This window comes from Streptomyces sp. NPDC046379 (genome assembly GCF_055587785.1).
The window spans coordinates 741093-853039 of record NZ_JBVJFP010000001.1 but is presented as its reverse complement, the minus strand read 5'-3'; the positions used below and the strand labels follow the sequence as shown (position 1 = coordinate 853039).

105 protein-coding genes, 2 tRNA genes and 3 pseudogenes (2 of these 110 cut by a window edge) are annotated in these 111947 nt (G+C 71.0%); 69 read left to right on the top strand and 41 right to left on the bottom strand.

Annotation, left to right across the window (positions count from 1 at the left end; genetic code table 11):
• The 7 genes from ACZ6KF_RS03850 to ACZ6KF_RS03820 form a co-directional block, all read right to left on the bottom strand.
• Nucleotides 1-2409, bottom strand: partial view of a glycoside hydrolase family 3 protein gene (locus ACZ6KF_RS03850; RefSeq protein ID WP_469237158.1) — the 5' portion only. Its footprint begins 489 nt before the window's first position; the window shows 2409 of its 2898 coding nt (coding positions 1-2409); it begins with the start codon at nucleotides 2407-2409; the stop codon falls past the left edge of the window.
• A 37-nt stretch (nucleotides 2410-2446) separates the two neighbouring features.
• A complete protein-coding gene (locus tag ACZ6KF_RS03845; RefSeq protein ID WP_356627179.1) occupies nucleotides 2447-3457 on the bottom strand; it encodes a LacI family DNA-binding transcriptional regulator in 1011 nt (336 codons plus the stop codon).
• The gene (gene yicI, locus ACZ6KF_RS03840) at nucleotides 3451-5706 is read right to left on the bottom strand and encodes an alpha-xylosidase (RefSeq protein WP_469237156.1); all 2256 of its coding nucleotides are present in this window, start codon (nucleotides 5704-5706) and stop codon (nucleotides 3451-3453) included. Before yicI ends, ACZ6KF_RS03845 begins: the two co-directional genes overlap by 7 nt.
• A gap of 11 nt (nucleotides 5707-5717) precedes the next feature.
• Nucleotides 5718-6482, bottom strand: a complete 765-nt coding sequence (locus ACZ6KF_RS03835; protein ID WP_356627359.1) for a carbohydrate ABC transporter permease — start codon at nucleotides 6480-6482, stop codon at nucleotides 5718-5720.
• Between the two features lie 119 nt (nucleotides 6483-6601).
• On the bottom strand, nucleotides 6602-7576 hold the full coding sequence (locus tag ACZ6KF_RS03830) for a carbohydrate ABC transporter permease (protein WP_469237154.1): 975 nt from the start codon (nucleotides 7574-7576) through the stop codon (nucleotides 6602-6604).
• A complete protein-coding gene (locus ACZ6KF_RS03825) occupies nucleotides 7573-8865 on the bottom strand; it encodes an ABC transporter substrate-binding protein (protein ID WP_469237151.1) in 1293 nt (430 codons plus the stop codon). Before ACZ6KF_RS03825 ends, ACZ6KF_RS03830 begins: the two co-directional genes overlap by 4 nt.
• Nucleotides 8866-8985: 120 nt before the next feature.
• Nucleotides 8986-10251: an MFS transporter gene (locus ACZ6KF_RS03820; RefSeq protein ID WP_469237149.1), complete on the bottom strand. Its 1266-nt coding sequence runs from the start codon at nucleotides 10249-10251 to the stop codon at nucleotides 8986-8988.
• Between the two features lie 95 nt (nucleotides 10252-10346).
• Here ACZ6KF_RS03820 and ACZ6KF_RS03815 point away from each other — a divergent pair, with 95 nt between their 5' ends.
• From ACZ6KF_RS03815 to ACZ6KF_RS03770, 10 genes are all read left to right on the top strand, one after another.
• Entirely contained in the window at nucleotides 10347-11324 is a 978-nt protein-coding gene (locus ACZ6KF_RS03815) for a LysR family transcriptional regulator (RefSeq protein ID WP_469160186.1), read from the top strand.
• Nucleotides 11325-11589: 265 nt separating this feature from the next.
• The gene (locus ACZ6KF_RS03810; protein ID WP_469237148.1) at nucleotides 11590-14043 is read left to right on the top strand and encodes a transglycosylase domain-containing protein; all 2454 of its coding nucleotides are present in this window, start codon (nucleotides 11590-11592) and stop codon (nucleotides 14041-14043) included.
• A gap of 49 nt (nucleotides 14044-14092) precedes the next feature.
• Nucleotides 14093-15379, top strand: a complete 1287-nt coding sequence (locus ACZ6KF_RS03805) for a polysaccharide deacetylase family protein (protein ID WP_356627185.1) — start codon at nucleotides 14093-14095, stop codon at nucleotides 15377-15379.
• Between the two features lie 114 nt (nucleotides 15380-15493).
• The gene (locus ACZ6KF_RS03800; RefSeq protein WP_469237146.1) at nucleotides 15494-16675 is read left to right on the top strand and encodes an amidase domain-containing protein; all 1182 of its coding nucleotides are present in this window, start codon (nucleotides 15494-15496) and stop codon (nucleotides 16673-16675) included.
• Between the two features lie 433 nt (nucleotides 16676-17108).
• A complete protein-coding gene (locus ACZ6KF_RS03795; RefSeq protein WP_356627187.1) occupies nucleotides 17109-17426 on the top strand; it encodes a hypothetical protein in 318 nt (105 codons plus the stop codon).
• Nucleotides 17423-18772 (top strand): WXG100 family type VII secretion target, encoded by a 1350-nt coding sequence (locus ACZ6KF_RS03790; protein ID WP_469237143.1) that lies wholly within the window; start codon nucleotides 17423-17425, stop codon nucleotides 18770-18772. The genes ACZ6KF_RS03795 and ACZ6KF_RS03790 overlap by 4 nt, the downstream gene beginning before the upstream one ends.
• A gap of 91 nt (nucleotides 18773-18863) precedes the next feature.
• Nucleotides 18864-19481, top strand: a complete 618-nt coding sequence (locus tag ACZ6KF_RS03785; protein WP_469237141.1) for a hypothetical protein — start codon at nucleotides 18864-18866, stop codon at nucleotides 19479-19481.
• A 29-nt stretch (nucleotides 19482-19510) separates the two neighbouring features.
• On the top strand, nucleotides 19511-20200 hold the full coding sequence (locus ACZ6KF_RS03780) for a hypothetical protein (RefSeq protein WP_469237140.1): 690 nt from the start codon (nucleotides 19511-19513) through the stop codon (nucleotides 20198-20200).
• Nucleotides 20201-20519: 319 nt separating this feature from the next.
• On the top strand, nucleotides 20520-21176 hold the full coding sequence (locus tag ACZ6KF_RS03775; protein ID WP_356627191.1) for a hypothetical protein: 657 nt from the start codon (nucleotides 20520-20522) through the stop codon (nucleotides 21174-21176).
• Complete coding sequence (locus ACZ6KF_RS03770) at nucleotides 21173-22192, top strand: hypothetical protein (RefSeq protein ID WP_469237138.1); 1020 nt, start codon at nucleotides 21173-21175, stop codon at nucleotides 22190-22192. The genes ACZ6KF_RS03775 and ACZ6KF_RS03770 overlap by 4 nt, the downstream gene beginning before the upstream one ends.
• 7 nt (nucleotides 22193-22199) lie before the next feature.
• On the opposite strand, the gene ACZ6KF_RS03765 is transcribed toward ACZ6KF_RS03770, so the two are convergent.
• Complete coding sequence (locus ACZ6KF_RS03765; RefSeq protein WP_469237135.1) at nucleotides 22200-22673, bottom strand: DUF397 domain-containing protein; 474 nt, start codon at nucleotides 22671-22673, stop codon at nucleotides 22200-22202.
• A gap of 430 nt (nucleotides 22674-23103) precedes the next feature.
• On the opposite strand from ACZ6KF_RS03765, the gene ACZ6KF_RS03760 reads away from it, so the two are divergent.
• The 8 genes from ACZ6KF_RS03760 (at nucleotide 23104) to ACZ6KF_RS03725 (ending at nucleotide 33120) form a co-directional block, all read left to right on the top strand.
• Nucleotides 23104-24489, top strand: a complete 1386-nt coding sequence (locus ACZ6KF_RS03760; protein WP_469237134.1) for an MFS transporter — start codon at nucleotides 23104-23106, stop codon at nucleotides 24487-24489.
• Between the two features lie 109 nt (nucleotides 24490-24598).
• The gene (locus tag ACZ6KF_RS03755; RefSeq protein ID WP_356627195.1) at nucleotides 24599-25867 is read left to right on the top strand and encodes a uroporphyrinogen-III synthase; all 1269 of its coding nucleotides are present in this window, start codon (nucleotides 24599-24601) and stop codon (nucleotides 25865-25867) included.
• 110 nt (nucleotides 25868-25977) lie between these two features.
• A complete protein-coding gene (locus tag ACZ6KF_RS03750; protein WP_469237133.1) occupies nucleotides 25978-26682 on the top strand; it encodes an ABATE domain-containing protein in 705 nt (234 codons plus the stop codon).
• Between the two features lie 193 nt (nucleotides 26683-26875).
• Nucleotides 26876-27460, top strand: coding sequence for a sigma-70 family RNA polymerase sigma factor (locus ACZ6KF_RS03745; RefSeq protein WP_356627197.1), 585 nt, complete (start codon nucleotides 26876-26878; stop codon nucleotides 27458-27460).
• A 50-nt stretch (nucleotides 27461-27510) separates the two neighbouring features.
• Entirely contained in the window at nucleotides 27511-28305 is a 795-nt protein-coding gene (locus ACZ6KF_RS03740; RefSeq protein ID WP_356627198.1) for an anti-sigma factor family protein, read from the top strand.
• A 60-nt stretch (nucleotides 28306-28365) separates the two neighbouring features.
• The gene (locus tag ACZ6KF_RS03735; RefSeq protein ID WP_469237131.1) at nucleotides 28366-30663 is read left to right on the top strand and encodes a HelD family protein; all 2298 of its coding nucleotides are present in this window, start codon (nucleotides 28366-28368) and stop codon (nucleotides 30661-30663) included.
• Between the two features lie 314 nt (nucleotides 30664-30977).
• Complete coding sequence (locus tag ACZ6KF_RS03730; RefSeq protein WP_356627200.1) at nucleotides 30978-32402, top strand: NAD-dependent malic enzyme; 1425 nt, start codon at nucleotides 30978-30980, stop codon at nucleotides 32400-32402.
• A 436-nt stretch (nucleotides 32403-32838) separates the two neighbouring features.
• A complete protein-coding gene (locus ACZ6KF_RS03725; RefSeq protein ID WP_004000874.1) occupies nucleotides 32839-33120 on the top strand; it encodes an HU family DNA-binding protein in 282 nt (93 codons plus the stop codon).
• Between the two features lie 271 nt (nucleotides 33121-33391).
• Here the strand turns inward: ACZ6KF_RS03725 and murA are convergent, their stop codons facing one another.
• Nucleotides 33392-34738: a UDP-N-acetylglucosamine 1-carboxyvinyltransferase gene (gene murA / locus ACZ6KF_RS03720; RefSeq protein ID WP_356627201.1), complete on the bottom strand. Its 1347-nt coding sequence runs from the start codon at nucleotides 34736-34738 to the stop codon at nucleotides 33392-33394.
• Nucleotides 34739-35045: 307 nt separating this feature from the next.
• Here murA and ACZ6KF_RS03715 point away from each other — a divergent pair, with 307 nt between their 5' ends.
• From ACZ6KF_RS03715 to ACZ6KF_RS03685, 7 genes and pseudogenes are all read left to right on the top strand, one after another.
• Complete coding sequence (locus tag ACZ6KF_RS03715; protein ID WP_356627202.1) at nucleotides 35046-35618, top strand: YqgE/AlgH family protein; 573 nt, start codon at nucleotides 35046-35048, stop codon at nucleotides 35616-35618.
• Between the two features lie 29 nt (nucleotides 35619-35647).
• Nucleotides 35648-35935: a DUF3039 domain-containing protein gene (locus tag ACZ6KF_RS03710; RefSeq protein WP_019754409.1), complete on the top strand. Its 288-nt coding sequence runs from the start codon at nucleotides 35648-35650 to the stop codon at nucleotides 35933-35935.
• A 239-nt stretch (nucleotides 35936-36174) separates the two neighbouring features.
• Entirely contained in the window at nucleotides 36175-37800 is a 1626-nt protein-coding gene (locus ACZ6KF_RS03705) for a beta-N-acetylhexosaminidase (RefSeq protein WP_469237128.1), read from the top strand.
• A gap of 270 nt (nucleotides 37801-38070) precedes the next feature.
• Nucleotides 38071-38964, top strand: coding sequence for an FAD binding domain-containing protein (locus ACZ6KF_RS03700; protein ID WP_356627204.1), 894 nt, complete (start codon nucleotides 38071-38073; stop codon nucleotides 38962-38964).
• Nucleotides 38961-40784, top strand: a complete 1824-nt coding sequence (locus tag ACZ6KF_RS03695; RefSeq protein WP_469237126.1) for a 2Fe-2S iron-sulfur cluster-binding protein — start codon at nucleotides 38961-38963, stop codon at nucleotides 40782-40784. The genes ACZ6KF_RS03700 and ACZ6KF_RS03695 overlap by 4 nt, the downstream gene beginning before the upstream one ends.
• Nucleotides 40781-43090, top strand: coding sequence for a xanthine dehydrogenase family protein molybdopterin-binding subunit (locus ACZ6KF_RS03690; RefSeq protein ID WP_469237125.1), 2310 nt, complete (start codon nucleotides 40781-40783; stop codon nucleotides 43088-43090). Before ACZ6KF_RS03695 ends, ACZ6KF_RS03690 begins: the two co-directional genes overlap by 4 nt.
• A gap of 482 nt (nucleotides 43091-43572) precedes the next feature.
• A pseudogene (locus ACZ6KF_RS03685) lies at nucleotides 43573-43977 on the top strand (SUKH-4 family immunity protein); the annotation flags it as partial.
• 25 nt (nucleotides 43978-44002) lie between these two features.
• On the opposite strand, the gene ACZ6KF_RS03680 reads toward ACZ6KF_RS03685, so the two are convergent.
• Nucleotides 44003-44941: a helix-turn-helix transcriptional regulator gene (locus ACZ6KF_RS03680; protein ID WP_469237122.1), complete on the bottom strand. Its 939-nt coding sequence runs from the start codon at nucleotides 44939-44941 to the stop codon at nucleotides 44003-44005.
• A 74-nt stretch (nucleotides 44942-45015) separates the two neighbouring features.
• Between ACZ6KF_RS03680 and ACZ6KF_RS03675 the strand changes: the two genes are divergently transcribed.
• A complete protein-coding gene (locus ACZ6KF_RS03675) occupies nucleotides 45016-45576 on the top strand; it encodes an NIPSNAP family protein (protein WP_356627208.1) in 561 nt (186 codons plus the stop codon).
• Here the strand turns inward: ACZ6KF_RS03675 and ACZ6KF_RS03670 are convergent.
• Nucleotides 45545-45619, bottom strand: a tRNA-Cys gene (locus tag ACZ6KF_RS03670). The genes ACZ6KF_RS03675 and ACZ6KF_RS03670 overlap by 32 nt on opposite strands.
• A gap of 269 nt (nucleotides 45620-45888) precedes the next feature.
• On the opposite strand from ACZ6KF_RS03670, the gene ACZ6KF_RS03665 reads away from it, so the two are divergent.
• The 4 genes from ACZ6KF_RS03665 (at nucleotide 45889) to ACZ6KF_RS03650 (ending at nucleotide 51302) form a co-directional block, all read left to right on the top strand.
• Nucleotides 45889-47355: an MFS transporter gene (locus ACZ6KF_RS03665; RefSeq protein WP_469237120.1), complete on the top strand. Its 1467-nt coding sequence runs from the start codon at nucleotides 45889-45891 to the stop codon at nucleotides 47353-47355.
• Between the two features lie 140 nt (nucleotides 47356-47495).
• A complete protein-coding gene (locus tag ACZ6KF_RS03660) occupies nucleotides 47496-49295 on the top strand; it encodes a DEAD/DEAH box helicase (RefSeq protein WP_356627223.1) in 1800 nt (599 codons plus the stop codon).
• A gap of 442 nt (nucleotides 49296-49737) precedes the next feature.
• A complete protein-coding gene (locus ACZ6KF_RS03655) occupies nucleotides 49738-50379 on the top strand; it encodes an IclR family transcriptional regulator (protein WP_356627224.1) in 642 nt (213 codons plus the stop codon).
• Between the two features lie 119 nt (nucleotides 50380-50498).
• Complete coding sequence (locus ACZ6KF_RS03650) at nucleotides 50499-51302, top strand: S16 family serine protease (RefSeq protein ID WP_356627225.1); 804 nt, start codon at nucleotides 50499-50501, stop codon at nucleotides 51300-51302.
• 18 nt (nucleotides 51303-51320) lie between these two features.
• Here the strand turns inward: ACZ6KF_RS03650 and ACZ6KF_RS03645 are convergent, their stop codons facing one another.
• The 5 genes from ACZ6KF_RS03645 to ACZ6KF_RS03625 are packed head-to-tail and all read right to left on the bottom strand — an operon-like array spanning nucleotide 51321 to nucleotide 55527.
• Nucleotides 51321-52283, bottom strand: coding sequence for a glycine betaine ABC transporter substrate-binding protein (locus ACZ6KF_RS03645; protein ID WP_356627226.1), 963 nt, complete (start codon nucleotides 52281-52283; stop codon nucleotides 51321-51323).
• Nucleotides 52280-53134, bottom strand: coding sequence for an ABC transporter permease (locus tag ACZ6KF_RS03640; protein WP_356627227.1), 855 nt, complete (start codon nucleotides 53132-53134; stop codon nucleotides 52280-52282). The genes ACZ6KF_RS03645 and ACZ6KF_RS03640 overlap by 4 nt, the downstream gene beginning before the upstream one ends.
• Nucleotides 53131-54381, bottom strand: coding sequence for a betaine/proline/choline family ABC transporter ATP-binding protein (locus ACZ6KF_RS03635; RefSeq protein ID WP_469158395.1), 1251 nt, complete (start codon nucleotides 54379-54381; stop codon nucleotides 53131-53133). The genes ACZ6KF_RS03640 and ACZ6KF_RS03635 overlap by 4 nt, the downstream gene beginning before the upstream one ends.
• Nucleotides 54374-55021, bottom strand: a complete 648-nt coding sequence (locus ACZ6KF_RS03630; RefSeq protein WP_356627229.1) for an ABC transporter permease — start codon at nucleotides 55019-55021, stop codon at nucleotides 54374-54376. Before ACZ6KF_RS03630 ends, ACZ6KF_RS03635 begins: the two co-directional genes overlap by 8 nt.
• Before the next feature lie 5 nt (nucleotides 55022-55026).
• Nucleotides 55027-55527, bottom strand: coding sequence for an Lrp/AsnC family transcriptional regulator (locus ACZ6KF_RS03625; protein WP_356627361.1), 501 nt, complete (start codon nucleotides 55525-55527; stop codon nucleotides 55027-55029).
• A 123-nt stretch (nucleotides 55528-55650) separates the two neighbouring features.
• Between ACZ6KF_RS03625 and hppD the strand changes: the two genes are divergently transcribed.
• Nucleotides 55651-56796 (top strand): 4-hydroxyphenylpyruvate dioxygenase, encoded by a 1146-nt coding sequence (gene hppD / locus ACZ6KF_RS03620; protein ID WP_356627230.1) that lies wholly within the window; start codon nucleotides 55651-55653, stop codon nucleotides 56794-56796.
• A gap of 10 nt (nucleotides 56797-56806) precedes the next feature.
• On the opposite strand, the gene ACZ6KF_RS03615 is transcribed toward hppD, so the two are convergent.
• Complete coding sequence (locus tag ACZ6KF_RS03615; RefSeq protein ID WP_469237119.1) at nucleotides 56807-58246, bottom strand: tetratricopeptide repeat protein; 1440 nt, start codon at nucleotides 58244-58246, stop codon at nucleotides 56807-56809.
• Nucleotides 58247-58344: 98 nt separating this feature from the next.
• Here ACZ6KF_RS03615 and ACZ6KF_RS03610 point away from each other — a divergent pair, with 98 nt between their 5' ends.
• Nucleotides 58345-59745, top strand: coding sequence for an FAD-binding oxidoreductase (locus tag ACZ6KF_RS03610; protein WP_356627232.1), 1401 nt, complete (start codon nucleotides 58345-58347; stop codon nucleotides 59743-59745).
• A gap of 80 nt (nucleotides 59746-59825) precedes the next feature.
• Here ACZ6KF_RS03610 and ACZ6KF_RS03605 read toward each other — a convergent pair whose 3' ends face one another.
• Nucleotides 59826-60236, bottom strand: a complete 411-nt coding sequence (locus ACZ6KF_RS03605) for an SsgA family sporulation/cell division regulator (RefSeq protein ID WP_469237116.1) — start codon at nucleotides 60234-60236, stop codon at nucleotides 59826-59828.
• 286 nt (nucleotides 60237-60522) lie between these two features.
• Here ACZ6KF_RS03605 and ACZ6KF_RS03600 point away from each other — a divergent pair, with 286 nt between their 5' ends.
• Nucleotides 60523-62253 carry an RDD family protein gene (locus ACZ6KF_RS03600; protein WP_469237114.1) on the top strand — a complete coding sequence of 577 codons (1731 nt, stop codon included), beginning with the start codon at nucleotides 60523-60525 and terminating at the stop codon, nucleotides 62251-62253.
• Between the two features lie 63 nt (nucleotides 62254-62316).
• Nucleotides 62317-63039: an RDD family protein gene (locus ACZ6KF_RS03595; protein WP_356627235.1), complete on the top strand. Its 723-nt coding sequence runs from the start codon at nucleotides 62317-62319 to the stop codon at nucleotides 63037-63039.
• On the opposite strand, the gene ACZ6KF_RS03590 is transcribed toward ACZ6KF_RS03595, so the two are convergent.
• Nucleotides 63029-63280 carry a hypothetical protein gene (locus ACZ6KF_RS03590; RefSeq protein WP_356627236.1) on the bottom strand — a complete coding sequence of 84 codons (252 nt, stop codon included), beginning with the start codon at nucleotides 63278-63280 and terminating at the stop codon, nucleotides 63029-63031. The genes ACZ6KF_RS03595 and ACZ6KF_RS03590 overlap by 11 nt on opposite strands.
• A 504-nt stretch (nucleotides 63281-63784) precedes the next feature.
• On the opposite strand from ACZ6KF_RS03590, the gene ACZ6KF_RS03585 reads away from it, so the two are divergent.
• A complete protein-coding gene (locus ACZ6KF_RS03585; RefSeq protein WP_356627237.1) occupies nucleotides 63785-66130 on the top strand; it encodes an immune inhibitor A domain-containing protein in 2346 nt (781 codons plus the stop codon).
• A gap of 122 nt (nucleotides 66131-66252) precedes the next feature.
• Complete coding sequence (locus ACZ6KF_RS03580; protein ID WP_356627238.1) at nucleotides 66253-66582, top strand: hypothetical protein; 330 nt, start codon at nucleotides 66253-66255, stop codon at nucleotides 66580-66582.
• A gap of 15 nt (nucleotides 66583-66597) precedes the next feature.
• Here the strand turns inward: ACZ6KF_RS03580 and ACZ6KF_RS03575 are convergent, their stop codons facing one another.
• Together ACZ6KF_RS03575 and ACZ6KF_RS03570 are read right to left on the bottom strand one after the other, a co-directional pair.
• Entirely contained in the window at nucleotides 66598-67200 is a 603-nt protein-coding gene (locus tag ACZ6KF_RS03575; protein WP_469158399.1) for an isochorismatase family protein, read from the bottom strand.
• Between the two features lie 155 nt (nucleotides 67201-67355).
• Nucleotides 67356-68693: a nicotinate phosphoribosyltransferase gene (locus ACZ6KF_RS03570; protein WP_356627240.1), complete on the bottom strand. Its 1338-nt coding sequence runs from the start codon at nucleotides 68691-68693 to the stop codon at nucleotides 67356-67358.
• On the opposite strand from ACZ6KF_RS03570, the gene clpS reads away from it, so the two are divergent.
• The 7 genes from clpS to ACZ6KF_RS03535 all read left to right on the top strand — a co-directional run bounded on the left by clpS (nucleotide 68692) and on the right by ACZ6KF_RS03535 (nucleotide 73613).
• Nucleotides 68692-69066, top strand: coding sequence for an ATP-dependent Clp protease adapter ClpS (clpS, locus tag ACZ6KF_RS03565; protein ID WP_469158400.1), 375 nt, complete (start codon nucleotides 68692-68694; stop codon nucleotides 69064-69066). The genes ACZ6KF_RS03570 and clpS overlap by 2 nt on opposite strands.
• Nucleotides 69067-69077: 11 nt before the next feature.
• Nucleotides 69078-69683, top strand: coding sequence for a DUF2017 domain-containing protein (locus ACZ6KF_RS03560; RefSeq protein ID WP_356627242.1), 606 nt, complete (start codon nucleotides 69078-69080; stop codon nucleotides 69681-69683).
• A 327-nt stretch (nucleotides 69684-70010) separates the two neighbouring features.
• On the top strand, nucleotides 70011-71438 hold the full coding sequence (locus ACZ6KF_RS03555) for an amino acid permease (protein ID WP_356627243.1): 1428 nt from the start codon (nucleotides 70011-70013) through the stop codon (nucleotides 71436-71438).
• A gap of 180 nt (nucleotides 71439-71618) precedes the next feature.
• A complete protein-coding gene (locus ACZ6KF_RS03550; RefSeq protein WP_356627244.1) occupies nucleotides 71619-72041 on the top strand; it encodes a M67 family metallopeptidase in 423 nt (140 codons plus the stop codon).
• Nucleotides 72042-72165: 124 nt separating this feature from the next.
• On the top strand, nucleotides 72166-72261 hold the full coding sequence (locus ACZ6KF_RS03545) for a putative leader peptide (RefSeq protein ID WP_328363763.1): 96 nt from the start codon (nucleotides 72166-72168) through the stop codon (nucleotides 72259-72261).
• Between the two features lie 117 nt (nucleotides 72262-72378).
• The gene (locus ACZ6KF_RS03540) at nucleotides 72379-72657 is read left to right on the top strand and encodes a MoaD/ThiS family protein (protein ID WP_356627245.1); all 279 of its coding nucleotides are present in this window, start codon (nucleotides 72379-72381) and stop codon (nucleotides 72655-72657) included.
• A gap of 5 nt (nucleotides 72658-72662) precedes the next feature.
• Complete coding sequence (locus ACZ6KF_RS03535; RefSeq protein ID WP_356627246.1) at nucleotides 72663-73613, top strand: PLP-dependent cysteine synthase family protein; 951 nt, start codon at nucleotides 72663-72665, stop codon at nucleotides 73611-73613.
• Between the two features lie 3 nt (nucleotides 73614-73616).
• On the opposite strand, the gene ACZ6KF_RS03530 is transcribed toward ACZ6KF_RS03535, so the two are convergent.
• Complete coding sequence (locus tag ACZ6KF_RS03530; protein WP_356627247.1) at nucleotides 73617-74060, bottom strand: type II toxin-antitoxin system PemK/MazF family toxin; 444 nt, start codon at nucleotides 74058-74060, stop codon at nucleotides 73617-73619.
• 202 nt (nucleotides 74061-74262) lie between these two features.
• Here ACZ6KF_RS03530 and ACZ6KF_RS03525 point away from each other — a divergent pair, with 202 nt between their 5' ends.
• On the top strand, nucleotides 74263-75015 hold the full coding sequence (locus ACZ6KF_RS03525; protein ID WP_356627248.1) for an MBL fold metallo-hydrolase: 753 nt from the start codon (nucleotides 74263-74265) through the stop codon (nucleotides 75013-75015).
• Nucleotides 75016-75084: 69 nt separating this feature from the next.
• Here ACZ6KF_RS03525 and ACZ6KF_RS03520 read toward each other — a convergent pair whose 3' ends face one another.
• Nucleotides 75085-76356, bottom strand: coding sequence for a PTS transporter subunit EIIC (locus ACZ6KF_RS03520; RefSeq protein ID WP_356627249.1), 1272 nt, complete (start codon nucleotides 76354-76356; stop codon nucleotides 75085-75087).
• Between the two features lie 245 nt (nucleotides 76357-76601).
• Between ACZ6KF_RS03520 and ACZ6KF_RS03515 the strand changes: the two genes are divergently transcribed.
• From ACZ6KF_RS03515 to rdgB, 4 genes are all read left to right on the top strand, one after another.
• A complete protein-coding gene (locus ACZ6KF_RS03515) occupies nucleotides 76602-76889 on the top strand; it encodes a PTS sugar transporter subunit IIB (RefSeq protein ID WP_356627250.1) in 288 nt (95 codons plus the stop codon).
• A 79-nt stretch (nucleotides 76890-76968) separates the two neighbouring features.
• Nucleotides 76969-77694, top strand: a complete 726-nt coding sequence (gene rph / locus ACZ6KF_RS03510) for a ribonuclease PH (protein ID WP_356627251.1) — start codon at nucleotides 76969-76971, stop codon at nucleotides 77692-77694.
• Nucleotides 77695-77833: 139 nt separating this feature from the next.
• Nucleotides 77834-78235: a hypothetical protein gene (locus ACZ6KF_RS03505; protein WP_356627252.1), complete on the top strand. Its 402-nt coding sequence runs from the start codon at nucleotides 77834-77836 to the stop codon at nucleotides 78233-78235.
• An 11-nt stretch (nucleotides 78236-78246) separates the two neighbouring features.
• Complete coding sequence (gene rdgB / locus ACZ6KF_RS03500; protein WP_356627253.1) at nucleotides 78247-78849, top strand: RdgB/HAM1 family non-canonical purine NTP pyrophosphatase; 603 nt, start codon at nucleotides 78247-78249, stop codon at nucleotides 78847-78849.
• Between the two features lie 46 nt (nucleotides 78850-78895).
• On the opposite strand, the gene ACZ6KF_RS03495 is transcribed toward rdgB, so the two are convergent.
• Nucleotides 78896-78979: transfer RNA gene (locus ACZ6KF_RS03495), tRNA-Leu, on the bottom strand.
• A 121-nt stretch (nucleotides 78980-79100) separates the two neighbouring features.
• Nucleotides 79101-79568 carry a thioredoxin-dependent thiol peroxidase gene (gene bcp, locus ACZ6KF_RS03490; protein ID WP_356627256.1) on the bottom strand — a complete coding sequence of 156 codons (468 nt, stop codon included), beginning with the start codon at nucleotides 79566-79568 and terminating at the stop codon, nucleotides 79101-79103.
• A 98-nt stretch (nucleotides 79569-79666) separates the two neighbouring features.
• On the opposite strand from bcp, the gene ACZ6KF_RS03485 reads away from it, so the two are divergent.
• Both ACZ6KF_RS03485 and ACZ6KF_RS03480 read left to right on the top strand, forming a co-directional pair.
• The gene (locus ACZ6KF_RS03485) at nucleotides 79667-79996 is read left to right on the top strand and encodes a DUF3618 domain-containing protein (protein WP_356627257.1); all 330 of its coding nucleotides are present in this window, start codon (nucleotides 79667-79669) and stop codon (nucleotides 79994-79996) included.
• A gap of 103 nt (nucleotides 79997-80099) precedes the next feature.
• A complete protein-coding gene (locus ACZ6KF_RS03480; RefSeq protein ID WP_125517739.1) occupies nucleotides 80100-80402 on the top strand; it encodes a GroES family chaperonin in 303 nt (100 codons plus the stop codon).
• Between the two features lie 65 nt (nucleotides 80403-80467).
• Here ACZ6KF_RS03480 and ACZ6KF_RS03475 read toward each other — a convergent pair whose 3' ends face one another.
• Entirely contained in the window at nucleotides 80468-82879 is a 2412-nt protein-coding gene (locus tag ACZ6KF_RS03475) for a transglycosylase domain-containing protein (protein ID WP_469177757.1), read from the bottom strand.
• A gap of 181 nt (nucleotides 82880-83060) precedes the next feature.
• On the opposite strand from ACZ6KF_RS03475, the gene ACZ6KF_RS03470 reads away from it, so the two are divergent.
• The 4 genes from ACZ6KF_RS03470 (at nucleotide 83061) to ACZ6KF_RS03455 (ending at nucleotide 86615) form a co-directional block, all read left to right on the top strand.
• Nucleotides 83061-83861, top strand: coding sequence for an ABC transporter permease (locus ACZ6KF_RS03470; protein ID WP_469158593.1), 801 nt, complete (start codon nucleotides 83061-83063; stop codon nucleotides 83859-83861).
• A 49-nt stretch (nucleotides 83862-83910) separates the two neighbouring features.
• A complete protein-coding gene (locus tag ACZ6KF_RS03465; RefSeq protein ID WP_469158594.1) occupies nucleotides 83911-84675 on the top strand; it encodes an ABC transporter permease in 765 nt (254 codons plus the stop codon).
• Between the two features lie 7 nt (nucleotides 84676-84682).
• Nucleotides 84683-85714, top strand: a complete 1032-nt coding sequence (locus tag ACZ6KF_RS03460) for an ABC transporter ATP-binding protein (RefSeq protein WP_469237112.1) — start codon at nucleotides 84683-84685, stop codon at nucleotides 85712-85714.
• Between the two features lie 100 nt (nucleotides 85715-85814).
• Entirely contained in the window at nucleotides 85815-86615 is an 801-nt protein-coding gene (locus ACZ6KF_RS03455; protein ID WP_469237111.1) for a DUF1707 SHOCT-like domain-containing protein, read from the top strand.
• Between the two features lie 148 nt (nucleotides 86616-86763).
• Here ACZ6KF_RS03455 and ACZ6KF_RS03450 read toward each other — a convergent pair whose 3' ends face one another.
• Nucleotides 86764-88086, bottom strand: a complete 1323-nt coding sequence (locus ACZ6KF_RS03450) for an SGNH/GDSL hydrolase family protein (RefSeq protein ID WP_356627262.1) — start codon at nucleotides 88084-88086, stop codon at nucleotides 86764-86766.
• Between the two features lie 255 nt (nucleotides 88087-88341).
• Here ACZ6KF_RS03450 and ACZ6KF_RS03445 point away from each other — a divergent pair, with 255 nt between their 5' ends.
• Entirely contained in the window at nucleotides 88342-89676 is a 1335-nt protein-coding gene (locus ACZ6KF_RS03445) for a DUF445 domain-containing protein (protein ID WP_356627364.1), read from the top strand.
• Nucleotides 89677-89748: 72 nt separating this feature from the next.
• Nucleotides 89749-91245 carry an MFS transporter gene (locus tag ACZ6KF_RS03440; protein ID WP_469158410.1) on the top strand — a complete coding sequence of 499 codons (1497 nt, stop codon included), beginning with the start codon at nucleotides 89749-89751 and terminating at the stop codon, nucleotides 91243-91245.
• A gap of 36 nt (nucleotides 91246-91281) precedes the next feature.
• Here ACZ6KF_RS03440 and ACZ6KF_RS03435 read toward each other — a convergent pair whose 3' ends face one another.
• A complete protein-coding gene (locus ACZ6KF_RS03435; protein ID WP_356627264.1) occupies nucleotides 91282-91734 on the bottom strand; it encodes a hypothetical protein in 453 nt (150 codons plus the stop codon).
• Between the two features lie 151 nt (nucleotides 91735-91885).
• Between ACZ6KF_RS03435 and ACZ6KF_RS03430 the strand changes: the two genes are divergently transcribed.
• From ACZ6KF_RS03430 to ACZ6KF_RS03420, 3 genes are all read left to right on the top strand, one after another.
• A complete protein-coding gene (locus ACZ6KF_RS03430) occupies nucleotides 91886-92848 on the top strand; it encodes a GlxA family transcriptional regulator (protein WP_356627265.1) in 963 nt (320 codons plus the stop codon).
• Between the two features lie 119 nt (nucleotides 92849-92967).
• Nucleotides 92968-93390, top strand: a complete 423-nt coding sequence (locus tag ACZ6KF_RS03425) for an Hsp20/alpha crystallin family protein (RefSeq protein ID WP_356627365.1) — start codon at nucleotides 92968-92970, stop codon at nucleotides 93388-93390.
• 427 nt (nucleotides 93391-93817) lie between these two features.
• The gene (locus ACZ6KF_RS03420; protein ID WP_469177897.1) at nucleotides 93818-94246 is read left to right on the top strand and encodes a DUF2267 domain-containing protein; all 429 of its coding nucleotides are present in this window, start codon (nucleotides 93818-93820) and stop codon (nucleotides 94244-94246) included.
• A 19-nt stretch (nucleotides 94247-94265) separates the two neighbouring features.
• Here ACZ6KF_RS03420 and ACZ6KF_RS03415 read toward each other — a convergent pair whose 3' ends face one another.
• Nucleotides 94266-94763 (bottom strand): hypothetical protein, encoded by a 498-nt coding sequence (locus ACZ6KF_RS03415; protein ID WP_469158413.1) that lies wholly within the window; start codon nucleotides 94761-94763, stop codon nucleotides 94266-94268.
• A 159-nt stretch (nucleotides 94764-94922) separates the two neighbouring features.
• Between ACZ6KF_RS03415 and ACZ6KF_RS03410 the strand changes: the two genes are divergently transcribed.
• Nucleotides 94923-95450 (top strand): hypothetical protein, encoded by a 528-nt coding sequence (locus ACZ6KF_RS03410; protein WP_469237109.1) that lies wholly within the window; start codon nucleotides 94923-94925, stop codon nucleotides 95448-95450.
• Between the two features lie 81 nt (nucleotides 95451-95531).
• Here the strand turns inward: ACZ6KF_RS03410 and ACZ6KF_RS03405 are convergent, their stop codons facing one another.
• Nucleotides 95532-96119 (bottom strand): TetR/AcrR family transcriptional regulator, encoded by a 588-nt coding sequence (locus ACZ6KF_RS03405; RefSeq protein ID WP_469158415.1) that lies wholly within the window; start codon nucleotides 96117-96119, stop codon nucleotides 95532-95534.
• Between the two features lie 128 nt (nucleotides 96120-96247).
• Here ACZ6KF_RS03405 and ACZ6KF_RS03400 point away from each other — a divergent pair, with 128 nt between their 5' ends.
• The 3 genes and pseudogenes from ACZ6KF_RS03400 to ACZ6KF_RS03390 all read left to right on the top strand — a co-directional run bounded on the left by ACZ6KF_RS03400 (nucleotide 96248) and on the right by ACZ6KF_RS03390 (nucleotide 99009).
• On the top strand, nucleotides 96248-96658 hold the full coding sequence (locus ACZ6KF_RS03400; protein ID WP_356627269.1) for a DUF6463 family protein: 411 nt from the start codon (nucleotides 96248-96250) through the stop codon (nucleotides 96656-96658).
• A 208-nt stretch (nucleotides 96659-96866) separates the two neighbouring features.
• Complete coding sequence (locus ACZ6KF_RS03395; RefSeq protein WP_469237107.1) at nucleotides 96867-98102, top strand: NAD(P)/FAD-dependent oxidoreductase; 1236 nt, start codon at nucleotides 96867-96869, stop codon at nucleotides 98100-98102.
• Nucleotides 98099-99009 (top strand): annotated as a pseudogene (locus ACZ6KF_RS03390) (RNA polymerase sigma-70 factor). The gene ACZ6KF_RS03395 and the pseudogene ACZ6KF_RS03390 overlap by 4 nt, the downstream one beginning before the upstream one ends.
• Nucleotides 99010-99024: 15 nt before the next feature.
• Here ACZ6KF_RS03390 and ACZ6KF_RS03385 read toward each other — a convergent pair.
• Together ACZ6KF_RS03385 and ACZ6KF_RS03380 are read right to left on the bottom strand one after the other, a co-directional pair.
• Nucleotides 99025-99171, bottom strand: a pseudogene (locus ACZ6KF_RS03385) (XRE family transcriptional regulator); the annotation flags it as partial.
• Between the two features lie 164 nt (nucleotides 99172-99335).
• Complete coding sequence (locus ACZ6KF_RS03380) at nucleotides 99336-100016, bottom strand: 2-phosphosulfolactate phosphatase (RefSeq protein WP_469237105.1); 681 nt, start codon at nucleotides 100014-100016, stop codon at nucleotides 99336-99338.
• 100 nt (nucleotides 100017-100116) lie between these two features.
• On the opposite strand from ACZ6KF_RS03380, the gene ACZ6KF_RS03375 reads away from it, so the two are divergent.
• Nucleotides 100117-100302, top strand: a complete 186-nt coding sequence (locus tag ACZ6KF_RS03375) for a DUF1737 domain-containing protein (RefSeq protein WP_356627273.1) — start codon at nucleotides 100117-100119, stop codon at nucleotides 100300-100302.
• Nucleotides 100303-100575: 273 nt separating this feature from the next.
• Here the strand turns inward: ACZ6KF_RS03375 and ACZ6KF_RS03370 are convergent, their stop codons facing one another.
• The 3 genes from ACZ6KF_RS03370 to ACZ6KF_RS03360 form a co-directional block, all read right to left on the bottom strand.
• Nucleotides 100576-101127 (bottom strand): N-acetyltransferase, encoded by a 552-nt coding sequence (locus tag ACZ6KF_RS03370; RefSeq protein ID WP_469237103.1) that lies wholly within the window; start codon nucleotides 101125-101127, stop codon nucleotides 100576-100578.
• 78 nt (nucleotides 101128-101205) lie between these two features.
• The gene (locus ACZ6KF_RS03365; protein WP_469237101.1) at nucleotides 101206-101430 is read right to left on the bottom strand and encodes a DUF397 domain-containing protein; all 225 of its coding nucleotides are present in this window, start codon (nucleotides 101428-101430) and stop codon (nucleotides 101206-101208) included.
• The gene (locus tag ACZ6KF_RS03360; protein ID WP_469237099.1) at nucleotides 101431-102276 is read right to left on the bottom strand and encodes a helix-turn-helix domain-containing protein; all 846 of its coding nucleotides are present in this window, start codon (nucleotides 102274-102276) and stop codon (nucleotides 101431-101433) included.
• A gap of 219 nt (nucleotides 102277-102495) precedes the next feature.
• Here ACZ6KF_RS03360 and ACZ6KF_RS03355 point away from each other — a divergent pair, with 219 nt between their 5' ends.
• The 3 genes from ACZ6KF_RS03355 (at nucleotide 102496) to ACZ6KF_RS03345 (ending at nucleotide 105244) form a co-directional block, all read left to right on the top strand.
• Entirely contained in the window at nucleotides 102496-103122 is a 627-nt protein-coding gene (locus ACZ6KF_RS03355) for an ATP-binding protein (RefSeq protein ID WP_469237097.1), read from the top strand.
• A 164-nt stretch (nucleotides 103123-103286) separates the two neighbouring features.
• Nucleotides 103287-103694, top strand: a complete 408-nt coding sequence (locus ACZ6KF_RS03350) for a hypothetical protein (RefSeq protein ID WP_469237095.1) — start codon at nucleotides 103287-103289, stop codon at nucleotides 103692-103694.
• 329 nt (nucleotides 103695-104023) lie between these two features.
• Nucleotides 104024-105244: a DNA cytosine methyltransferase gene (locus tag ACZ6KF_RS03345; protein ID WP_469237093.1), complete on the top strand. Its 1221-nt coding sequence runs from the start codon at nucleotides 104024-104026 to the stop codon at nucleotides 105242-105244.
• Between the two features lies 1 nt (nucleotide 105245).
• Here ACZ6KF_RS03345 and ACZ6KF_RS03340 read toward each other — a convergent pair whose 3' ends face one another.
• From ACZ6KF_RS03340 to ACZ6KF_RS03315, 6 genes are all read right to left on the bottom strand, one after another.
• Nucleotides 105246-105710 carry a very short patch repair endonuclease gene (locus ACZ6KF_RS03340; protein WP_469237091.1) on the bottom strand — a complete coding sequence of 155 codons (465 nt, stop codon included), beginning with the start codon at nucleotides 105708-105710 and terminating at the stop codon, nucleotides 105246-105248.
• A 21-nt stretch (nucleotides 105711-105731) separates the two neighbouring features.
• On the bottom strand, nucleotides 105732-106649 hold the full coding sequence (locus tag ACZ6KF_RS03335) for a NaeI family type II restriction endonuclease (RefSeq protein WP_469237197.1): 918 nt from the start codon (nucleotides 106647-106649) through the stop codon (nucleotides 105732-105734).
• Between the two features lie 90 nt (nucleotides 106650-106739).
• The gene (locus ACZ6KF_RS03330; RefSeq protein ID WP_469237089.1) at nucleotides 106740-107297 is read right to left on the bottom strand and encodes a HEPN domain-containing protein; all 558 of its coding nucleotides are present in this window, start codon (nucleotides 107295-107297) and stop codon (nucleotides 106740-106742) included.
• On the bottom strand, nucleotides 107294-108466 hold the full coding sequence (locus ACZ6KF_RS03325) for a GmrSD restriction endonuclease domain-containing protein (RefSeq protein WP_469237087.1): 1173 nt from the start codon (nucleotides 108464-108466) through the stop codon (nucleotides 107294-107296). Before ACZ6KF_RS03325 ends, ACZ6KF_RS03330 begins: the two co-directional genes overlap by 4 nt.
• Nucleotides 108467-108536: 70 nt before the next feature.
• Nucleotides 108537-109559, bottom strand: coding sequence for a hypothetical protein (locus ACZ6KF_RS03320; protein ID WP_469237084.1), 1023 nt, complete (start codon nucleotides 109557-109559; stop codon nucleotides 108537-108539).
• 51 nt (nucleotides 109560-109610) lie between these two features.
• Complete coding sequence (locus ACZ6KF_RS03315) at nucleotides 109611-111083, bottom strand: glycoside hydrolase (protein WP_469237082.1); 1473 nt, start codon at nucleotides 111081-111083, stop codon at nucleotides 109611-109613.
• A 286-nt stretch (nucleotides 111084-111369) separates the two neighbouring features.
• Between ACZ6KF_RS03315 and ACZ6KF_RS03310 the strand changes: the two genes are divergently transcribed.
• Together ACZ6KF_RS03310 and ACZ6KF_RS03305 are read left to right on the top strand one after the other, a co-directional pair.
• Nucleotides 111370-111678 (top strand): DUF6412 domain-containing protein, encoded by a 309-nt coding sequence (locus ACZ6KF_RS03310; protein ID WP_469237080.1) that lies wholly within the window; start codon nucleotides 111370-111372, stop codon nucleotides 111676-111678.
• Nucleotides 111679-111831: 153 nt separating this feature from the next.
• Nucleotides 111832-111947 carry the beginning of a YidC/Oxa1 family membrane protein insertase gene (locus ACZ6KF_RS03305; protein ID WP_356627281.1) on the top strand. It continues 592 nt past the right edge of the window, so the window shows 116 of its 708 coding nt (coding positions 1-116); the start codon lies at nucleotides 111832-111834; its stop codon lies off the right edge, out of view.

Below are 111947 nucleotides of genomic sequence, written 5' to 3'. Positions count from 1 at the left end.
CCAGTGGGCCAGGTCCTCTCGGGTGAGGGGCAGGTGGACCGTCCTCGTCTCGCCGGGGGCGAGGGTGACACGGTCGAAGGACTTCAGCTGTCTCAGCGGCTGTTCGTTCCGCGACGTGCGGTGGCGGACGTACAGCTGCACCACCTCGTCGCCCGCCCGGCTGCCCGTGTTGGTGACCGGCAGCTCGTAGCCGCCCTTCACGCGGCGCAGGTCGCCGTAGCGGAAGGTGGTGTAGGAGAGGCCGTGGCCGAAGGGGTAGAGCGGGCGGCCCTTGAAGTACTGGTAGGTGCGGGCCGACTTGATGATGTCGTAGTCCAGGATCGACGGCAGGTCGGACTCCGAGCGGTACCAGGTCTGGGTGAGCCGCCCCGCCGGGTTGACGTCGCCGTACAGGACGTCGGCGAGCGCGTTGCCGGTCTCCTGGCCCGCGTGGGACGTCCACAGGATTGCCGGGACCTCGCGCTGCAGGGCGTTCAGGGTGGTCGGGTAGCTGTTCTCGACGATCACGACGGTGTTCGGGTTGGCCCGGTGCACCGCCCTGGCCAGGGCCTCCTGCGCGGGCGCGAGGCCCATGTCCTCGCGGTCGTCGGTCTCGCGGCCGTTGATCGCGGGCATCGAGCCGACGACCACCACCGCCGCGTCCTTGCCCCTGACCGCCGCCACGGCCTCGTCGACGCCGCTGCGGACGACGTCCATCGCGTAACGGGCCGCCCGGTCCTTCGCCACCAGGCCCAACACGCCGTCCACCGGGCCCAGGTACACCGGGCTCGACCACCACGACTCACGCGTCTCGTAGCCCGCGTAACGGAGGAGGTATGTGCCGTCCTGCTGCCGTTCCGGCACGAACTGCTGCTGGACGAACCAACCGCCCGGCTGCTCCTGGTCGTTGACGAAACCCGACCAGTCGTAGCCGACGTACCTGCCGTTCGCCGCCGAGCGGAGCGTGACGATGCCGGCGCCCCAGTCGAAGACGTCGAACTGCGCCGCCGGGCCGGTCTCCGGTGTCTCCCTCAGCGGCTCGCCGTCCGCGTCCGTGCCCGCCGTCACGTAGGCGCCCGTTTCCGTGTTGCGCAGCGTGATCCGGTCCACGCCCTCCACCGGCGACACCGGGCGGCCCGTGCGTGCCGCGATGCCCTCGGCGGGGGTGACGGCGTAGGGGAGGGCGCCCGAGTACCAGTCCGTGTAGAGGGTGTCGGCGAGGGGGCCGACCACGGCCACGTCGGCGGCCTTCGACAGGGGCAGCGCGCCCTTGTTCTTCAGCAGCACCGCGCCCTTCGCCGCCGCCTCCCGCGCCAGCCCGCGGTGCTCCACGCTGTTGACCACCGACTTGTCGATGGCGCCGTACTTCCCGCCGCCCGGATCGAATTCGCCCAGCCGGATGCGGACGGACAGGATGTGGGAGACGGCCCTGTCGATGTCCGGCTCCGACAGCAGGCCGTCCCGCAGGGCGGTGTCGATGGCCGTCGTCGTCGGGACCGGGTCCGATCCGTTGTCCGTGAAGCTGTCGATGCCCGCCTTCAGCGCCGCCGCGTCGCCCTGCGCCAGGGTCGGGTAATAGCGCTGCTCGCCGGGGAGGTTGGCGGGGGCGTAGGCGTCGGTGACGTTCAGCAGGTCGCGGTCGGTCCAGGTGCGCACCGCGTCGTTCAGGTCCGGGTTCACCGTGGCGGGGCGGCCGTTGACGAGGTTGTACGACGTCATCACGCCCGTCGCCGCGTCCGCCTCGATCGCCGGGCGGAACGCCGCCTCCTCGTACTCCTTCAGCACGCGCGGACGCAGGTCGGAGGAGGTCAGATGGCGGTTCGCCTCGTTGTTGTTGGCGAGGTAGTGCTTGAGCGTCGGGGCGGTCTTCAGGTGGTCCGGGTCGCCGCCGGTCAGGCCCTTGCCGTACGCGGTGGCCAGGGCGCCGGTGAGGGTCGGGTCCTCGCTGTAGCCCTCCTCGTTGCGGCCCCAGCGCGGGTCGCGCAGCGGGTTGACCACGGGCGCCCAGACGTTCAGGCCCCAGCCCTCGGGGCGCTCCTGCTGGAAGCCGCGCACCTCGTCGCCGACCGCCGAGCCGACGCGCCGCATCAGCTCCGGGTCCCAGGCCGAGGCGAGGCCCACGGCCTGCGGGAAGACGGTGGCCTCGCCGAGCCAGGCGACGCCGTGCAGGGCCTCCGTGCCGGTGCGGAACGACCGGATGCCCAGGCGGGGGATCGCGGGCTGGTGCTGGTGGAGGAGGGAGACCTTCTCCGGGAGGGTGAGGCGGCCGAGCAGGTCGTCCACGCGGCGGTCGAGGGGCAGGGCGGGGTCGCGGAACGCGTACGCCGGGTCCGCGGCCTGCGCGGGGACGGCCGTGGCGCCGAGGCCCGCGGTCAGGGCCAGCGCCAGCAGCAGGATCGCGGCTCTCGGTCTTCTTCGCTCGCCTTTCATACGGCGGCTCCCATCGGGGGGTAGGGGCGTGGACGGCTCAGGCCGTGCGCGGGGCCGTGCTCGCCCGGACCGTCAGGCCGGGGCGCAGCAGCGTGGCCTCGGGGACGGGGGCGGTGCCGGCGAGCTTCTCCATCAGCAGCTCCACCGCCCGCGTGCCGATCTCCGCGGACGGCAGGTCGACGGAGGTCACGGGCACGCGGACCGACTCCGCCAGCTCGCGCGGACAGATGGCGGTGACCGAGAGGTCCTCCGGCACCCGCAGGCCCAGCTGCTCGAAGGCGTCGATCAGCGGTTCGAGGACGGGCTCGTTGTGCACGACGACACCGGTCAGCGCGGGCTGTTCGCGCAGCAGCCGCTCGGCGACGCGGCGGGCCGCGGCGGGCGCCGCCTCGCAGGGGCGGACGGCGGAGGCCAGCCCGTGCCGGTCGGCGGCGGCCGTGAAACCCTGGACGACCCGCTGGGCGAACGCGGTCTGCCGCACGTACACCTCCGGCGGCGAGCCGACCAGCGCCACCGACCGGTGCCCGAGCCCCGCCAGATGCTCCACGCACACCTCCCCGGCCGCCTTGAAGTCCAGGTCGATGCAGGTCAGCCCGGACGCCTCGGCGGGGAAGCCGATCATCACCGTCGGCCGGTCCAGCGAGCGCAGCAGCGGCAGCCGGGCGTCGGCGAGCTGCACGTCCATCAGGATCAGGGCGTCCACCAAGGCGGTGTCGGCGACCCTGCGCAGCCCTTCCTCGCCCTCCTCCTGGGTGAGCAACAGCACGTCGTGGTCGTGCCGGCGGGCGGCGGTCACCACCGACACCGCGAACTGCATCACCACGGGCACGTGCATCCCGGCGCGCAGCGGCATCACCAGCGCGAGCACGTTCGACTTGCTGCTGGCCAGGGCGCGCGCGCCGGCGTGCGGGCGGTAGCCGAGGGCGCGGATGGAGGCGTGGACGCGCCGCCGGGTCTCCTCGCTGATCGGGCGCTTGCCGCTGAGCGCGTAGGACACGGTGCTGGGGGAGACCCCGGCGTGCCGCGCGACGTCCGTGATCTTCACCATCGGGCCGGCTCCACCGTCAGGAACCCGGTCCCCGCCTCGGCCCGCACCTCGCGCCCGCCGGCCGCCAGCCCCCAGGGCGCCACCGGGTCGCTGCACGACGCCCGCAGCGTGTCGCCCTCCCGGACGACGGTGAAGACGACCTCGCCGACCCGCACCGTGACCTGGTCGCCGCGCCGCATCCCGTACGCCCGCAGCGTCACCCCGTCGGCGTGGTCGTAGTCGGGCCGGTCGTCCGCCGCGCCCACCGGGATCACCGCGCCGGGCCTGACCAGCAGCGGCACGCTCAGGACGTCGTGCCGCTCGCGCACCCAGCGCGGACCGGTCACCGTGCGCCCGGTGAGGAAGTGCGTCCAGACGCCCTCGGGGACGTAGTACGTCACCTCGCCCTCGTCGTCGAACACCGGCGCGACCAGCAGATCGGAGCCGAGCATGTACTGCCGCTCCAGATGGGCGCACCCCGGGTCGTCCGGGAACTCCAGCACCATGGCCCGCATCACCGGCACGCCCTCGGTGTGGGCGACGCGGGCGGCCTCGTACAGGTACGGCATCAGGCGCAGCTTCAGGCGCGTGAAGTGCCGGGCCACGTCGACGGCCTCCTCGTCGAACAGCCACGGCACCCGGTACGAGGAGCTGCCGTGCAGCCGGCTGTGCGAGGACAGCAGGCCGAAGGCGAGCCAGCGTTTGAACAGCGCGGGCGTCGGCGTGCCCTCGAAGCCGCCGATGTCGTGGCTCCAGTAGCCGAAGCCGGACAGGCCCAGCGACAGCCCGCCGCGCAGCGACTCCGCCATCGACTCGTACGTCGCCTCGCAGTCCCCGCCCCAGTGCACCGGGAACTTCTGGCTGCCCGTCGTCGCCGACCGGGCGAAGACCACGGCCTCGCCCTCGCCGCGGTGCCCCCGCAGCACCTCGAAGACGGTGCGGTTGTAGAGGTACGCGTAGTGGTTGTGCATGCGCTCCGGGTCGGAGCCGTCGAACCACACGACGTCGACCGGGACCCGCTCGCCGAAGTCGGTCTTGAAGCAGTCCACGCCCTGCGCGAGCAGCGCCTCCAGCTTCGCCGCGTACCAGGCGCGGGCCGCCGCGCTGGTGAAGTCGACCAGCGCCATGCCCGGCTGCCACAGGTCCCACTGCCACACGCTGCCGTCCGGCCGGCGCAGCAGGTGCCCGAGCGCCTTGCCCTCCGCGAACAGCGGCGAGCGCTGCGCGATGTACGGGTTGATCCACACGCTCACCCGCAGGCCCCGGGCCTTGAGCCGGGCCAGCATCCCCTCCGGGTCGGGGAAGACCCGCGGGTCCCACTGGAAGTCGCACCAGTGGAACTCCCGCATCCAGAAGCAGTCGAAGTGGAACACCGACAGCGGCAGCCGGCGGTCCCGCATCCCCTCGATGAAGGAGGTGACGGTCTTCTCGTCGTACGAGGTGGTGAACGACGTCGACAGCCACAGCCCGAACGACCAGGCGGGCGGCAGCGCGGGACGCCCGGTGAGGGCCGTGTACCTGCGCAGGATCTCCTTCGGCGTCGGGCCGTGGATCACGTAGTACGTCAGTTCCTGCGCCTCCACGCTGAACTGCACCCGCGACACCGTCTCGGAGCCGACCTCGAAGGACACCTTGCCGGGGTGGTCGACGAAGACGCCGTAGCCGGCGTCGGTGAGGTAGAAGGGGACGTTCTTGTAGGCCTGTTCGGTGGCGGTGCCGCCGTCGGCGTTCCAGATGTCGACGACCTGGCCGTTCTTCACCAGCGGGCCGAACCGCTCGCCGAGGCCGTAGACGTGGGCGCCGACGCCGAGGCCGAGTTGTTCGCGCAGGTAGTGGGCGCCGGTGGCGTCCCGCATGATGCCGATCCCCTTGGGACCGCTGGAGGTCAGGACGCGACCGCGGGCGAGGAAGTCGACGCGCCAGGAGCCGGTGCGGGCCACGCGCATCGACAGCTCGCCGGAGATCAGGGTGGCGTGCTCGTCGTCGTACTCCGTCTGCGGGGTGAAGTCCTGCCCGCTCAGGTCGAACACGGGGCCGCGCGGCCGGCCGCCCTCGAAGTGGGTGAGCGTGACTCCGATGACGCCCGGCATCGGCGCGTGGGCGGTGACGGTCACGACCGGTCCCTTCAGCAGGTCGCCGCGGTGGCGGACGGGCTGCGTCGGCGCGTGGATCTCCAGGCCGCCGTCCGTCGCGGCGACGTCGAGGACCTGCGCCGGGTGGGCGGCGGTGACGCCCTCGCGCAGCAGCCAGTACCCGTCGGTGAACTTCACGCGCGCACCCCTTACTTGACCGCGCCCACGGCGATGCCGCGGGTCAGCGTCCGCTGGAAGACGAGGAAGAAGACGATCGCGGGCAGCACGCCGAGCAGGGCGGCCGCGTTGGTCATGGTGGCGTCCATCAGCCGCTGGCCCTGGAGCACGCCGAGGGCCACGGAGACGGTCTGGTTGTCGTTGGAGATCAGCATCACCAGCGGCAGCAGGAACTCGTTCCACGTCCAGATGAAGAAGAACACCAGCAGCACCCCGAGGGTGGGCCGGCTGACGGGGACGACGATCCGCCACAGCACCTGCCACCTGGTCGCCCCGTCGATCCGGGCGGCCTCGATGATCTCGCGCGGGAACCGGCTCAGCACCGCCGAGAGCAGGTACGTGCCGAACGCCGCCTGGATCACCGTGAAGACGATGATCACGCTCAGCCGGGTGTCGTACAGCCCGGCCTCCTTGCTGAGGTGGTACACGGGGTAGACCAGCGCCTCCTGCGGCAGCATGTTGGCCAGCACGAAGAACGCCAGCACCCAGGTGCGGCCCCTGATCCGCCCGATGCCGATCGCGTAGGCGTTGAGCAGCGACAGAACGGCGGCGAGGACCGCCACCGAGCCGCTGATCAGCACGGAGTTGAACAGCTTCTGCCCGTAGTCGACGCGCTCCCAGAAGTCCGCGAGCCCGTCGAGGTACACGCCCTCGGGCAGGCTCAGCGGCCCGTTCCGCGCGTACTCCGCCGGGGACTTGACCGCGTTGACGGCGACGACGAGGAACGGCACCACCATGAACAGCGCGGCCAGGCAGAGCGCGACGAGGACGGGGTAGCGGCGCAGGACGGCGGCGCCGGGCCCGGGGGAGACCTTCGCGGGCACGGGCGAGCCCTTCGCGGACGCGTGCGCACCCTTCATGACCGCACCCCTCCTTCCTCCGCGTCCTCCGCGCGGGTCTGCAGCCTCAGCCCGACGAGCGACAGGGCGAGGATGATCACCGTCAGCACCGTGGAGATCGCGGCGCCGTAGCCGACCTGCGTCTTCTCGAAGAAGGTGGTGAAGGAGAAGTACGACGGAACGTTGGTCGCGCCGCCCGGGCCGCCCTTGGTCAGCACGTACACCGCGCCGAACACCTTCAGCGCGGCGATCGAGCACCAGGTGAGCACGACGTACGTCTCCGGGCGGATCTGCGGCAGCGTGATGTGCCAGAACCGGCGCCACCAGCCCGCCCCGTCCAGCTCCGCCGCCTCGTACAACTGCGGGTCCACCCGCTCCAGGCCGGCCATGAACACGACCAGCGGGAAGCCGATCTGCACCCAGACCATGACGCCCATCACCGTGTAGAGGGCGAGGTCCGGGTCGCCGAGCCAGTCCTGCCGCCAGGAGTCCAGGCCGACCGCGGTGAGCAGCTCGTTGAGCGAGCCGTTCTCCGGGGCGAGGATCCAGCTCCAGACGATGCCGGCGACGGCGATCGGCAGGACCTGCGGGAGGTAGAAGCAGGCCCGCAGCACGGTGGTCACGCGCGAGCCGAAGTGCTGGGCGACGTGGTCGAACAGCGCCGCGGCCAGCACCAGGCCGATCACCGTGGGCACCAGCGCCATCGCCAGGACCATGAACAGGCTGTGCCGGAACGACGCCCAGAACTCGCTGTCGTCCAGCAGCTCGCGGTAGTTGGCGAGCCCCGTCCACCGCGGGCTGCCCACGCCCTGCCAGTCGGTGAAGCTGACGCCCGTGTTCATCAGGAACGGCACGACGACCACCGCGAGGAAGGCCAGGGCGCCGGGGAGCAGGAACAGGGCGTACGACTCCCTCGGGCCGCGCGGACGGCCGAGCCGGCGCTCCTTGCCGGCCCCGGCCGTCCCCGCACCGCGTTCGACGGTGACCGTCATCGCCGGGAGACGCCCTTGTCGTACGCCTCCTGGAGGGCGCCGAGATAGGTGTGCGGCTTCGCGCTGCCGGTGATCAGCTTCTGCGTCTCGGAGACCAGGACGTCGTAGAAGCCGGCCGCCGGCCAGTCCGGGTAGAACGCGAGGCCGTCGCGCTCCGAGAGGGTGTTGAAGTCCTCGATCAGCTTCTTGGACTGCGGGTCGGTGATGGCGGCCGGGTCGGCGGCGACGGGGACGCCGCCGTTGTTGCCGAGCAGGTTCTGGATCTTCTCGGAGAGGGTGATCTCGATGAAGTCGTACGCCAGTTCCTTGTTCGGCGCCTTCTCGGGCACCACCCAGAGGTTGCCGCCGGAGCCCAGGGTCAGGTCGGAGCCGGGCCACAGGAACGTGCCCCAGTCGAACTTCGCCTCCTCCTGGAAGCGGCCGTACCACCAGCTGCCGGAGAACAGGATCGGCGTCCTGCCCTGGATGAAGTCGAGCCCGGCCTGCTCGGCCTTGGCGCCGGTGGAGTCCTCGGAGACGTACCCCTTGTCCACCCAGTCGGCGAAGGTCTCGGCGGCGTGGACCCAGGCCTCGTCGTGGAAGTCGGTCTTGCCCTTGTACAGCTGGTAGGCGTCCACCCAGGCGCGGTCCGCCCCGGACAGGGCGAGCTGGTAGACGTACTGCTGGGCGAGGTACTCGGCGCCGGCGTTGGCCAGCGGGGTGACGCCCGCGTCGACGAACGTGTCCATCGCGGCGGTGAGTTCGTCGAGGGTGGTGGGCTCCTCGACACCGTGCTCCTCGAAGAGCTCCCGGTTGTAGAACACCATCGCGTACTCGGCGTAGTTGGGCACGCCGTACCACTTGCCGGAGCCCATCACGCCCCGGGCGTCGTACATGCTGGTCGTGCGGACGCCCTCGCCGATCTTCTTGTCCCAGCCGCGCCGGGTCGCCTCGGCGGTGAGATCGGTGAGCAGGCCCTGCTTGGAGAGGTGGCCCGCGGTCGCGTTGCCCTTGTTGTACTCCATCAGGTCGGGCGCGTCCGAGGAGTTGAGCACCATGGGGGCGGTCTTCTGGATCTGCTCGAAGCTCTTCTCCTCGAACTCGACCGTCACGCCCGGGTGCGTCGCCTCGAACTCGTTGATCGCCTCCGTCCAGGCGACGCCCATCGCGCTGTTCGGGGCCTCGTAGTGCCACAGCCGCAGGGTCTTCGCCTCACCGGACCCTTCGTCCGAACCCCCGCAGGAGGCCAGCAGCAACGCCCCGACCAGGGCCGCCGCCGTCGCCACCACACGCCTTCGTGCCGTCAACATCCCGTGCCTCCAGGGGAGTCGGATGGGAATCGGGGCATCACGCGGCGTCCGTCGAACGGTTTCACCACGGGATGTCGAAGCGCTTCGACGCTGGAAGGTATGGGGGGTGGGGCGGAGTGGTCAATGGGTCGCGCGCGAATTGGTGAAGCGGTTCGACGGGGGGACCCGCGGGCGCCTCCTCGACGGCACCGCCGCCGACGTGATCCCCAGCGCGGCCACCGCCGCCGCCACCGGCACCGCGAAGCCCGCCGCCGGTGACGCGTGCTCCACCGTCCAGCCGCCCAGCGCGCTCCCGAGGGCGATCCCGCCGAGCAGGCCGGTGACCGCCAGGGTCATGCCCTCGTTCAGCCGGCCCTCGGGCGTGCGCTCCTGGATCAGCGTCATCCCCGTCACCATCGTCGGCGCCGTCGCCATCCCGGCGATCAGCAGCGCGCCGGCCAGGACGAGCAGCGACCCCGTCAGCGCCACGGCGAGCAGCGGCAGCGTCAGCAGCACGGCCATCACGGCGATGCACCAGCGGTAGCGCCGCTGAGCCGGACCGCTCGGCCGCAGCGTCCCGTACGCCAGCCCCGCCGCGCAGGAACCGGCCGCCTGGAGGCCGAGCACCACGCCCGCCCACACCCGTTGACCCTGTGCGTCCGCAAAGGCGATCGTGACGACCTCCATGGCCCCGAACACCGCGCCCATCGCCAGGCAGACGACGAGCAGCGGGGGTATGCCCGGCGCCCGCAGCGGCGGCCTCCCCGGCGCCCGGCCCGGGGGCGCGAGCGGCGGCTCGGTCGAGCGCTGCGCGGTGAACAGCAGTGTCCCGGTCACCAGCAGCACCCCGCCGACCAGCGTCCCCGCCTCCGGGAAGAACGTCGCGCACAGGAACGCCGCGAGGACCGGCCCCAGCATGAAGCACAGCTCGTCGGCCGCCTGCTCGAAGGAGTTCGCGGTGTGCAGCGCGTCGGGGTCGTCCCGGAACAGATGGGCCCACCGGGCGCGGGCCATCCCGCCGGTGTTCGGCGTCGTCGCGGTGGCGGCGTAGGCGGCGAACAGCGTCCACGCCGGGGCGTCCAGCCGTACGCACAGCAGCAGGCACAGCCCGCCGAGCGCGGCGACGAGGGTGGCGGGCCGGGCGACCCGGGCCTGGCCGTGCCGGTCGACCAGCCGGGCGGTCCAGGGGGCGACCAGCGCCGTCGCCGCCAGCCCGGTCGCCGTGACCGCGCCGGCGAGGGCGTAGGAGCCGTACGCGTTGGCGATCATCACGACCGCGCTGACGCTGAACATGCCCATCGGCAGGCGTGCGACGAGGTTCCCGATCGTGAAGGCGCGGGCGCCGGGGTGGACGAAGAGACGGCGGTAGGGGTGGGCGGGACGGGGCCCGGCGGAGGACTTCGGCATGCGCCCACCGTCGCCCGGAGCCGATCAAGGGGTCCAACACCTGTCCCGGCCCCACTCACGCGCTCCTGTTGTAAATTCACCGGGTGCCCGCCCTCATGGACCCCCGCCTCCTGCGCGCCTTCGTCGCCGTCGCCGAGGAACTGCACTTCACGCGGGCCGCCGCCCGGCTCTACGTCGCCCAGCAGGCGCTCAGCCGGGACGTGCGGCGGCTGGAGCGGGAGCTGGGCACGGAGCTGTTCGTCCGCACGACCCGGCAGGTGACCCCCACCCCGGACGCCGAGCGCCTGCTGCCGTACGCCCGCCGGGTCCTCGCGGCCCACGACGACCTGCTCGCCGCCTTCGGGCAGGCCCGCCCGCTGCTGGTCGACCTCAACTCCCCGGGCCTCGGCACCCCGCGCCGCGTCCTGGAGCGCGCCCGCGACATCGCCCCCGACCACGAGTTGATGGCCCGCTACGAGAGCGGCCTGACCGGCGCGGCCGGGGAACTGCTCGCCGGGCGCCTGGACGCGTCCTTCGGCCGGTACGCGGGCCTGGCCCTCACGCTGCGCGCGCAGCTCGAACACCAACCCGTACGCTTCGAACCGATGGCGATCGTGCTGCCCGAGGACCACCCGCTGGCGTCCCTGGAGGCCGTGCCGCTCGCCGCGCTCGCCGGAGAGACCGTCTACGCGGGCGCCGGGAACCCGCGCACCCCCGAGTGGACCGACCTCGCGCACCGCCTCTTCGACGGCCGGGGCGTCTCGATCGCGGCCCCCTTTCCGCTGGCCGTCGGGACCGAGGAGTTCCAGCGGATCATGGCCAAGACCGGGCACCCGGTGCTGGCGGTGGTCGATTTCCCGCCCATGCCCGCGACCGTACGGCGGCCGCTGGTGGACCCGGTTCCGCTGTCCCCCGTGTCGCTGGTGTGGCGCCGGGGTCTGGCCCACCCGGCGCTGGACGCGCTGCGGCGGGCCGCGGCCGAGGTGGCGGCGGAGCGGGGCTGGCTGCGGGTGCCCGCCGGGAGCTGGACCCCGGAGGCGGACGGAAACCCGGCGGTTACCGCAGGTTCGACGGCTCGAACGACCGACCGGTGACGGGTGTTGTTCATCACCAACTGTGCCCTATTATGTACGACTTTGTTGTGTGGAGGTATTGTGCAGGCTGCTGGTATTTTGCAGACGCGTTGAACTGTGGGGTCGGCAGTCGGTCTACAGCCGCGTCCACCGCAACCAAGTCGGTCTCTCGGGCGTCTGACTTGCGCGACTGGTGCCGAATGCGAGGGGGGACATGGTGACGCCGAAGGGGCGAGGGGAGGAAGAGCCCCGGGAGCCGAAGCCTGAGTCGGAGTCCGACCGGACCATGCAGTTGAAGGCGCTCGGTCCGATCCAGCCGAACAGGCCGACGCAGCCGGTCGAACCGATCGAAGTGATCGAGCCGATGGAGCCGGCCGAAACGGCCAAGGCGATCAAGCCGTACCGACCGGAAGAGACCGTGCAGCTGCGCGTGCCCATCCAGCGCACGGCCGCCACGGAGAACGAGAGGTCCCGCGCGACCGACACGGCCGGGATCCTTGACGCCTTCGGAACTCCGGAGAAGTCCGAGACATCCGGGATCTCCGGGATATACGCGGCGTCCGAGGTGAACGCTGCGGACCGAATACCCGGCGGCGAAACGATCTCCCTCGCCCCCCGCCCGGAAACCCGAGCCTCCCGCCGTGCCCGCGGCGCCCGTAACAAAAGCAACAGCGAAAACGCCGGCGCCTCCCGCCCCTCCCGCAAGGCCCCCCGCCCCTCCCTGCGCGCCCGCCTCGCCGCCGACCCCCGCCTCGCGGTCGTGCTGGGCGTCCTCGCCACGCTGGCCGCGCGCGCCGCGCCGTACGCCCGCCGGATGAAGCCGGAGTACCCCCGCCCCGGCCGCACCGGCTGGCGCCGCTGGCTCCCCTCCTGGCGGCAGTGGATCGGCGGCGCCTTCGCCGGCATCGGCCTCAGCGGCTGCTTCCTCGTCGTCGCCTACGCGGCCACCGACATCCCGGACAACCTCAACTCGTACGCCACCCAGCAGGACAACGTGTACTTCTGGGCGGACGGCACGCCCATGGCCCGCACCGGCTGGGTGCAGCGCCAGGAGATGCCGCTGGAGGACATCCCCGAGGACGTCCGCTGGGCGGTCCTCGCCGCCGAGAACGCGAGCTTCTACAGCGACCCGGGCATCTCCGTGAAGGGCATCAGCCGCGCCGTCCTGCGCACCTTCGGCCAGGGCGACACCCAGGGCGGCTCGACCATCACCCAGCAGTACGTGAAGAACGTCTACCTGAACCAGGACCAGACCGTCCGCCGCAAGTTCACCGAAGCGATGATGGCCCTCAAGCTCGACAACCGGATGAGCAAGGACGAGATCCTCGAGGCCTACCTCAACACCAGCTGGTTCGGCCGCGGCACCTACGGCATCCAGCGCGCCGCCCAGGCCTACTACGGCAAGGACGTCGGCGAGCTGAACGCCAGCGAGGCCGCCTTCCTCGCCGCCCTCCTCAAGGGCGCCGGCCTCTACGACCCGACCCTGAGCCAGACCAACCGCGACCGGGCCGTCGAGCGCTGGTCCTGGACCCTCGACCGGATGGTGGCGATCGGCAGGCTGTCGCCCGAGGAGCGGGCCGGCTACAAGAAGTTCCCCGAGCCGCTGAAGAACAACCCGCTGTACTCCACCGGCGAGCAGAGCGACTACCTGGTCGAACTCGCCTCCCAGTACGCCAAGAAGGCCGCGAAGATCTCCGACAAGCAGTTCGACCTCGGCGGCTACCAGATCTACACGACCTTCGAGAAGGACCGCGAACGCCGCCTCACCGACGTCGTCACCGACGCCCGCAAGAAGGCGCTGGAGGACGACCCGAAGACCGCGAAGACCGCCCACTACGGGGCGGCCTCGGTGGCCGCCGACGGCCGGATCCTCGCCGTCTACGGCGGTCCCGACTACCGCAAACAGGGCTTCAACGAGTCCAACGCCACCACCGTCCCGGCCGGCACCGCCTTCACGCCGTTCGTCTACGCGGCCGGCCTGGAGCACGGCGTGCGCACCGCCCGCGACGGGGCGACGACGCCGGTCACCGGCGAGTCCCTCTACAACGGCGACGACGACGTCCCGGTGACCACCCCGGAGGGCCCGTACTGGGACCGCAGCGGCCGCAAGGTCGCCGCCAGCAACGACGGCGACCGCTCCTACGGGCAGATCTCCCTGCACCGGGCGATGGCGCTGTCGGTCAACACCCCGTTCATGCAGCTCGGCATGGACACCGGCCTGGACAAGGTGCGCTCCACCGCCGTGGCCGCGGGACTGCTGCCGTCCAGCATCGGCGCCCGCGTCCCCGCCCTCTCCATGGGCAGCTCCACCCCCAGCGCCATCCGCATGGCGAGCGGCTACGCGACGTTCGCCGCCGAGGGCCGGCACACCGAGCCGTACTCGGTGCTCCGCATCACCCACAACGGCACCAAGCTCCCCCTGGACGCGCCCCAGTCGCGCCGGGCGGTCGGTGCGGACGTGGCCGAGGAGGTCACCTCCGCGCTCACGGAGTCCTTCCGCACCGCCCACCCCGACGCCGCGCCCCTGTCCGAGAAGGTGGCCGGGAAGGCCGGGACGACGGAGAAGGACACCGCCGCCTGGTACGTCGGCACCCACGAGTCCGTCTCCACGGCGGTCGTCGTCTACCGCATCGACCTCGCCAAGAGCCTCGAACCACTGCCGCTCAAGGGCATCGCCGGCACCGCCGACGACAGCGTCCCGTACGGCATCTGGTCCGGCGCCCTGGGCCTCGCCGGCTGACCCCGGCAGGGCCCCCGCAGTCCCACCGTCCTTGGAGAATGAGCCGCAGATGAAGTCACCGTCGGGGCGCCGCCGCAAAGCCCGGGCACCGCGCCGCACCGCAGCCCTGCGCCCGGGCTTCCTGGCCTCGGCGGCGCTGCTCGCCGCGGCGTCGCTCACGGCCGGCTACCTGATGCTGGGCGGCACCGGCAACACCGCGCCGACCGCGTCCTCGGGGGACCAGCGGAAGACGGCGGGGCCCGCCGGCGACGAGGAGCCGGAGTGGGACGGCAGGACCAAGGTCATCGGGGACGGCTCCACCTCGTACACCGGCCCACAGAAGGGCCGCCTGAAGCCGGTGCCGCTCAAGCCGGGCCAGAAGCCGCCCCAGTTCGTCGTCTTCTCCTGGGACGGCGCGCTCCAGGGCGACGACGGCCTGTTCTCGCACTTCCTGGACGTGGCCAAGCAGCACGACGCCCACATGACGTTCTTCCTCACCGGGATCTACCTCCTCCCCGAGAGCAAGAAGGCGCTCTACGACCCGCCCCAGCACGACCGGGGCGCCGCGGCGATCAGCTACCCCACCGACGAGCACATCCGCACCACGCTGGAGCAGCTCGGCCGGGCCTGGAAGGAGGGGAACGAGATCGGCACCCACTTCAACGGCCACTTCTGCGGCGAGAAGGGCGGCGGCGACTGGAGCGTCGCGGAGTGGAAGAGCGAGATCGACCAGTTCAACTCCTTCGTCAAGAACTGGAAGACCAACACCGGCTACACCGACCTGCCCCCGCTGCCCTTCGACGTCGACAGGGAGGTCGTCGGCGGACGCGCCCCCTGCCTGGAGGGCCAGGCGAACCTGATGAAGGCCAGCAAGGACTACGGCTACCGCTACGACGCCAGCTCCGCGGGCGACTTCCAGATCTGGCCGGTCAAGAAGGACGGCATCTGGGACTTCCCGCTGCAGATGCTCCCGTACGAGGGCGGCAAGTACCAGGGCCTGTCCATGGACTTCAACTTCCTCTACAACCAGTCGGACGGCGAGACGGAGGGCGACCCGGCGATGTACCCGCAGTGGGAGCAAGAGACCCTCGCCACCTACATGAACGGCTTCAACCGCGTTTATTACGGCAGCCGGGCCCCGCTGTTCATCGGCAACCACTTCGAGACCTGGAACGGCGGCATCTACATGCGGGCCGTGGAGCGGATGATCGAGAACGTGTGCACCAAGAAGGACGTCAAGTGCGTGTCCTTCAAGGAGCTGGCGGACTGGATGGACGTACAGAAGCCGGAGACGCTGAACCGGCTGCGCACCCTCGACCCGGCGCAGTCCCCGGACTGGTCCACGGTCGTGCAGTGACGTTCCCGGGCCGTTTGTCCAACTGACGCACCCCTCTTCACAAGAGCCGCACACCGCGTGCAAAGATGCCGCTCCCCGGCACATCCCCCCGCCGGGGCAAGAGGGGAAACATCAGTGAAGTCACGAAAGATAAGCCGCACGCGGCGCCGGGCCACCGTATTCGGGGCGGCAGCCGCTTCCGTCGTCGCCGGAGCGGCGCTGCTGCCCAACTGGAACGCGGGCGCCGCGATCACCGACGATCCCACGGTGGACGCCAGGACCAGGGCGACCTTCCAGCGACTGGCGGACGCCGTCTTCACCGACCGTACCGAGGCACTGGTCGAGGGCGGCCGGAGCGAGCCGGGGAAGCTGCTGACCGACGACTTCTCGGGAGACGTCCGGCTGTCGTCCGGCACCGCCCGCAAGGAGGACGCCGCCCTCACGGCGCTCGACCGGCGCCGGGACCGACTCGCCCAGCTGGGCGAGGAGTACAGCAAGGGCAGCACGACCGTTACGCTGAACGCGACGAACGTCAAGGGCCGCAAGGCCAAGGTCGCGGTCACCGAGACGACGACGCTCACCTACGCCAAGGTGCGCGGCGGCGAGCCGAACACCACGGGGTTCCAGGCCCACCACGAACTGACGTTCACGGCGGACCGGCACGGAAACTGGCAGCTCACCGGAATCCGCCAGTCCGACGAGGACCAGCTCGCCGTCAACCAGACCACGGCCCCGCCCGCCACCGGCTCCAGGACCACGCGGTCCGGCACCACGATGCCGGCCGCGCCCAAGGCGTCGACCACGTACCCCGGCCCGGCGAACCCGAAGAACTTCACCGCCAGCGGCCTGGACTACAAGGCGATGGCCACGTACGCCAAGCAGTACTGGTCCAACTACAACCCGGCCTACCCGAACTTCAACGGCCAGGGCGCTGGCGGCGACTGCACCAACTTCGTCAGCCAGGCCCTCAAGGCGGGCGGCTGGAAGCACGTCCCCGGCTACGTCTACGACTACACCCGGTGGTTCGGCAACGCCGACATCCAGTCGCACTCCTTCGTCGGCGTCAACGAGTGGTCCTGGTTCGCCCAGAACTCCAAGCGCACGACGAGCCTCGCCAACGTCTACCAGATGGACGTCGGCGACGTGCTCCAGATCGACTTCGACAAGAACGGCTCGAAGGACCACACGATGATCGTCACGTCCCGCAGCCGGGGCGTCCCGTACCTGACGTACCACTCCACGAACACGTACAGCAGGTCGGTGTCGAGCATCATCGCGTCGTACCCGACGGCGGCGTACTACGCGTACCGGACCTGATCCGGGGATCGGACCACGCGGTCGGCGCCTGCCCTGCTCTGGCCGGGGTGGGCGCCGACGTGCGAGCGGGGCGCCACGGTGGTCGCCGACCTGGTTCCACCCCTCTCGCGAGCCCGGCGTCGTCCTACGGCCGCCGCACCCTCATGACGGCAGTCGCGTAGACAAATGATTCCCGTCATCCCGACATCCCGACATCCCGTCACCCGGAAGATTTCCGGCGCCCTCAGATGTTGACGGTCGAGAAATTGACGAGGTTGGCCGGTTTGCTGCGATGAGGAAGTGGGCGGGCCACAGTTTCCCCCCGTCAACCGCTGACGAGGGATCCCATTCCGGCCACACACCCGTCTTTTCCTTGCGGATCTGCTGGTCAGCGGGGCGAGCATCTCGCTAACGTCCTTGACCCTTCGGGACCGACGGGACGGGGTGGGGCACGATGGCGGATCGGCTGGCGGTCGACGGCGACGAACTCGGGCGTTTCATGAAGATGCTCAACCAGTCGAGCAGGTCGCTGAAGGGCGTCCGCAAGGCGCTGTCCGACGCGACGGTGACCGGGCTGGGTACGGACGACCTCGACGGCGCGTGCGAGGACTTCCAGGAGGACTGGAAGTACGGCTCGGAGGAGATCGGCAAGCAGACGGAGGACTTGGCGGAGATCATCGGCAAGAGCCGGGACAGCTACCGTGAAGTCGACCTGGCGCTGGAACGGGCGTTGCGGGAGGCCAAGTCCGGCAAAGGCGGGGGCGGCAGGTGAGCCTCTCGCCGGGTGACGAGCCGCTGCCGCATCCGGATTCGCCGGCGTATCGGGACGGCCCGCTGCCGCAGGGTCTCAAGTCCTACCCGAAGATGCCCAATCCCGATTACCCGCACCTGGGTTTCAACCCGGTGCCGGGCAGCACGGAGACCGTGCGCGCGCTGCGCAAGAAGCTGAGCGGCTGCGCGGAGGTCCTCCAGGACACCCATGACCTGGTGACCAGGCTTCTGGACGGCAGCTACTGGAAGGGCGACGCGGCGGTCGCCTTCCGGGAGCAACTGGAGGACGGCCCGATGCCGTCGAACCTGAAGAACGCGGCGCAGTCCCTCCGCAAGGCCGCCAAGCAACTCGGCCGCTGGGAGGGCGAGCTGGACGACTTCCAGGGACGGGCGCGGCAATTGGAGCGGTCGGCGAAGGACGCGCAGGACGTCGTGGACAGCGCGAAGGGCAGAGCGGCCAAGGCCGGCGCCGACCCGGACCTGGACAAGAAGGGCGACGATCGCGACACCGCGCGGAAGGCCCTGGACCGCGCGAACGCGGCCGTGGAAGAGGCCGAGGCGGAGCTGGAGAGGATCCGGACGAGGGCACGGCGGCTCGCGGAGGAGCATGAGAGCAAGGCCAAGCACCGCGCGGCCAAGATCCGCGACGCGACGGAGAAACTGGCGCCACAGGAGCCGGGGTGGTTCGACGAGGCGCTGGACTGGCTGGGGGAGAACCTTCCGGACATTCTGAGTTTCGTGGCGGGTGTGATCGGATTGGTGGCGATCATCTTCGCGGGGCCGTTGGGGATCGCGATGGTGGCAGCGCTGATGCTGACGGCGTCGGCGTTGAGCTTTACGGCTTTGACGTTGCGCCTGAGCGACGCCGAGACGTGGGAATCGTTGAAAGATGGAATCATGAAGGGTGAATTTGACGCCGATTTCTGGAGCAACGCGGTATCTGTGGGGGCTGACCTAGTAGGTACCCTCCCTGGTGTCGGAGCAGTTTCCAAGGGGGCGGCGACAGGTATCCAGGCTGTTTCCAGGAGCGGTCCTGCGCCGACTTTGGGGCAAAAGGTTTCCCTTTATGGAAGTGCGACCATGGATGAGGCCAAGGCCATCGCGGGGTTGGAAAACACGATCGTTATGCGCTCGGTACGCGGGCTGAGTAATCCGCAGGCAGCTGCAAAGACTGTATCGACCGCGTCGGCTTCCGTCGGTGTTGCCACTGCTGGTTTCGGAATCGTCAATAAGTTGGCGGATGCCGATGAAAACAAGTACAAGGACGGCACCGTTGCGGGAATTGATGGCGCGCGCCTCGCCATCGACAGTGGAAGCCTGTGGAGCCTTATTCAGTACGTGCGATGAACACCGCTACGGGAAAGGCAAGTCATTGAACCCCAGTGAACATGCGACCGCCTGGGATCACCCGCCCACTCGCTGGGCATGGGTCGGACATATGGCCCTGAACCTCATCGGACTTATTGGTTGGTTGGCCATGCTCCTGGGGTTGTTTTATGTGCTACTTGGGTACCTCTCGCCGGGGTTTTCTGTACTCTTCGCTCCCTTGATTGTTTACTCCTTCTATCGCGTGGTCATTCAGTTGCGCTATTTCCCGGCGTCGTTGAATGTACTCCAAGTGCTCCAGTTCTATCCCTGGCAGGTTCTTCATGGCGCCCCGCGAAGCCTCGACCAGCATCCGGGTGCGGAGGCCGACGGCATGTGGATCGAGTTTCCTTATCCGGAGGGGAATGGTGAGAAGGGAATCCCGCTCGTCTTCGTCAAGCACTACCGCTCCCTCTGGTGGCTGAAGCGCATCGGCGGGCCGCGCACGAAACCGGAGCTGAAGGCACAACTGGACACCCTGTGGTTCGCGGGCGACCCCCGCTTTCTCGGTGTCGTCGCCGTGCCGTCCAAGAACGGGGACTCACCCAGGCGACTGCACTTCCTCTACCAGCCCTCGGCCTGTGCCCCAGCCGCCGCTCGTAGGCACTGGGAAAACGCCACGTTCGCCGACCTGGAACGCGCCCGCCGCGCCGGAGCCCGCTTCGTCGAGCCCACTCCCAGCCCTCGCTGATGCCCTACGCCACCCCGAGCGGGGAGCCCATGCCCACCACCCCGGCCTTCGTCATCGACAACTCCGTCCACGACCCGGAAGCCGAACTCTGGTTCGCCGAACCCGCCGGCTTCACCCCCCTGCCACTCTCCGAACTGCTTCCCGCCCCCGATTCGGACGGCGCTGAGCAGTTACGAGTCGCCGCGGCACCGTTCCTGGAAGCCGCACCCGATGACCTGGCTCGGCAACAGTTCATCGCACGGTTCGCGGCAGGCCAGCAGATACTGGGCGCCTTGCGTGAAGTGGGCACCGTGCACGTCTCCGTAGGCCTGCACCGAGACGATGTCGACGCGGCGGCGGGCGAGAGCGGCAGACGTCAGCCGTTGCTCTCCTTCTTCACGATCTCCTGGCGTGACACGGCAGTCGCCCCGCGCGGGGTCACGGCCGCCCGTGCGGTGACCGGAGCGCAGGGACACGCGCACACCCAGTACCTGGAACTTCCCTGTGGCCCGGCCACCTTCAGCGAGACGTTGCGAACGCCGCGACCCGGCTCAGGCCTTCCGCATGAACCACTGCTCCAGCTCCACGCCCACCTCCCGCACCCGGACTGCAAGCGCCTGGCCGTTCTCACCTTGAGCACGACAGCAGTCGCCCGGCGCGAGGAGTACCGCGCGATCCGCCGCCTGATCGCGGAAACAGTCAGCTTCGAGGATCCACTGAAGGCTGAAGACCTGTCCTGAAGCAGGCAGCAGGTCGCTCCGTCCCAGTCTCGAAGTGTTCCGACCTTCAGGACCGCTCACCCATCGAACGCACCCCGCGCGAGTGGCACCGCAGCGTCCTCGAGATCCCCCTGACCGAGGAGGGTCGCGCCGTCCTCGCCGACGCCGACGAACGGGCTGTGCGCACGAAACGAGGGCTGGCCGGTAGTTCACGAACGAGGAGCGGGCACGGAGTGGTCAACGTCGCTGTCGCGAACGGCAATTCAGTCTGGTGTGCCGCTTGCCACCCCGGCTACGGTAGCGCTGTTCCCAGAACCGACAGTGTGCCCAGGAGCCCCTTGTGACCCGCCGCCCTCGCCTACTCACCACAACAGCCGCAGCAGGGGTGGCCGCCCTGCTTCTGACAGCGTGCGGCGGTGACGACAGCGACACGAAGGCGAACGACAAGATTGCGGGCGCGGAGACGAGCGCCCAGGCTACTTCGTCGCCGACTACGTCACCCTCTGCCACTGACGGCCGTCCGAAGATCGAGCTCCCGTCCGATCTCGAGCTGATCTTTGAGGACGCGGAAACGGGAGACCCGGTTCAGGACGCCGTTCTTGCGGATAATGCGGAGCGCATGCGGGCGGTAGACGCAGCGATTACCGGAACAGACCCCAAGGGCGAGGCGCTCGGGTTCTACAACACGGGCAAGGCGCTGGAAGCTGCTGTCTCCTGGGTCAACGCGTTCGAGAAGGCCGGCGCGACGATCACAGGCGAGGTCCGTTACTACGACCGCAAGGTGACGTTGAAGAACGACACGTCAGCGACCCTCACGTTCTGCGCCGACGAGAGCAAGGGCTTCAGCAAGGACAAGAAGACCGGAAAAATCGCCAAGACGCCGGTTACCAAGAACAGTTACGTCCAGTACAACACCAGATTGGACAAGAACCCGGACGGTGTGTGGCAGACATCGCAGATCATTTCTACGAGGGGCGCCGAACGGTGCCAGCCATGAGCAGGACGCTGCTGTGCGCCCTTGCAGCCATCCTCTCCTTGGTGGCCTCAGCCGGGACGGCGCGCGCCGACATCGTGCCCGGGGGATCAGGCACAGGCTCTGAGAGTCAGGTGGGCGGTGGACAGGACGGTGACACGATCTCCGCCACCGCCGGCGGCGTCGTCTTCGACCGTTCCAAGAACGGCAGCGGCGCCTCCGTCGGACCCGTCACCGCCGCTTCCGCGTGGACCCCTCCCGCCTGCTGGTACGCGCCCAAGTACACCCCCGCGCAACTCGAAGCCACGCTGAAGCCGATCTGGGCGGCCGAGTCCACCGGCGCCGAGTGGGAGGCGACGCAGCGGGCGCGTTATGTGGACGGGGAACCGTACAAGGACTTCAACAAGGACAAGACCGGCGAGGGCTACTTCTGGGACTCATACGTCAACGAATCCTTCCCGCCCGGTTGGGACAGTTGCGACGAGGACATCTTCTGGGTGGACACGGGTGAAGCCCCGCCTCCCGAGATCGAGAACGCCATCACCCCCGAGATCCTCGCCCAGCTCGCGTACGCCGAGATCCGCGTCCCCAGTACCGAAGTGACCCTGGCCCCCGAAGGCGCCACCAAGGTCAACCTGCCCACCTGGGCCTGGCTCGACGGCGCCGAGTTCAAGCCCGTCTCCGTCACCGCCTCCGTCCCGGTGCTCGGCATCCAGGCCACCACCACCGCCGAGCCCGTCGCCCTCAAGATCGAGCCCGGCACCGGCGACGCCGAGACCTACCCGGCGTCCGGGGTGTGCGAGATCCGGAACGGTCGTATCGGGGAGCCGTACGCCCGGGGCAAGGCGGATCGCACGCCGCCCTGTGGAGTGCGGTACCTGCGTTCCTCCGGTGACGGTTCCTATCCGCTCCGGGCCACCGTGACCTGGGAGATCTCCTGGACCGGTACCGGTGTCAACGATCCCCGGGACCTTCCGAACGGGGAGTTCGGCGCGGAGCAGGACGTGGTCGTGCAGGAGATCCAGGCGATCAACCGTTGATTGAGGTTCAGGTGCGGGGCCTGTTCCGGGACGCGGCGCCGGCTGCGTAGGCGAGGAATGGGCCCCAGGCGGAGGGCGCGACGGCCGAGTGCCCAGCGTCGGGGTTCCTCGAGTCGAGGATGCGTACGACGGTCCCGGTCCTGGCTGTGTCGACGCAGTTGATGCCGTCGCCGCTGTAGGTGGACTTCTGCCGGTGGCTGCATGGTCCAAAAGTGCGGGGCTGTGGATCACCAAGGCCACCGATCGCAGGTCGAGTCCGAGAGCGACCGTCCGGCCTCCGCGCCTGCCGACGCCTGCGGTGGGCGGGCTGCGGCTCGTGCGGGAGTGTGCCGACTCCTAGGGCGCCTGGCCCGGCGAAGGCGCCGGGCTGCCCGGGCAGCGCGCCGGGAAGCTGCTGTGGTTCGAGGTGGGGCGGCCTGCGCGCGCGTGGCCGTAAGTCGACGCTCCCCCGAGCGGTCGTTGCTGTGTCAAACTTTTCCATTGCAGACGGTGGCGTGACGCAAGCTACGGGGGAGCGGCGTGAGCGGCATGAACGACGAGAAGCACGTGCGGGCCGTGTTACGGAAGACGGCGACGGGCGGTTCCGTCGAGGTCGCCAGGACCATGGCCTGCGTCACAAGGCGGGGTGTCCCCGGACCCGTACCCGCTCCCGCCCCCGTCCCGTCCCGCCGGTTCCACCAGTACCGACCCCACCACCCACACCCCCACACCACCCCCTACCTGGGCCCCCCACAACCCTGCCCCCCGAAGCTCTCTGCCCCGGACCTCTCACCCCCCACCCCCAAACGGTGAGACCAAAGTTCCTTTCCGGTCACCCAGAGCCACAGGCAGGAAACGCGCCCTGCCTACCTTCGGGATCAGACAGTCACCCCGTACGAGCCGTACGTAGCCCGGAGCACCGTGGAGGCGTCATGACAGCCCGCAGTACAGCCCCCGCAACCCCGAGCAGGGGCGGCCGATGGATCCAGGAATGGGATCCCGAGGACGAGACCTTCTGGCGGGAGAAGGGCGAGAGAATCGCCAAGCGGAACCTGTACTTCTCCGTTCTGTCGGAGCACATCGGGTTCTCCATCTGGACGCTGTGGTCCGTGATGGTGCTGTTCATGGGGCCGGAGTACGGCCTCAGCCCCGCCGACAAGTTCACCATCGTGTCGATGGCGACCCTGGTCGGCGCCGTCGTCCGCATCCCCTACACCTTCGCCGTGGCGATCTTCGGCGGCCGGAACTGGACGATCGTCTCCGCGTCCCTCCTCCTCATCCCGTCGATCGCGGCCTTCTCGGTGATGGAGCCGGGGACGTCGTTCTCGACCTTCCTGATCTGCGCGATGCTCGCCGGCATCGGCGGCGGCAACTTCGCCTCCTCCATGACCAACATCAACGCCTTCTTCCCGCTCCGTAAGAAGGGGTGGGCCCTCGGTCTGAACGCCGGCGGCGGGAACATCGGCGTGCCGGTCGTGCAGCTGATCGGGCTGGCGGTCATCGGGGCCGGCGGCGGGCCGCGGCTGCTGCTCGGGATCTACATCCCCTTCATCTTCGTCGCCGCCGTCCTCGCCGCCCTCTACATGGACAACATCGCGTCCGTGAAGAACGACACCGGCGCCGCCAAGGAGGCCGTCCGGGACCGCAACACCTGGATCATGGCCTTCCTCTACATCGGGACGTTCGGCTCGTTCATCGGCTACAGCTTCGCCTTCGGCCTGGTGCTCCAGACGCAGTTCGGCCGCACGCCGCTCCAGGCCGCCTACGTCACCTTCATCGGCCCGCTGCTCGGCTCGCTCATCCGTCCGCTCGGCGGTGCGCTCGCCGACAAGTACGGCGGCGCGAAGATCACGCTGGGGAACTACGTGGCCATGGCCGCCGCCACCACCGTCGTGATCGTCGCCTCGATGCAGGAGTCGCTCCCGCTGTTCACGGTCGCCTTCATCGCGCTGTTCGTGCTCAGCGGCCTCGGCAACGGGTCGACGTTCAAGATGATCCCCGGGATCTTCCAGAACAAGGCGATCGCCATGGGGCTGACCGGCGAGGCCGCGGCGGCGTACGGGCGGCGGCTGTCCGGCGCGTCGATGGGACTCATCGGCGCGGTCGGCGCGGTCGGCGGGCTCGGGATCAACCTCGCGTTCCGCCAGTCCTTCCTCAGCGTGGGCTCCGGCACCGGCGCCTTCGTCGCCTTCCTCGCCTTCTACGGCGTGTGCTTCGCGGTCACCTGGGCCGTATACCTTCGCCGCCCGATGGGCCGCCCCGGGGCCGCGAAGATCACCGATGAGGAGAAGTCGCAGCTCAGCTACGCCGAGGTGTGACGTAACACCGGCGACATGAAGCGGAACCGAGCCTGTCACGAGCCGTTGACAGGCTCGGTCGGCATGCAGGTGCACTGACACCGACTCGAGTGCGGGACGAGAGTTAGTTATGTACGACGAACAGCAGCAGCGCACGGGGGCGACCCAGTCGCCCCCGGACCAGCCGGCGCACGAGCGACCGGATCGACCGGAGCGAGCGGACCGACCGGAGCGGGCCGAGCGGGCGGAGGCAGAGGGCGGTCGGGCGGACGAGCACGGGCCGCTCGCCGGATTCACCGTGGGCGTCACCGCCGCGCGCCGTGCCGACGAACTCGGGGCCCTGCTCCGGCGACGCGGCGCCGCCGTACTGCACGCGCCCGCCCTGCGGATCGTGCAGCTCTCCGACGACAGCGAGCTGCTCGACGCCACCAAGGGGCTCATCGACCAGGCGCCGGACGTCGTGGTGGCCACCACCGCCATCGGCTTCCGGGGCTGGATCGAGGCCGCCGAGGGGTGGGGGCTCGGCACGGCCCTCGTCGACCGGCTGCGCGAGGTCGAGCTGCTCGCGCGCGGGCCCAAGGTCAAGGGCGCGGTGCGGGCGGCGGGGCTGACCGAGCACTGGTCGCCGTCGTCGGAGTCCATGGCGGAGCTGCTCGACCGGCTGCTCGAAGAGGGCGTCGACGGGCGCCGTATCGCGGTGCAGCTGCACGGCGAGCCGCTGCCCGGGTTCGTGGAATCGCTGCGGGAGGCCGGGGCCGAGGTCATCGGCGTGCCGGTCTACCGGTGGATGCCGCCGGAGGACCTCTCGCCCGTGGACCGGCTGCTCGACGCCGCCGTCTCGCGCGGGGTGGACGCCGTCACCTTCACCAGCGCCCCCGCGGCCGTGTCCCTGCTGTCCCGGGCGGACGAGCGCGGGCTGCTGCCGGAGGTGCTCGCCGCCTTCAGCCACGACGTGCTGCCGGTCTGCGTCGGCCCGGTGACCGCGCTGCCGCTGCAGGCGCGCGGCATCGACACCGTGCAGCCGGAACGCTTCCGGCTTGGTCCCCTCGTCCAGCTGCTCTGCCAGGAACTGCCCGCGCGGGCCAGGGCGTTGCCGATCGCCGGGCACCAGGTGGAGATCCGCGGGCACGCGGTGCTGGTGGACGGGGAGCTCAAGCCCGTGCCGCCGGCCGGGATGTCGCTGTTGCGGGCGTTGTCCCGGCGGCCCGGCTGGGTGGTCTCCCGGTCCGACCTGCTGCGTGCGCTGCCGGGCGCGGGCAAGGACGAGCACGCCGTCGAGACGGCCATGGCCCGGCTGCGTACGGCGCTGGGCGCGCCGAAGCTGATCCAGACGGTCGTCAAGCGCGGTTACCGGCTGGCGCTGGACCCGGCGGCGGACAGCAAGTACGCCGACGCGTGAGGCTCCGCCCCGGGGGTTACGGCCGGGGCGGCGCCGGTGCACTGTGGGAGGAGGCGGCGGAACTCTCCGGCACCTTCCGGCACCCTCCGACCCTGGGCGGTGACAGGCGCATGGCACCGAGTACGGCCACGGCCTCGTCCTCCTCGTACGCGCTGCGGTTCGACGCCGGACGCGTCTGCCTCGACCTGCCGGCGACCACCCGTCCCACCGAACGGCTCGACTCCGTACCGGTGTTGCGCGCGTGGATCAGCGGGGCCGGTCTCGTACCGCCGGGCACGCCGCTCGCCCACGTCGACGCCTCCTGGCTGCCGCCCTTCCGCGAACTGCGGGACGCGATCGCGCTGTTGACGCGCGGCGCCCTGCCCACGGGCCCCAGCCCATCCCCATCCCCACCCCCATCTCCGTCACCCTCCTCGTCCCCGGCGCCACCCCCACCCCCACCCCCGCCTGCGTCCCCGTCTCCCGCCGACGACCTCGCTCTCGCCCGCGTCAACGCCGCGGCCCACGCCGCGCCCCCCGCCCCACGCGCCGTCCGCGCCGACAACGGCACACTGGTCCGGGAGTTGGACCGGCTCCCCGACCGCGCGGCCCTGCTGTCCCTCGTGGCCCGCGACGCCGTGGACCTGCTCACCGACCCCGCCGCCCGCGCCTGCCTGCGCCGGTGCGCCGGCGACGACTGCCCCATCGTCTACCTCGACACCTCCCGCGGTCACCGCCGGCGCTGGTGCTCCGGCGACATCTGCGGCAACCGCGAACGGGTGGCCCGGCACCGACGGCGCACGGGGGCGGGGGCGCGTCCCGAGCCACGCCGCTGAAGTCGGCGGGCGCCGCGTCAGGTCGTCGGCCTTTCGGGCCGTCAGGCGTCGGGCACCGGGCCGTTCCGCGCCGGGCCGTCGGGCCGATACGCATCGAACCTCCATCGAAATTCCCGCCCCTTTGAACACACCGCCCCCTCGCATCCGTACCCGTCCTCGAGCGACCGACTGGGGGAACCCCCGGACACCGGAGGTGGGCGTGCGCAAGGATGCGGCCGTGGCCAGGGAACGCGGAGCGAGGGCCCGACATCGCATGACCCAGCCCGCGTCGGAGCCCGACGAGGAGCTGATGCGCGCGCTGTACCGCGAGCACGCCGGACCCTTGCTCGCCTATGTGCTGCGGCTGGTCGCCGGAGACCGCCAGCGCGCCGAGGACGTCGTGCAGGAGACGCTCATCCGTGCCTGGAAGAACGCCGGTCGGCTCAACCGAGCGACCGGTTCGGTACGCCCCTGGCTGGTGACGGTCGCCCGGCGCATCGTCATCGACGGCCACCGCAGCCGGCAGGCCCGGCCGCAGGAGGTCGACCCGTCGCCGCTGGAGGTCATCCCCGCGGAGGACGAGATCGACAAGGCGCTGTGGCTGATGACGCTGTCGGACGCGCTCGACGACCTGACCCCGGCCCACCGGGAGGTGCTCGTCGAGACGTACTTCAAGGGGCGTACCGTCAATGAGGCGGCGGAAACGCTCGGCATACCCAGCGGCACCGTCCGCTCGCGGGTGTTCTACGCCCTGCGTTCCATGAAGCTGGCACTGGAGGAGCGGGGGGTGACGGCGTGATGAGCGGTTACGGGGGATTCGGAGCGGAGGGTCCGGGTACGTCTGGCCCCATGCAGCCCATGCAGCCCATGCAGGGTCAGGGATCAACGGGCCCGAACGAACACGAGACCGTCGGCGCCTACGCCCTCGGGATTCTCGACGACGCCGAGGCGACCGCTTTCGAGGCCCATCTCGCCGGCTGCGAATGGTGCGCCCAGCAGCTCGACGAGCTGGCCGGGATGGAGCCGATGCTGGCGGCGCTCGCCGACCTGCCGGGCGCCGGGACGCCCGCGATCGGGGAGTCGCTGTCCGCGCGTCCGAGCCCGCGGCTGGCGGAGGCGCTGGTCGACGAGGTCGCCGAGCGCCGGGCGGAGAAGCGGCGGCGCGGGATGTACATGGTGGCGGCCGCCGCCGCGCTGATCGTCGGCGGCCCGTTGGTGTCGGTCGCGGCGACCGGGGGCGGCGACGACTCCGGCGGTGGCAACGTCCCGCTGCGGGCGTCCAGTCCGGCCGAGATCGCCTTCGAGGCCATGCCCGACCGGGTCACCGCCACCGACCCGGGCACGGCGGTCAGCGCGACCGTCGCCCTGGAGAAGAAGGCGTGGGGCACCAGCGCGGTGCTGGAGCTGAAGAACGTCAAGGGTCCCGAGAAGTGCGCCCTGATCGCCGTCGGCAAGAACGGCGAGCGGGAGACGGTCAGTTCCTGGTCCGTCCCGGACTGGGGGTACGGCATCCCGAACGCCACGACCGAGCAGGCCAAGAACCCGCTCTACGTCCAGGGCGGCGCCGCCCTCACCCCCAACGAGATCGACCACTTCGAGGTCATGACCTTCGACGGACGCCGACTCGTGGAGGTCGACGCGTAGCCTGAACCGGTCCCCTTCGCGTACGGTGGACGGCTGCCCAGCACGTCAGAAGGGGGCCCGGTGGCCGCTCAGGCTCAACAGGAAACCGCGCTCGATCCCGCCCGGGACTCCGTCCGCGACCGAGAGATCGGCGTCGAGCAGGAGCACCTGGACCGGGTGTACCGGCGCCTCGAGGAAAAGATCCACGAGGCGGAGTTCCTCATGCACGACGCGGCCCAGCGCGGCCAGGTCGGCACTCCCGGAGCGCTCGCCGAGCGGGACGCCCAGGTCTTCCGGGCGGGGGTGCATCTCAACCGGCTGAACAACGAGTTCGAGGACTTCCTCTTCGGCCGGATCGACCTGCTGCCCGGCAAGGACGGCAAGAAGGGCCCCGACGGCGCGTACACGGCGGTGGAGCCCGCCGAGGGCGCCATCCGCGCCGACAGCACGGCCGACATCGCCGAGACCCTGCACATCGGCCGCATCGGCGTCCTCGACCAGGACTACGCCCCGCTGGTCATCGACTGGCGGGCGCCCGCCGCCGCGCCGTTCTACCGCTCGACGCCGGTCGACCCGGGCCGGGTCGTACGGCGCCGGGTCATCCGCTCCAAGGGGCGGCGCGTCCTCGGCGTCGAGGACGATCTGATGCGTCCCGAGCTGACGGCGTTCCTCGACGGCCACGAGCTGGCGGTGATCGGCGACGGCGCGCTGATGGCCGCCCTCGGACAGGCCCGCAGCCACACCATGCGGGACATCGTCGCCTCCATCCAGGCGGAGCAGGACCTGGTCATCCGGGCCCCCGCCGCCTCCGTGACGTACGTCGAGGGCGGGCCCGGCACCGGCAAGACAGCCGTCGCCCTGCACCGGGCGGCGTACCTCCTCTACCAGGACCGGCGCCGGTACGCGGGCGGCATCCTGATCGTCTCGCCGACCCCGCTGCTGGTGGCGTACACCGAGGGCGTGCTGCCCTCCCTCGGCGAGGAGGGGCAGGTCGCGATCCGCGCGATCGGCTCGCTCGTCGACGGGGCGGAGGCCACGCTGTACGACTCCCCGGCCGTGGCCCGCGCCAAGGGCTCGTACCGCATGCTCAAGGTGCTGCGGAAGGCCGCCCGCGGCGCGCTGGAGTTGAACGATTCGCCGCAGCGGCTGAGAGTCGTCGCCTTCGGCCGCCGGCTGGAGCTGGAGGCCGGGGAGCTGGAGCACATCCGCCGCATCGCCCTCGGCGGCACCGCGCCCGTCAACCTGCTGCGCCCGCGCGCCCGCAAGCTGCTGCTGGACGCCCTGTGGGAGAAGTCGGGCGGCGCCACCCGCCACACCGACCCGGAGCTGGCCGCAGAACTGCGCTCCTCCTTCGATGAGGACGTGGTCTCCGAGGACCCGTTCATCGAGTTCCTGGACGCATGGTGGCCGGAACTGACCCCGCAGGCCGTGCTGCGCGCGATGGCCGACGAGCGCCGGCTCGGCCGCTGGGCCCGGCGGATCCTGAACCCGGGGGAGGTGCGCAAGGTCGCCCGTTCCCTGAAGCGGGACGGCCACTCGGTGCACGACATCGCCATGCTGGACGAGCTGCAGGCCGTCCTCGGCGCCCCGGCCCGCCCGCGCCGCCGGCGCGAGCTGGACCCGCTCGACCAGCTCACCGGCCTGGAGGAGCTGATGCCGGTGCGCGAGGAGTCGCAGCGCGAGCGCGCCGAGCGGCTGGCGCAGGAGCGGGTCGAGTACGCCCACGTCATCGTCGACGAGGCCCAGGACCTCACGCCGATGCAGTGGCGGATGATCGGCCGCCGCGGCCGGCACGCCACCTGGACGATCGTCGGCGACCCGGCGCAGTCGTCCTGGTCCGACCCGGACGAGGCGGCCGAGGCCCGCGACGAGGCCCTCGGCAGCCGCCCGCGCCGCCGCTTCCGGCTCACGGTGAACTACCGCAACCCCGCGGAGATCGCCGAGCTGGCCGCGAAGGTGCTGGCGCTGGCCATGCCCGGCTCCGAGTCGCCGTCGGCGGTCCGCTCCACCGGGGTCGAGCCGCGCTTCAGCGTCGTACGGGACTCCCTCCCGCAGACCGTCCGGGAGGAGGCCGCGCGGCTGCTGGACCGGGTCGACGGCACGGTCGGCGTCGTCGTCGCCATGAACCGGCGCGAGGAGGCCGCCCGCTGGCTCGCCGGACTCGGCGACCGGGTGGTGGCGCTGGGCAGCCTGGAGGCGAAGGGCCTGGAGTACGACGCGACGGTGGTCGTCTCCCCGGCCGAGATCGCCGACGAGTCGCCCGCCGGGCTGCGCGTGCTGTACGTGGCGCTGACCAGGGCGACCCAGCAGCTGACCATCGTCTCCGCGGAGCGGGACGAGCCGGACGCGGCGGGGGTGCCGGACCTGCTGCGGGACTGATCCGAAATAGTCGCGCCGCAGGGAATGGTCTCGCCGGATCCGTTTGTTAGCCTGGATGTGACACCGGCCCGATCCAAGCCCCCGGGCCCAACCTTCGTCGCTACGAGCGACCACTTGCCGCGAGGCGAGCATGGCGGGTCGGTGTCACCAAACGTGTGCGAGGCCCGCGTCACCTTCGGGTGACGCGGGCCTCTTCCGTGTGCCTCCGCTGTGAACACAACGTCCGTAACCCGGGGCGGCTACCGCCTACCCGGCGGTAGGTGCGACGATCGGACGGCAACAGAGCGACACGGTGAAAGCAGAGGAAGTCGGCCATGGCAACGGCGCCCAGCGTCTCCTACTCGATGACGATCCGGCTGGAGGTGCCCGCGAGCGGAACGGCCGTCTCGCAGCTCACCACCGCCGTGGAGTCCTCCGGAGGCTCGGTGACCGGCCTCGACGTCACCGCGTCCGGGCACGAGAAACTCCGCATCGACGTCACCATCGCGGCGAGCTCCACCGCGCACGCCGACGAGATCGTGGGCAAGCTGCGCACCATCGAGGGCGTCACGCTCGGCAAGGTCTCCGACCGTACGTTCCTGATGCACCTCGGCGGCAAGATCGAGATGGCGTCCAAGCACCCCATCCGCAACCGTGACGACCTCTCCATGATCTACACGCCCGGTGTCGCCCGCGTCTGCATGGCCATCGCCGAGAACCCCGAGGACGCCCGCCGCCTCACCATCAAGCGCAACTCCGTTGCGGTCGTGACGGACGGCTCCGCCGTGCTGGGGCTCGGCAACATCGGCCCCAAGGCCGCGCTGCCCGTGATGGAGGGCAAGGCGGCCCTCTTCAAGCGGTTCGCCGGCATCGACGCCTGGCCGATCTGCCTCGACACCCAGGACACCGACGCGATCGTCGAGATCGTCAAGGCCATCGCCCCGGGCTTCGCCGGCATCAACCTGGAGGACATCTCCGCGCCGCGCTGCTTCGAGATCGAGGCCCGCCTGCGCGAGGCGCTCGACATCCCCGTCTTCCACGACGACCAGCACGGCACGGCCATCGTCGTCCTCGCCGCCCTCACCAACGCACTGCGCGTGGTGGGCAAGGGAGTCGGCGACGTGCGCGTCGTCATGTCCGGCGCCGGCGCGGCCGGTACGGCGATCCTCAAACTGCTGCTCGCCGCGGGCGTCAAGCACGCCGTCGTCGCCGACATCCACGGCGTCGTGCACGCCGGCCGCGAGGACCTGGTCGACGCCGCGCCCGGCTCGGCGCTGCGCTGGATCGCCGACAACACCAACCCCGAGGGCGTCACCGGCACCCTCAAGGACGCCGTGCGCGGCGCCGACGTGTTCATCGGCGTCTCCGCCCCCAACGTCCTCGACGGCACGGACGTGGCCGCGATGGCCGACGACGCGGTCGTGTTCGCGCTCGCGAACCCGGACCCCGAGGTCGACCCGGCAATCGCCCGGCAGACCGCGGCAGTTGTCGCCACCGGCCGCTCCGACTTCCCCAACCAGATCAACAACGTGCTGGTCTTCCCCGGTGTGTTCCGCGGTCTGCTGGACGCCCAGTCCCGCACCGTCAACACGGAGATGATGCTCGCCGCCGCGAAGGCCCTGGCCGGCGTGGTGACCGAGGACGAGCTGAACCCGAACTACATCGTCCCCAGCGTGTTCAACGACAAGGTCGCGGGCGCCGTGGCCGGGGCGGTGCGGGAGGCCGCGAAGGCGGCGGGCGCGTCGGCGACCGGCTCCTGAACGGCCTCGTTCGTGTGACGTCGTGGCTGTGAGCATCGCCACGATCGGGCGCCGCGACGGCGCGTCGCGGAACCGCGCGCGGCGTACGGGCCTCTAGGGTGGCGGCCGGACTCGGGTCTCCCGGGTCCGGAAGACCTCGCGTTCCGCTGCCGGGAGCGGACTGGGCGTCACCACGTCGAGGCCGTGGCGCTCACCGTGACTCCCAAGGGTGTTCTCACGACTCCTACGGGTGCCGGATTGGCTTTCCCGCCGCAGGTGGGGGCAGGATGCTCCTCCAGGACGGAGTCCTGGGGGCACCCCCAGGGGCGCGAGCGTCTGACGACGGACCCGGTCCGGGCACCGTCCGAGGACCCTGGCAGCATCGGCTTCGCTGTGCCCGGTGGCGGCTCCGCCGCGTGGCACGCCCCAACAGCAAGAAGAACACGGGAGTAAGAAAATGAACCGCAGTGAGCTGGTGGCCGCGCTGGCCGACCGCGCCGAGGTGACCCGCAAGGACGCCGACGCCGTCCTGGCCGCGTTCGCCGAGGTCGTCGGCGACATCGTCTCCAAGGGCGACGAGAAGGTCACCATCCCCGGCTTCCTGACCTTCGAGCGCACCCACCGTGCCGCTCGCACCGCCCGCAACCCGCAGACCGGCGACCCGATCCAGATCCCGGCCGGCTACAGCGTGAAGGTCTCCGCGGGCTCCAAGCTCAAGGAAGCCGCCAAGGGCAAGTGACCCTGCCGTACGCACACCGCGGGACGGCGTGCGGGGCCCGCTAGGGCGCAGCGGCAACGCCAATGGGGCGGCCACCCGATCGGGGTGGCCGCCCCATGGTCGTTCAGGAAGGGCTGCCCGCCGGGTCAGCCCAGAGCCTTGCCGGGGAGTTCGGCCTTCGCTCCGAGTTCCATCAACTTCTCCATGCTGTGCCTGTCCGGGGGACAACCCCCGGACCCCCGGCCGGGGCGGCATGCCCGCGGCCGGTGTCGGCGAGTTCGCGCCGGCCGGGTCAGCCCAGAGCCTTGCCGGGGAGTTCGACCTTCGCCCCGAGTTCCATCAACTTCTCCATGAAGTTCTCGTAACCCCGGTTGATCAGGTCGATGCCGTGGACCCGGGACGTGCCCTGGGCCGCCAGGGCCGCGATGAGGTAGGAGAAGCCGCCGCGCAGGTCGGGGATGACCAGATCGGCGCCCTGGAGGCGGGTCGGGCCGGAGACCACCGCGGAGTGCAGGAAGTTGCGCTGGCCGAAGCGGCAGTGGGAGCCGCCGAGGCACTCGCGGTAGAGCTGGATGTGCGCGCCCATCTGGTTCAGCGCCGAGGTGAAGCCGAGCCGGGACTCGTACACCGTCTCGTGGATGATCGACAGGCCGGTGGCCTGCGTCAGCGCCACCACCAGCGGCTGTTGCCAGTCGGTCTGGAAGCCGGGGTGCACGTCCGTCTCCAGCGCGATCGACTTCAGCTGCCCGCCCGGGTGCCAGAAGCGGATGCCCTCGTCGTCGATCTCGAACGCGCCGCCGACCTTGCGGTAGGTGTTCAGGAACGTCATCATCGACCGCTGCTGGGCCCCGCGGACGTAGATGTCGCCCTCGGTCGCCAGCGCCGCGGACGCCCAGGAGGCCGCCTCCAGGCGGTCCGGGAGGGCGCGGTGGGTGTAGCCGCCGAGCCGGTCCACACCGGTGATGCGGATCGTGCGGTCGGTGTCCATCGCGATGATCGCGCCCATCTTCTGCAGCACGCAGATGAGGTCCTCGATCTCCGGCTCCACCGCCGCGTTCGCCAGCTCCGTCACGCCCTCGGCGAGCACCGCCGTCAGCAGCACCTGCTCGGTCGCGCCGACGGACGGGTACGGCAGCCGGATCTTGGTGCCGCGCAGCCGCTGCGGCGCCTCCAGGTACTGGCCGTCCGCCCGCTTCTCGATCGTCGCGCCGAACTGCCGCAGCACGTCGAAGTGGAAGTCGATGGGCCGGCCGCCGATGTCGCAGCCGCCGAGACCGGGAATGAAGGCGTGCCCGAGCCGGTGCAGCAGCGGGCCGCAGAACAGGATCGGAATCCGGCTCGACCCCGCGTGCGCGTCGATGTCGGCGACGTTCGCGCTCTCCACATGCGTCGGGTCCAGCACCAGCTCGCCCGGTTCCTCACCCGGACGGACCGACACCCCGTGCAGCTGGAGCAGGCCGCGCACGACGCGGACGTCGCGGATGTCCGGGACGTTGCGCAGCCGACTCGGCGCACTGCCCAGCAGGGCGGCGACCATGGCCTTCGGTACGAGGTTCTTCGCACCGCGGACACGGATCTCGCCCTCGAGCGGGGTGCCGCCATGGACAAGCAGTACGTCGTCAGTGCCGTTGACGGTCATGTATCTCGCGTTCCGATGAGTTGGGCTGACGTTGGGCAGGGCCGGGGCCGGGAAACGGCTGGATCGGGCAAGGGCCGGATGGACAGAGTAATCGCCGCCGACCCCCCTGCCGTAAGCCCAGGGACCACCCGGGGACGTCATGGCTGTGTCACAACACGAACCGTTCCCAATCGGGCACAAGGGGTCACCACGGTCCCGCCCGGGGCGGCCGTGCGCCCCGTCCGCTCCCGTCCGCCCCTGAGCTGCGCACACCCCGGTGGACGGATTGGCTCCCCATGCGCCGGGAAGATGCGGGATCATGTGTGGCATGACCGAGGTGTCCTCGCTCACAGGGCGGCTGCTCGTGGCAACGCCCGCCCTGGCGGACCCGAACTTCGACCGCGCGGTGGTGCTGCTCCTCGACCACGACGAGGAGGGCTCGCTCGGCGTCGTCCTCAACCGCCCGACGCCGGTGGGCGTGGGCGACATCCTGGAGGCGTGGGCGGACCTGGCCGGCGAGCCCGGCGTCGTCTTCCAGGGCGGGCCGGTCTCCCTCGACTCGGCCCTCGGCGTCGCCGTCATCCCCGGCGGCGGGTCCGGCGACGGCGCGCCCCTCGGCTGGCGGCGCGTGCACGGCGCGATCGGCCTGGTCGACCTGGAGGCCCCGCCCGAGCTGCTGGCCTCCGCCCTCGGCTCGCTGCGGATCTTCGCCGGGTACGCCGGCTGGGGCCCGGGCCAGCTGGAGGACGAACTGGCCGAGGGCGCCTGGTACGTCGTGGAGTCCGAGCCCGGCGACGTCTACTCCCCGGAGCCGGAGCGGCTGTGGCGCGAGGTGCTGCGCCGGCAGCGCAACGAGCTGGCGATGGTGGCCACGTATCCGGACGACCCTTCGCTCAACTGATGCGTGTGAGCTTCAGTACCCTTGGCGGTATGAGCACTCTCGAGCCCGAGCGCGGGACTGGTACGGGGACCCTCGTCGAGCCCACGCCGCAGACTTCCCACGGCGACGGCGATCACGAGCGCTTCGCCCACTACGTCCAGAAGGACAAGATCATGGCGAGCGCGCTCGACGGCACGCCCGTCGTGGCGCTGTGCGGCAAGGTGTGGGTGCCCGGCCGCGACCCGAAGAAGTACCCCGTGTGCCCCATGTGCAAGGAGATCTACGAGTCCATGGGCGCCGGCGGCGACGACAAGGGCAAGGGCAAGGGCGACAAGTAGATCTCCGGACGGGCAGATCTCTGCCGGGCTCGTTCGTCGGGGGGCTCTCTCTCGGGCTCGTTCGTCGCGTTGGTCGGGGGACCATCCCGGGCTCGCCCGTCCGGAGGTCCTCCCCGGACCGTGTCCGTCCGGAGGTCACTCCCGGACCTCGTCCGTCCGGTGGCACACGCAAGGCCCCCGGGGTGCGTTCGGCGCGCCCCGGGGGCGCTCACGTTCGATCACATCTGTGAAGGGCTGGGATGAGCGACGGGGTGGATGTGATTCCGGCGCCGCGGCTGCTGCGCCGGGACGGGGCGGGCCGTACGCGCCTCGACGAGGGGACCTGGCTCCGGGCGCTGCCCGGGACCGAGGGCGTCGCGCGCTGGCTGCGGGCGACGGTCGGCGCGGCGACCGGGCTGCCGCTGCCCGAGGGACCGGGTGATCCGGACCGCGGCATCGTGCTGGACATCGACCCCGGCCTGCCCCCGGAGGGGTACCGTCTCGTCGTCGACGGCCGGGTGCGCCTGGAGGGCGGCGGCGCGGCCGGCGTCTTCTGGGCCGCGCAGACCCTCCGTCAGCTGCTCGGTCCCGACGCCTTCCGGCGGGCTCCCGTGCGCCCGGGCGCGGAGTGGCAGCTGCCGTACGTGACGATCGAGGACGCCCCGCGCTTCGGCTGGCGCGGCCTCATGCTCGACGTCGCCCGGCACTTCACGCCCAAGGAGGGCGTGCTGCGCCACCTGGACCTCATGGCGGCGCACAAACTCAACGTCTTCCACTTCCATCTGACGGACGATCAGGGCTGGCGCGTCGAGATCGAGCGGTATCCGAGGCTGACCGAGGTCGCCTCCTGGCGGGCGCGGACGAAAATCGGTCACCGTGCCTCGCCGCTGTGGGAGGAGAAGCCGCACGGCGGTTTCTACACCCACGACGACATCCGGGAGATCGTCGCCTACGCCGCCGAGCGGCACATCACCGTCGTCCCGGAGATCGACGTACCGGGACACTCGCAGGCCGCCATCGCCGCGTATCCGGAACTCGGCAACACCGACGTCATCGACACCACCGCCCTCACCGTCTGGGACAACTGGGGAATCTCCGCCAACGTCCTCGCCCCCACGGACGACACCCTCCGCTTCTACGAAGGGGTGTTCGAGGAGCTGCTGGAGCTGTTCCCGTCGGAGTTCATCCACGTCGGCGGCGACGAGTGCCTCAAGGACCAGTGGCAGCGGTCGGCTACGGCGCAGGCGCGCATCGCGGAACTCGGGCTCGCGGACGAGAACGCGCTCCAGGCGTGGTTCATCGGCCATTTCGACGCCTGGCTCGCCGCGCGCGGACGCCGGCTCATCGGCTGGGACGAGATCCTGGAAGGCGGTCTCGCGGCGGGCGCGGCCGTCTCCTCGTGGCGCGGATACGCGGGCGGGATCGCCGCCGCGCGGGCCGGCCACGACGTCGTCATGTGCCCCGAGCAGCAGGTCTATCTCGACCACCGGCAGGCCGCCGGGGACGACGAGCCCGTGCCGATCGGCTACGTCCGCACCCTGGAGGACGTCTACCGGTTCGAGCCCGTGCCCCCGGAGCTGACCCCCGCGGAGGCCGAGCACGTCCTCGGCACGCAGGCCAACCTGTGGACCGAGGTGATGGAGGACCAGGCGCGCGTGGACTACCAGGCGTTCCCGCGGCTCGCCGCGTTCGCCGAGGTGGCCTGGAGCGCCCTGCCCGCCCCCGCCGACCGGGACTTCGCCGCATTCGAGCGGCGGATGGCCGTCCACTACCGGCGGCTCGACGCGCTCGGCGTCGCCTACCGGCCGCCCTCCGGCCCGCGCCCCTGGCAGCGGAGGCCGGGCATCCTCGGCCGCCCGATCGACGGACCGCCGCCCAGCGCCTGAGACGGCCCGGTCGGGTGGGTGTGACGCAAAACCTTCACAACGGTCACCGAAGAGTGTCAATGTCGGTGCACCCGTGAAGTGCGGCCGAAATGGGACGGAAGTGGAAAAAAGCTGGCCATCTCGCCGGTCAGGTGGGCGAATGCCTCCTAGCGGACCCCCGCGTTCGAGCCCTGCGAAGATGTGCCAGAGTTGCCACGTCCGCCCTGTCGGCACGTACCGTACGGGCCACACGGGCGGGACCAGGTGGGGCAGCGGGAAGGGGCAGCCGGTTTGACCACGCACGCACCGCAGGCGGCGCAGGCCGTCACGCTGCCCGCCACGCTGGACGAGGCAGTGGCGGCGCTCACCGCCATGCCCGCCGCCGTACCCGTGGCGGGCGGCACGGACCTGATGGCCGCCGTCAACAGCGGACAGCTCAGGCCCGCCGCGCTGGTCGGCCTCGGCCGCATCAGCGAGATCCGCGGCTGGCAGTACCAGGACGGCCACGCGCTGCTCGGCGCCGGACTCACCCACGCGCGGATGGGCCGCCCCGACTTCGCCGCCCTGATCCCGGCGCTCGCCGCCGCCGCGCGCGCCGCGGGCCCGCCGCACATCCGCAACGCCGGCACCCTCGGCGGCAACATCGCCTCCGCCGCGCCCACCGGCGACGCGCTGCCGGTGCTGGCCGCCCTGGAAGCCACGCTGATCATCGCGGGCGCGGGCGGCGCCCGCCGGGAGATCCCGGTGTCGCACCTGCTGGCCGGCATGGAGACGCTGCGCCCCGGGGAGCTCATCGGATACGTGCGCGTGCCGCTGCTGCACGCCCCGCAGGTCTTCCTCAAGGCGACCGGCCGGACCGGGCCGGGCCGCGCGGTGGCCTCCGTCGCGCTGGTCCTCGACCCGGCCCGGCGCGGGGTGCGGTGCGCGGTCGGTGCCATCGCGCCGATGCCGCTGCGCCCGCTGGACGCCGAGCAGTGGGTCGCCCAGCTCATCGACTGGGACAACGACCGCGCGGTCGTCCCCGAGGCGCTGGGCGCCTTCGGCGAGTACGTCGCCGCGGCCTGCATCCCCGACCCCGCGCCGGCCGAGGACGGCTCCGTACCGCAGCTTCCGCCCGCCGTTCTGCACCTGCGGCGCACCGTCGCCGCGCTGGCCCGACGAGCACTGGGGAGGGCGCTGTCGTGACCGACGAACAGCACGGACAGGGCACGCCCCCGGGCGGCGGCGGCCGCTGGGACCCGCTGCCGCAGGGCGACTACGACGACGGCGCGACCGCCTTCGTCACGCTCCCCGAGGGCGGTCTCGACGCGCAGCCGGCCTCCTCCGAGTCGCCGCTCGCCGCGCCGGGCCACGGCTACGTGCCGCCGCAGATAACGGTCGCGCCCGCGACGACGGCGGGCACCGACCCGGCCGCCACGGGCAGCTGGGCCATGCCGCCCGAGGGCGCGCAGTGGCCCGACCCGAACGCCGGACAGGACGGCTCGGGGCAGGACCGGTTCGCGTACAACCCCGGCGCCACCCAGCAGTGGTCCTTCGAGGACGCCGGGACGGGGGAGCCGTCGGCGCCCGCGCCGGGGCACGACGTGACCGGGCAGTGGTCGATTCCCGTGGCGAACGGGGACATCCCGGACGAATCGGGCGAGTTCACCACGTCGTCCCTGGTCGAGCAGTGGGGCGGTACCCCGCCGACGACCCTGCCCGGCGGCGCGTCGGCCCCGTGGGCGACGCACCAGCCGGAGCGGCAGGACCGGCAGGAGCACGCCGAGCAGCCCGGGTACGTCGAGCGGCCGGGTCGCGGGGAGCATCGCGGTCACGCGGAGCAGCCCGGTCACGACGGGTACCCCGACGAGTCCGGGCAGCCGTCCCACGCCGGGCAGCCGTCCCACGCCGAGCAGTCGGCGCACGGCGGGCAGTCGGCGCACGGCGAGCACCCGCGACACGCCGGGCGCCCGGCCGCCGAGGTGTCCGCGCAGGCGTACACGCGTCCCGCGCCGCGGCCCGACGCCCCCGGCGACGCCTCACCGCCCGCGGAGCCCTCACAGCCTGCCCCCGTGCACCGTGAGACCGCCGACGCGACCCCCGAAACCGGGTCGGCAGGGCCCGCCGAGGCCCCTGGGAGCCCCGCGGAGCCCCCGGCCGGTGACCCGCCGTCCACCCCTGCCGCCGGGCAGGCCGCGCAGGAGCCGGCGACGGCCGCAGCGCAGGACGCCCCGGACGGCGCCCCCGAGGCGCGGCCCGAGGACGTCCGGGGCACCTCCGAGGCGGCCGACGCTCCGGACGCCCCGGCCGCACCCGCGGCCCCCCACGACGAACACCCCCTCGCCTCCTACGTCCTGCGCGTCAACGGCGCCGAGCGCCCGGTCGCCGACGCCTGGATCGGCGAGTCGCTGCTCTACGTGCTGCGCGAGCGGCTCGGTCTCGCGGGCGCCAAGGACGGCTGCTCCCAGGGCGAGTGCGGCGCCTGCAACGTCCAGGTCGACGGCCGTCTCGTCGCGTCCTGCCTGGTGCCGGCCGCGACCGCCGCCGGCAGCGAGGTCCGTACGGTCGAGGGTCTGGCCGCCGACGGACAGCCCTCGGACGTGCAGCGGGCGCTCGCCAAGTGCGGCGCGGTGCAGTGCGGTTTCTGCGTGCCCGGCATGGCGATGACCGTGCACGACCTCCTGGAGGGCAATCCGGCGCCGACCGAGCTGGAGACCCGCCAGGCGCTGTGCGGCAACCTGTGCCGCTGCTCCGGCTACCGGGCCGTCCTGGACGCCGTCAAGGAGGTCGTGTCCGAACGCGAGGCGCACGCCGCGCCCGAGGCGTCCGAACACGACGGCGACGAGCCGCGTATTCCTCAGCAGGCGGGCCCCGGCGCCGGCGGCGTCAACGCGTCGGCGTTCGAGTCCCCCCGCACCTCGGGCCTGTACGACCGGCTCGACACGCCGCCGGACGACCGGACGTACGGCAACGGACACGGGCACGGACCAGGACACGACCAGGGACAGGACGGAGGCCCGGCGTGAGCAACGAAACCGCCACCGCGACCACCGCCGCGGAGACCCTCTCCACCCCCGAGCCGCTGCCGCACGGTCTCGGCGCGTCCCTGCCCGCGGCCGACGCGGGCGCCAAGACGGAGGGCACCTTCCCCTACGCCGCCGACCTGTGGGCGGAGGGCCTGCTGTGGGCGGCCGTGCTGCGCTCACCGCACCCGCACGCGCGCATCGTGTCCATCGACACCACCCACGCGCGCGAGATGCCCGGCGTCCGCGCGGTCGTCACGCACGAGGACGTCCCGGGCAACCCGCTGCACGGACGCGGCAAGGCCGACCGCCCCGTCTTCGCCTCCGAGGTCGTACGGCACCACGGCGAGCCCATCGCCGCCGTCGCCGCCGACCACCCGGACACCGCGAGGATGGCCGCGGCGGCCGTCATCGTCGAGTACGAGGTGCTCGACCCGGTGACCGACCCCGAGCAGGCGTTCGAGGCCGAGCCGCTGCACCCCGACGGCAACCTGATCCGGCACATCCCGCTGCGCCACGGCGACCCGGAGGCGGCCGGCGAGATCGTGGTCGAGGGCCTCTACCGCATCGGCCGCCAGGACCCCGCCCCGATCGGCGCCGAGGCCGGCCTCGCCGTGCCCCGCCCGGACGGCGGCGTCGAGCTGTACGTCGCCTCCACCGACCCGCACACCGACCGCGACACGGCCGCCGCCTGCTACGGGCTGGAGCCCGAACGGGTGAAGGTCGTCGTCACCGGCGTGCCCGGCGCCACGGCCGACCGCGAGGACCAGGGCTTCCAGCTCCCGCTCGGACTGCTCGCCCTGAAGACCGGCTGCCCGGTGAAACTCACGGCCACGCGCGAGGAGTCCTTCCTCGGGCACGCGCACAGACATCCCACGCTGCTGCGCTACCGCCACCACGCCGACGCCGAGGGCCGGCTGGTCAAGGTCGAGGCGCAGATCCTGCTCGACGCGGGCGCGTACGCCGACACGTCCTCCGACGCCCTCGCCGCCGCCGTCTCCTTCGCCTGCGGCCCCTACGTCGTGCCGAACGCCTTCATCGAGGGCTGGGCCGTGCGCACCAACAACCCGCCCTCGGGCCATGTGCGCGGCGAGGGCGCCATGCAGGTGTGCGCCGCCTACGAGGCGCAGATGGACAAGCTCGCCAAGAAGCTCGGCGTCGAACCGGCGGAGCTGCGGCTGCGCAACGTCATGGCGACCGGCGACGTCCTGCCGACCGGCCAGACGGTGACCTGCCCCGCGCCGGTCGCCGAACTCCTCCGGGCGGTACGCGACTTCCCGCTGCCGGCGCTGCCCAAGGACACGCCCGAGGACGAGTGGCTGCTGCCCGGCGGCCCCGAGGGCGCGGGCGAGCCCGGCGCCGTGCGCCGGGGCGTGGGCTACGGCGTGGGCATGGTGCACATGCTCGGCGCCGAGGGCGCCGACGAGGTCTCCACGGCGACGGTGAAGGTCCAGGACGGCGTCGCGACCGTGCTGTGCGCGGCCGTGGAGACCGGGCAGGGCTTCAGCACGCTCGCCCGCCAGATCGTCCAGGAGATCCTCGGCGTGGACGAGGTGCACGTCGCCCCCGTGGACACCGACCAGCCCCCGGCCGGCGCCGGCTGCCGGGGCCGCCACACCTGGGTGTCGGGCGGCGCGGTGGAGCGGGCGGCCAAGATGGTCCGCACCCAGCTCCTGCAGCCCCTCGCGCACAAGTTCGGCATGTCGGCGGAGCTGCTCCAGATCGCCGACGGCAAGATCACCTCGTACGACGGCGTCCTGTCGACCACGGTCGCCGAGGCGCTGGAGGGCAAGGAGCTGTGGGCCACCGCCCAGTGCCGCCCCCACCCGACCGAACCGCTCGACGAGGCCGGTCAGGGCGACGCCTTCGTGGGGCTCGCCTTCTGCGCGATCCGCGCGGTGGTGGACGTCGACATCGAACTGGGCTCGGTGCGGGTGGTGGAGCTGGCGGTCGCCCAGGACGTCGGCCGGATCCTCAACCCGGCGCAGCTGGCGGCCCGGATCGAGGCGGGCGTCACCCAGGGCGTGGGCGTGGCCCTCACCGAGAACCTGCGTACGCCGCGCGGTGTGATCCGCCATCCCGACCTCACCGGCTACGCCCTGCCGACGGCCCTGGACGCGCCCGACATCCGGATCGTCAAGCTGATCGAGGAGCGGGACGTGGTGGCGCCGTTCGGCGCGAAGGCGGTCAGCGCGGTCCCGGTCGTGGCGTCCCCGGCGGCGATCGCGTCGGCGGTGCGGGCGGCGACGGGCCGCCCGGTCAACCGCCTGCCGATCCGCCCGCAGGCCGCGGTGGTGGTCACGGGGTGATCCCCGTGGGGGTGGGTACCCCCCAGGGCGGTCGTTTCCGCTGGTGGGAGCGATTGTCAGTGGGGGCGCGTAGTGTTCTGGGCAGTGAGGACGACGGCGACCGCGTCGAACGACGAAGGCGGCCGTCCGCGTCCTCGCTTCGAGCGAGCATGCGCGGGGGAGCCATGATCACGACCGAGACCGTCACGCCGGTGACCGCGATGACGGTGGCCGCCACGACCGAGCGCCTCACTGCCGGGACGGTCACGACGGGCGGCACCGTGCCCGGCGTCGCCGCGACCGCCACCACGACCGGCGCCGCCACCACGATCTCCGCCGCCCTCTGCGAGGACACGCTCGCCGAAGACGCCCTCGCCGATCTGCTGACGTGCGCCTCTCTGCTCGGCGGCGTGAGCGCGCCGCCCCCGGCCGACCCGGCGCTGTGCACGCTGCTGCGGTTCGCCACGGCCGCGGAGGAACTGGCGGAGCTACGCCGTGACGCCGCCTCGGGCCTGGCGCTGGACGTGCCGGGACGGCTGCTGGCCGAGGAGTTTGGGCGCGGCGGCATCGTCCGCTTCGAGGAGCTCGACTTCCCCGCGGCGCTCACCCACGAGCCGACGCGCCGCTTCCTGCGCGAGACGGGCCTGCCGGAGGACGGCCGACTCTTCCACCTGGACATGGACGTCCCGCTGCCCACCCTCACCGCGTACTACGAGGCCGAACGCCCCGGCGGCCGGCTCCCCGCCCGCGCCGACCACCTGATACGCCTGGGCCACCCGGCCGAGGACCACAGCGTGGTCGTCGACGGCGCGACCGGCGAGGTGCACATCTGGAGCGAGCGCGAGGCGATTCTGCATCCGCTCAGCCGGGACGTCTCCACCCTCGCCTTCACCCTCTGGCTGCTCAACGGGTCCTAGCTAGGGGGTGTCCGCCTCAGCCGCCCGTGTCCCGGTAGCGGGCGGCCAGGGTGCGTGCCGTCTCGGCGATGCGGTCGCGCAGTTCGGCCGGCGCGAGGACCTCGACGTCCGCGCCGAGGCGCAGAAACTCCCCGTGGGCGTGGTCGACCGACTCGATGGGCACCCGCGCCCGCGTCCAGCCGTCGCCGGCGGGGGTCACGCCGAGGCGGCGGGCGCCCTCGGGGGTCAGCCGCACCAGGGCCTCCCCGGTGTGCAGGCGCGCCCGGAAGTCTGCCAGGTAGCCGTCCCAGTACCCGGCCAGGTCGAACCCGTCCGGACGGTCGAACTCCTCCTCCAGCGACCGCAGTTCGAGGATCCGGTCCACCCGGTAGGTGCGGATCCCGGACGGCCCGCCGGCGACCAGGTACCAGCGGCCCGCCTTGAGGACCAGCCCGTACGGCTCCACCCGCCGCTCGATCTCCTCCGGCGCCCGCCAGCGCCGGTACCGCAGCACCACCGCACGCCGGGCCCACACCGCGGCGGCGACCGCGGTCAGATGAGGCGCCCGGTCGGCGTCGCCGTACCAGCCCGGCGCGTCGAGCAGAAAGCACTCCTGAAGACGCTCGGCGTGCTCGCGAAGCTCCGCCGGGAGGGCGACCCGCAGCTTGAGCCGGGCGGTGGCCAGCGCCTCGCCGAGGCCGAGTTCGGCGGCGGGGCCGGGGAGCGCGGCGAGGAACGCGGCCCGCGCCTCGTCCGCGGTCAGTCCGGTGAGGCGGGTCCGGTAGCCGTCGACCAGCCGGTAGCCGCCGGCGTGCCCGGCGTCGCCGTAGAGCGGGATCCCGGCGGCGGCGAGCGCCTCGACGTCCCGGTAGACGGTCCGCACCGACACCTCCAGCTCCGCGGCCAGCTGCCGGGCCGTCATCCGCCCCCGGTCCTGCAGCAGCAGAAGCAGGGTCACCAACCGGCTCGCACGCATGACGCCCAGTATCGCCGCACCCCACCGCACTCCACTGACAGAAGATGTCAGCGGACCGCCCCTAACCTGCGCGCATGAGCATCGTCGAACTCCGGCAGTACACCCTCCACCCCGGCGCCCGGGACACCCTGATCGAGCTGTTCGAGCGCGAGTTCGTGACCGGTCAGGAGGCGGTGGGCATCACCGTCGGCGGCCGGTACCGCGACCTGGACGACCCGGACCGGTTCGTCTGGATGCGCGCCTTCCCCGACATGGCGCACCGCCGCCGCGCGCTGGAGGCGTTCTACGACGGCCCGGTGTGGCGGCAGCACCGGGAGGCGGCCAACGCCACGATGGTCGACAGTGACGACGTCCTGCTGCTGCGCGGTCCCGGCCACACCCCGCCGCCCGGCGCCGACGAGGTCCTCGCGCACATCTGCCACCCGCCGGACGAGACGGCCTTCGACGCGTACGCCGCCCGGCACCTGACCCTCGGCCACGCCCTGCACCGCACGGAACACGCGGAGAACGACTTCCCCCGCCTGCCGGTCCGCACCGGCGAGGACGTCCGCGTCTGGTTCGGCCCGTCGGAGCCGCCCCCCTGGCCGACGCGACGGCTGAGACTGGAGGCCGTGGCGGGATTCGAACCCACGTAACTCGCTTTGCAGGCGAGCCCCTGAACCACTCGGGCACACGGCCGTGATCGCTGAGACGACCGTAGGCCGGGCGGGGAGCGGGGCTCAAGGGATGGGCGTCGCGTGCAACGGGACTGCCATACGCCGTTCATGAACGGGGGGGGGCAGGGGCGGGCGGCAGGCGGCCGTGCCGTTCAGGAGGGGGGATACACGGGGCCCGCCACGGGCGGTCGTGCCGTCCGCCGCGGAGGGCCGGGACCTACGACCAACGGACGAGCCGGGCCCCGACTCCCGACAGGAGTCAGCGTCGGTCGTGCCCCTTACTCTTGCGGCATGGCTGCCCCGGAACCCCGCGACACCGATGTCGCCGGCGTCGTCGACGCCCCGACCGTCCCGCCGTCCCCCGAGGACGGCGGCGTGCTGAGCCGTTCGCACCGGGCGCTCAGCGTCGGGATCGTCTCCGTCGTGCTGCTGATCGCCTTCGAGGCGACGGCGGTCGGCACGGCGATGCCGGTGGCGGCGCGGGAGCTGGACGGGGTGTCGCTGTACGCGTTCGCGTTCTCCGGGTACTTCACCACCAGCCTGTTCGGGATGGTGTTCGCCGGGCAGTGGTCGGACCGGCGGGGGCCGCTCGGGGCGCTGACCACGGGGATCGCGGCCTTCGGGGCGGGGCTGCTGCTGTCCGGGACGGCCGCGGCGATGTGGCCGTTCATCCTCGGGCGGGCGGTGCAGGGGCTCGGCGGCGGGCTGGTGATCGTGGCGCTGTACGTCGTCGTGGGCCGTGCCTACCCGGAGCGGCTGCGGCCCGCGATCATGGCGGCGTTCGCGGCGAGCTGGGTCGTGCCGTCCATCGTGGGGCCGCTGGCGGCGGGCGCGGTGACCGAGCGGCTGGGCTGGCGGTGGGTGTTCGTCGGCATCCCCGTGCTGGTGCTGCTCCCGCTCGCGCTGGCGCTGCCGCAGATACGCCGGCGGGCCGCCGGGCCCGTGGACGAGCAGGCCGGCCGGGCCCCCTTCGACCGGCGGCGGATCCGGCTCGCGCTCGGCATCTCCGCCGGCGCGGGCCTGCTCCAGTACGCCGCCCAGGACCTGCGCCCGCTCTCCCTCCTGCCCGGCGCGGCGGGCGTCGCCCTGCTGGTGCCGTCCGCGCTCGGGCTGCTCCCGCGCGGCACCTACCGGGCGGCGCGCGGACTGCCGTCGGTCGTGCTGCTGCGCGGCGTCGCGGCGGGGTCGTTCATCGCGGCGGAGTCCTTCGTGCCGCTGATGCTGGTGACCCAGCGGGGGCTCAGCCCGACCCTGGCCGGGTTCTCCCTGGCGGCGGGCGGGGCGACCTGGGCGCTGGGCTCGTGGGCGCAGTCGCGTTCGTGGGCGGAGCCGTACCGGGAGCGGCTGATGACGCTGGGCATGGTGCTGGTGGCGGCGGCCATCGCGGCCGCGCCGAGCGTGCTGATCGCGTCCGTGCCGGTGTGGACGGTCGCGGTCGCCTGGGGGTTCGGCTGTCTGGGCATGGGCCTGGTGATCTCCTCCACCAGCGTGCTGCTCCTGCACCTGTCCGCCCCCGAGGAGGCCGGCGCCAACTCCGCCGCGCTCCAGATATCCGACGGGCTGTCCAACGTCGTCCTGCTGGCCGCGGGCGGCGCGGCCTTCGCCGCCCTCGGCGGCGGCGCGATCAGCCACACCGCCGCCACGGCCACGGGCCACGCCTCCCACCCGGCGGCCTTCGCCGCGGTGTTCCTGCCGATGGCCGCGGTCGCGCTGGTGGGGGCGTGGGTGACGACGCGGGTGCGGGCGCCGCAGCGGTGAGCGCGGTGCCGCCGAGGCGGCTGTGACGTGGGTCCCACCCGGGAGCGACGTGGGGGCGTTGCGGCGTTCGGGGGAAGGGCCGCCGGTAGGGTGGCCGGGTTGTCATACGCAGCCGAGCAGTCGACCCCTCCACGGAGACCGTGACTACCACCGCCGCTTCCTCGACGTCCTCCCATCACCTGTCACCCGCGTTTCCCGGCCGGGCGCCCTGGGGTACCGCCAGCAAGCTGCGCGCCTGGCAGCAGGGGGCGATGGAGAAGTACATCCAGGAGCAGCCGCGCGACTTCCTCGCCGTCGCCACGCCCGGCGCCGGAAAGACGACCTTCGCGCTGACCCTGGCGTCGTGGCTGCTGCACCACCACGTCGTGCAGCAGGTGACCGTCGTCGCGCCGACCGAGCATCTGAAGAAGCAGTGGGCCGAGGCCGCGGCGCGGATAGGGATCAGGCTCGACCCCGAGTACAGCGCGGGCCCGCTCGGCAAGGAGTACCACGGCGTCGCCGTCACCTACGCCGGCGTCGGCGTACGCCCCATGCTGCACCGCAACCGCGTCGAGCAGCGCAAGACCCTGGTGATCCTGGACGAGATCCACCACGCCGGCGACTCCAAGTCCTGGGGCGAGGCATGTCTGGAGGCATTCGAGCCGGCCACCCGGCGGCTCGCGCTGACCGGTACGCCGTTCCGCTCCGACACCAACCCCATCCCCTTCGTCACCTACGAGGAGGGGAACGACGGCATCCGCAGATCGTCCGCCGACTACACCTACGGCTACGGCTCCGCCCTCGCGGACGGCGTCGTGCGGCCCGTCATCTTCCTCTCCTACAGCGGCAACATGCGCTGGCGCACCAAGGCCGGCGACGAGATCGAGGCCCGCCTCGGCGAGCCGATGACCAAGGACGCGGTCAGCCAGGCCTGGCGCACCGCCCTGGACCCGCGCGGCGACTGGATGCCCGCCGTGCTGCGCGCCGCCGACCAGCGCCTGACCGAGGTCAGGAAGGCCATCCCGGACGCCGGCGCCCTCGTCATCGCCTCCGACCAGGACTCCGCCCGCGCCTACGCCAAGCTCATCCGCGACATCACCGGCCACAAGGCCACCCTCGTGCTGTCCGACGACGCCGGCGCCTCCGACCGCATCGACGAGTTCAGCCACGGCACCGACCGCTGGATGGTCGCCGTCCGCATGGTGTCCGAGGGCGTCGACGTGCCCCGCCTCGCGGTCGGGGTGTACGCGACGACGATCTCCACGCCGCTGTTCTTCGCGCAGGCCGTCGGCCGTTTCGTACGGTCCCGGCGGCGCGGCGAGACCGCCTCCGTGTTCCTGCCGACCGTCCCCGACCTGCTCTCCTTCGCCAACGAGATGGAGCGCGAGCGGGACCACGTCCTGGACAAGCCGAAGAAGGACGGCGAGGAGGACCCGTACGCCGAGGAGGACAAGCTCCTCGCCGAGGCCGAGAAGCAGCAGGACGAGGACACCGGCGAGCAGGACATGCTGCCCTTCGAGGCGCTGGAGTCCGACGCCGTCTTCGACCGGGTGATGTACAACGGCGCCGAGTTCGGGATGCAGGCGCACCCCGGCAGCGAGGAGGAGCAGGACTACCTCGGCATCCCCGGCCTGCTGGAGCCCGAGCAGGTCCAGCTGCTGCTGCAGAAGCGGCAGGCCCGGCAGATCGCGCACAGCAGGAAGAAACCCGACGCCGAGGCCGACCTGCTCGAACTGCCCGCCGAGCGGCGGCCGGTCGTCTCCCACAAGGAGATGATGGAGCTGCGCCGGCAGCTGAACACGATGGTCGGCGCGTACGTCCACCAGAGCGGCAAGCCGCACGGGGTGATCCACACCGAACTGCGCCGCGTGTGCGGCGGGCCGCCGGCCGCGGAGGCCACCGCGGGGCAGCTGAGGCAGCGCATCGCCAAGGTGCAGGAGTGGGCCACGCGGATGCGGTGACCCCCGCCCCGTCGGCCCCGTCGCTTCCGAACTCGCGGTGCGGGCACGGTCGCGTCCCCGCGGCGCGGGCAAGGCTCCTGCCGTCCCGGCTCGCGGGCGCGGGGGCGCGTCCTGTGGCGCGTGCAAGGCCCGCCCGTAGTGCCCGCACGGGCTACCACTCCGGCGTGCGCCCGTCGCATATCAGGTCAAACCACAGCGCTCCTTCCTCGCCACTGCCCGGATTCTGGACGGAGCCTTCCGCTGAGCGAACCGCCTTCGCTAATGTCCCGCTACGCACACGCCCCGTGGCAGCGCCGCCGCGGAGCGCAGCCGTGAAGCGACTGGGCCCGGACACGCCGGGCCGTCAGCCGATCGGCGGCCTCTGAAGCGCGTCGCTGACGGGACTCGGCGACGTATCCGCCACGAAGGGGCTGCCGACCTCACCACCAAAGGAGTGGGCGTCGTGACCGCGGAGACCTCTCAGACGCTCGACCGGGGACTGCGGGTCCTCAAGCTGCTGGCCGACACCGACCACGGGCTGACCGTCACCGAGCTTTCCACCAAGCTGGGCGTCAACCGGACGGTGGTCTACCGGCTCCTCGCCACGCTGGAGCAGCACGCGCTCGTACGCCGCGACCTCGGCGGGCGGGCCCGGGTCGGGCTGGGCGTGCTCGGGCTCGGCCGGCAGGTGCATCCGCTGGTACGGGAGGCCGCGCTGCCGGCGCTGCGGTCGCTGGCCGAGGACATCGGGGCCACGGCGCACCTGACGCTGGTGGACGGGTCGGACGCGCTGGCGGTCGCCGTCGTGGAACCGACGTGGACGGACTACCACGTCGCCTACCGGGCGGGCTTCCGGCACCCGCTGGACCGGGGGGCGGCGGGCAAGGCGATCCTGGCGGCCCGGCAGCGCCCGTCGGGCGACCCCGGTTACACGCTGACCCAGGGCGAGCTGGAGGCCGGGGCCTGCGGCGCCGCCGCGCCGCTGGTCGGGGTGAGCGGCGTCGAGGGCAGCGTGGGCGTGGTGATGCTGGCCGACGCGGTGCCGGAGCGGGTGGGACCGCGGGTGGTGGACGCGGCCCGCGAGGTCGCCGACGCCCTGCGCTGACCGCTTTCGCCGCCGGGAGTCTGTCGAGCCCCGGTCCTCACCAGGTCGCCGCCCCCCTGTGCCGAGCGCCCCGCCGGGACCCCGTCGGGCCGCGGTCGTCGCCGCGTTAGATTGACCCCGTGTCCTCACGCCTCTCGCGCCTCACCCGTCCCCGGGCCGCCCTCGCCGTCTGTGCGCTGCCCGTCGCCGCCCTGCTCGCCACGGCGGTGTTCGCGCCGCTGCCGTTCTCGGTGGCGCAGCCGGGCATGACGGCGGACGTGCTCGGCGAGAACCGCGGCGACCCGGTGATCACGATCTCCGGCGCGCCGACCCGGAAGACCGGCGGCGAGCTGCGGATGACGACGATCGAGGCGACCAACCCCGACACCGACATCTCCCTGGCCCAGGTGTTCGACGCGTGGTGGCGGTCGGACCAGGCGGTCATGCCGCGCGACTCGGTCTATCCGAGCGGCGACAGCACCGAGGAGATCGAGCGGCACAACGCGGCCCAGATGAAGCAGTCGCAGAACGAGGCGACCGAGGCGGCACTGTCCCACCTCGGCCTGGACGACCGGGACGTGAAGGTCGGCCTGGAACTCGCCGACGTCGGCGGGCCGAGCGCCGGTCTGCTCTTCTCCCTCGGCATCGTCGCGAAGCTCGACGGCGACGGCAGGGGCGGCGACCTCACGGGCGGCCGGGTCGTCGCCGGAACCGGCACGATCACCGCGGACGGGAAGGTCGGCGCGGTCGGCGGCGTGGCCCTGAAGACGCAGGCCGCCCGCCGCGACGGCGCGACGGTCTTCCTGGTGCCGAGGGCGGAGTGCGCCGACGCCGAGGCGGAGCTCCCCGAGGGCCTGCGCCTGATCCCGGTGACCACCCTGGAGGGGGCGGTGGACTCGCTGGTGGCCCTGGAGACCGGCAAGGGCGAGGTTCCCAGCTGTTGAGGGCGTTCGGCACAGGTCTCATCCCTCCTTGACGAACCCCTCCTCCACCAGCCAGTCCAGGGCCACCTGGTGGGGGTCCTCGCCCTCGACGTCGACCTTCGCGTTCAGGGTCCGGGCGATCGTGTTGTTCAGCTTCTTCGTGATGGGGGCGAGGATCTCCGCGATCTCCGGGTGCTCCTCCAGGGTCTTCGTGTGGACCATCGGCGCCGCGTTGTAGTTGGGGAAGAACTTCTTGTCGTCCTCCATCACCACGAGGTCCATCGACTTGATGCGGCCGTCGGTCGTGAAGACCTCGCCGAAGGTGCAACCGCCCTTCGCCGCCTGCGTGTAGATGATTCCGGTGTCCATCTGCGTGACGTTCCTCGCCGGGATGTCCATGCCGTACTTCTCGGCCATGCCGGGCAGGCCGTCCGCCCGGTTGGCGAACTGGTTCTCCACGCACAGCGTCACCGCGCCCGGGTCCTTCTTCGCCAGCGCCGCCACGTCCGACAGGGTCCTGGTGCCGTACTTCTCGAAGTTCTTCCGGTTCATCGCCAGGGCGTAGGTGTTGTTCAGGGGCGACGGCTCCAGCCATGTCACGCCGTTCTCGCGGTCCGCGTCCCGGACCGCCTCCCACTGTGCGCGCGGGTCGGGCAGCGGTTCGGTGTTGCCGAGGTAGTTGATCCACCCGGTGCCCGTGTACTCGTAGTCGGCGTCCGCCTCCCCGCTGCGCACCGCCTCGCGCGAGCCGATCGAGCCCTGGATGCCGGTGCGGTCCAGGACGTTCGCGCCGGCCGCCTCGAAGGCGATCCCCATGATCGCGCCCAGGATCAGCTGCTCGCTGAACTCCTTCGAGGTGACCGTCAGATCGACGCCCTTGAGCGGCTCACCCCGTCCGATCGACCCGGGGGAGACGTCGTCGACCATCGGCGAGCCGCTGGTCAGTCCGCAGCCGGACGCCAGCACCAGCGCCCCGGCCAGGAGCACGCACCCGCGTCTCATGTCCCCGCCTCCAGGCCCCGCGGCCGCAGCCCCAGCTCCGCCAGCGACGCCAGCCAGTCCACCAGCAGCGCCAGGACGACCGTGAGGATCGAGCCCAGCACGAGCACCGGCATCCGCTGGTTGGTGATGCCGGTCGTGATCAGGACGCCGAGACCGCCGCCCCCGCCGAACGTGGCCAGCGTGGCCGTGCCGACGTTCAGGACCAGCGCCGTACGGATGCCCGCCAGGATCAGCGGGACCGCCAGCGGCAGCTCGACCCTGGTCAGCACGCCCAGCGGGGACATGCCGATGCCGCGCGCGGCCTCCAGCAGCGTCGGGTCGTTCGCCCTGAGACCGGCCATCGTGTTCGACAGCACCGGCAGGACGGCGTACGCGACGATCCCGATCAGGGCCGCCTTCTTGCCCGTGCCGAGCCAGATCACCAGCAGGGCCAGCAGACCGATCGCCGGGGTCGCCTGACCCGTGTTGGCGATCGCCATGGCCACCGGCGTCGCCCTGCGGAAGGCGCGGCGGGTCAGCAGGACGCCCAGCGGGATCGCGATGATCAGCACGAAGAAGGTGGAGATCGCCGTCAGCTCGATGTGCTGCCACAGCGCCTTGGACACCTGCCCGCCCGACAGGGCGTTCTCGGAGATCGCGTCCAGGTCCGCCTGCCGGAACCACAGCCAGGTCGCCAGCAGCACCGCGATCAGCACGACGGGCAGGAACGTCAGCTTCTGCCAGGTGATCCGCCGGGCCGGTCCCGGGCGCGCGGGAGCGTTCCGCTCCTCGTCCGCGGAGTCGTCGTCCCCGAGGACGTCCGTCTCCGGTTCGTCCTCGGGCCGGGGCGGCTGCCGGAAAGCGGTGCTCACGCCTTCGCCTCCCCGTCACCGACGCCCTCCTGCGCGAAGTGCGTCTGCTGGGCTCTGGCCTCCTGCAACTCGTGCTGGGCCTCCATGGCCTCCAGCCGGTCGGCCTCCAGCATCTCGTGCACGGAGTTGATCAGCGTCTCCATGTCGACGACGCCGGTGTACTCGCCCCGGCGCCCGGTCACCGCCACCCGGCCCGCGTTGTCGGTGAGCACCGCCTCCAGCGCGTCCCGCAGCGTGGCGTCGCGGGTCACTGTGTCCTGGACGAGCGTCCCGGCGCGCGCCAGCGACCCCCTCGCGCGCATCAGGTCGCCGCGCCGGAGCCACTTGTAGGGGCGTCCGCGCCGGTCGAGCAGCAGGATCTCGTTGCTGCCGCCGGACCGCAGCCTGTTGAAGATCTCCTGGAGCGGGTCGTCGACGGTCACCGTCGGATAGTCGGTGATCTCCACGTCCCGCACGCGGGTGAGGTTGAGCCTCTTCAGGGCCGCGCCCGCGCCGACGAAACCGGAGACGAAGTCGTCGGCCGGGTTGGTGAGGATCGCCTCGGGCGTGTCGAACTGGGCGATGTGGGAGCGCTCGCGCAGCACCGCGATCCGGTCGCCCAGCTTGATCGCCTCGTCGAAGTCGTGGGTGACGAACACGATCGTCTTGTGCAGCTCGCGCTGGAGCCGGATCAGCTCGTCCTGGAGGTGGTCCCGGGTGATCGGGTCCACGGCCCCGAACGGCTCGTCCATCAGCAGCACCGGCGGATCCGCGGCCAGTGCCCGGGCCACGCCCACCCGCTGCTGCTGCCCGCCGGACAGCTGGCGCGGGTAACGGCCGTGGAACTCGCCGGGGTCCAGCCCGACCAGGTCGAGCATCTCCTCCACCCGGCCGGCGATCCGCGTCTTCGACCAGCCGATCATGCCGGGGACCAGGGCGATGTTCTGGGCGACGGTCATGTGCGGGAACAGGCCGGACGACTGGATGGCGTACCCGATCTTGCGGCGCAGCTTCACCGGGTCCATGTGGGTGACGTCCTCGCCGCCGATGCGGATCCGGCCGCCGCTCGGCTCGATCAGCCGGTTGATCATCTTCAGCGTGGTCGACTTGCCGCAGCCGGACGGCCCGACCAGGATCACCGTCTCGCCCGCCTTGATCTCCATGGTGACGCTGTCCACGGAGGGCTGCGGGTTGCCGGGGTAGCGCTTGGTGAGGTTCTCCAGCTCGATGGCGGCGCCGGACGTGCTGGTGTCGGACCGGTCAGGCACGGATCCCCCTGGGAATGGTCAACCGCCCGATCAGGACGTACGCGGCGTCGAACAGCAGGGCCAGGACGATGATCCCGAGCGTGCCCGCGAGTACCTGGTTGAGCGCGTTCTGGCTGCCCAGGGAGGCGATCCCGCGGAAGATGAGGTTGCCGAGGCCGGGCCCGGAGGCGTAGGCGGCGATGGCCGCGATGCCCATCAGCATCTGTGTCGAGACCCGGATGCCGGTGAGGATCGGCGGCCAGGCCAGCGGCAGCTCCACCCGCAGCAGCCGGGCCGTGCGGGACATGCCGATGCCCCGCGCGGCGTCCACCAGGGAGGGGTCGACCCCGCGCAGGCCGACGATCGCGTTGCGCACGATCGGCAGCAGTCCGTACAGCGTCAGCGCGATCACCGTCGGCGGCACGCCGAGGCCCACGACCGGGATCAGCAACCCGATCATCGCCAGCGACGGGATGGTCAGCACGGTCGACGTCGCGGTCGTGGCGAGGTTCCCGGCCCACTCGCTGCGGTAGGCGGCCACGCCGATCGCCACCCCGAGCAGGGTGGCGGCCACCATGCACTGGAAGACAGCGCTGGCGTGCTGGAAAGCGTCCGTGAACAGCTGCTGGTGACGGCTGCCCAGGTACTCCCAGAAGTTCACCCGCCTCACTCCTCGCTGCCGGGTCGCTCCCGCCGGTCCGCGTCCTCGGCCGCCTGCTCCACCAGCGGGATGATCCGCAGCGGAACGGGGTTCTCCAGCACGATCGTCGTGGCGGCCCGGACGATGCCATCAAAACCGAGGACCAGGTCGATCACACGCTGGAGATCGGCGTTCGAGCGGGCCACCAGCCGGCACAGCATGTCCCCGCTGCCGGTGGTGGTGTGCAGCTCCAGCACCTCCGGAACGGTCGCCAAGTGCGCCCGTACGTCGGCTCCTTGGCCCTGCCGGATCTGCAGGGTCGCGAACGCGGTGACCGGGTATCCGAGCGCCGCCGGATCGACCTGCGGACCGAATCCGCGGATGACTCCGTTCGACTGAAGCCGGTCCAGCCGCGCCTGCACCGTGCCCCGCGCCACCCCCAGCCGCCGGGACATCTCCAGCACCCCGATCCGCGGCTCCTCGGCGAGCAGCACGATGATCCGCCCGTCCAGCCGGTCGATCCCCACAGCGGCCTCCTCGATGGTCATCCTGTACAGAAAGTCCGGCGCTCTCGCCGTTTTGCTGTGCATATTGTTCAGTAAAAACGCGAACTATTGCGCATCTTGACGGATCGGAGAGACTCTGCGGCTATGACGCAGACCACACACCACGCTCCCGACACCGCCCGGCAGGCCGATCCCTTCCCGGTCAAGGGCATGGACGCGGTCGTCTTCGCCGTGGGCAACGCCAAGCAGGCGGCGCACTACTACTCCACCGCCTTCGGCATGCAGCGGGTCGCCTACTCCGGACCGGAGACGGGCAGCCGCGAGACCGCCTCGTACGTCCTGGAGAACGGCTCCGCCCGGTTCGTCTTCACCTCGGTCATCAAGCCCGCCACCGCCTGGGGCCACTTCCTCGCCCAGCACGTGGCCGAGCACGGCGACGGCGTCATCGACCTCGCCCTGGAGGTTCCCGACGCGCGCGCCGCGTTCGCTCACGCCGTCGAGCAGGGCGCCCGCCCGATCGCCGAGCCGTACGAGCTGAAGGACGAGCACGGCACCGTCGTCCTCGCCTCGATCGCCACCTACGGCGAGACCCGCCACACCCTGGTCGAGCGCTCCGGCTACGACGGCCCCTACCTTCCCGGCTACGTCGCCGCCGACCCGATCGTGCCGCCGCCCGCGCACCGCACCTTCCAGGCCATCGACCACTGCGTCGGCAACGTCGAACTCGGCCGGATGGACGAGTGGGTCGGCTTCTACAACCGGGTCATGGGCTTCACGAACATGAAGGAGTTCGTGGGCGACGACATCGCCACCGAGTACAGCGCCCTGATGTCGAAGGTGGTCGCCGACGGCACGCTCAAGGTCAAGTTCCCGATCAACGAGCCCGCCATCGCCAAGAAGAAGTCCCAGATCGACGAGTACCTGGAGTTCTACGGCGGCGCCGGCGTCCAGCACATCGCGCTCAACTCCGGCGACATCGTCGAGACGGTCCGCACCATGCGCGCGGCCGGCGTCCAGTTCCTGGACACCCCCGACTCGTACTACGACACGCTGGGGGAGTGGGTCGGCGAGACCCGCGTCCCGGTCGAGACGCTGCGCGAGCTGAAGATCCTCGCCGACCGCGACGAGGACGGCTATCTGCTGCAGATCTTCACCAAGCCGGTCCAGGACCGCCCGACCGTCTTCTTCGAGATCATCGAGCGGCACGGCTCGATGGGCTTCGGCAAGGGCAACTTCAAGGCCCTGTTCGAGGCGATCGAGCGCGAGCAGGCCAAGCGCGGCAATCTGTGAGCACCACCGTCTAGGCGCGCGCCGGTCCCCGGGCGAACCGGGGCACCGGCCGCACCGGCGGCTCGCCCAGCGCCGCCAGCGCGGCACGGGCCGCCGGTGCGTGCAGCGGCGAGAAGTACGGGTTGGTCCGCAGCGCCTCCGTCAGATGCCTGCGGGCCGCCCCGGACCGGCCCAGCGCCTTCTCGATCATCCCCCGGTGGTACAGGTGCTCCGCGCCGCGCGCCCCGGCCCCGCGCTCGGGGTCCGTCGCCCGCGCCGCGAACCACAGCGCCTCCCGACCGCGGCCCGCCCGGTGCAGCGCCCAGCCCAGCGCGTCCGCCACCTCGACACCCGGCTGCCGCCGCCACTGCGCGCGCAGCCGCCGCACCGCCGCCGCCGGATCGCCGTGGTCCGCCTCGAACCGGCCCAGCACCAGCCCCTCGTCCGCGCCGCCCTCCGCCGCGGCCCGCACCCCCTCCCGCACCACGTCGTACTGCTCCCGTGCCGCGTGCTCCAGCCCCAGCGACTCGTACAGTTCCCCGAGTTCGAGCGCGTACCGCGGCGCCGGACGCCCCGCCAGCGCCGCCCGGTACGCGCGCACCGCCCGCTTCTCCCGGCCCAGCGCCGCCAGCGCCCGGCCCTGTCCGGCCCGCGCGGCCCGCTGGTCCGGGTCGACGCGGACCGCCTCCGCGAAGTGCCGCAGGGCCGCCTCCGGCTCGCCGCGCTCCCAGGCGAGCTGCCCGGCCCGCTCCAGCAACGCCGCCCGCTCGGCCGGCGTGCGCGCGCCGGCCGCCGCGTCCGACAGCACCGCCGCCGCGTCCTCGTACCGCCCCCGGTCCCGGTGGACGCCGGCCGCCGTGCGGGCCCGCACCGACGCCGCCGACCGCAGCTTCAGCAGCCGCTCCAGCGCCCGCCCTGCCCCCTCGTGATCGCCGAGCCCCGTGCAGGCGTCGACGAGCAGCGGATACGCCGTCCACCGCGCGCCGTCCACCCGCAGCGCGGCCCGCGCCCAGGCCCGCGCCGCCCGGAAGTCGCGGCGCGCGCCCGCCAGCGCCGCCATGCCCTCCAGGGCCCGCGCGTTGCCCCGCGGCCGGACCTCCAGGGAGGCGCGCAGCGCCCGCTCGGCCTTCGGGTAGTTCCCCGCGTCGAAGGTCCCCCGCCCCTGCTCCACGTACGCCGCCCCCAGCACCGCCCAGGCGCGGGCGTCCCGCGGATGCCGGCGCAGATGCTCCTCCCGGTCGGCGATCAGCGCCGCGAGGCCGGGCAGCGCGGCCGGCGCGCCCACCGTGACCGCGGTCATCGCCTGCCCCACCGCGCCCGGCGCGGGCCGGACCCCCTCCGGCGCGTCCGGCGGCAGCAGCGTCACCACGAGGGCGAGACACCCCGCGAGCGAGGCGGCCACCGCCCAGGACGCCCGGCGGGAGAGCCGCCACCGCCGCCCGCCGCCCCGCAGTCTCTCCTCGGAATCCATGCCGCTCACTGTGCGTCACTACGGCGATCGGGTCCCGGCACGCGCGGGCAGCCCCCGGCGGGGTTCACACCGATGGCCGCCGGTGTCACGCTGTGATCATGAGCCGTAACGACGCCGTACCCGGGGAAGCGCACGCCACCCTCACCGACCGGCTGCTCGCGGGACTGCCGGCCGACGCCGTGCTGACCGACCCCGACGTCACTGCCTCCTACGCCCGCGACATGGCGAGCTTCTGCCCGGCCGGCGCCCCCGCCGTGGTCGTGCTGCCCCGCACCGTCGAGCAGGTGCAGCACGTCCTGCGCACCGCGACCGAGCTGCGCGTCCCCGTCGTCCCGCAGGGCGCCCGCACCGGCCTGTCCGGCGGGGCCAACGCCACCGACGGCTGCGTCGTGCTGTCCCTGACCCGGATGAACCGCATCCTGGAGATCAGCCCCGTCGACCGGATCGCCGTGGTCGAACCGGGCGTCGTCAACGCGGACCTGGCCCGCGCGGTCGGCGAGCACGGCCTGTACTACCCTCCAGACCCTTCCAGTTGGGAGACGTGCACCATCGGCGGCAACATCGGGACGGCCTCCGGCGGCCTGTGCTGCGTCAAATACGGGGTGACGGCCGAGTACGTCCTCGGCCTCGACGTCGTCCTCGCCGACGGCCGGCTGATGTCCACCGGCCGCCGCACCGCCAAGGGCGTCGCCGGATACGACCTCACCCGGCTGTTCGTGGGCTCCGAGGGCTCCCTCGGCGTCGTCGTCCGGGCTGTGCTGGGCCTGCGGCCCAAGCCGCCGCGCCAGCTCGTGCTGGCCGCCGAGTTCGCCTCCGTGCGGGACGCCTGCGACGCCGTGTGCCGGATCATGGCGGACGGACACGTCCCGTCCCTCCTCGAACTGATGGACCGCACGACCGTCCGGGCCGTCAACGACCTCACCCGCATGGGCCTGCCGGAGACGACCGAGGCGCTGCTGCTCGCCGCCTTCGACACCCCCGACCCGGGCGCCGACCTCGCCGCCGTGGGCGCCCTGTGCGAGGCGGCCGGCGCGACGCAGGTGGTGCCCGCCGACGACGAGGCGGAGTCGCAACTCCTGCTCCAGGCACGGCGGTCGTCGCTGCCCGCGCTGGAGGCCGTCAAGGGCACGACGATGATCGACGACGTGTGCGTGCCCCGCTCCCGGCTGGGCGACCTGCTCGAAGGGGTCGAGCGGATCGCCGCGGAACACCGCCTCACCATCGGGGTCTGCGCGCACGCCGGCGACGGCAACACCCATCCGACCGTCTGCTTCGACGCGGCGGACGCCGAGGAGACGCGGCGCGCCCGGCGGTCCTTCGACCAGATCATGGCGCTCGGGCTGGAACTCGGCGGCACCATCACCGGGGAGCACGGGGTGGGGGTGCTGAAGAAGGAGTGGCTGGCGCGCGAACTCGGCCCCGTGGGGCTGGAGATGCAGCGCGCGGTGAAACATGCCTTCGACCCGCTCGGCATCCTCAACCCGGGCAAGCTGTTCTGAGCCACGAGCACGAGCACGAGCACGGGCACGGTCCCGATCGCGGGCACGGCGCCTGCCACGAACACGCTCACGGCTCCGGCTCACTGCGCGAGCAGCTGGGCCAACCCGTCGTCGATCCCGAGCTGTTCGCCCTCCGTGCCCGGCGGCACCACCCGCAGCGTGCGCTCCAGCCACGCCGACACCTGCGCCGACGGGGCCTCCAGCAGCGCGTCGCCCTCCGGGGAGCTGAGCGCCATCAGCACGACGCTGCGCCCGTCGGACTTCGAGGGCCACACCCGCACGTCCCCGTAGCCGCAGGGCCGGAAGACCCCCTCGACCAGCAGGTCCCGGGCGAACGTCCAGTGCACCGGGTACTCCGAGTTGATGTGGAAGGTGATGTGGACCGCGTACGGGTCGTCGACGCGGTAGCCCAGGCGGGCCGGCACGGCGACGCTGTGCTCGGGCGACAGGACGAGCTTCATCTCGAGTTCGCGCTCCACCACGGTGTTCATCTCGTACGTCCTCTCTGTGCCGGTCGGTTCCGGCCGGTTCCGGTCGTCTGTTTCCGAGGCCCCGGTGCGGGCCCGCACGAGGGAGAGGGCGGGAGGCCACGAGCATTACGCGGGTTCGGCGAACTTTTTTCCGGCTTCTTCTCCAGCGTCACGGCGACGGCGTGCGCGCGGTAGCGAAACGGCGCTCGAAAGGAGTGGGTACGGCCGGACGGGCCATACCGGTTGCCCCGGTCTGATAGATGTGGAGGCCCCCATCACACCCCCGAGCAGATACGGGACGACGGACATGAGCGCCCCAACCCCGGCACCCGGAGACGACCGGCCCCGCGAGGGCTACTACCCGGACCCCTCCATCCCCGGATACGTCCGGTACTGGAACGGCGCCAACTGGGTCCCGGGCACCAGCCGCCCGGCCCCGTCCGAGGGCGAGGTCCTGGCGCCGCCCTCCACGGCGCCCGTCGAGGAGACGGGCCCGCACTTCTTCGACGAGGCCCCGCCCGCCGGGCCCGCCGACGCCCGCCACGGCAGCCGTCCCGAGCCCGCCGCCGCGTGGGGCGCGGACCGCCTCCACCAGTCGGGCTTCGGCGGCGACCAGGACCGCCGGGTGGCGTGGGGCGCGCCGCAGGGGACCGATCCGCGGGTGCCGGCGGGGCAGGACGGCGGGAACGGTTCTGCCGGGGGCGCGGGGCACGGCTCCGCAGCGGCGGGCGCGACCGGGCCCGGAGCCGCCCACGCCTCGGACGGCTCCGCCGGACCGGTGCGGCCGGACGGGGCCGGTGCGGCCGACGAGGCCGCCGCCGGCCGCTTCGGTGACGCCGGGGACGCCCGGCCCGGAGGCGGGTCGGCGGGGTCCGCCGCGCCCGCGTGGCCTTCCCCCGCCGAGGCGACGGGGCCCGTGACCCAGGCATCCCCCACCGCGCTCGCCGGTTCGGCCGGGGCCGGCGCGTCGGCCGGTTCCGCCGAGGCCGCCCGGCCGGGACCGTCCGGGCACCTCGCCGGGCAGGCCGGCGACGGCAGGGTCTCCGGGGCGAGCGGACCGTCCGGGACCGGTGCGGCCGCGTGGCCCGGCGGGCCGGCGCCGTCCGTGACGGGCACGGGCCCGTCGCCCGCGCCCGCCTGGCCCGCCTCTTCTCCCGAGGCGCCCGCCGCCTCCGCCGCGCACACCGCGGCCGGGGACGGCTCCGGTCCGGGCGGTGGCGACGTCGACTCGGGCAGCACCTTCGTGTTCCGCAGGCCCAAGGGCGGCGCGCCCGCTGCGGACACGGCTGCCGAGGAGGACCGCGGGACCATGACCTTCCGGGCCGTCTCCCCGCGCGGCGGGCAGCACACGCCCCGGTCCGCCCCTTCCGGCGTGCCCCGGCAGGCCCCCGCCCCCGCTCCGGCCCCCGCCACCCCCGTCACCACCGGCCCCGGCGGCGGGCAGGCCTCCTGGCCCCAGCAGGTGCACCGGCTCCCCGGCGACGAGCAGCAGCCCGTCGCGCCCTGGAAGCCCCCCGTCGAGGACGTCTTCCAGGCCGCCGCCCGGCGTCAGGCCTCCGCCCGTCCCGCCGGGCTCGGCAGGCGGCTGGCCGCCCGGCTGATCGACAGCCTCGTCGTCGCCGCCGTCACCTCGGCCGCCGCCGTCCCGCTCGGCGCACAGGCGGCGGACCACATCCAGGGCAAGATCGACGAGGCCAAGCTCTCCGGCCGCACGGTCACCGTCTGGCTCCTCGACGGCACGACGTCCGTCTACTTCGGCGCCGTCCTCGCCGTCCTCCTCCTGACCGGCGTGCTCTACGAGGCGCTGCCCACCGCCAAGTGGGGCCGCACCCTGGGCAAGCGGCTGCTCGGCCTGGAGGTGCGCGACATCGAGGCCCACGAACCCCCGTCCTTCGGCGCCGCCCTGCGCCGGTGGCTCGTCTACAGCGTGCCGGGGCTGCTCGGCCTCGGCCTGATCGGCGTGGCCTGGTGCCTGTTCGACAAGCCCTGGCGGCAGTGCTGGCACGACAAGGCCGCGCATACGTTCGTAGCGGGCTGAAACGGTCCCTCGGACGGCCGCCCGTCGGATGCGAAGAGCTGATCTTCGCGATCCACTCGGGCCATGAGCACCGAACCGCCCCCCGGCGCCGGCGGGCCCTCGCCGGACGACGACCGTTTCAGGAAGCAGCCCCCGCCCGGCCAGGGGGCCGGCTCGCCGTACGACCCGCCCGGAGGCGGCGGCCAGCCGCCACCCCCGCCCGGCGCCGGCGGACCCCAGGGCGGCGGCCCGTACAACGGCGGTGGCGGCCCCTACGGCGGCGGCGGACCTTACGGCGGCGGCCCCTACGGCGGTGACCCGTACGGCGGCGGTGGTTACCCCACCGACCCGCTCGCCGGCATGCCCCCGCTCGCCGACAGCGGCAAACGCACCCTCGCCCGGATCATCGACCTCATCCTCGTCGGCATCGTCGTCTGGCTTCTCACGCTCGGCTTCAACGTCAACGAGTACGAATTCGGCGGCGACCGCGCAGAGGTGGGCAAGTCGCTGGGCCAGTCCCTCATCGCCCTCGTGCTCTACATGGCGTACGACACCGTCATGACCGCCAGGACCGGGCAGACCCTCGGCAAGAAGTGGCTCAACCTGCGCGTGGCCAACCTCGACGACGGAGCCAACCCCTCCGTGCAGACCGCGCTGATCCGGGCCGCGGTGCTGTGGATCCCGTTCGCCTTCTGCTGCGCCTGCATCTGGACGGCGATCTCGGGCGGTTGGAGCTTCTTCGACAAGCCGTACAAGCAGGGCCTGCACGACAAGGCGGCCAAAACGGTCGTCGTCGCTACGAATTGAGGCGGGTCGGCTCCCGTACCGGCTCGGGCGCCGGCGCCGGGACGGAGGAGGCCACCACCGAGGAGGCCCGCTTCGGCGCGGGCGCCCGCAGGGCGACCAGCAGCCCCAGCAGGAGCGCCGCGACGGCGACGACCGCGACCCCCGGGCCCGAAGTCGCCCCGGAGAGCAGCAGCATGGCGAGCGCCGAGAAGATCACGGTCAACGTGCCGTAGACGAGCTGTGCGGCAGTCGGACGAGGCATGGCAATCGTGTCCTCGAGGAAACGGGGGTGTCGTCGTGATACCGGTTCAATCTATTCGCCTGCATGCCCGAGCGGGACTAACCGTAAGCGTGAGATGACCAACAGTGCCGGAGCACAGGGGGCGCACCGATTCATGGCGTCCGCCAAGCGGACGGCCCCACGCGCCGGTTGAGGGGCCGTCCGCAGGAGCGGTCGGCGGGTTCGCCCGCGGGGTCCGTCGCGGGGTCCGGCGCAGGGCCCGTCGGACCGGCTCGCGACCGGGCACCCCCCCCGTATGGTCCCCGTGCGGCCCCTGCGTGGTCCCCGTGTGGTCCCTCGTCCGGTCAGCGGACCGGGGTTCCCGCATAATGCACTTGACCTGCGCAAGTCAAGGTCTGTCTTTTCCGGGCAACCTCTAGTCCAATGTCGTCACTTGACTACACGCGTTGATTACGCGCGCGCAGGCAGCCACATCTCACTGGTTCCTTCCTTCGCGCGCCCGGACGCGGGGGAGGAACCCACCAAGTGTCCAGCAGATCCTGGAAGTTCAGAACGGCCGCGACCGCGGTCGCACTCGCGGCGGCCACCGCCACGATCTCCAGCCTCACCGTGGCGCAGGCCGACTCGGCCACCCCGGTGAAGGCCGGCTCCGTCGACCGGCACGACCCGGCCGCGCCCCACGACCACGAGAAGCACAACCTGTCCGGTCCGCTGACCGAGACGGTCGAGGCCCAGCGCGAAGAGGCGCTGAAGCAGGTCATCTCCGGCGAGGCCGAGGTCAAGGAGCGCGACGGCTCCAAGGTCGTGGAGCTGGAGAGCGGCCGGGGCGGCAGCAAGTACGTCGAGCTGGGCCGGGAGAAGACCGACAAGATCTTCACCATCCTGGTCGAGTTCGGCGACAAGATCGACAGCCGCTACGGCGGCACGCCCGGCCCGCTGCACAACCAGATCGCCGAGCCGGACCGCACCAAGGACAACAGCACGGCCTGGAAGGCGGACTACAACCGCGAGCACTTCCAGGAGCTGTACTTCGGCGACGGCACCGACTCGATGAAGACCTACTACGAGAAGCAGTCCTCGGGCCGCTACTCGATCGACGGTACGGTCTCCGACTGGGTCAAGGTCCCCTACAACGAGGCCCGCTACGGCTCCAACAAGTGCGACCCGGACAACTGCGCCTGGTTCGCGGTGCAGGACGGCGTCACCGCCTGGGTCGAGCAGCAGAAGGCCGCCGGCAAGACCGACGCCGAGATCAAGGCGCAGCTCGCCGAGTACGACCAGTGGGACCGCTACGACCACGACGGCGACGGCGACTTCAACGAGCGCGACGGCTACATCGACCACTTCCAGATCGTGCACGCCGGCGAGGACGAGTCCGCGGGCGGCGGCGCGCAGGGCGAGGACGCCATCTGGGCGCACCGCTGGTACGCCTTCGGCACCGACGCCGGCGCGACCGGCCCCGAGGGCAACCGCCTCGGCGGCACCCAGATCGGCGACAGCGGCATCTGGGTCGGCGACTACACCATCCAGCCGGAGAACGGCGGACTCGGCGTCTTCGCCCACGAGTACGGCCACGACCTCGGCCTGCCGGACCACTACGACACCAACGGCGGCGAGAACTCCACCGGCTTCTGGACGCTGATGTCGTCCGGTTCCTGGCTCGGCACCGGCCGGAACGAGATCGGCGACCTGCCGGGCGACATGACCGCCTGGGACAAGCTCCAGCTCGGCTGGCTCGACTACGACGTGGCCAAGGCCGGGACCAAGTCCCGCCACAAGCTGGGCGTCGCCGAGTACAACACCGAGAACAAGCAGGCCCTCGTGGTCGAGCTGCCCGAGAAGGCCGTCACCACCGAGGTGGTCACCCCGGCCGAGGGCGCGACCCAGTGGTGGAGCGGCAGCGGCGACGACCTGCGCAACACCCTGACCCGCTCGGTCGACCTGACCGGCAAGACGTCGGCGAGCCTGACCCTGGACGGCTGGTACGACATCGAGGCCGACTACGACTACCTCTACACCGAGGTCTCCACGGACGGCGGCGCCAACTGGACGGCGGTCGACGGCACCGTGGACGGTCAGCCGATCCCGCGTGACGGCAGCGGCAAGCCTGCCCTGACCGGCACGGTCGACGGCTACAAGCCGCTCGCCTTCTCGCTGGACGCCTACGCCGGCAAGAAGATCGACCTGCGCTTCCGCTACGCCACCGACGGCGGCGTGGCCCAGAAGGGCTTCGCGGCGGACCGCATCACCGTCACCGCCGACGGCGCCGCGCTGTTCACGGACAATGCGGAGAGCGCGGACGCGGCCTGGACGGCCAACGGCTTCTCGCGCATCGGCGCCTCGTTCACCGAGGACTACGCCCAGTACTACATCGCCGAGAACCGTCAGTACGTCTCGTACGACAAGACCCTGAAGGTCGGCCCGTACAACTTCGGCTTCGCGGACCGTCCGGACTGGGTGGAGCACTACGCGTACCAGAACGGCCTGCTGATCTGGAAGTGGGACACCTCCCAGAAGGACAACAACACCAGTCAGCACCCGGGCACCGGCCTGCTGCTGCCGGTGGACTCCCACCCGACCGCGCTGAAGTGGTCCGACGGCACGCTGATGCGCGCCCGCATCCAGGCCTACGACTCGCCGTTCAGCCTCTACCGCACGGACGGCATGACGCTGCACAAGGCGGGCGTGCCCACCACCATCCCGTCGTCGAAGGGCGTTCCGGTCTTCAACGACCACCTGAACGACTACTACGACGAGACGAACCCGCGGGCCGGTGTCAAGATCACTGACACCAACACCAAGATCAGGATCGTCAAGGAGGCCCTGAACGGCTCGACGATCTCGCTCGAGGTCGGCCCCGCCCTGCGGTAACCGGTATATCCGCAGGTCAGACGCGTATCGGCGGCAACCCCTTGGCGGGTTGCCGCCGATCGTGTTTAGGTGCGTGCTGTGGCTCTCTTATTGACACCGACACGCACGGGGGTATGACGCGCATGGCCGCAGGAGGTTTCTGCAAGCTGCCGAACGGATCGGTGGTGGTGGCGCTGAACCTGCCCAGCCCCGCCGCCGGAGGTCCGGCCGGCGTCCGGGTCCTCGTCCACGCCCAGAACCGGGCGCGCGCCCTGACCAGGCTGCGCAACCTGGGACTGCGCGCGGTCTACCTGCGGGGCAACGCGGCCCCGCCGACCCCGGACGAGATCACGGCGGTCCTGCACCACCCCGACGGCCTCATATGGCGCACGGCCCCGCAGACCGGGGTGACGATCACCGAACTCTGGCACCCGATCCGCGCCCTCCTGCGCAGGCCGGCGGCGTCGGCGTGAGCCCCCGGCCCCCGGCTACTGAGCGGCTCCCCGGCTGACCACCGGCTTTCCCGTCAGTTCCACGCCCGCCGCGCGCAGCTCCTCCAGAGCCCGCTCGGTGGTGTCCGGGGCCACGCCCGCGGTCAGGTCGAGCAGGACGTGGGTGCGGAAGCCCTCGCGGGCGGCGTCCAGGGCGGTGGCCCGTACGCAGTGGTCGGTGGCGATGCCGACGACGTCCACCTCGTCGACGCTGCGCTCGCGCAGCCAGTCGGCGAGGGCGACGCCGTTCTCGTCGGTGCCCTCGAAGCCGCTGTAGGCGGCGGCGTAGGCGCCCTTGTCGAAGACGGCCTCGACGGCGCCGGAGGCGATCGCCGGGGCGAAGTTCGGGTGGAATCCGACGCCCTCGGTGCCCGCGACGCAGTGCGCGGGCCAGGAGTGGACGAAGTCGGGGTTGTCGGCGAAGTGGCCGCCGGGGGCGATGTGGTGGTCGCGGGTGGCCACGACATGGCGGTAGCCGGCGGGGGCCTGCCCGATCAGCTCGGTGATCGCGGCGGCCACGTCGGCCCCGCCGGCCACCGGGAGGCTGCCCCCCTCGCAGAAGTCGTTCTGCACGTCAACGACGATCAAGGCGCGGCGCATGGTCGGTGTCCTTCGGCTGAGGATTGCGGTGGGCGGGGTACGGGGGGCCGGGGTCTGGACTCCCGAGCCTAGAGACTGCGCGGGTGGTACGGGAGGGGCTCTCCGGAAGCATCCGGCCGCGCAGGGGCGGCGCGCCGGATGTCCGGGTACCCCGTCTACTCGCCGTGCACGTGTTCCGTGGGCAGGACCGGCTCCCCGCGGGAGAGCTGCGTGGCGGACAGGGGCAGGGCGGCTCGGGCGGCGATGTGGCGGTCGCGGGGTGCGTCCAGGGGCTCGCGCGTGAGGACCTCGCCCCCCTTGACCAGCTGCACCTGGAGCAGGTGGTCGACGAGATGCGCCGGGACCGGGCCGGTGCCGACGACCTCGGCCTCGGCGACGCCCTGCTCGTCGGGGCGGCGCGCGGCCCACTTGCGGCCGCCGAGGGAGCTCTTGCCGCCCGTGGACTTCTTGGCCACCGGCACCAGGGGCGCGTCCGGGTCGGCGGAGGCGGCGCGGGCGACCAGCTTGTAGACCATCGAGCTGGTGGGGTGCCCGGAGCCGGTGACCAGCTGGGTGCCGACCCCGTAGGCGTCCACGGGCGCCGCCGCCAGCGAGGCGATGGCGTACTCGTCCAGGTCCGAGGTGACGATGATCCGCGTGTCCGTGGCGCCCAGCTCGTCCAGCTGCCGGCGCACCCGGTGCGCGACCAGCAGCAGGTCGCCGGAGTCGATCCGCACCGCGCCGAGCCCGGGACCGGCCACCTCCACGGCCGTGCGGACGGCCTCGGTGACGTCGTAGGTGTCCACCAGGAGGGTGGTGCCCCGGCCCATGGTGTTGACCTGTGCCCGGAAGGCGTCCCGCTCGCGGTCGTGCAGGAGGGTGAAGGCGTGGGCGGAGGTGCCGACCGTCGGGATGCCGTAGCGGAAACCGGCCGCCAGGTCCGAGGTCGAGGAGAAGCCGCCGACGTAGGCGGCGCGGGCGGCGGCCACCGCGGCCAGCTCGTGGGTGCGCCGGGCGCCCATCTCGATCAGCGGGCGGTCCCCGGCCGCCGACGACATCCGGGACGCGGCGGCGGCGATCGCCGAGTCGTGGTTGAGGATCGACAGGATCACCGTCTCCAGCAGCACGCACTCCGCGAAGCTGCCCTCCACCCGCAGCACCGGCGAGCCCGGGAAGTACACCTCGCCCTCCGGGTAGCCCCAGATGTCGCCGGTGAACCGGTATCCGGCCAGCCACTCCAGGGTCTCGGGGCCGACGATGCCCCGCTCGCCCAGGAAGCCGAGGACGTCCGCGTCGAAGCGGAAGTTCTCCACGGCGTCCAGCACCCGCCCGGTGCCCGCCACCACGCCGTACCGGCGCCCCTCCGGCAGCCGCCGGGTGAAGACCTCGAAAACGCTGCGCCGCCCGGCGGTGCCCGCCTTCAGGGCGGCCTGGAGCATCGTCAACTCGTACTGGTCCGTGAAAAGAGCCGTCGAGGGGACTTCCACCGGCAGCCCAAGGTCCGCTGTGTTCATGGCAAGAAGGATACCCCATTCTCGTCAGTGTGACGATTTATGGCGGGCATGGCAGCATGGAGAGGTGACGTCAGCCGCTCCCATCGAGATCGAACGCACCGAGTCGGCGGAGGAGGTCTCTGCCGTTCCCGAGCCGGACGTCCCCTGGGTCACGATCGTCCACAACGACCCGGTCAACCTCATGAGCTACGTGACGTACGTCTTCCAGACGTACTTCGGCTACTCCAAGGACAAGGCCACCAAGCTCATGCTCGACGTCCACCACAAGGGCCGGGCGGTCGTCTCCAGCGGCAGTCGCGAGGAGATGGAACGCGACGTGCAGGCCATGCACGGCTACGGACTGTGGGCCACCCTCCAGCAGGACCGGAAGTAGCGAACGCCGCCATGCCAGGAACCTTCGAACCGCTCCCCGGCGGCGGCGCGGCCGTCGCGCTCGACGAGGTCGAGATCTCCATCATCCGCTCCCTCGCCCTGCAGCTCCTGGAGCTCATCGGTCCCGGCCCCGCCGAGGACGCCGACGCCGACCCGCTCGCCGAACTGTTCTCCGAGGGCCCCAGCGAGCCCCCCTCCGACCCGGTGCTGCGCCGCCTCTTCCCCGACGCCTACACCGACCCCGAGCGCACGCCCGACTCCGCCGTGGACGCCGAGGAGCGCAAGGCGTACTCCGCCGAGTTCCGCCGCTACACCGAGAACGACCTGCGCGCCGGCAAGCGGGACAACGCCCTCGCGGTCATCCGCACCCTGGACGCCCTGGCTCCCGGCGAGGACGGCGGCGCCGTTCTCCAGCTCTCCCCGGACCAGTCCCGGCAGTGGCTCGGCGCCCTCAACGACCTGCGCCTGGCCATCGCCGCCCGGCTGGAGATCACCGACGAGGACGACACCGACCTGCTCTACCGGCTGCCGGACGAGGACCCGCGCAAGCCGATGGTGATGGCCTATCTCTGGCTCGGCGGCCTCCAGGAGACCCTGGTCACGACGCTCATGCCCTGACATGACGTGACATCTCCGGGCAGGCTGTTCGCTCAGCGGACGCTCAAATCCGGATAACGATCCCGTCAACGCTCCGGCCGCCCTTGCACCCCTCGGGTGCGCTTTGCCCCTTTTTCCTGTGCCGTGCGCCACACGCGCCTCGGATACCGGCTGCCGCCGCCGTGATAAATCTTCACGACCGCCCGGCGACACCACCCATGTCCCGCCGGGTGCGCCACCGAGCCGACGACCGTCGGCCAGGCAACAGCTCCAGAACATCCGGGGGGATCGTGACCCGGTCCGAGGCCGACGAGAGGCCGCGGGGCGGGATGGAGAAAGGCGCACTGCATGGCCTCCGTGAAGGTCGACAACCAGCACACCTCGGAAGAGGGCTACGAACGCGGACTCGGCAGCCGCCAGGTCCAGATGATCGCCATCGGCGGCGCCATCGGCGTCGGCCTCTTCCTGGGCGCCGGGGCGAACATCGCCAAGGCCGGGCCCAGTCTGATCCTGATGTACGCCCTCGCCGGCGTGATCATCTTCTTCATCATGCGGGCCCTGGGCGAGCTGCTGCTCTACCGCCCCGTGTCGGGCTCGTTCGCCGAGTACTCCCGCGAGTTCCTCGGCCCGTTCTTCGGCTACTTCACCGGCTGGACGTACTGGCTGATGTGGGTCGTCACCGGCATGGCCGAGCTGACGGCCGCCGCGATCTACGTCAACTACTGGTGGCCGGCCGTCCCCCAGTGGGTCACGGCACTGGTCTTCCTGGTGATCCTCTTCGCCGCCAACCTGATCTCCGTCAAGCTGTTCGGCGAGATCGAGTTCTGGTTCTCGATGGTCAAGGTCACCGCCCTGATGGGCATGATCGTCATCGGCCTCGGTGTGCTCACCTTCGGTTTCAGCGCGGCCGGCGACACCGCCGCCGTCTCCAACCTCTGGGCCTTCGACGGCTTCTTCCCCAAGGGCGTCGGCTCCTCCCTGATGACCCTCCAGGGCGTCATGTTCGCCTACCTCGCCGTCGAGCTGGTCGGCGTCACCGCCGGCGAGTCCGAGGACCCCGAGAAGACCCTCCCCAAGGCCATCAACACCCTGCCCTGGCGGATCGCCCTCTTCTACGTCGGCGCCCTCACCGTCATCCTCTGCGTGGTGAAGTGGACCGAGTTCGCACCCGGCGTGAGCCCCTTCGTCGCCGCCTTCGCCCAGATCGGCATCCCGGCCGGCGCCGGCATCGTCAACTTCGTGGTCCTCACCGCCGCCCTGTCGTCCTGCAACTCCGGCATGTACTCCACGGGCCGCATGCTGCGCACCCTGGCCGACAACGGCGAGGCCCCGCGCGTCTTCACCAAGCTCTCCGCCACCCGCACCCCCGCCCTCGGCATCACCGTCTCGGTGCTGTTCATGGGCATCGGCGTGGTGCTCAACTACGTCGTCCCGGAGAAGGCGTTCGGCTACGTCACCTCCGTCGCCGTCGCCGCCGGCATCTGGACCTGGCTGATGATCCTGGTCAGCCACGTCCTGTACCGCCGCGCGGTCGAGGCGGGCCGGCTGCCGGCCTCCTCCTTCCCGGCGCCGGGCGGCGCGGTCTGCTCGTACATCGCCATCGCGTTCCTGATCTTCGTGACCGGCATCATCGTCTGCGACGCCGACGCCCGCGTCAGCCTGATCGTGATGGCCGGCTGGGCCGTCGCCCTGTGGATCGGCTGGTCCGTCCTCAAGGTCCGCAACCCGCGGATCGCCGAACGCCGCACCCCGGAGCAGCCCGGCCCGCTCGGCTGACGAGCCGCCGGGAGCCGCCGGCGGGCGGCCGTCGAGCCCTCGACCGGCGACCGCCGAGCCGCCGGCGACCGACCGCCGAGCCCTCGGCGAAGTCGCCGGTCGACGGCACCGCGTCCGGCATGCGGGCCGCCCCGTACCACCCCTCGGTACAGGGCGGCCCGTCCGCTTATCCTGACCACCATGCTGACCATCACCCAGGTGCTGTTCGACCAGATCGTCGCCCACGCCCGCGCGGACCACCCCGACGAGGCGTGCGGCGTGGTGGCCGGACCGGTGGGCTCGGGACGCCCCGAGCGCTTCATCCCCATGCTCAACGCCGCCCGCTCGCCCACCTTCTACGAGTTCGACTCGGGCGATCTCCTCAAGCTCTACCGCGAGATGGACGACCGCGACGAGGAGCCGGTGATCATCTACCACTCGCACACCGCGACCGAGGCCTACCCCTCCCGCACCGACATCTCCTACGCCAACGAGCCCGGCGCGCACTACGTCCTCGTCTCCACCGCGGACACCGACGAGGCCGGCCCGTTCCAGTTCCGTTCGTTCCGGATCGTCGAGGGAGAGGTCACGGAAGAGGAGGTCAAGGTGGTCGAGAGCTACTGACCGCGCCCGACCGCCGCCGCCGAACTCACGCCCTTGTCGCAGCGATCTCGTACTTCGGATGAAATCTGTCCGAAGGATGGGATCACATTCCAGGAGCCGGACCGGGAATCGATACGATGAGCCCATGGTTTTCCACGACGTGAGCGAAAAGACGCCGGGCACGCTGCTCGTGGCGCGGCTGCACGTCGATCTGTGCAGGCTCGCCAGCGCCATCTGTTGACGCCGGACCCTGCCGCCGCACGGCCGTGAGCCGCGGCGCCCTCATACGCACGACCTGCTGTATCTGCGCCGCCGCGCGCCTTATCGACCTGACTTCTCCCGACAGGAGCCCTGAGCCATGGCCATCGAGGTCCGCATCCCCACCATCCTCCGCCAGTACACCGACGGCCAGAAGGCCGTCGAGGGCGCCGGGGAGACCCTCGCCGAGCTGTTCGCCGACCTCGAGACCCGCCACTCGGGCATCCAGGCCCGCATCGTGGACGGCGACCAGCTGCGCCGCTTCGTCAACGTCTACCTCAACGACGAGGACGTCCGCTTCCTCGAGGGCATCAACACCAAGCTCACCGACGGCGACAACGTCACGATCCTGCCGGCCGTGGCCGGCGGCATGGCCTGACGGCGATGCGATACGACTCCCCGCTGGCCGCGGTGGGCAACACCCCCCTGGTGCGCCTGCCGCGGCTGTCGCCGTCCGCCGACGTCCGGATCTGGGCCAAGCTGGAGGACCGCAACCCGACCGGCTCCGTCAAGGACCGCCCCGCCCTGCACATGATCGAGCAGGCGGAGAAGGACGGCCGGCTCACCCCCGGCTGCACCATCCTGGAGCCCACCTCCGGCAACACCGGCATCTCCCTCGCCATGGCGGCCAAGCTCAAGGGCTACCGCATGGTGTGCGTCATGCCCGAGAACACCTCCCAGGAACGCCGGGACCTGCTCGGCATGTGGGGCGCCGAGATCATCTCCAGCCCGGCCGCCGGCGGCTCCAACACCGCCGTCCGCGTCGCCAAGGAACTCGCCGCCGAGCACCCCGACTGGGTGATGCTCTACCAGTACGGCAACCCGGACAACGCCGGCGCCCACTACGCCACGACCGGCCCGGAGATCCTCGCCGACCTGCCGTCCGTCACCCACTTCGTCGCCGGCCTCGGCACCACCGGCACCCTCATGGGCGTCGGCCGCTACCTGCGCGAGCACAAGCCGGACGTGAGGATCGTCGCCGCCGAGCCGCGTTACGACGACCTCGTCTACGGCCTGCGCAACCTCGACGAGGGCTTCGTCCCCGAGCTGTACGACGCCTCCGTCCTCACCACCCGCTTCTCCGTCGGCTCCGCCGACGCCGTCACCCGCACCCGCGAGCTGCTCCAGCAGGAGGGCATCTTCGCTGGCGTCTCCACCGGCGCCGCGCTGCACGCCGCGATCGGCGTCGGCAACAAGGCCGTCAAGGCCGGCGAGAGCGCGGACATCGTGTTCGTCGTCGCCGACGGCGGCTGGAAGTACCTCTCCACCGGCGTCTACACCGCCGCCACCACCGAAGAGGCCATCGAGGTCCTCCAGGGCCAGCTGTGGGCGTGAGCGCTACGTCGTGAGGTGGCGGACCTGGTCCCACAGGACCGGGTCCACCACCCCGACCCGGCGCCGGAAGTCGCCCACCGGCACTTCCCGCAGCTCGTCCGTCTCCAGGAAGCTCGCCCGCCCCCGCGCGTCCCCGACCGACCCCGGCGGCAACGGGATCACCCCGCACCGCTCGTCCCGGTACCTACTGGTGATCTTCGCGACCGTGGCCCGCCGCCCGCGCACCGCCAGCACCAGACACGGCCGGTCCTTCGCCCCCGGACCGTCCTCGTAGGGCACGTTCGCCCACCAGATCTCCGCCGCCCGCGGCCGCCCCGCAGGCCCCTCCGCCCGCCCCGGCGGCCGGGTCCGCCGCCCCGCCGGACGCCGCCTCCAGCCGCCCGCGAGCACGGCGGCCACCGCGAGCAGCACCACCGCCGCCACCGCCGGCCACCAGGACGTGTCCATACGACGACCGTACCGGCGCACAGCCCGCCCCGCGCCCTCCCGCGCGCCCCACACGCCCCGCAGCCAGCCGAACCGGTGACAGCACAGGTGAGTTCGCCCACAACGCCCCCTGGCGGAGGAGCGACCGGAGGCTGCGCGCCTTACGCTCGACGGACCGCACGACCCCCGTCTTCTCACATCCGCCAGCGGAGGTTTCTGCTTCATGAAGCTCACCGTCGTCGGCTGCTCGGGGTCGTTCCCGTCCGCGGAATCGGCCTGCTCGAGCTACCTCGTAGAGGCCGACGGCTTCCGGCTGCTCCTCGACATGGGCAACGGCGCCCTGGGCGAGCTGCAGCGCCACTGCGGTCTCTACGACCTCGACGCGATCTTCCTCAGCCACCTGCACGCCGACCACTGCATCGACATGTGCGCCTACTTCGTGGCGCGCTACTACCGGCACGACGGCGGGCGCTGCGCCCCCCTCCCGGTCTACGGCCCCGAGGGCACCGAACACCGCCTGACCACCGCGTACGCCGACACGCCCTCGGCCTCCTCGATGAGCGAGGTCTTCGACTTCCACACGGTCAAGCCGTCCACCTTCGACATCGGCCCCTTCACGGTGCACACCGAGCGGGTCGCCCATCCCGTGGAGGCGTACGGCATCCGCGTCGAGCACGGCGGACGGACCCTGACCTACTCCGGCGACACCGGCGTCAGCGCGGCCCTCGACGAACTCGCCCGGGACGCCGACCTGTTCCTGTGCGAGGCCGCCTTCACGCACGGCAAGGAGGACATCCCCGACCTCCACCTCAACGGCCGCGAGGCGGGAGAGACGGCGACCCGGGCGGGCGCCCGCCGCCTGCTCCTCACCCACATCCCCCCGTGGACCGACCCCGAGGTGAACCTCGCCGACGCCCGCGCGGTGTACCGCGGGCCGGTCGAGCTGGCGGCGCCGGGACGGTCGTACGACATCTAGCCGCGGACAGGCCGAGGGCCCCGGATCCGTCCGATCCGGGGCCCTCGGCACGCATGTTCCGGCCCGCCGCTACTTGGCCTCCGCCTTCTGCAGCTCGGCCAGTTCCTCGTCGGACTCGCGGCCCGGCGTCGGCAGGTTGAACTTCGTGATCGCGAAGCGGAAGACCACGTAGTACACCGCACCGAAGCCGACGCCGACCAGGGCCAGGCCCCACGGGTTGGTCGCGATGCCCAGGTTCAGGACGAAGTCGATCGCACCGGCCGAGAAGCCGAAGCCGTCCTTCATGCCCAGCGCCCAGGTCAGCGCCATCGAGACGCCGGTGAGGACGGCGTGAACGGCGTAGAGCACCGGCGCGATGAACATGAACGTGAACTCGATCGGCTCGGTCACGCCGGTGAGGAACGAGGTCAGCGCCAGGGAGAACATCATGCCGCCGACGACCTTGCGGCGCTCGGGGCGGGCGCAGTGCACGATCGCCAGGCAGGCGGCGGGCAGCGCGAACATCATGATCGGGAAGAAGCCGGTCATGAACTGGCCCGCCGTCGGGTCGCCGGCCAGGAAGCGGGCGATGTCGCCGCTCTTGCCCTCGTACTCGCCCGCCTGGAACCACGGGAAGGAGTTCAGCAGGTGGTGCATGCCGACCGGGATCAGCGCACGGTTGGCCACACCGAAGATGCCGGCGCCCACCGCGCCCGAGCCGACCAGCCACTCGCCGAAGTTGTGCAGACCCGCGCCGAGAACCGGCCAGATGTAACCGAAGACGATGCCGATGACCAGACCCGCGAAGGCCGACAGGATCGGGACCAGGCGACGGCCGCCGAAGAACCCCGCCCAGCCGGGCAGCTTGGTGCGGTGGAAACGCTGGTAGAGCAGGGCGACGACCAGGCCCATGACGACGCCGCCGAGGACCTTGGCGTCCACCGCCTGCTCCACCATGACGATCTTGCCGTCGACTATGGCTTCCTTCTTGGGCAGATTGCCGTCGGTGAAGGTGCCCAGCACGCTCTTGAAGACCAGGTAGCCGACCACCGCCGACAGGGCCGTCGAACCGTCCGACTTCTTCGCGAAGCCGATCGCGATGCCCACCGCGAACAGCAGCGCCATGTTGTCGAGAATGGCGTTGCCGCCGGCCGTCATGAAGCCCGCGATCTTCGTCAGGAAGGCCGGGTACTCCGGGTCGCCCAGCATGTCCGCGTTGCCGAAGCGAACCAGCAGCGCCGCCGCCGGCAGCACCGCCACCGGCAGCATCAGGCTGCGGCCGATGCGCTGCAGCTGCGCCATCACGCGGGAGCCCCGGCTCTTCTTCTCGTCGGCCGCGGGAGCGGCGCCGGCGTCGGTCACAACTTCCTCCTGGGGGTGCCCCCGGCCGAGGACCGGGGGAGGCAAGGCGCCGCCCATGAGGGCAGTACGCGGAGATGGTCTACACCAGACTGGTGTAGACCTGTTGTAGCACGACGCGGCAAGGAAGAGGAACCCGCACTTCCCCGACGTTTGGCGACCGTCCACCCCGTGGTGTAGACCAGTCGCCGGAGGTCCGCCACCGTGGCGCCATCATCACGGCACCCACCGGACCGCCGCTCGCGAAGATGGGCCGACTGTGGGTTACTGCCACAAAGCGACCGCGCACCAGGGAGAAGGACATGGCCAGCAAGGCTGAGAAGATCGTCGCCGGGCTCGGTGGCATCGACAACATCGAGGAGATCGAGGGCTGCATCACCCGGCTGCGCGTCGAAGTCAACGACGCCTCCCTGGTCGACGACGCCGCCCTCAAGAACGCCGGCGCCCACGGCGTCGTCAAGATGGGCAGCGCCGTCCAGGTCGTCATCGGCACCGACGCCGACCCCATCGCCGCGGACATCGAAGACATGATGTGAGCCCCACCGGCCCACCCAGGGGCCCATTCCCGCCACCGGCCGGGGAAGGGCCCCTTCCGCATGCCACTAGGCTCACCCCATGTCTCGAATCGACGGCCGCACCCCCCAACAGCTCCGCCCCGTCACCATCGAACGCGGCTGGAGCAAGCACGCCGAAGGCTCCGTCCTCGTCTCCTTCGGCGACACCAAGGTCCTGTGCACCGCCTCCGTCACCGAAGGCGTGCCGCGCTGGCGCAAGGGCAGCGGCGAAGGCTGGGTCACCGCCGAATACGCCATGCTCCCCCGCGCCACCAACACCCGCGGCGACCGCGAAGCCGTCAAAGGCCGCATCGGCGGCCGCACCCACGAGATCTCCCGCCTCATCGGCCGCTCCCTGCGCGCCGTCATCGACTACAAAGCCCTCGGCGAGAACACCGTCGTCCTCGACTGCGACGTCCTCCAGGCCGACGGCGGCACCCGCACCGCCGCCATCACCGGCGCCTACGTCGCCCTCGCCGACGCCATCGGCTGGGCCCAGGGCAAGAAACTGATCAAGCCCGGCCGCAAGCCCCTCACCGGAACCGTCAGCGCCGTCTCCGTCGGCATCGTCGCCGGCACCCCCCTCCTCGACCTCTGCTACGAGGAAGACGTACGCGCCGACACCGACATGAACGTCGTCTGCACCGGCGACGGACGCTTCGTCGAAGTCCAGGGCACCGCCGAAGCCGAACCCTTCGCCCGCCAGGAACTCGACGCACTCCTCGACCTCGCCGTCACCGGCTGCACCGAACTCGCCGCACTCCAGCGCACCGCACTCGAACTCTAGAAAACCGCGGGACGGGCGGCGGCCGGTGGCAACCACGCCGCCCACCACAGCGTCTGAACAACCACGGGCGCACGGCTCAACCCCGCGCGCCCGGCCAGCCGACAGTGGCCCACCCGGGCCAGCAGGGAGGAACCGTTCCATGGCCGCGAGCCGCAGCCGTCGCCGCACCGCAGCCGTCGCCGCCACCATGGCCGCGATCGCCCTCACCGCCGGACTCACCACCGGCTGCGCCGCCGTCGACAAGGCCCTCGACTGCGTCCAGACCGCCGACGCCATCGCCGACAGCGTCACCGACCTCCAGCAGGCCGTCGAGTCCGCCGCCAACGACCCGACACAACTGCAGGAATCCCTCGACGCCATCGAGAAGAACCTCGGCGAAATCGGCGACAAGACCGACAACGCCGACGTCGAAAAGGCCGTTCAGGACCTCGAACAGGCCGTGAACAACGTCCGCACGGCCGTCGAGAACGGCGACGAGACCCCCGACATCAGCCCCGTCACCGACGCGGCCGGCGAACTCACGAAGGTCTGCACCCCCTGATACTGGTGCCCATGACCCGCCTGATCCTCGCCACCCGCAACGCCGGCAAGCTCACCGAACTGAAGGCGATCCTCGCCGACGCAGGCCTGACCCACGACCTCGTCGGCGCGGACGCCTTCCCGGAGATCCCCGACGTCCGCGAAACCGGCATCACCTTCGCCGAGAACGCCCTGCTCAAGGCCCACGCCCTGGCCAGGGCCACCGGCCTGCCCGCCGTCGCCGACGACTCCGGCCTGTGCGTCGACGTCCTGGGCGGCGCCCCCGGCATCTTCTCCGCCCGCTGGTCCGGCCGCCACGGCGACGACCAGGCCAACCTCGACCTGCTCCTCGCCCAGCTCTCCGACATCGCCGACGAACACCGCGGCGCCCACTTCGCCTGCGCCGCCGCCCTGGCCCTCCCCGACGGCACGGAACGCGTGGTCGAGGGCCGCCTGAGCGGCACCCTCCGCCACACCCCGGCCGGCACGGGCGGCTTCGGCTACGACCCGATCCTCCAGCCGGAGGGCGAGACGAGGACGTGCGCGGAACTGACGCCGCAGGAGAAGAACGCGATCAGCCACCGGGGGAAGGCGTTCCGGGCGCTGGTGCCGGTGGTCAGGGAGCTGCTGGGCTGAGGCGCAATGGCCTGCGAATCACCCTTCGATTCGCAGGCCATTCATGTGCGGCGGAAGGGATTCGAACCCTCAAGCCCGATCAAGGGCCACAGATCCTAAGTCTGCTGCGTCGCCATTGCGCCACCGCCGCCAGCGCCTGCCATGGTACCGGGAACTCCGCGTCGGCCTGAGCCTCCCCTGCACCAGGTGCTGGTAATCGCGTGGCAGTTGGGGCACAGCAGCCGCACGTTCTCGCGGCAGGACGAGGACGGTCAGACGCCCAGATCCTTGATGATCTTGGCGACGTGCCCCGTCGCGCGGACGTTGTACAGGGCACGCTCGACCTTGCCCTCCTCGTCCACCACGATCGTGGAGCGGATGACGCCCAGGTAGGTGCGGCCGTAGTTCTTCTTCTCGCCGTACGCGCCGTACGCGTCGAGGACCTTGTGGTCCGGGTCGGCCAGGAGGGTGACCTTGAGGGACTCCTTCTCGCGGAACTTCGCGAGCTTCTCGGGGGTGTCCGGGGAGATGCCGAGGACGTCGTAGCCGGCGCCGGCCAGGAGGTCGAGGTTGTCGGTGAAGTCGCAGGCCTGCTTGGTGCAGCCCGGTGTCAGGGCGGCCGGGTAGAAGTAGACGATGACCTTGCGGCCCCGGTGGTCCGCCAGGGAGACGTCGTTGCCGTCGGCGTCGGGCAGGGTGAAGTCGGGGGCCACGTCCCCGGGCTGGAGTCGCTCGCTCATCGGACCAGCGTAACCGGGGGTGTGCACGGTGCGGGCAGCCGGGGAACTGACAGACTGTCCGGAAGAAGCATGCATCGGTTGACTTCGGAGGCCCCACCGTGGCGGACACGTCGGACACGAGAACCCCGGCGCAGATCGAGGCGGACATCAAGCGCCGCCGGGCGATGCTGGCCGAGACGCTCGACGAGATCGGGGTGCGGGTGCATCCGAAGACGATCGTCGGGGACGCCAAGGCCAAGGTGGCCTCGAACATCGACCACACGCTGGGCCGGGCGTACGTCCAGGTGAACCGGGCGCTGACGGACGTGCGGGCGCAGTTCGTGGACGAGGAGGGCGCGCCCCGGATGTCGCGTGTGCTGCCCGTCGCGCTGGTGGCCGTGGGCGTGGTCGGCCTGTTCGTGGCCGGCGGCCGGCGGCGTCGGCGCTGATGCGACCCTCTCGCGTACGCATTCGGCCGAGGCAGGTAGGTTCACAGGCGTGAGCGCCAACAGAAACGACGACAGCACCCATCCCGACAAGCTGCCCATCCGGATGTTGCACGACCGTGTGCTCGTGCGGCAGGACACCAGTGAGGGTGAGCGGCGTTCCGGCGGCGGCATTCTGATTCCCGCCACGGCGGCCGTGGGCCGTCGGCTGGCGTGGGCGGAGGTCGTGGCGGTGGGGCAGAACGTGCGGACGGTGGAGCCCGGGGACCGGGTTCTGTACGACCCGGAGGACCGTGCCGAGGTGGAGGTGCGGGGCGTGGCGTACGTGCTGATGCGCGAGCGCGATCTGCACGCCGTGGCCGCGGACCGGTTCGAGGGGTCCGAGGACTCGACGGGGTTGTATCTGTAGTTCCCCGCAGCGGGGAGAGGACGGGACCGGCGACGTTCGTCGCCGGTCCCGTCGGCCTGTGCGGATCACTGTCTGCGGCTTGTCACCGGCCCCGGTCCAGGGCCTGTCCCCGTGGTCGTGCCGGTCGTGCCCGTTGTGGTGCCGCCGTCCGCCGTGCCTCCGGGGAGGCCGCCCGTCGTGGTGCCGCCGGTGTCGGTGCCGGCCGTGGCGCCGCCGTCCGTGGTGGCGCCGCCGTCGGTGGTGGTGCCGCCGTCGGTGGTGGCGCCGCCCGTGACGGGTCCGCCGGTGGTGGCGCCGCCGTCGGTGGCCGTGCCGCCCGTGGTGGTCGTGGTGCCGCCGCCGGGTGTGGTGGGGCTGTCGGTCCGGCCGCCGTCGTCGTCGCCTCCCGTGGTCGTGCCGCCGCCGTCGGAGGGTTCCTCGGGCTCGGGGGCGCCGGTGTCGTCGGGGATGTCCGGGATCTGCCACTCGTCGGTGCGGCCGTCCTGGACGCGCAGGTCGAAGTCGGTGGCGGGGGTGTCCTTCAGTGCCTCGCGGGTGTACTGGGCCCAGATCTGTGCGGGCGGGCCGCCGCCGTTGACGCGGGGCAGGCCGAGGGCGCCGTAGAGGGGCTTGTGGTCGGCGGTCACGGGGTCCTGGCCCATGACGGCGACGACCGTGGCGAGGTCGGGGGTGTAGCCGGCGAACCAGGCGGCGGTGTCCTCCTCGGCGGTGCCGGTCTTGCCGGCCGCGGGGCGGCCGGCGGCCTGGGCCTCGGTGCCGGTGCCGTTGCGGACGACGCTGCGCAGGACGGCGGTGGTGGTGTCGGCGGCCTCCCGGGTCACCGCCTGCCGGGTTCCGCGCTCGGGCAGGGGGATCTCTGCGCCGTCCTTGGTGATCTTCTCGACCATGGTGTAGGTGCCGTGTTCGCCGTGGTTGGCGAGGGTGGCGTAGGCCTCGGCCATGTCCAGGGCGCTCGCGGTGGCGGTGCCGAGGGCGACGGAGGGGCCGGCGTGGAGGCTGGGGGTGTCGGGGGAGAGGCCGAGGTCGACGGCGGTGTCCTTGACCTTCTGGGGGCCGACGTCGACGGCCATCTGCGCGTAGACGGAGTTGACGGACTTGTCGGTGGCCTCGCGGACGCTGATGTCGCCGTAGGAGACCTGGTCCTCGTTCTCGGGGGCGTACGAGCCGGTCCAGCCTTCGACGGGGCGTTCGCTGGTGCCGTCGTAGACGGTGTCGGGGGTGATGACGCGGCCGTCCTGGGTGGTGGAGTCGTGGTGGACGGCGGCGGTGAGGACGAAGGGCTTGAAGGTGGAGCCGACCTGGAAGTCCCGTCGGGTGGCGCCGTTGGTGTACTGCTTGACGTAGTCGATGCCGCCGTACATCGCGACGACCCTGCCGGTCCTGGGGTCGACGGAGGCGCCGCCCGCGCGGACGTACGTGTCGACCTTGCGGCTCTCGTCGAGGCGGGAGACGAGTTTGTCGTTGACGGCCTTCACGAAGGCGTCCTGCTTGGGCTTCTCCAGGGTGGTGGTGATCCGGTAGCCGCCCGCTTCGAGTTCCTCCTCGCTGACGACGCCGTGCCCGGTCAGGTATTCCTGGACGGCGTCCACGAGGTAGCCGCGCTGCCCGGACAGGCCGGTGGAGACGGTGGCCTCCTTCGGCATGGGGAAGTCGAGGCCGGCCCGCTCGGCGCTGCCGAGCCAGCCTTCCTTGACCATGCCGTCGAGCACGTAGCGCCAGCGGGCCTCGGCGGCGCGCCGGTTCTGGGGGTGGGCGACGACGTCGTACTCGCTGGGCGCGTTGAGCAGGGCGGCGAGGTAGGCGCCGCGTGCGGCGTCGAGGTCCTTGGCGTCGATGCCGTAGTAGGCCTGCGCGGCGGCCTGGATGCCGTAGGCGTTGCGGCCGAAGTAGCTGGTGTTGAGGTAGCCCTCGAGGATGTCGGCCTTGCTCTTCTCACGGTCGAGTTTGATCGCGATGAAGAACTCCTTCGCCTTGCGGGTGAGGGTCTGTTCCTGGGCGAGGTAGTAGTTCTTCACGTACTGCTGGGTGATGGTGGACCCGGACTGGCGGCCCTTGCCGGTGGCGGTGTTCCAGGCGGCGCGCACCATGGCCTTGGGGTCGACGGCGGACTCGGTGTAGAAGTCGCGGTCCTCGGCGGCGAGTACGGCGTGCTGGGCGGCCTTGGAGACCTGTGCGAGCCGGACGTTCTCGCGGTTGACCTCGCCGTCGCGGGCGAGCTGGGAGCCGTCGGCGTAGAGGTAGACGTTGCTCTGCTGGACGGCGAGCGCGTTGGCCGGCGGGATGTGGACCAGGGAGTAGCCGAGGACGAAGCCGCCGACGAGCAGCATGCCGGCGATGATCAAGGTGCCGAGTACGGTGCGCCAGGTGGGGATGATCCTGCGCCAGCCGGTGCGCCGGGGCCGCCCGGGCTTCTTCCCGGGCCCCGTGAGGCCCTGGACCACCGGCTGCTGCGGTTTCGGCTGCGGCTCGTCGCTCATGTCGTGCACGGACTCCTGATTCACGTCTTCCTGCCGTACGTCCCCTGGTTGAAGACTCTCGCACCAAGCGATCCGTTCCCTGATCGCGGCACGCGTCCGGCGGGAAATTGCGTGGCGTGCCGTCGGCGGCGGCCAGTAGGCTCCTGCGCTTCGGTGTCGGGCGGTGCGGGAGGCGGTCGGTGTGGGCGCGGGGCGGCTGTACCTGTCGGTCGCGGTGGGCGGCTTCCGGCGGTACGCGACCTACCGGGTGGCGACGGCGGCGGGCGTGTTCACGAACACCGTGTTCGGGCTGATCCTCGTCTACACCTATCTGGCGCTGTGGGACGAGAGGCCGGGCCTCGGCGGGTACGACCAGGCGCAGGCCGTGACCTATGTGTGGCTGGGGCAGGCGCTGCTGTCGACGCTCGCGATCGGGGGCGGGGGTTTCGAGACGGAGCTGATGGAGCGCATCCGTACGGGGGACGTGGCGATCGACCTGTACCGTCCGGCGGACCTGCAGTTGTGGTGGCTGGCCTCGGACGTGGGGCGGGCGATGTTCCAGTTGCTGGGGCGCGGGGTGGCGCCGTTCGCGTTCGGTGCGCTGGTGTTCGACGTGGCGTTGCCGTCGGAGGCGGGGACGTGGGCGGCGGCGCTGGTGGCGGTGGTGCTGGGGATGGTGGTGAGCTTCGGCATCCGGTACCTGATGGCGCTGTCGGCGTTCTGGCTGCTGGACGGCACGGGGGTGTCGCAGATGGGGATGCTGGTCGGGTTCTTCTGCTCGGGGATGCTGCTGCCGCTGAACCTGTTCCCGGGGGCGCTGGGGGAGGTCGTGCGGGCGCTGCCGTGGGCGTCGCTGCTGCAGGCGCCGGCGGATGTGCTGCTGGGGCGGGCCGATGTGTGGGGCACGTTCGCGTTCCAGGGGGCGTGGGCGGTGGCGCTGCTGGGGGCGGGGCGGCTGGTGCAGTCGGCGGCGACGCGGCGGGTGGTGGTGCAGGGTGGCTGACGTGACCCGGGTGGGGGAGGGGCTGCGGGCGTACCGGCTGATCGCCGGGATGTGGGTCCGTTCCACCATGGCGTACCGGGCTTCCTTCGCCATGACGACGCTGGGCAACTTCCTGGCGACGGGGCTGGACTTCGTGGCGATCCTGCTGATGTTCTCCCGTGTGGACGCGCTCGGCGGCTACTCGCTGCCCGAGATCGCGTTCCTGTACGGGCTGACCAATCTGGCGTTCGGGTTCGCGGATCTGGCGATCGGGTCGGCGGAGCGGCTGGGGCGGCGGGTGCGCGACGGCACGCTGGACACGCTGCTGGTGCGTCCGGCGCCGGTGCTGGCGCAGGTGTGCGCGGACCGGTTCGCGCTGCGCCGGCTGGGCCGGATCGTGCAGGCGTCGCTGGTGCTGGGGTATGCGCTGGCTTCGCTGGACGTGGACTGGACGCCGGCGAAGGTGCTGCTGATGCCGGTGATGGTGGTGAGCGGGTGCGGGATCTTCTGCGCGGTGTTCGTGGCGGGGGCGGCGTTCCAGTTCGTGGCGCAGGACGCGTCGGAGGTGCAGAACGCGTTCACGTACGGGGGCACGACGATGCTCCAGTATCCGCCGACGGTGTTCGGCAGGGAGCTGGTGCGCGGGGTGACGTTCGTGCTGCCGCTGGCCTTCGTCAACTGGGTGCCGGCCGCGTATGTGCTGGGGCGGCCGTATCCGCTGGGGCTGCCGGAGTGGGTGGCGTTCGCGCCGCCTCTGGTGGCGGTGGGGTGTGGTGCGCTCGCCGGGGCGGCGTGGCGGGCGGGTCTTCGTTCGTACCGGAGCACGGGGAGTTAGGGCGGTCATGACGGACAGCGGGATCGACGGGGTCGGCGGCGCCGGCGGATCGGGTGGGGCCGGGAGGGGCGGCGGCGCGTTCATCGAACTAAACGCCGTCGAGAAGGTGTTCGACGTTCGGAGGAAGGCGGGCTTCCTGCGGCGGGAGCGGCAGCAGGTGCGGGCGGTCGACTCGCTCTCCTTCTCCGTGGCGCGCGGCGAGATGGTCGGCTACATCGGCCCGAACGGCGCCGGCAAGTCGACCACGATCAAGATGCTGACGGGCATCCTCACCCCGAGCGGCGGCCGGCTGCGGGTCGCCGGCATCGACCCGTCGCGGGAGCGGGCCCGCCTGGCGCACCGGATCGGCGTGGTGTTCGGGCAGCGCACCACCCTGTGGTGGGACCTGCCGCTGATCGACTCGTACCGCCTGGTGCACCGCATGTACCGCATCCCCGGGGCCCGTTACCGCGAGAACCTCGACCGCTGCGTGGAACTCCTCGAACTGGGCGGCCTGCTGGACGTCCCGGTCCGTCAGCTCTCGCTCGGCCAGCGGATGCGCGGCGACATCGCGGCGGCGCTGCTGCACGACCCCGAGGTGCTGTACCTGGACGAGCCGACCATCGGCCTGGACGTCGTGTCCAAGGCCAGGGTGCGGGAGTTCCTGCGCGACCTGAACGCCGAGCGCGGCACGACGGTGCTGCTGACCACGCACGACCTCCAGGACATCGAGCAGGTGTGCTCCCGCGTGATGGTCATCGACCACGGCCGGCTGATGTACGACGGCCCGCTCGCCGGCCTGCACCAGGCGGGCGAGAGCGAGCGCACCCTCGTGGTCGACCTGGAGCGCGAACTGCCGCCCGTCGACGTGCCGCCGCCCGCGCGGGTCGTGCGGGTCGAGGGGCCGCGTCAGTGGCTGGCGTTCCCGGCGTCGGCGTCGGCGGCGCCGCTGGTGGCGCGGATCGCGGCGGAGTACCCGCTGGTCGACCTGTCGGTGCGGGAGCCGGACATCGAGGCCGTCATCGCGCGCATGTACGCGCAGGAGAGGGCGACGGCGTAGCACCGGGCGAGGGGCAGGCGCGGCCGGAGGGCGGGCGGCGGGGTGGTCGGGGGCGGGCGACGGCGTAGTGCCGGGCCGGGGGAATCCGTAGGCTGACCGTATGACCGACGATGCCCCGGAGCTGCGCGCCTCCGACGCCGACCGTGAGCGAGTGGCCGAGGTCCTGCGGGACGCCCTCGCGGAGGGCCGGCTGGACATGACGGAGTTCGAGGACCGCCTGGACGCCACGTACAAGGCCCGCACCTACGGGGAACTGGAGCCGATCACCCGCGACCTGCCGGCCGGACCGTCCGTCTCCCTGATCCAGGAACCCGGGGGCGACGGCGGCTGGGCGGACCGGATCACCGGCGGGGAGGGGACGTCCGAGTGGGGCGTCGCGGTGATGTCCGGCTTCCAGCGCAAGGGCCACTGGACGGTGCCGCGCCGCTTCAACTGCTTCGCCTTCTGGGGCGGCGGCGACATCGACCTGCGCGAGGCGTACTTCGCCGACCGGGAGGTCCGGATCAACTGCGTCGCCGTGATGGGCGGCGTGAACGTCGTCGTGCCGCCCGGCGTCGAGGTCGTGGTGCGCGGGATCGGCGTGATGGGCGGCTTCGACCACCGCGAGGAGGGCGTCCCGGCGGAACCGGGCGCGCCCCGGGTGGTCATCACCGGGTTCGCCTTCTGGGGCGGCGTGGGCGTCGAACGCAAACCGACCCGGGCGGAGCGCCGCCGGCTGAAGGAGGAGCGCCGCCTGGACAAGCGGGACCGCAGGGCGGCCCGCCGCGAGCTCCACGCGGAGTTCCGCGAGAACATCGAGAGCGCCCACCACCGCATGCTGGAGGGGCACCGCGACCTGATGAACCACCACCGCGAGGAGCGCCGGGAGCGCCGCGCCCGCCGCCGCCCCGGCGACGGCTGACCGAGGCCCTCGACGGCGGCCCCGGCCCTTCGCGGCTGCCGGAGGGCGCCCGCGTGCGGCGGGCCGGGACGGGGCGCGGAAACCGCCCCCGCCCGCCGCGGGGGTCGCCCGGCCCGGACCAGGCGGGGGCGGTCGTGGCCGTCGTGCCTCACAGCCGCGCCGACGTGGCCCCCTCCAGGGACCCCGCCTCGACGGCCGCCGCCATCGCCGCGTACCCCGCGTCGCTCGGGTGGAGATGGTCGCCGGAGTCGTAGCGCGGGAGCAGGCGGCGCGGGTCGTACGGGTCGCGCACCGCCTCGTCGAAGTCCGCCACGGCGTCGAAGACGCGGCCCGCGCGGATCTCGGCGTTGACGCGCTGCCGCACGGCCTCGCGGGCGTCGGTGTAGCCGCGGTGGCCGTGGAAGGGCATCAGGGTGGCCCCGACGGCGCGGATGCCGCGGGCGTGGGCGCGGTCGACCAGCTCGCGCAGGCCGTCGAGGATCGGCTCGGGGTCGGTGACGGACGGGGTGCGCAGGATGTCGTTGACGCCGAGGGCGATGACGACGACCTCGACGTTCGCGCCGCCGAGGACGTCTCGGGCGAAGCGGTTCAGGCCGCTGGGGTTGTCGGCGGGGCGGCCGAGGCCGTCGGTGAGGACGCGGTTGCCGCTGATGCCGTGGTTGACGACGCCGTAGCGGGGCGCGTCCGGCCCGGCGTCCGCCAGTCGGCGGGCGAGCACGTCGGGCCAGCGGCGGTTGGCGCCGACGGTGGAGGTGATGCCGTCGGTGAGGGAGTCTCCGAACGCGACGAGGGTCCCGGCGGCCTCCGCGCTGAGGACGTCCAGCGCCGTCAGGTACCGCCAGGACCCGGTGCGCCCGGTGAACGGCGTTCCGCTCTCGTCGCCCGCCCGGTCGCCGCGCGCGGCGTACGAGACCTGCCGCGCGTGCGGGTGGACGGTGACGGGTCCGGGCTCGGCGGGGGAGTACGTCGTCACCAGTACGTCCGCGTCCGCCGGCACGGCGATGCGCACGGGGTCGCTGGTGACCTGCTGCCCCGGCGGCACGACGACCTCGCCGTCCCCGTCGAAGGTCAGCCGCCGCAGCGTGCCCGGCACCGCCGCGGGCCCGTCCCCGGCGGCGAGGGCGAGGGTGGCGTGGGCGACGGTCAGCGGGCCGCGCCCGTAGAGATTGGACAGCGTGATCCGGGCACTCGTACCGCCGACGCTCGTGTGCACGACGTTGCGCACCGTGCGGTCGGTGAGGCCCGCCGTCTCGGTGCCGGGCTCGGCGGCGGCCGGGGAGGCGGCCCAGGACCCGACCCAGGTCGCGGTGGACGCGGGCGCGGCCGGCCGGTGCGACGGGCGGGGGCCCGCGGCCGTACGCCGGACGGCCGTACCGTCGTCGGAGCGGTCGGCGTGGATGCCGGCCGCGGCGGCCACGATCAGACAGAGGATCGTGGCGAGCAGGGCATAACCGTGATGACGCCTGGTCATGCGGGTGCGGTTCTCCTCGCGGGCAATGGGGCCACCACTCATGACCGGTCGCCCCACGAATGATCACTCCATGATGAGCCATGGCACGGGAGCCGCCGACGCGGGAACCACTGACCGGGAACCACGGACGCGGGACCACCGGCGCGCGGGAACCGCCGGCACGGGGAACTGTCGACACGGGGAACTACCGGCGCGGCCCGGGAGTCCGTCAGGAAGGACAATGTCACCGTGGGGGACCGGGAACGGGTGGAGTGGATGGACCGTACGAATCCGGAGGGGCCCGGCGGGCCGGCGGGACGCCCCGCCGTCGCCACCGCCGTCCGCGCGATGACGACCTTCAGCCCCGCCGACGAGGAGAAGCAGCGCGGCGTACGCCGGATGAAACTCACGGCGACCGGCCTGCTGCTGTTCGTGGCGCTGGTGTACGTCCTGGCCAAGTGGGCCGCGAACGCCGGCGCCGGCCCCTGGGCGGGGTACGTCGCCGCGGCGGCCGAGGCCGGGATGGTCGGCGCGCTCGCCGACTGGTTCGCGGTCACCGCCCTGTTCCGCCGCCCGCTGGGACTGCCCATCCCGCACACCGCGATCATCCCCACGAAGAAGGACCAGCTCGGCGTCTCGCTGGGCGAGTTCGTCGGCGAGAACTTCCTCTCCGAGGCCGTCGTACGGCAGCGGCTGCGCGCCGTCGGCATCGGCAGCCGCCTCGGCGCGTGGCTCGCCGAGCCGCAGAACGCCGACCGGGTCACCGCGGAGCTGGCCACCGCCCTGCGCGGCGCGCTCACCGTCCTGCGCGACTCCGACGTCCAGGCGGTGGTCGGCGAGGCCATCACCCGGCGCGCGAACGCCCAGGAGATCGCGCCCGGCATCGGCAAGATGCTGGAGAAGGTCGTCGCCGACGGCGGCCACAAACGCGTCGTCGACCTCGTCGTCACCCGCGCGCACGACTGGCTCGTCCTGCACGCCGACTCCGTGATGGACGCCGTCCAGGGCGGCGCCCCCGGCTGGACCCCGCGTTTCGTGGACCGCAAGGTCGGCGAGCGCGTCTACAAGGAACTGCTGCGCTTCTGCGCCGAGATGCGCGACATGCCCTCCCACCCCGCGCGCGGCGCCCTCGACCGCTTCCTGTCCGACTTCGCCTCCGACCTGCAGTCCGACACCGACACCCGGGCGCGCGTGGAGCGGCTCAAGGGCGAGGTCCTGGGCCGCGGCGAGGTGCAGGACCTGATCGCGTCCGCCTGGACGGCCGTACGCTCCATGATCGTCGCGGCGGCGGAGGACGAGCGCAGCGAGCTGCGGCTGCGGGTGCGGGCGTCGCTGCTGTCGCTCGGGGCGCGGATGGCGAGCGAGCCCAAGGTGCAGAACAAGGTCGACAGCTGGGTGGAGGGCGCCGCGGTGCACGTCGTGACGACGTACCGGGGGGAGATCACCTCCCTGATCACGGACACCGTGGCGAGCTGGGACGCCGAGCACACCACGAAGAAGATCGAGGCGAACATCGGCCGCGACCTGCAGTTCATCCGCATCAACGGCACGGTCGTCGGCTCGCTCGCCGGGTTGCTGATCTACACCGTGTCCCGTCTCCTGGGAGCCTAGCCCTCGTTCGGGCGAGCGTGGCGGCCCCGCATCCGGGCACAAGGGTGGGGGTCGCTCAACGGAGAGGGAGCCATGACAGCAGCATCGTCGTCGCCGGCCTCTGTGCCCGCCACCGGAACCGTCACCACGTCCGTGCCCGCCCGCCTCGACCGGCTGCCCTGGTCGCGCTGGCACTGGATGATCGTGATCGGTCTCGGCACCGTCTGGATCCTGGACGGCCTCGAAGTCACCATCGTCGGCAACGTCGCCGGCCGGCTCGCCGAGGACGGCAGCGGCCTCGACATCACCTCCGCCCAGGTCACCGGCCTCGCCGCCGCCCTCTACGTGGCGGGCGCCTGCACCGGCGCCCTGTTCTTCGGCCGGCTGACCGACCGCTACGGCCGCAAGAAGCTGTTCATGGTCACGCTCGCCGTCTATCTGGCGGCGACCGCGCTGACCGCGCTGTCGTTCGAGTCGTGGTGGTTCTTCCTGTTCCGGTTCCTCACCGGTTTCGGCATCGGCGGCGAGTACGCGGCCATCAACTCCGCCATCGACGAGCTGATCCCCTCCCTCTACCGGGGCCGGGTCGATCTGATCATCAACGGCAGCTACTGGCTCGGCGCGGTCGGCGGCGCCCTGCTGTCCATCGTCATGCTGGACACCGACATCTTCCCCAAGGATCTCGGCTGGCGGCTCAGCTTCGCCCTCGGCGTCGTCCTCGGCCTGGTGATCCTCCTCGTACGGCGGCATGTGCCGGAGAGTCCGCGCTGGCAGTTCATCCACGGCCACGGCGAGGCGGCCGAAGTGCTCGTCTCCAGCGTCGAACGCGAGATCGAGCAGGAGAAGGGCGAGCCGCTGCCGCCCCCGCGCGGCGAGATCACCATCGAGCAGCGCAAGAGCATCGGCTTCGGCCTGATCGCCAAGACCGTCTTCACCCGCTACCCGCGCCGCTCGGTCCTCGGCCTGTCCCTCTTCATCGGCCAGGCGTTCCTCTACAACGCCATCACCTTCGGCTTCGGCGCGATCCTCACCAAGTTCTTCGACGTGCCGACCGGCTCGACCGGCTACTACTTCGCCGTCATCGCCGCGGGCAACTTCCTCGGCCCGCTGCTGCTCGGCAAGCTCTTCGACACGGTCGGCCGGCGCATCATGATCTCGTCCACCTATCTGCTCTCCGGCCTGCTGCTGTTCGGCACGGCCTGGCTGTTCGACCGCGGCTCGCTGACGGCGACCACGATGACGGCGTGCTGGTGCGTGGTGCTGTTCTTCGCCTCCGCGGGCGCCTCCAGCGCCTATCTGACCGTCTCCGAGATCTTCCCGATGGAGACCCGGGCGATGGCCATCGCCTTCTTCTACGCCGTCGGCACCGCGGCCGGCGGCATCAGCGGCCCGCTGATCTTCGCCGACCTCACCGAGTCCGGCGTCGTCGGGGACACGGTGCTGGCCTTCCAGATCGGCGCGGCGCTGATGTGCGCGGCGGGCCTGGTGGCGGCGTTCCTGGCGATCAAGGCGGAGCGGCGCTCGCTGGAGGACATCGCGACCCCGCTGTCGGTGACGCAGGCGCCGGCGCCGGCGCAGACGCGGAGCTGACGCGTCCCCGGCCGGCGCCCGTCCCCCAGGGGTGGCTCAGGCGCCGGTCGTGGACCCCGGCCGCACGATCATCAGCACGGTCACGGTGGCCCACAGCAGGTTGAACACGCCGGTGTACATGCCGAGCCGCACGGTCGTCTCCCGGGTGCCGCCGCCCGGCTCCAGCAGGGCGCCCTGCCGGGGCAGCACCAGCGCGGCCAGGACGACCGCGGCCAGGGCGGTGAGCACGATCGACGTCACCAGCCAGGCGTCGCCGAGCACCCCCATGCTGCTCGCGGTGGCGAACCCGAACACGGGGACGACGACGCCGACGGTGGCGTAGACCCGGCAGATGCGGTGCAGCAGCCGGACGGTCTCGGTCGCCTTGGGGTCGTCGGGGGCGGCCAGGGCCCGGCGTGCGGCGGGCGGGAACATGCTGGCGGCGACGGTGACGGGCCCGATGGCGACGATCGCGGCGATGACATGGACGGCGAGGAGGAACTTGGTCACGGGGTGACGCTAGGCGGACCGGGGATCATGCAGAAGTGGCGATAGTGACAGGGTTCGACGGATTCTCGCCAGACGCGTGACCAGGCATTACAAGGTTTGTCCCCATGCTCGCTCCGTTGGCGGGAACCGGGCACAGGCGTACTCTCTCGCCATGCACACCGTGGCCGTACTGGCGCTGGACGGCGTCATCCCGTTCGACCTCTCCGCCCCCATCGACTCCTTCGGCTGGGCCCGCCTGCCCGACGGCCGCGAGGCCTACCGGGTGCGGGTGTGCTCGGTGCGGGAGGAGGTGAACGCCGGGCCGTTCACGATCCGGGCGCCGTACGGCCTGGAGGCGCTGGCGGACGCCGACACGATCGTCCTGCCCGGCGTCGAGGACCCGCCCGACCCGCTGCCGCCCGGCGTGACGGAGGCGCTGCGCGCGGCGGCGGCCGACGGGACGCGCATCGCGTCCGTCTGCGTCGGCGCGTTCGTCTTCGCCGCGACCGGCCTGCTCGACGGACTGCGTGCGACCACGCACTGGATCGCGGCGCCCGACCTGGCGGCGCGCTACCCGAAGGTGACCGTCGACCCGAACGTCCTCTACGTCGACAACGGCCAGTTCCTCACCTCCGCGGGCGCGGCGGCGGCGCTGGACATGTGCCTGCACATGATCCGCAAGGACCACGGCTCGGCGGTGGCCGCGCATGCCGCCCGGATGTCCGTCATGCCGCTGGAACGGGAGGGCGGACAGGCGCAGTTCATCGTCCACGACCGCCCCCCGGCACCGGCCGGCGCGACCCTGGAGCCGCTGCTGCGCTGGCTGGAGGAGCACTGCGACCGCGACCTGACGCTGGAGGAGATCGCGGCGCAGGCGGGCATGAGCAGCCGTACCCTCAACCGCCGCTTCCGCGAGCAGACCGGCACGACGCCGCTGCAGTGGCTGCACCGGGCGCGGGTACGTCGGGCGCAGTACCTGCTGGAGACGACGCCGTACTCGGTGGAGCGGATCGCGGCGCAGACGGGCTTCGGCTCGCCGACGGCGTTCCGGGAGCGTTTCCGCAGGGTGGTGGGGACGAGCCCGCAGGGGTACCGGAGGGCGTTCCGCAGCGGGGCGGGGACCGAGGGGACCTGACGTGAACAGGCCTTCACCCGACCTGAGTCGGGGGTTGTCAAGTTTCCTCTCCGGAGCTATATAAATAGGCGTAGGGCATCGCATACAGGACATCGCCTGGAGGAGGGAGAGTGACTGTGATGCTCATGCGCACCGACCCTTTCCGCGAAATCGACCGGCTCGCGCAGCAGGTCCTCGGCTCGGCCACCCGGCCCGCCGCGATGCCGATGGACGCCTACCGGTCGGGTGACGAGTTCGTCGTCCACTTCGACCTGCCCGGCATCGACCCCGAGACGATCGAGCTGGACGTCGAGCGCAACGTCCTGAACGTGCGCGCCGAGCGCCGTTCGCCGGCCCCCGACGACGCGGAGACCGTCGTCGCCGAGCGGCCCACGGGCGTCTTCACCCGCCAGCTCTTCCTCGGCGAGACGCTCGACACCGAACGCATCGACGCCTCGTACGACGCCGGCGTCCTGACCCTGCGCATTCCGGTGGCCGAGGCCGCGAAGCCGCGCCGCATCCGGATCAGCGGCGGCAGCGAGCGCAGGCAGATCAGCGGCTGAGCCGGCCTGCCGGGCCCACGCGGACGGCCATGACGCAGCAACCCCAGGAGTAGCGTCCCGCGGGCGGGGCACCAGCACCCGCGGGACGCGTTCACCCTGCCCGCCGCGCCCCCACGCCGAGGACGGGCGGACCCCCCGGAGGAGGAGCCCAACGATGACCGCGACCACCGTGCCGAGCCTGACCGTGCCGAGAGCGGCCACCGCGGAGGCGACGGAGCCGAAGGCCACGGCGACGGCGACCACCGCGACCGCGTCCGGGACGACGACCACCCAGCAGACCCTGAAGCAGACCGCCCAGCAGATCGTCCAGCCGACGGCCTCGAAGACCCCGAGCCCCTCGAAGACCCCGCAGCCTTCGAAGGCGGTCCCGCAGCCGGCGCAGCAGACCCCGAAGGCGGCCCTGCTGACCACACCCCCCACCCACCACGTGACCGCGCCGGCCCCGCGGCCCGCGCGAGTCGAGTGGCTCCAACTCATCGACGCCGTCCGCGAGTCGGGCCAGTACGCCACGCGGGCGGAGGCCGAGGGCGTCACCCGCGTCGTCCTGTCGGCCCTGGGCGGCCACGTCGTCGGCGACGAACGCGTCGACCTGGCGCAGGCCCTCCCCGATGAGGCGGCGAGGGTGGTGGCGACCCAGATCCCGGCCACCCGCCCCCTGACCGCCGCGGAATTCGTCGACCAGGTGGCCGCCCGCATCGAGGGCGCGACCCCGGCGACGGCCCGCTGGGACGTCAGCTCGGTCCTGAGCGCCCTGCCCCAGCTGGTCGGCGACGACCTGGTGACCCGCATCCTCGCCCAACTCCCGCCCGGCTACGCCCTCCTGTTCGGCAAGGCGGAACTCGCCCCGGCGGACTGACCACCGGCGGGCCGGAGACTCAGGGTTCCCCGATCCCCGGCCCGCCCGCAGTCAGCACGGCCGCGCCCCAGCACCCCGCGGCGAGCAGCGCACCCCCCACCGCGACCGGGTTGACCCACTCCGGCACGTCACCGCTGTCGTACACCCCGCCGTCGCTGGTCTCGCACCGGAAGGCGAGCGGCGCATAGCCCACCGAGTAGTCCACGATGTCGATCCCCTGCGCGGACCGCTCCAGCCACCCCTCCGTACGGCAGGGCCGGTACGGCGCCGAGTCGGTCCCCCCGTCCTCCGCGTCGAGCACGGCCACTCCCACGGCGGCCAGCCCCAGCAGATAGGCGCCTCCCGCGACGAGCCCCGCCGCGACGGCGACGCCGCGCAGCCAGTCCGCCCGGTCCCAGCGCCCGTCCGGAGTCCTGGCGCGCACGGGCCGCCCCGGATACGTCCCGTCGTCCCGCCCGGCGAGCACGCCGGTGACCACGACGAGGACGACGAGACCGCCGAGGACCCACAGCACCACCACGGCCTCCGCGCCACATCGGTCGACGACCCCTGCCCACCAGCCCCCGGTACCGGGACGCCCCGCCCTCCCTCGCCGGTTCCCGCCCCGCCCGGCACGCGGACTCACCATCACCCCCGGGAGTGACAACCAGCCCAACGGACAATCGTTCAGCAGGACATGCTCACTCCCCGACGACGCCTCGGCGGCGCGCTGCTCGCCGCCCTCGCCCTGACCACCGCGCCGGCCACCGCGACCGCCGCCGACCCCGCCCCGCCGAAGGCGTGCGCCACGACCACCGGCTACTCGGCCGACGGCCACCACGCGGGCGAACTGACCGTCTGCCTCACCGAGACGATGATCCACGACTCCCTCCTCGGCCACGAGATGCCGAGGCCGGCCGCGTCGGTCGAGGCCCGCTGCTGGACCAGGGACACCCTCTGGAGCTGGGACCGGAACGAGCGGAACTGCGAGTTCGGCGCCGACCTCACCCTCGCCAAGGACGGCGACCGCCTGTGGACCGAGCCCCGCGCCCTGCGGACCGACCACCTCCACTCGGGCGGGACCACCTCCCTGAACAGCTGGACCTGCGAGGGCGCGGGGACCTACACCCTGACCCTGCACCACATCACGATGCGGGTGATCGGCCCGGCCTCCGCCCCGCGAGTCGACCCCGCCCCCGTGACCGCGGCCGCACTCGGCTGCTGAGCCGTGCCCGGCCCCCGAGGGGGCGTTGCGCCGTCACCGCCCGCGTCACCGCACCGCCGACGGGCTTCTCCCGCGAGCCCGTCAGCGGGCCCCGTCGGCTCCCCCCGTGCCGCCGTGGTTCCGTCCGGCCAGGGCGGTGACTCCCGCTGTGGCGGCGAGGGCGAGGTCGGCGACCATCGCGTCGTCCACGGGCAGATTGAGGACGTACAGCGCGGACGCCAGGGAGCCGAGCAGCAGCAGGTGGGCCATCGCCGGATCGACGGGGGCGGCCAACTCCCCGCGGCCCACGGCCCGTTCGATGATCTCGGCGAAGGCGGCCTGCTCGGCGGCCAGAAAGGTCTCCCCGAACCGGTCGTCCACCTCGGGATCGGCGGAGAGCTCGCCGATCAGCGCCGGTGCCAGTTGCCGGGCCACGGGGGTGGCCATACGGACGTGGAACGCCCGGACCAGCGCCAGCAGATCCCCGTGCAGCGAGCCGGTGTCGGCCAGCGGAGGCAGCTGGTGCTCGTGCACGGTGGCGGCGAACGCCATCTCGGCCTTGGAGGCGTAGCGGCGGTAGATCGCCGCCTTCCCCACCCCGGCGCGCGCCGCGACCCGGTCGACGGTCAGGGCCTGGTAGCCGACTTCGTCGAGGAGCTCACGCGTCGTCTCCAGGATTCTGTGATCCACGCGACTGTCCCGGGGGCGGCCGCCCCGTTGCTTCCCCTCTGCCATGCACGCCATGATACGAGACGTTAGTATCGGAACTGCGGTCTCGGAATCGAGATCGGGAATCGCGATCGAGCGGGGGAACTCGAATGATCAAGTGGGCAGGCTGGATCATCACTCTCTTCGGGACGGCGCACACGATCGCCGCCCTCACCCTGGAAAAGGCCGCGCGTCACGCCGGGACATGGTTCAGCGGCGGGCTGTGGCACGAGAACTTCGACGACATGACCCCGGCGGGCAGCGCCTACTGGCTGAGCCTGGACAGCTTCGGCATCCCGCTCGTCCTCATCGGCCTCACGGTGCTGTGGCTGGACCGCCGCGGCATCACCCCGCCGGTCTTCATCGCCTGGACGCTGGGCGTCTGGACCGTCGTGGACGCGGTGATCATCCCGTTCACACCGTGGCCGCTGGTCCTGATCGCGAGCGTTCTCCTGCTGACCGGAGCCCACCGCGCCCGCCGCGACACGGCCCCGGCACCTTCCCCCGCAACCCCGCGGTGACGCCGCATCCCACGCCGAGCACGGCGAACCCGACCACGGCCGGGTTGACGTACGCGGGCACGTCACCGCTGTCGTGACTCCCCCCGGCGCCGCTCCCCCCGGGACGCCCGTGGCGCGCATCACACCGACCCCGTGTCACGAACCGCCCCGCAGCCTCCATCCCCTGGTCGTCAACGGCAGGACGAGTGGAGAAGGACGGGACGAGACAATGAGCGCACAGCACGGAACCGGCACGACGGCGGCCACCACCCCCCACCGCGTCCTGATCCTGGGCGCGGGCTACACGGGCATGTGCGCCGCCACCCAGCTCGCCGGCCGGACCCGCCACCGCGAGGATGTGCACATCACCCTGGTGAACGCCCAGGAGCGCTTCACCGAGCGGCTGCGCCTGCACATGACGGCGACCGGGCAGCAGCTCGCCGAGCTGAGCGTCCCGGAGCTGCTGGAGGGCACGGGCATCCGGTTCGTACGCGGCTGGGTGACCGCGGTCGACGCGGACGCCCGTACCGTACGGGTCGACGACGACCGGGTCCTGCCCTACGACACCCTGGTGTACGCCCTGGGCAGCGTGGCCGACACGACCGCCGTGCCCGGCGTCGACGACCACGCGTACACCCTCGACAGCGCCCAGGACGCCGAGGCGCTGGCCGACCGGCTGGCCCGCCTCGGCGGCGGCACGGTCGTGGTCGCCGGCAGCGGACTGACCGGCGTCGAGTCCGCCGCGGAGATCGCCGAGCGGCATCCGGAGCTGAACGTCGTCCTGCTGGGCCGCGGCGAGGCCGGTGCGGGCATGAACCCGAGGGCCGGGACGTACCTGCGGTCGGTGCTCGACCGCCTCGGCGTCGAGGTGCGCGGCGGCGTCGAGGTGGTGAAGGTGCTGCCCGGGTCGGTCGAACTGGCGGGTGGGGAAAGCATCGCCGCCGACGCCGTCCTGTGGGCGAGCGGCACCCGGGTGTCACCGCTGGCGGCAACCGCCGGACTGGCCGTCGACGAGCGCGGCCGCATCGTCACCGACCCCGCGCTGCGCTCCGTCTCGCACCCCGACGTGTACGCCATCGGTGACGCCGCCGCGATCCGCCAGGGGTACGGCTTCCTGCACGGCACCTGCCAGAGCGGCATGCCCACCGGGGTGCACGCCGCGGTGTCGATCGACCGCACTCTGAACGGCAAGCGGCCCAAGCCGTTCCGCTTCGGCTACTACCACATCCCGGTGAGCCTCGGCCGGCACGCCGCGGTCGTGCAGTTCACCCGCCCCGACGGCAGCCCGCGCCGCCTGTGCCTGACGGGCAGGACCGCGGCCTGGTACAAGGAGACGGTGACTGCATCGCCCTGGGCCATCTTCGCCCGTATGCGGAAGATGCCCGCGACGGGCGCGTTCTGGCCGCACGGCGGCCGCTGCAACCGGGTCAACCGCGTCAACCTCGTTGCCGAGGGCGCCGCATGAGCGCCGGGCAGCAGGACGGGGTCTTCCACGCACACCGCAGGCTGCTGTTCTCCGTGGCCTACCGCATCCTCGGCTCCGCGGCCGACGCCGAGGACGCGGTGCAGGACGCCTGGATCAAGTGGTCGTCCGCCGATCGCTCCCAAGTCGCTGACCCCAAGGCCTACTTGACGCGCATCGTGACCAACCTGGCCCTGGAACGCCTGCGCTCCACCCGCCACCAGCGCGAGACCTACGTCGGTCCGTGGCTCCCCGAGCCCATCCTGACCAGCGCCGACACCGCCGACACCGTCACGGACGCCGAGTCGGTGTCGATGGCGATGCTGGTGGTCCTGGAGACACTGAGCCCGCTGGAGCGCGCGGTCTTCGTCCTGAAGGACGTCTTCGGGTTCAGCCACGCCGAGATCGCGGAGGCGGTGGAACGCTCCGAGACGGCGGTACGCCAGGCCGCGCACCGCGCCCGTGAACACGTACGGTCCCGCAGACCCCGGTACGCCACCGACCGCACCCGGCAACGCGAGGTCACCGAGCGCTTCTTCGCCGCGGCGATCGGCGGCGACATCAACACCCTGATGGAACTCCTCTCCCCGGACGTCACCCTGTGGACCGACGGCGGCGGCAAGGTCCGCCAGGCCCTCAGACCGGTCACGGGAGCCCCCAAGGTCGCCACCTGGTTCGCGGCCATCGGCACGACCCCCTACCAGGGCATCCTCCCCGCCGACATGCACACCGACCTCGTCGACGTCAACGGCACCCCGGGCCTGGTCTTCAGCGCACCGGACCGCGTGATCGCGACGGTCACCTTCGACTTCGACGCCGACGGGCGGATCACGGCGATCCACAATGTGGCGAACCCGGACAAGCTGGGGCGATCGGGGAGGGGGTGGCGTATGACGTGGGGACGCGGTGACGCGGGACCCCATGCACCGCTGTCCGTGTCCAGCCCCGTCGGCAGCCGCAGCCCGTACTCCGCGGGGCTGCCGGGGGCCGCGGAGAGCACCAGCGGCTCCATGCCCGACTCGTCCGGCAGCGGGAAGTTCTCCTGGTGCAGCTCCAGCCGGCCGACGCTTGTGCAGCGCCATGACCGCCCTCCCAGGCCATCGGTGACTCGGTGGCGCCCAGGCTTGCGTGTGATCGACGTCGTGCGGCGGCGACTTGCGCGAACTTCTACGGCGCACGGGAGGCCATTTCGGGGGCACACCCCGCCACCCTCGAACGGGATGGCGCCGCGGGCAGTCAGAGGCTCGCCCCGAGCGGCCGCAGCACGGCCAACCCTCCCTCCCACCCGACCTTCATGGCGAAGTCGAACCGGTCGACCTCCGTACACAGCTCCACGTCGGTGGAGTGAGCACCCCGGCGACGTCCGCTGCGCAGGTCGTCCGCGGCCGAGGAGGCGCGGGCACGCTGCAGATAAGGGCCGGGGGCGGGACGATCCCCGGCCAGGAGCCGCTCAAGGTACGCGGCGCAGGCCAGATCCTCGGCGGCACGGCCGCCCTCGCCCGTGGCCACGAACGTCACCGAGTCGGCGCCGGCGTCCGCCAGGGCGCGGGCCGTAGCGCCGGCCACGACGAAACTCGCGCACAGCGCCAGCTCGGCCTCGACCACAGCCAAGGCCCCGACCGTTCCCGCAGTGGTCTTCTGAATCACGGTACGGCCGCCCAAGTCGGCCTTTCGGAGCAGCGCAGGGGAGTTGGTCAGGTCGAACCCGCTGACCGGTGCGCCGTCCTTGAGCGCGAGCCAGCCCGGGCGACCCGCCTTGATCGCCAGAGCCTCGTCCTCGTCGGCGGCGAGGACGATCTTCTCCGCCCCGAGGTGGAAAGCCCATGCGGCGGTGGTGAACGCCCGCATCACATCGATCACCACGGCCACCTGCTCGGTGCCGTCCACGCCTGGTATGCCGACCACTCGCGAGTCCATGCGGCGATCGTCACAGTACGGCGGACGGGCCACAAGTGACATTCGGTCGGCACGCAGCTCGCGCCCGGCCGTGACGGACGGGTCTGGAATCCTTGTCCTCATGAGTACACCGCCAGACGGATTGCCCACGTACCGAGTCCTGACCGGTCCGGACGACGCCGCCTTCTGCCAACGTGTGAGCGAGGCGCTGAGCCTCGGCTACGAGCTGCACGAAGGTCCTGCCCTCACCTTCGACGGTGAGAGGGTCATCGTCGCCCAGGCGCTCGTCTGGCCGACCCGGCCGTAGTGGTCTTGGGGCAGTGGTGGCCGTGATCGGCCGGTGAAGGGGGAGGGCGCCACGGGTGGGGTGAGTCGTGGGGGCTTACCAGGGCCTGTCTGAGTCTCTCCCGTCCTGCCCTGCGTGTCTCCCGCGTCGGTTGGGGAGGCTTGCGTTGCCCATGGCTTGGTCGTCCCAGCCTTCGGGTGTGGCCGGGCGAGCGGCGGCGCGTTCGGGAGGCGATGTGCCAGGGCACGGGTACGCATCGTCACCGGGCTCGATGAAGAAGCCACGCACGGGTGGTCACGCCGAACGCAACGGTTCCCGCACCATCGACGCGAAGACCGGAGAGTCCGGGAAGGGCTGCTGCTCGCCGATCTTCACGTAGCCCCAGCTCTCATAGACCGACTGCACCTTGCCGTCTCCCGCCTTGGGGTTCACAAGCAGCGTGACCCGGGCCTCGCGCCGGTTGGCCAGGAGTTCTTCGTGGATGCGGTGGGCAGCTCCTGTGCCGCGCCAGGGGCGCCGTACGACGATCTCGTTCAGCGCGAGCGTGCGGGTGCCCGTCTCCACGGTGTAGTCACCGGGCAACGGCGTCGTCATCGCGCTCCACCAGCGTGTGGTGGAGGCAAGTGGGGTGCCGTAGGCGAAACCAACAGGCTCCTCACCGTCGTAGGCGAGGACGGCTTCCCAACCGGGCGCTGAGCTGTGGCTCGATAGACGTTCGTTGAAGCGCTCGGCAGTGTAGAAGGGGCCGGTGAGCCCGAAATCGCGTTGGCGGACTTCCACGTGGATGTCCACGATCGTCTGGCGGACGGGCGCCACGTAGGAGTGATGGCGCAGTGCAAGGGTCACAAGTGCTCCCTCTTGGATGCTCCCGGCTAGCAGTCTTGAGCGCGCGTTGCCGGTTCTCGACTACGCGACGAGTGATCGCTAGAAGGTGGCTCCAGTGGCCTCCTGGGCAGACCGCGCACCCGCGAGGAAGCCGGTCCAGGCGTCTGCGGACACGGCCACACGGCCCTGGTGGGGGTGCTTCGAGTCGCGTATCAGCACGCCTGACGGGACGAAGGCGGTCTCCAGGCACTCTGTGGCGTTGCCTCCGCTGTACGACGACTTGAACCATCGGGGCTCGACAGCGGTCAACGGGCCAGCAGACATTCACAGCTCCTTGCGTGCGCGATGGATCAGGGCGGACGAAGCCTCCATGTCCAACGCTTGTGCGCGCAGGTACTCGAACGCAAGTCGGTAGCGGTCCAGTTCCTCGTCCTTCTCCAGAAAGAGCGAGCCCGCGTGCAGGTCGACGTACACAACGTCGAGTGCGGGCTCGGAGGCCCCGATGATGACGAAGCTGCCCAGGGCCGCGGCGTGCGCTCCCTTGGCGAACGGCAGTACCTGGAGTGTGACGTGTGGGGACTCATTCGCTTCGAGTAGCCGGTCAAGCTGCTCCTTCATGGTCTGCGGTGAACCGACGACGCGGTGGATCACGGACTCATCGAGGATGGCCCACAGGTGCAGCGGCTTGCGGCGAGTCAGGATCTCCTGCCGCTTCATGCGGATGTCGACCAGCCGCTCGATCTCCGCCTCTTCGAGCGGCACCTCGTTGGCCCTCTGCAGCGCTGTGCTGTAGGCGCGGGTCTGGAGGAGTCCTGGGACGTAGACGCAGCAGAAGTGGTTCTCGCGAACCGCTTCGTCCTCAAGAGTGAGCAGCAGGTTCATGCTCTCCGGGATGGAGTCGGCGAAGGAACTCCACCAGCCTTGCTGCTTAGCGTCCTTGGCCAGCCCGACGACCGCCCGGCGCTCGGTCTCGGTCGTTCCGTAAGCACGGCACAGCGCGTCGATGACGATCCACTTGACTGGGCCGGCCTGCGTTTCGTAGCGGCTGACCGTCGCCTTGGACACACCGACCAACTGACCCGCTTCTTCCAGCGTCAAGCCTTTGCGGGCTCGCAACTTGCGCATGGTCGCGCCCAGTTGCCGACGGCGTGTTGTGGTCCGTTCGGACATTCGGCTCCTTCGCCATGGGCCGGGCAGCAGCCCGGAGATCACTCGTCAGGCTAGGCAGTGGAGAGGGCCGCAGCCACAGGATTCACTCGATGGAGACTCCGTGAGAAGTTACACAGTGAGACTTCCCTGTGCCATGCTCACTCCTGGACCGCTACGCAGTGCAGCCGTGCGGATACGGCAGGCGCAGGCATCTGTGTGGCTTGGGAGGGAGGAGTGTTCATGCTCGGCTCTGAAGTGACCGAACCCCAGCTCCGATGTGTCCTGCCCTTCGAGGCGGCGCCGGCGGAGGTAGGTCTTCTGCGGAGAGCGGTTGGGAGGCAGCTCAGTCGGTGGGGTGTTCCTGGCGCGATCGATGAAGCAGGGCTTCTGGTCACAGAGCTTGCGACGAACGTGATCAAGCACGTGGGAGCTGGGTCGTCAGCGACCTTGGTCCTGGAGTGGGCGGCCGGGAGGCTCAGGGTGGAGGTTCACGACAGGAGTCCGGCTCTGCCGTCGCCTAGGACCGCAGACTGTGAACAGGAATGCGGCCGAGGCCTGCATCTTCTGTCCACGATGGCGTCGGACTGGGGGGTCGTTCTGACGGCGAGCGGGAAAGCGGTCTGGTGTGAGGTCCCGACCACTGGACAAACGGGTGGGCGACGGGTGGAGCGTGCAGCCGGAGTACTTGAGCGCTACCAGGCGCACGACGGGTGCGTGCAGCAGTGGAGGTCCCGGGACATCGGACTTGAGCAGTCGGTTGTCGAGCTGATTGCTGACCTGCTGCATTGGACCGCGGCGCGCGGCCAGGATCCGGACGATGTCCTCGACCAAGCGCAGAGGCACTATGAGGCGGGGGCTGCCTCGTGAGTGGCTCTCCGTGCGTTCTCCATCATCTGCTCTTGGAGAGAGGCGGGCGTGCGCCACGACTCTCCTGGAAGGCCTCTGTGGCACATGCGCTGGCAGTTGGCGCAAAGGCATGCAAGATCATCAAGTTTGATCTCCCGGACGCCGGAGGCGTACAAGGGAGTGACATGGTGAACTTCTATGTAGCCTTCGCCCAGAGGCCCGTAGCTTCGGGCAAGGTCGAACTTGCAGACTTCGCACTGAAGCCGCTGTCCGTGCCGCCGCAGCTGCTGGATCTTGAGCGCACGCAGCCTCGGATCCCGCTCACGGGCGAGGGCCCGACGCGCCAGGAGACACCCTTCGATCGCCGTGGCGCCTGCTTCATCCACTTCGTCAGGCTGTGGCGCGGACTGCTGCAGTTCGCCAGACTTGATGCCGTCCTTGATGGCTGCAGCGGCCTGGACCATCTCGGCTTCGTGCGTGTGAAAGCCTCTCATGGGCAGCGTGGGCTTGCCGCAGCGGGTGGCCCTCCCTGTGTACTGCGGGTGATTCGTCATGAAGTCCGTTGTCTAGCGGCTCACTGCCAGGGGACCTGAAACGAGGCAGCGCAGACGCATCCGGTCCGTGGATGGGCAACGAACGAAGCAGCTCAGAGAGCCTGTGGGTCCGGCGGTCGTTTCGTCCGCAACTCACGCCACCTGTTCTTCACGACGAGTGCCCCGGTGAGCACGAGCTCGTCTTCGGTCCACGCAGGCATCCGCACGCGCCACATCGTATGAGTGTTCGGCATGGCGGAGGGTGCGTTAAGCGAACCGCAGGGCGTACTGCACACTTGGTGAGGTCTCGTTGTCAGTGGGGTCTGTCACCCTTCGTGGTGGTGGATTGGCATTGTGTGTCTGCCGCTGCATGTCTGTAAGGAGGGGGTATGACCCACACGAAGGAAGCTCTGGGCTTGACTGAGACACCGATGGAGCCTGAGTTCACCTCAATCGAGATCTGCGCAGGAGCTGGAGGCCAGGCCATCGGTCTCCATCAAGCAGGGTTCGGCCACCTAGCTCTGGTCGAGATCGACGCGTACGCAGTCGAGACGCTACGGCTGAACATCGAGGATCACGAACTCTGGGCATGGGAGAGAGAACATTGCGACGTCCTGTCAGCAGACGTCAAGGAGTTCGAGCCCTTCCGAGACGTGCAGAAAAGCGCTGAGCTGCTGAGACTGCGAGGGCTGGATCTACTGGCCGGCGGCGTGCCGTGCCCTCCGTTCTCACATGCCGGAAAGCAACTCGGCAAGGATGACGAGCGAGACCTCTTCCCGCGCATGCTGAAGTTGGTCGAGATCCTCAAACCTCGGGCGGTCATGATCGAGAACGTGCGCGGCATCATGGACCCCAAATTCTCCGACTACCGCGACTGGATTAAGGCCAGACTTCAGAGTGGTCATTACCGAGGTGACGACGGACAGTTGGCGTATGAAGAAGGCCTCGGGTACACGGTGTGCGCATGGGGGGTGCTCGAAGCTAGTGACTTCGGCGTACCGCAGCTCCGGCCGCGAGCCATTCTTGTGGCGTTTCGGGACGACGTGATCAAGGATCTCAAATACGAGTGGCCCACAGCAACACACGAGGAGCCGGTTAGCGTCGCCGAAAGCCTTCAGCCGTCGATGTACGAACGTTTCCTGCCGTACTTTGATGGTATTCATGCAGAGCAGGCTCGTAAGTCCTACGATCGGTGGCTGCAGAAGGCGCGCGAACGAGATGAGGAGCTGAAGGGCAAGGGCGGAGGGATTGCACCCACACTCGTAGGCGGGTCGAAAAAGCATGGCGGCGCAGACCTTGGGCCCAGTCGTGCGAAAGCAGCATGGAAACAGCTCGGCATTTCGGGCCTGGGGGTCGCCAATGACATCGAAACATGCAAGAAGAAACAGACTGAGACCCGGGATCTTTTTGGTCCAGATGGTCCCATGCTGACTGTGCGACAGGCCGCCATTATTCAGGGATTCCCTCGTGAGTGGGATTTCTCTGGGGGAAAGACTGCTCAATACCGGCAGGTGGGTAACGCCTTTCCTCCGCCGGTAGCCAAGGCCGTCGGTAAGTCCATTGCTGATGTCCTGAAGGCAGCCCGCGAACGCGACCAAGCAGAGAGCTGAGTCAGTTACCCGAGTCCTTCCCGAGCGCGCCGCGGCGCCGTTCGACTTCTGTCGTGATGCGCGCTGCGCAGTCCTCGGATGACTCGTGCTCCCAGAACCGGAGGACCACCCAGCCGGCCTCCGCCAGACGCTGGTCGGTATCCCGGTCGCGGGCCACATTCTTGGCTACCTTGTCAGACCAGTAGCCGGAATTGGTCCTGGGCGGAACGTAGTGCTCAGGGCATCCATGCCAATAGCAGCCGTCGATGAAGACGGCAACCTTCGTCGGACGGAAGACCATGTCTGCCGTCCGACGAAGGTTCGGAAGTGGCTTAGCAGCTACTCGGTAACGCAAGCCCTGTGCGTGTACGAGCTTGCGGATCAGCCGCTCCGGCTTTGTGTCCCGACTCCGGATAGCCTGCATGTTGCGTCGGCGCGCAGCTGAAGACGCCCACGACCCGTCCGGTGGTTGCCACTCGACTTCCATGAAAGGACCTACCTGTATCGATCACCGGGAAGGCAGTTTGGGTGCCGGTCGATCTGCCACTTCATCCGGATCGACAGCAACCCACATGTCACCGTCCAACTCGACGGCTGGACGGTCTCCATGGAAAGGCTGCGCCTTCGCCACTCGAAAGCTGACGAATTCGCCTTTCTCTGGAACCGGTCCTCCAAGAGCCCGCGCTACGGCTTGGTGACTTCGAGAGTCTCCTGGAATTATGTACCCTTCCTTCTGCAAGGCGGGTCGTGCGCGGGTGCCGTTCTTGTCGTCCCGCACGCGAGCCATGTAGTCGTGCTGCTGGGCTAGCGTTCGGACCACGTTGCGATCGATCCGTTGTTTCTGCACACGCCGAAATAGCTCATTCACACGCTGTTGACCCGATGTTGGGGCAAAAAGAGCAGTGCGTGTTTCGTCGTCAAGGTGCAAGAGCAGATTCCTCTTGAGTGGTCGGAACTCCCACAACCATTCAACCAAGTGCAGGTTTGACTTGTTGAGCCTATACTTGTGGTCACGGTTTCCTCGCCGGGTAACGAGTCCGTTCATGGTCAGCTTAGCCTTGTCGGCCCGAAGGAGTCCCGCGCTCCACTGACTGCGCTGATCGTTGGCCCAAACGACGAGGCAGATCTCTCCCATGGCTTCCGGGGGAATCATCCATCCCCCCAAGTCCTGAGAGAATTTGCAGTCGACATCCACTCCAGCAATTTCGTAATCCATATCCTGGCCGGAGTTGAAATTGAACCGGCGCTGCAGATTGATCTCTACAAGCGTTCCTGCATGGGTTTTCTCGGTTTTGTGGAGCTGACGCCAGTCATATCGACCCGTGTTCTCGCCGTCGAGGATTTGATCTATCGTGTCTCGTAAGACTGCGGCAAATTCTGTGCCGTCGGGATCCAGCATGAGCAGATGCTTGCGAACCCTTTGCAACTCTTCATCTTCGGATGCGGTAGAGATTTTTCTCGCCGCCGAGATGTCAAGCGGCAGAGGGTCTTGGTTTCTAGGAAGCAACGGGAACCCTTAACTCAGCGTACTTTCTTCACCATTAATGTCGACCGGAAGGCGCAATAGACGGGGTATTTCGTCGACGAAGGCAGAACCCTTCTTGTATAGCTCGTATACCTCTGCAAGTGTCTTGTTTAGTGTAAAAGTAGCGTAATTGCTATGGACAAGCTCATTCCTGATGGAGCCGATCTCAAGGAATGCTTCCTGTCCTTCTCGAATTGGGTCCTTCGCGGCTATCTCCGCCTCAATGGTCCTTTTTTGGTCCCTGCCAAATAGGCCCCAGAAAGGGCCTGCTTTCCGCCGCGGCCAGTCAAAGTACGTGTGATATTGGCGGCTGATGGCCTTGCGGTCAACGAGAGAGATGATGCCGGGTGCGGTTACATGCTCATTGACGTAGCTTCGCAGATATGTGCAGACATAGTACTCGAACTCGCTCGCAGCGGCGAGGAGCAGGACCTTCGGTAGCATGAGCTGCAACGTGGAGTGGAATGATGGCTCGCGTATTCGAAGTTCGGTGAGCATCTGTTCCTGATCACGGTACAAAAGCTCAACTGGTTTCGCAGGAACACTCACTGCGGCACTCCTTCAACGAGTGCGTGCATGAATTCCAGAGTGCTGGTGAGCCGGCCCTTCACCTTCGCTGTCTTTGTGGATCCTTCCTGAGAGAAGGCCGAGAAAGTGTGGCTACGTCCGAACTCGGCGATCCTTGTGGAGTCTACACCCGTTAGGTCAAAGCCCTGCTTGTGGAGCTTCTGTGCCGCGCAGTAGACCGACTCAAATAGCAGGGTGCTGAACTTACGCCCTGGCCAAAAGGTGGAATCGTCCCAGTTTTTCACCGTCTCAAGAAACCACCCCCAGTCGGCAGTTATCTGAGAAACCTCGGCCTCGGTGAACCCCTGTGCCTCCTTGCAGAACGAGTTGATGAAGCTGGTCATGGAACCGGAGTATGCATCTATCCCATGATTAAGAGAAAGCGCGCGCAGGATGATCTCAATATCGCGCATGCGGAAATCCGGGTCTGTAGTACCCAGGATGGATCGCCATTCTTTGTGCTCATTCAGCGAGAAAAGATTCTCGAAAAATTTCGAATGATAAAGGCTGGCACGGATCTCCTGAGTGTTTAGATTCACGCCACCGGTGTTCAGGCGATTGAACATTTCGAAAATGGACGAGTCGCCGTCTTTGGGGTTGACTTGCTTGACGATTACGTTACGAATGGTTCGAAGATTGAATTGGTTCTGGTAGTCGCCAAGAGTGTCATAGGTGAGGCGGGAGAACCTATTTGCCGTCCCGTTGGGAAGCTTTGGTAGCTGAAGTTTGAAAGGCGAGAAGAACTCGTCATCTGCCAGCAGTTCGGCGGTCAGGCCGGCGCCCGTGTTAAGTACCTTCCTCAGCTCGCTGCGCTTCTCCTTCCTCGGGAATCGGCCCTTCATGAAGAAATGGACTGTGAGGAGTCGTTGTTGTCCGTCTATGACAAGAAATCTGTTCCTGTTCTCCTCGTAGAGGAATACCTGGGGGACGGGGAGACCCAGAATCAATGATTCGATCAGTTTGGAGGCCCGTTTGATATCCCAAACATAGTTCCGCTGAAATCCGGGCGTCTGGATTGCTCCTTGATCAATGAAGCTATTGATCGTCAGGGTGTTGAAGTCATTCGGCGAGGAGACGATGTCGTACTCGCTGATCTGGTCCTGCTCGTCGTCTTCATACTCAATGTCTTCTACGTCCAAACCCTTAGACATTCGAAGTAGCCCACCCCTCCTAGAAATGTGGAACATCGTAGCTGTGCCTGTACCGGCCGTCACCAGGCTTCTACTGGTTGCTGCTCACGCCATGGCACTCCCGATAAACCCGCTCCGACCCGCACCAGCACCCCGCCCCCGCCTCCGGTGGCCACGCCACTGCTCGTCCCCGGGCCGCGAGTGTCGTCGCGTACTGGGGGAGGAGGGTCGCGTCGGACGGGGAGGCGCCCTCCGAGGCTGCGAAGGCCTCGTAGGAGGGGACCGTGCCCGTCACGATGCCCAGGTTCTCGGTGCCGGAGCCGGACAGTTCGCGCAGGGACTCCTCTATCGACCTCAGATGGGCGTCGTGGGACGGGTACTCCGCCGCCAGCTCCGGGTACGCCGCGACCAGTTCCGTCAGTTCCGGGGCCGGCCAGTGGAGGACGGCGACCGGGAAGGGGCGGGAGAGGGCCTCGCGGTAGGTGCCGAGTTCCGCGCGGAGGCGGGAGATCTCGGCCTGGAGTTCCGCGGGGTTGTCGGAGCCGAGGGACCAGACGCGTTTCGGGTCGTGCAGTTCGTCCAGGGAGACGGGGGCGGAGTGCAGGGAGTCCGCCAGGGTGTCCCAGTCGTCGTGGGGCAGGCCCAGCATGCGGCGGACGCGGTGGCGGCCGAAGAGGAGGGGGTGGGCCGGCCGCGGGGGCTGCGGCGCGTCCGCGACGAGGAGGCGGGCGCCCTCCGTCAGGGTGTCCTGCGCGGCCTCCAGCTCGTCGTGGGCCTCCAGGGCCTCCGCGATGATGATCCAGGGGGCGGGGTCGCGCGGGGCGGAGGCCCGGAGGCCCTCGATGATCGCTCTGGCCTCCGCCTCGTGGCCGTACTCCCACAGGTTCGACGCCTTCAGGGCGCGGACCAGGTGCGGGTTCTCCAGGCCGTCGGGGGACGAGAGCAGGCGGTCGTAGAGGGCGGACGCCGCGGGGCGGTCGCCGGAGAGTTCCCGGTGGGCCGCCGCGCGCAGCAGCAGGGCCTCGGCGTCCTCGGGGTAGAGGCCGGCGGTTCGCTCCAGGCGTGCCGCTTCCGCGGCGTGGTCGACGTTCTCGGCAGGCGTGTCGGGGCGCATGGGGGACACGGTATCGCCGGTCGGTGACGAGAGTGCGGTGACCGTACGTCCTTACGCCGTCACGCCGTCGACCTGCAACGTCTGCACCGACCTCGGCTCGAAGCGGACGCTCACCGTTTTGCCGTTCAGGCGGGTGTCCGTGTGGGCGCGGTAGCGGTCGGCGGCGGCCGGGGCGGTGTTCCAGCGGGGGACCAGGCCCCCCGTGCCGCCGGTCACCGTCGTGAAGCGGGACAGGTCGAAGGTGAGGGTCTGGGCGGACGTGGACGTGTTCACCGCCACGATCACCAGGCGTTTCGCCGTGCGGTCCAGGGCTGCCACGGCGTAGCTCACGCCCGTGTCGAGGATCGTCATGCCGGGGCGGATGTGGCGGCTGAACTGGGCCATGACGTAGTACTTCGGCTGGATCGACGTCGGCTGGAGGCTGCCGGCGTCGTACGCGATCATCGCCCAGCCCGCCGTCGGGTCCATGACCTGCCAGTAGCACCAGGCCGTCGGGTGCAGCCAGCGGAAGTCGTAGCAGAGGTTCGACGCCATGGTCAGGCCCGTGCCGTCGCCGTCGCCCGTCTCGGAGTTCCAGAGCTTCTTGCCGGACGACGTGACGACGTCCGTGTACAGGAGGTCGCGGCGGCCTCCCGAGCCCTGGTAGCCGTGCACGTTGACCTGGGAGACCAGGGCCCTGGTCGAGGCGCCGAAGGATGCCCACGTCGAGCGGGCCGCGTCGTAACTCGTCTCGTCCGAGCCGGAGATGCGCACCCCCGTCAGGCCCCGCTTGTCCAGCTCGCTGCGCATGTAGGGGAGTACGGCCGCCTGGACCGCCGGGTCCATGTGGCAGCCCTCCTGGGTGCCGGTGGCCGTCCACCAGCTCGCGGCCGGCTCGTTGAAGGGGTCCACGGTCGCGAAGTTCACGCCCCAGTGCGTGCGGGCGCGCAGGGCCACGGCGGCCAGGTGGGAGGCATGCTGGCGGTAGTTCCAGGTCTGGAGGTTGTTGCCGCCGTTGGCCGCGCCGGACGGGTTGTGGTTGGAACACATCCACCACATCGGGGAGTTGGCGAACAGCTCGGTGACCGCGCCGCGCCGGACCGCCTTCGACAGCATCGCGCGCTGGTTCGCGTCCGCCGTCCAGTCCCAGGCCGAGGACGCCGGGTCCTCGTTGTTCCAGTCCTGCCAGAAGCCCTCGATCTGCTTGAACGCCGGGATGTTCGGCGACTCGACCATGGTCTCGCCGCCGACGCTGTTCCAGCTGCACGCGCCGAGGTTGTAGCGGGCGATGTTGAGGCCGAGGCCGGGGAGCGCGGTGCCGTCGTACGTGACCGACTTGGTGGTGAAGAACAGGTCGGCGAAGTCCTCGCGGGCGCCGAAGACGTTGGCCCACCAGGCCAGTGAGGTGCCCCAGCCCTCCCAGGCGCCGTACGACGCCGACGGGTCGACGGCGATCGTCGCGTCGGCGTGGGCCGTGCCGGTGGTCAGGGCGCTGCCGAGGAGCGTGCCACCGGTGGCCGCGAGCAGGGTTCTGCGTCGGATCATGACTACAACTCCGCTTCGCTCATGGGGAGCGGGCCGGTCGTCCCGACCGGCCCGTAACGCATGGGGGAGTGCATGCTCGAGCGCGTCGCGGTACGAAGCATCGGGGGTGCGGGCGGGGTTGTCGAGGGTTGTGGCAGCCCTTTCTCTAACCAATGGAGGAAGGGGGTGGCGTCCGAGGTCGTCACCAAGTGGTTGCGGGATCGGGAAACTTGGGGCGGACGCGGTCGGGTATAACCGAGAGGGGCGCCCGGACAGGCGTCCCGGACTTCGGAGGAGGGGGCGAGCAGTGAACAACCGCGCATGGCCCGCCCTCGCGTTCCTCCTCACCGTCCTCCAGCTCGTCCTCCTCGACGCCGGCGGCCTCCATGCCGCCGTCACCGTCGCCTTCGCCGCGACCGCCGTCGCCGCGGCCGCGCTCGTCGTCTGCTCCGTCGTCGCCGCGCGCTGCGCGCCGGCCGTGCCGCCCACGCGGGTGCGTACGGCGATCCGGGACCGGGACCGCCGTACGGCCTTCCTGCCGCAGCGCGATCCCGACGCCAGGGGGCGCACCCGGCCCCGGGCGCCCGGACACGCCCTCCCGGCGGGCGTCGCGTAGGGCAGACCTTTTCGCATCACTGCGGATCACTACGGATCGTTGCGGATCATTGCGCGTCGTTCCGTGTCTTTCCGCATCGCGAGTGCGCCCGCGCGGGCCGTCCTGCCGTCCTTTCTCCTTCTCGGCACGACGAGACCCACGGAGGGCTCACCCATGTCCGTTTTCGCCCAGCTGGTCGAGCAACTCGCCCGAGCGCTCGAACCGTTGTTCCACACCTCCGCGGCCGCAGCCGCGATCGTCCTGTTCACCGCGTTCGTACGGCTGCTGGT

What these genes read in the sequence shown, in the direction of transcription:
- ACZ6KF_RS03845 (WP_356627179.1), bottom strand. Translation starts at nt 3,457, where the DNA reads ATGGTGAAGATCACGGACGTCGCGCGGCACGCCGGGGTCTCCCCCAGC.
- ACZ6KF_RS03835 (WP_356627359.1), bottom strand. Translation starts at nt 6,482, where the DNA reads ATGGTGGTGCCGTTCCTCGTCGTCGCCGTCAACGCGGTCAAGTCCCCG.
- ACZ6KF_RS03830 (WP_469237154.1), bottom strand. Translation starts at nt 7,576, where the DNA reads ATGACGGTCACCGTCGAACGCGGTGCGGGGACGGCCGGGGCCGGCAAG.
- ACZ6KF_RS03825 (WP_469237151.1), bottom strand. Translation starts at nt 8,865, where the DNA reads ATGTTGACGGCACGAAGGCGTGTGGTGGCGACGGCGGCGGCCCTGGTC.
- ACZ6KF_RS03820 (WP_469237149.1), bottom strand. Translation starts at nt 10,251, where the DNA reads ATGCCGAAGTCCTCCGCCGGGCCCCGTCCCGCCCACCCCTACCGCCGT.
- ACZ6KF_RS03815 (WP_469160186.1), top strand. Translation starts at nt 10,347, where the DNA reads ATGGACCCCCGCCTCCTGCGCGCCTTCGTCGCCGTCGCCGAGGAACTG.
- ACZ6KF_RS03810 (WP_469237148.1), top strand. Translation starts at nt 11,590, where the DNA reads ATGCAGTTGAAGGCGCTCGGTCCGATCCAGCCGAACAGGCCGACGCAG.
- ACZ6KF_RS03805 (WP_356627185.1), top strand. Translation starts at nt 14,093, where the DNA reads ATGAAGTCACCGTCGGGGCGCCGCCGCAAAGCCCGGGCACCGCGCCGC.
- ACZ6KF_RS03795 (WP_356627187.1), top strand. Translation starts at nt 17,109, where the DNA reads ATGGCGGATCGGCTGGCGGTCGACGGCGACGAACTCGGGCGTTTCATG.
- ACZ6KF_RS03785 (WP_469237141.1), top strand. Translation starts at nt 18,864, where the DNA reads ATGGCCCTGAACCTCATCGGACTTATTGGTTGGTTGGCCATGCTCCTG.
- ACZ6KF_RS03780 (WP_469237140.1), top strand. Translation starts at nt 19,511, where the DNA reads ATGCCCACCACCCCGGCCTTCGTCATCGACAACTCCGTCCACGACCCG.
- ACZ6KF_RS03770 (WP_469237138.1), top strand. Translation starts at nt 21,173, where the DNA reads ATGAGCAGGACGCTGCTGTGCGCCCTTGCAGCCATCCTCTCCTTGGTG.
- ACZ6KF_RS03765 (WP_469237135.1), bottom strand. Translation starts at nt 22,673, where the DNA reads ATGGAAAAGTTTGACACAGCAACGACCGCTCGGGGGAGCGTCGACTTA.
- ACZ6KF_RS03760 (WP_469237134.1), top strand. Translation starts at nt 23,104, where the DNA reads ATGACAGCCCGCAGTACAGCCCCCGCAACCCCGAGCAGGGGCGGCCGA.
- ACZ6KF_RS03755 (WP_356627195.1), top strand. Translation starts at nt 24,599, where the DNA reads ATGTACGACGAACAGCAGCAGCGCACGGGGGCGACCCAGTCGCCCCCG.
- ACZ6KF_RS03750 (WP_469237133.1), top strand. Translation starts at nt 25,978, where the DNA reads ATGGCACCGAGTACGGCCACGGCCTCGTCCTCCTCGTACGCGCTGCGG.
- ACZ6KF_RS03740 (WP_356627198.1), top strand. Translation starts at nt 27,511, where the DNA reads ATGCAGCCCATGCAGCCCATGCAGGGTCAGGGATCAACGGGCCCGAAC.
- ACZ6KF_RS03730 (WP_356627200.1), top strand. Translation starts at nt 30,978, where the DNA reads ATGGCAACGGCGCCCAGCGTCTCCTACTCGATGACGATCCGGCTGGAG.
- ACZ6KF_RS03725 (WP_004000874.1), top strand. Translation starts at nt 32,839, where the DNA reads ATGAACCGCAGTGAGCTGGTGGCCGCGCTGGCCGACCGCGCCGAGGTG.
- murA (WP_356627201.1), bottom strand. Translation starts at nt 34,738, where the DNA reads ATGACCGTCAACGGCACTGACGACGTACTGCTTGTCCATGGCGGCACC.
- ACZ6KF_RS03715 (WP_356627202.1), top strand. Translation starts at nt 35,046, where the DNA reads ATGACCGAGGTGTCCTCGCTCACAGGGCGGCTGCTCGTGGCAACGCCC.
- ACZ6KF_RS03710 (WP_019754409.1), top strand. Translation starts at nt 35,648, where the DNA reads ATGAGCACTCTCGAGCCCGAGCGCGGGACTGGTACGGGGACCCTCGTC.
- ACZ6KF_RS03705 (WP_469237128.1), top strand. Translation starts at nt 36,175, where the DNA reads ATGAGCGACGGGGTGGATGTGATTCCGGCGCCGCGGCTGCTGCGCCGG.
- ACZ6KF_RS03680 (WP_469237122.1), bottom strand. Translation starts at nt 44,941, where the DNA reads ATGCGTGCGAGCCGGTTGGTGACCCTGCTTCTGCTGCTGCAGGACCGG.
- ACZ6KF_RS03675 (WP_356627208.1), top strand. Translation starts at nt 45,016, where the DNA reads ATGAGCATCGTCGAACTCCGGCAGTACACCCTCCACCCCGGCGCCCGG.
- ACZ6KF_RS03665 (WP_469237120.1), top strand. Translation starts at nt 45,889, where the DNA reads ATGGCTGCCCCGGAACCCCGCGACACCGATGTCGCCGGCGTCGTCGAC.
- ACZ6KF_RS03645 (WP_356627226.1), bottom strand. Translation starts at nt 52,283, where the DNA reads ATGAGACGCGGGTGCGTGCTCCTGGCCGGGGCGCTGGTGCTGGCGTCC.
- hppD (WP_356627230.1), top strand. Translation starts at nt 55,651, where the DNA reads ATGACGCAGACCACACACCACGCTCCCGACACCGCCCGGCAGGCCGAT.
- ACZ6KF_RS03615 (WP_469237119.1), bottom strand. Translation starts at nt 58,246, where the DNA reads ATGGATTCCGAGGAGAGACTGCGGGGCGGCGGGCGGCGGTGGCGGCTC.
- ACZ6KF_RS03610 (WP_356627232.1), top strand. Translation starts at nt 58,345, where the DNA reads ATGAGCCGTAACGACGCCGTACCCGGGGAAGCGCACGCCACCCTCACC.
- ACZ6KF_RS03605 (WP_469237116.1), bottom strand. Translation starts at nt 60,236, where the DNA reads ATGAACACCGTGGTGGAGCGCGAACTCGAGATGAAGCTCGTCCTGTCG.
- ACZ6KF_RS03600 (WP_469237114.1), top strand. Translation starts at nt 60,523, where the DNA reads ATGAGCGCCCCAACCCCGGCACCCGGAGACGACCGGCCCCGCGAGGGC.
- ACZ6KF_RS03595 (WP_356627235.1), top strand. Translation starts at nt 62,317, where the DNA reads ATGAGCACCGAACCGCCCCCCGGCGCCGGCGGGCCCTCGCCGGACGAC.
- ACZ6KF_RS03590 (WP_356627236.1), bottom strand. Translation starts at nt 63,280, where the DNA reads ATGCCTCGTCCGACTGCCGCACAGCTCGTCTACGGCACGTTGACCGTG.
- ACZ6KF_RS03580 (WP_356627238.1), top strand. Translation starts at nt 66,253, where the DNA reads ATGGCCGCAGGAGGTTTCTGCAAGCTGCCGAACGGATCGGTGGTGGTG.
- ACZ6KF_RS03575 (WP_469158399.1), bottom strand. Translation starts at nt 67,200, where the DNA reads ATGCGCCGCGCCTTGATCGTCGTTGACGTGCAGAACGACTTCTGCGAG.
- clpS (WP_469158400.1), top strand. Translation starts at nt 68,692, where the DNA reads ATGGCAAGAAGGATACCCCATTCTCGTCAGTGTGACGATTTATGGCGG.
- ACZ6KF_RS03570 (WP_356627240.1), bottom strand. Translation starts at nt 68,693, where the DNA reads ATGAACACAGCGGACCTTGGGCTGCCGGTGGAAGTCCCCTCGACGGCT.
- ACZ6KF_RS03560 (WP_356627242.1), top strand. Translation starts at nt 69,078, where the DNA reads ATGCCAGGAACCTTCGAACCGCTCCCCGGCGGCGGCGCGGCCGTCGCG.
- ACZ6KF_RS03555 (WP_356627243.1), top strand. Translation starts at nt 70,011, where the DNA reads ATGGCCTCCGTGAAGGTCGACAACCAGCACACCTCGGAAGAGGGCTAC.
- ACZ6KF_RS03550 (WP_356627244.1), top strand. Translation starts at nt 71,619, where the DNA reads ATGCTGACCATCACCCAGGTGCTGTTCGACCAGATCGTCGCCCACGCC.
- ACZ6KF_RS03545 (WP_328363763.1), top strand. Translation starts at nt 72,166, where the DNA reads ATGGTTTTCCACGACGTGAGCGAAAAGACGCCGGGCACGCTGCTCGTG.
- ACZ6KF_RS03540 (WP_356627245.1), top strand. Translation starts at nt 72,379, where the DNA reads ATGGCCATCGAGGTCCGCATCCCCACCATCCTCCGCCAGTACACCGAC.
- ACZ6KF_RS03535 (WP_356627246.1), top strand. Translation starts at nt 72,663, where the DNA reads ATGCGATACGACTCCCCGCTGGCCGCGGTGGGCAACACCCCCCTGGTG.
- ACZ6KF_RS03530 (WP_356627247.1), bottom strand. Translation starts at nt 74,060, where the DNA reads ATGGACACGTCCTGGTGGCCGGCGGTGGCGGCGGTGGTGCTGCTCGCG.
- ACZ6KF_RS03525 (WP_356627248.1), top strand. Translation starts at nt 74,263, where the DNA reads ATGAAGCTCACCGTCGTCGGCTGCTCGGGGTCGTTCCCGTCCGCGGAA.
- ACZ6KF_RS03515 (WP_356627250.1), top strand. Translation starts at nt 76,602, where the DNA reads ATGGGCCGACTGTGGGTTACTGCCACAAAGCGACCGCGCACCAGGGAG.
- rph (WP_356627251.1), top strand. Translation starts at nt 76,969, where the DNA reads ATGTCTCGAATCGACGGCCGCACCCCCCAACAGCTCCGCCCCGTCACC.
- ACZ6KF_RS03505 (WP_356627252.1), top strand. Translation starts at nt 77,834, where the DNA reads ATGGCCGCGAGCCGCAGCCGTCGCCGCACCGCAGCCGTCGCCGCCACC.
- rdgB (WP_356627253.1), top strand. Translation starts at nt 78,247, where the DNA reads ATGACCCGCCTGATCCTCGCCACCCGCAACGCCGGCAAGCTCACCGAA.
- bcp (WP_356627256.1), bottom strand. Translation starts at nt 79,568, where the DNA reads ATGAGCGAGCGACTCCAGCCCGGGGACGTGGCCCCCGACTTCACCCTG.
- ACZ6KF_RS03480 (WP_125517739.1), top strand. Translation starts at nt 80,100, where the DNA reads ATGTTGCACGACCGTGTGCTCGTGCGGCAGGACACCAGTGAGGGTGAG.
- ACZ6KF_RS03475 (WP_469177757.1), bottom strand. Translation starts at nt 82,879, where the DNA reads ATGAGCGACGAGCCGCAGCCGAAACCGCAGCAGCCGGTGGTCCAGGGC.
- ACZ6KF_RS03465 (WP_469158594.1), top strand. Translation starts at nt 83,911, where the DNA reads ATGTGGGTCCGTTCCACCATGGCGTACCGGGCTTCCTTCGCCATGACG.
- ACZ6KF_RS03460 (WP_469237112.1), top strand. Translation starts at nt 84,683, where the DNA reads ATGACGGACAGCGGGATCGACGGGGTCGGCGGCGCCGGCGGATCGGGT.
- ACZ6KF_RS03455 (WP_469237111.1), top strand. Translation starts at nt 85,815, where the DNA reads ATGACCGACGATGCCCCGGAGCTGCGCGCCTCCGACGCCGACCGTGAG.
- ACZ6KF_RS03450 (WP_356627262.1), bottom strand. Translation starts at nt 88,086, where the DNA reads ATGACCAGGCGTCATCACGGTTATGCCCTGCTCGCCACGATCCTCTGT.
- ACZ6KF_RS03445 (WP_356627364.1), top strand. Translation starts at nt 88,342, where the DNA reads ATGGACCGTACGAATCCGGAGGGGCCCGGCGGGCCGGCGGGACGCCCC.
- ACZ6KF_RS03440 (WP_469158410.1), top strand. Translation starts at nt 89,749, where the DNA reads ATGACAGCAGCATCGTCGTCGCCGGCCTCTGTGCCCGCCACCGGAACC.
- ACZ6KF_RS03430 (WP_356627265.1), top strand. Translation starts at nt 91,886, where the DNA reads ATGCACACCGTGGCCGTACTGGCGCTGGACGGCGTCATCCCGTTCGAC.
- ACZ6KF_RS03425 (WP_356627365.1), top strand. Translation starts at nt 92,968, where the DNA reads ATGCTCATGCGCACCGACCCTTTCCGCGAAATCGACCGGCTCGCGCAG.
- ACZ6KF_RS03410 (WP_469237109.1), top strand. Translation starts at nt 94,923, where the DNA reads ATGCTCACTCCCCGACGACGCCTCGGCGGCGCGCTGCTCGCCGCCCTC.
- ACZ6KF_RS03400 (WP_356627269.1), top strand. Translation starts at nt 96,248, where the DNA reads ATGATCAAGTGGGCAGGCTGGATCATCACTCTCTTCGGGACGGCGCAC.
- ACZ6KF_RS03395 (WP_469237107.1), top strand. Translation starts at nt 96,867, where the DNA reads ATGAGCGCACAGCACGGAACCGGCACGACGGCGGCCACCACCCCCCAC.
- ACZ6KF_RS03380 (WP_469237105.1), bottom strand. Translation starts at nt 100,016, where the DNA reads ATGGACTCGCGAGTGGTCGGCATACCAGGCGTGGACGGCACCGAGCAG.
- ACZ6KF_RS03375 (WP_356627273.1), top strand. Translation starts at nt 100,117, where the DNA reads ATGAGTACACCGCCAGACGGATTGCCCACGTACCGAGTCCTGACCGGT.
- ACZ6KF_RS03365 (WP_469237101.1), bottom strand. Translation starts at nt 101,430, where the DNA reads ATGTCTGCTGGCCCGTTGACCGCTGTCGAGCCCCGATGGTTCAAGTCG.
- ACZ6KF_RS03360 (WP_469237099.1), bottom strand. Translation starts at nt 102,276, where the DNA reads ATGTCCGAACGGACCACAACACGCCGTCGGCAACTGGGCGCGACCATG.
- ACZ6KF_RS03355 (WP_469237097.1), top strand. Translation starts at nt 102,496, where the DNA reads ATGCTCGGCTCTGAAGTGACCGAACCCCAGCTCCGATGTGTCCTGCCC.
- ACZ6KF_RS03350 (WP_469237095.1), top strand. Translation starts at nt 103,287, where the DNA reads ATGGTGAACTTCTATGTAGCCTTCGCCCAGAGGCCCGTAGCTTCGGGC.
- ACZ6KF_RS03345 (WP_469237093.1), top strand. Translation starts at nt 104,024, where the DNA reads ATGACCCACACGAAGGAAGCTCTGGGCTTGACTGAGACACCGATGGAG.
- ACZ6KF_RS03340 (WP_469237091.1), bottom strand. Translation starts at nt 105,710, where the DNA reads ATGGAAGTCGAGTGGCAACCACCGGACGGGTCGTGGGCGTCTTCAGCT.
- ACZ6KF_RS03325 (WP_469237087.1), bottom strand. Translation starts at nt 108,466, where the DNA reads ATGTCTAAGGGTTTGGACGTAGAAGACATTGAGTATGAAGACGACGAG.
- ACZ6KF_RS03320 (WP_469237084.1), bottom strand. Translation starts at nt 109,559, where the DNA reads ATGCGCCCCGACACGCCTGCCGAGAACGTCGACCACGCCGCGGAAGCG.
- ACZ6KF_RS03315 (WP_469237082.1), bottom strand. Translation starts at nt 111,083, where the DNA reads ATGATCCGACGCAGAACCCTGCTCGCGGCCACCGGTGGCACGCTCCTC.